110 protein-coding genes, 1 tRNA gene and 1 riboswitch (1 of these 112 running past the window's edge) are annotated in these 115343 nt (G+C 30.5%); of the genes, 63 read left to right on the forward strand and 48 right to left on the reverse strand.

Annotated elements, in window-relative coordinates; genetic code table 11:
• Positions 1 to 21: 21 nt before the first annotated feature.
• Both ITB9_RS05035 and ITB9_RS05040 read right to left on the reverse strand, forming a co-directional pair.
• On the reverse strand, positions 22 to 951 hold the full coding sequence (locus tag ITB9_RS05035) for a patatin family protein (RefSeq protein WP_054851395.1): 930 nt from the start codon (positions 949 to 951) through the stop codon (positions 22 to 24).
• A 1-nt stretch (position 952) separates the two neighbouring features.
• The gene (locus ITB9_RS05040) at positions 953 to 3013 is read right to left on the reverse strand and encodes a M1 family metallopeptidase (RefSeq protein ID WP_054851396.1); all 2061 of its coding nucleotides are present in this window, start codon (positions 3011 to 3013) and stop codon (positions 953 to 955) included.
• 111 nt (positions 3014 to 3124) lie between these two features.
• On the opposite strand from ITB9_RS05040, the gene recG reads away from it, so the two are divergent.
• The 8 genes from recG to ITB9_RS05080 all read left to right on the forward strand — a co-directional run bounded on the left by recG (position 3125) and on the right by ITB9_RS05080 (position 9940).
• A complete protein-coding gene (gene recG / locus ITB9_RS05045; RefSeq protein ID WP_054851509.1) occupies positions 3125 to 5227 on the forward strand; it encodes an ATP-dependent DNA helicase RecG in 2103 nt (700 codons plus the stop codon).
• A 2-nt stretch (positions 5228 to 5229) separates the two neighbouring features.
• Positions 5230 to 6300, forward strand: a complete 1071-nt coding sequence (locus tag ITB9_RS05050) for an FAD-dependent oxidoreductase (protein ID WP_054851397.1) — start codon at positions 5230 to 5232, stop codon at positions 6298 to 6300.
• An 81-nt stretch (positions 6301 to 6381) separates the two neighbouring features.
• Positions 6382 to 6963 carry a tRNA-(ms[2]io[6]A)-hydroxylase gene (locus ITB9_RS05055; RefSeq protein WP_028291177.1) on the forward strand — a complete coding sequence of 194 codons (582 nt, stop codon included), beginning with the start codon at positions 6382 to 6384 and terminating at the stop codon, positions 6961 to 6963.
• Between the two features lie 63 nt (positions 6964 to 7026).
• Positions 7027 to 7680, forward strand: a complete 654-nt coding sequence (tenA, locus tag ITB9_RS05060) for a thiaminase II (protein ID WP_054851398.1) — start codon at positions 7027 to 7029, stop codon at positions 7678 to 7680.
• Positions 7668 to 8480, forward strand: coding sequence for a bifunctional hydroxymethylpyrimidine kinase/phosphomethylpyrimidine kinase (gene thiD, locus ITB9_RS05065; RefSeq protein WP_054851399.1), 813 nt, complete (start codon positions 7668 to 7670; stop codon positions 8478 to 8480). The genes tenA and thiD overlap by 13 nt, the downstream gene beginning before the upstream one ends.
• Positions 8481 to 8622: 142 nt before the next feature.
• Complete coding sequence (locus tag ITB9_RS05070) at positions 8623 to 9051, forward strand: hypothetical protein (RefSeq protein ID WP_222829364.1); 429 nt, start codon at positions 8623 to 8625, stop codon at positions 9049 to 9051.
• Between the two features lie 2 nt (positions 9052 to 9053).
• A complete protein-coding gene (locus ITB9_RS05075) occupies positions 9054 to 9515 on the forward strand; it encodes a MarR family winged helix-turn-helix transcriptional regulator (RefSeq protein WP_054851400.1) in 462 nt (153 codons plus the stop codon).
• 11 nt (positions 9516 to 9526) lie between these two features.
• The gene (locus ITB9_RS05080) at positions 9527 to 9940 is read left to right on the forward strand and encodes an organic hydroperoxide resistance protein (RefSeq protein WP_054851401.1); all 414 of its coding nucleotides are present in this window, start codon (positions 9527 to 9529) and stop codon (positions 9938 to 9940) included.
• A 154-nt stretch (positions 9941 to 10094) separates the two neighbouring features.
• On the opposite strand, the gene ITB9_RS05085 is transcribed toward ITB9_RS05080, so the two are convergent.
• The 3 genes from ITB9_RS05085 to ITB9_RS05095 all read right to left on the reverse strand — a co-directional run bounded on the left by ITB9_RS05085 (position 10095) and on the right by ITB9_RS05095 (position 12342).
• Positions 10095 to 11306, reverse strand: a complete 1212-nt coding sequence (locus ITB9_RS05085; protein WP_054851402.1) for a peroxiredoxin — start codon at positions 11304 to 11306, stop codon at positions 10095 to 10097.
• A gap of 105 nt (positions 11307 to 11411) precedes the next feature.
• Positions 11412 to 12128: a hypothetical protein gene (locus ITB9_RS05090; RefSeq protein WP_054851403.1), complete on the reverse strand. Its 717-nt coding sequence runs from the start codon at positions 12126 to 12128 to the stop codon at positions 11412 to 11414.
• A gap of 1 nt (position 12129) precedes the next feature.
• The gene (locus tag ITB9_RS05095) at positions 12130 to 12342 is read right to left on the reverse strand and encodes a hypothetical protein (protein WP_054851404.1); all 213 of its coding nucleotides are present in this window, start codon (positions 12340 to 12342) and stop codon (positions 12130 to 12132) included.
• A 247-nt stretch (positions 12343 to 12589) separates the two neighbouring features.
• On the opposite strand from ITB9_RS05095, the gene pheT reads away from it, so the two are divergent.
• Together pheT and ITB9_RS05110 are read left to right on the forward strand one after the other, a co-directional pair.
• On the forward strand, positions 12590 to 15019 hold the full coding sequence (gene pheT / locus ITB9_RS05100; RefSeq protein WP_054851405.1) for a phenylalanine--tRNA ligase subunit beta: 2430 nt from the start codon (positions 12590 to 12592) through the stop codon (positions 15017 to 15019).
• 343 nt (positions 15020 to 15362) lie between these two features.
• Entirely contained in the window at positions 15363 to 15593 is a 231-nt protein-coding gene (locus tag ITB9_RS05110) for a putative signal transducing protein (RefSeq protein ID WP_028291188.1), read from the forward strand.
• 67 nt (positions 15594 to 15660) lie between these two features.
• Here ITB9_RS05110 and ITB9_RS05115 read toward each other — a convergent pair whose 3' ends face one another.
• On the reverse strand, positions 15661 to 16194 hold the full coding sequence (locus ITB9_RS05115) for a fasciclin domain-containing protein (protein ID WP_371440198.1): 534 nt from the start codon (positions 16192 to 16194) through the stop codon (positions 15661 to 15663).
• A gap of 209 nt (positions 16195 to 16403) precedes the next feature.
• The gene (locus ITB9_RS05120) at positions 16404 to 18026 is read right to left on the reverse strand and encodes an ABC-F family ATP-binding cassette domain-containing protein (RefSeq protein ID WP_028291190.1); all 1623 of its coding nucleotides are present in this window, start codon (positions 18024 to 18026) and stop codon (positions 16404 to 16406) included.
• 152 nt (positions 18027 to 18178) lie between these two features.
• On the opposite strand from ITB9_RS05120, the gene ITB9_RS05125 reads away from it, so the two are divergent.
• Positions 18179 to 19606 (forward strand): redoxin domain-containing protein, encoded by a 1428-nt coding sequence (locus tag ITB9_RS05125; RefSeq protein ID WP_054851407.1) that lies wholly within the window; start codon positions 18179 to 18181, stop codon positions 19604 to 19606.
• Between the two features lie 69 nt (positions 19607 to 19675).
• Here the strand turns inward: ITB9_RS05125 and ITB9_RS05130 are convergent, their stop codons facing one another.
• The 3 genes from ITB9_RS05130 to ITB9_RS05140 form a co-directional block, all read right to left on the reverse strand.
• Positions 19676 to 20032 (reverse strand): heavy-metal-associated domain-containing protein, encoded by a 357-nt coding sequence (locus tag ITB9_RS05130; protein WP_054851408.1) that lies wholly within the window; start codon positions 20030 to 20032, stop codon positions 19676 to 19678.
• A gap of 14 nt (positions 20033 to 20046) precedes the next feature.
• Complete coding sequence (locus tag ITB9_RS05135) at positions 20047 to 22515, reverse strand: TonB-dependent receptor domain-containing protein (protein ID WP_082396067.1); 2469 nt, start codon at positions 22513 to 22515, stop codon at positions 20047 to 20049.
• A 71-nt stretch (positions 22516 to 22586) separates the two neighbouring features.
• Positions 22587 to 22964: a hypothetical protein gene (locus ITB9_RS05140; protein ID WP_054851409.1), complete on the reverse strand. Its 378-nt coding sequence runs from the start codon at positions 22962 to 22964 to the stop codon at positions 22587 to 22589.
• A 168-nt stretch (positions 22965 to 23132) separates the two neighbouring features.
• On the opposite strand from ITB9_RS05140, the gene ITB9_RS05145 reads away from it, so the two are divergent.
• From ITB9_RS05145 to ITB9_RS05155, 3 genes are all read left to right on the forward strand, one after another.
• On the forward strand, positions 23133 to 23924 hold the full coding sequence (locus tag ITB9_RS05145; RefSeq protein ID WP_054851410.1) for a DUF3108 domain-containing protein: 792 nt from the start codon (positions 23133 to 23135) through the stop codon (positions 23922 to 23924).
• A 7-nt stretch (positions 23925 to 23931) separates the two neighbouring features.
• A complete protein-coding gene (locus tag ITB9_RS05150; protein ID WP_054851411.1) occupies positions 23932 to 24261 on the forward strand; it encodes a hypothetical protein in 330 nt (109 codons plus the stop codon).
• A 163-nt stretch (positions 24262 to 24424) separates the two neighbouring features.
• Positions 24425 to 25984, forward strand: a complete 1560-nt coding sequence (locus tag ITB9_RS05155; protein ID WP_054851412.1) for a M28 family peptidase — start codon at positions 24425 to 24427, stop codon at positions 25982 to 25984.
• Positions 25985 to 26089: 105 nt separating this feature from the next.
• Here the strand turns inward: ITB9_RS05155 and ITB9_RS05160 are convergent.
• From ITB9_RS05160 to ITB9_RS05175, 4 genes are all read right to left on the reverse strand, one after another.
• Positions 26090 to 26165, reverse strand: a tRNA-His gene (locus tag ITB9_RS05160).
• A 76-nt stretch (positions 26166 to 26241) separates the two neighbouring features.
• Complete coding sequence (bshB1, locus tag ITB9_RS05165) at positions 26242 to 26958, reverse strand: bacillithiol biosynthesis deacetylase BshB1 (protein WP_028606434.1); 717 nt, start codon at positions 26956 to 26958, stop codon at positions 26242 to 26244.
• 5 nt (positions 26959 to 26963) lie between these two features.
• Positions 26964 to 27857, reverse strand: coding sequence for a 23S rRNA (adenine(1618)-N(6))-methyltransferase RlmF (gene rlmF, locus ITB9_RS05170; RefSeq protein ID WP_261975560.1), 894 nt, complete (start codon positions 27855 to 27857; stop codon positions 26964 to 26966).
• 11 nt (positions 27858 to 27868) lie between these two features.
• A complete protein-coding gene (locus ITB9_RS05175) occupies positions 27869 to 29020 on the reverse strand; it encodes a PLP-dependent aspartate aminotransferase family protein (RefSeq protein WP_028606436.1) in 1152 nt (383 codons plus the stop codon).
• Between the two features lie 140 nt (positions 29021 to 29160).
• Here ITB9_RS05175 and ITB9_RS05180 point away from each other — a divergent pair, with 140 nt between their 5' ends.
• The gene (locus tag ITB9_RS05180) at positions 29161 to 29532 is read left to right on the forward strand and encodes a hypothetical protein (RefSeq protein WP_054851414.1); all 372 of its coding nucleotides are present in this window, start codon (positions 29161 to 29163) and stop codon (positions 29530 to 29532) included.
• 1 nt (position 29533) lies between these two features.
• On the opposite strand, the gene ITB9_RS15585 is transcribed toward ITB9_RS05180, so the two are convergent.
• Complete coding sequence (locus tag ITB9_RS15585) at positions 29534 to 29692, reverse strand: hypothetical protein (RefSeq protein WP_187294254.1); 159 nt, start codon at positions 29690 to 29692, stop codon at positions 29534 to 29536.
• Between the two features lie 4 nt (positions 29693 to 29696).
• On the reverse strand, positions 29697 to 30143 hold the full coding sequence (mscL, locus tag ITB9_RS05185; RefSeq protein ID WP_028291202.1) for a large conductance mechanosensitive channel protein MscL: 447 nt from the start codon (positions 30141 to 30143) through the stop codon (positions 29697 to 29699).
• Positions 30144 to 30467: 324 nt separating this feature from the next.
• On the opposite strand from mscL, the gene ITB9_RS05190 reads away from it, so the two are divergent.
• Complete coding sequence (locus ITB9_RS05190) at positions 30468 to 31271, forward strand: hypothetical protein (RefSeq protein WP_054851415.1); 804 nt, start codon at positions 30468 to 30470, stop codon at positions 31269 to 31271.
• A 264-nt stretch (positions 31272 to 31535) separates the two neighbouring features.
• On the opposite strand, the gene ccsA is transcribed toward ITB9_RS05190, so the two are convergent.
• Positions 31536 to 34757, reverse strand: coding sequence for a cytochrome c biogenesis protein CcsA (gene ccsA / locus ITB9_RS05195; RefSeq protein ID WP_054851416.1), 3222 nt, complete (start codon positions 34755 to 34757; stop codon positions 31536 to 31538).
• A 91-nt stretch (positions 34758 to 34848) separates the two neighbouring features.
• Positions 34849 to 35253, reverse strand: a complete 405-nt coding sequence (locus ITB9_RS05200) for a group III truncated hemoglobin (protein WP_054851417.1) — start codon at positions 35251 to 35253, stop codon at positions 34849 to 34851.
• Between the two features lie 58 nt (positions 35254 to 35311).
• On the opposite strand from ITB9_RS05200, the gene ITB9_RS05205 reads away from it, so the two are divergent.
• The 10 genes from ITB9_RS05205 to ITB9_RS05250 all read left to right on the forward strand — a co-directional run bounded on the left by ITB9_RS05205 (position 35312) and on the right by ITB9_RS05250 (position 45565).
• Entirely contained in the window at positions 35312 to 36070 is a 759-nt protein-coding gene (locus ITB9_RS05205) for a Rossmann-like and DUF2520 domain-containing protein (protein ID WP_054851418.1), read from the forward strand.
• Complete coding sequence (locus ITB9_RS05210; protein ID WP_054851419.1) at positions 36060 to 36590, forward strand: HAD family hydrolase; 531 nt, start codon at positions 36060 to 36062, stop codon at positions 36588 to 36590. The genes ITB9_RS05205 and ITB9_RS05210 overlap by 11 nt, the downstream gene beginning before the upstream one ends.
• Positions 36591 to 36598: 8 nt before the next feature.
• Positions 36599 to 36913 carry a hypothetical protein gene (locus ITB9_RS05215; protein WP_054851420.1) on the forward strand — a complete coding sequence of 105 codons (315 nt, stop codon included), beginning with the start codon at positions 36599 to 36601 and terminating at the stop codon, positions 36911 to 36913.
• 23 nt (positions 36914 to 36936) lie between these two features.
• Complete coding sequence (locus ITB9_RS05220) at positions 36937 to 37872, forward strand: geranylgeranylglycerol-phosphate geranylgeranyltransferase (RefSeq protein WP_028291209.1); 936 nt, start codon at positions 36937 to 36939, stop codon at positions 37870 to 37872.
• 2 nt (positions 37873 to 37874) lie between these two features.
• Positions 37875 to 38468, forward strand: coding sequence for a Maf family nucleotide pyrophosphatase (locus ITB9_RS05225; RefSeq protein ID WP_054851421.1), 594 nt, complete (start codon positions 37875 to 37877; stop codon positions 38466 to 38468).
• A gap of 27 nt (positions 38469 to 38495) precedes the next feature.
• Positions 38496 to 39404 (forward strand): hypothetical protein, encoded by a 909-nt coding sequence (locus ITB9_RS05230; protein ID WP_054851422.1) that lies wholly within the window; start codon positions 38496 to 38498, stop codon positions 39402 to 39404.
• A 32-nt stretch (positions 39405 to 39436) separates the two neighbouring features.
• Entirely contained in the window at positions 39437 to 39967 is a 531-nt protein-coding gene (locus ITB9_RS05235; protein ID WP_054851423.1) for a mechanosensitive ion channel domain-containing protein, read from the forward strand.
• A gap of 9 nt (positions 39968 to 39976) precedes the next feature.
• Complete coding sequence (gene corA / locus ITB9_RS05240) at positions 39977 to 41056, forward strand: magnesium/cobalt transporter CorA (protein ID WP_028606444.1); 1080 nt, start codon at positions 39977 to 39979, stop codon at positions 41054 to 41056.
• A gap of 162 nt (positions 41057 to 41218) precedes the next feature.
• Positions 41219 to 43750, forward strand: coding sequence for a PIG-L family deacetylase (locus tag ITB9_RS05245; protein ID WP_054851424.1), 2532 nt, complete (start codon positions 41219 to 41221; stop codon positions 43748 to 43750).
• Positions 43751 to 43864: 114 nt separating this feature from the next.
• Positions 43865 to 45565: a sodium:solute symporter gene (locus ITB9_RS05250; RefSeq protein ID WP_054851425.1), complete on the forward strand. Its 1701-nt coding sequence runs from the start codon at positions 43865 to 43867 to the stop codon at positions 45563 to 45565.
• Between the two features lie 83 nt (positions 45566 to 45648).
• On the opposite strand, the gene ITB9_RS05255 is transcribed toward ITB9_RS05250, so the two are convergent.
• Complete coding sequence (locus ITB9_RS05255; RefSeq protein WP_054851426.1) at positions 45649 to 47430, reverse strand: cytochrome-c peroxidase; 1782 nt, start codon at positions 47428 to 47430, stop codon at positions 45649 to 45651.
• A 3-nt stretch (positions 47431 to 47433) separates the two neighbouring features.
• Complete coding sequence (locus tag ITB9_RS05260) at positions 47434 to 48903, reverse strand: alkaline phosphatase PhoX (RefSeq protein WP_054851427.1); 1470 nt, start codon at positions 48901 to 48903, stop codon at positions 47434 to 47436.
• Between the two features lie 313 nt (positions 48904 to 49216).
• Between ITB9_RS05260 and ITB9_RS05265 the strand changes: the two genes are divergently transcribed.
• A complete protein-coding gene (locus ITB9_RS05265; RefSeq protein WP_028291219.1) occupies positions 49217 to 49663 on the forward strand; it encodes a KTSC domain-containing protein in 447 nt (148 codons plus the stop codon).
• A gap of 123 nt (positions 49664 to 49786) precedes the next feature.
• Here the strand turns inward: ITB9_RS05265 and ITB9_RS05270 are convergent, their stop codons facing one another.
• Together ITB9_RS05270 and ITB9_RS05275 are read right to left on the reverse strand one after the other, a co-directional pair.
• Positions 49787 to 51031: a glycosyltransferase family 4 protein gene (locus ITB9_RS05270; RefSeq protein ID WP_054851428.1), complete on the reverse strand. Its 1245-nt coding sequence runs from the start codon at positions 51029 to 51031 to the stop codon at positions 49787 to 49789.
• Between the two features lie 31 nt (positions 51032 to 51062).
• Positions 51063 to 51536, reverse strand: a complete 474-nt coding sequence (locus tag ITB9_RS05275; protein WP_054851429.1) for a heme-binding domain-containing protein — start codon at positions 51534 to 51536, stop codon at positions 51063 to 51065.
• Positions 51537 to 51572: 36 nt separating this feature from the next.
• Here ITB9_RS05275 and ITB9_RS05280 point away from each other — a divergent pair, with 36 nt between their 5' ends.
• The 3 genes from ITB9_RS05280 (at position 51573) to ITB9_RS05290 (ending at position 53778) form a co-directional block, all read left to right on the forward strand.
• Positions 51573 to 52136 carry a hypothetical protein gene (locus ITB9_RS05280; RefSeq protein WP_054851430.1) on the forward strand — a complete coding sequence of 188 codons (564 nt, stop codon included), beginning with the start codon at positions 51573 to 51575 and terminating at the stop codon, positions 52134 to 52136.
• Positions 52137 to 52228: 92 nt separating this feature from the next.
• The gene (gene purB / locus ITB9_RS05285) at positions 52229 to 53572 is read left to right on the forward strand and encodes an adenylosuccinate lyase (protein WP_054851431.1); all 1344 of its coding nucleotides are present in this window, start codon (positions 52229 to 52231) and stop codon (positions 53570 to 53572) included.
• Between the two features lie 2 nt (positions 53573 to 53574).
• Positions 53575 to 53778, forward strand: coding sequence for a hypothetical protein (locus ITB9_RS05290; protein WP_028606454.1), 204 nt, complete (start codon positions 53575 to 53577; stop codon positions 53776 to 53778).
• Positions 53779 to 53830: 52 nt separating this feature from the next.
• Here ITB9_RS05290 and ITB9_RS05295 read toward each other — a convergent pair whose 3' ends face one another.
• The 4 genes from ITB9_RS05295 to ITB9_RS05310 are packed head-to-tail and all read right to left on the reverse strand — an operon-like array spanning position 53831 to position 55946.
• Entirely contained in the window at positions 53831 to 54373 is a 543-nt protein-coding gene (locus ITB9_RS05295; protein WP_054851432.1) for a DUF4252 domain-containing protein, read from the reverse strand.
• Between the two features lie 4 nt (positions 54374 to 54377).
• Positions 54378 to 54944 (reverse strand): DUF4252 domain-containing protein, encoded by a 567-nt coding sequence (locus tag ITB9_RS05300; protein WP_028291226.1) that lies wholly within the window; start codon positions 54942 to 54944, stop codon positions 54378 to 54380.
• 23 nt (positions 54945 to 54967) lie between these two features.
• The gene (locus ITB9_RS05305) at positions 54968 to 55450 is read right to left on the reverse strand and encodes a hypothetical protein (RefSeq protein WP_028606457.1); all 483 of its coding nucleotides are present in this window, start codon (positions 55448 to 55450) and stop codon (positions 54968 to 54970) included.
• Positions 55437 to 55946, reverse strand: a complete 510-nt coding sequence (locus ITB9_RS05310; RefSeq protein WP_054851512.1) for an RNA polymerase sigma factor — start codon at positions 55944 to 55946, stop codon at positions 55437 to 55439. The genes ITB9_RS05305 and ITB9_RS05310 overlap by 14 nt, the downstream gene beginning before the upstream one ends.
• Before the next feature lie 103 nt (positions 55947 to 56049).
• Here ITB9_RS05310 and ITB9_RS05315 point away from each other — a divergent pair, with 103 nt between their 5' ends.
• Both ITB9_RS05315 and ITB9_RS05320 read left to right on the forward strand, forming a co-directional pair.
• Positions 56050 to 57498: a S41 family peptidase gene (locus ITB9_RS05315; protein WP_261975561.1), complete on the forward strand. Its 1449-nt coding sequence runs from the start codon at positions 56050 to 56052 to the stop codon at positions 57496 to 57498.
• 3 nt (positions 57499 to 57501) lie between these two features.
• A complete protein-coding gene (locus ITB9_RS05320) occupies positions 57502 to 58227 on the forward strand; it encodes an ATP-binding protein (protein ID WP_054851434.1) in 726 nt (241 codons plus the stop codon).
• A gap of 80 nt (positions 58228 to 58307) precedes the next feature.
• Here ITB9_RS05320 and ITB9_RS05325 read toward each other — a convergent pair whose 3' ends face one another.
• Both ITB9_RS05325 and ITB9_RS05330 read right to left on the reverse strand, forming a co-directional pair.
• Positions 58308 to 59363 (reverse strand): YncE family protein, encoded by a 1056-nt coding sequence (locus ITB9_RS05325; protein ID WP_054851435.1) that lies wholly within the window; start codon positions 59361 to 59363, stop codon positions 58308 to 58310.
• Between the two features lie 8 nt (positions 59364 to 59371).
• Positions 59372 to 61222: a TonB-dependent siderophore receptor gene (locus ITB9_RS05330; protein WP_054851436.1), complete on the reverse strand. Its 1851-nt coding sequence runs from the start codon at positions 61220 to 61222 to the stop codon at positions 59372 to 59374.
• 29 nt (positions 61223 to 61251) lie between these two features.
• A riboswitch (cobalamin riboswitch) is annotated at positions 61252 to 61443 on the reverse strand.
• Between the two features lie 183 nt (positions 61444 to 61626).
• On the opposite strand from ITB9_RS05330, the gene ITB9_RS05335 reads away from it, so the two are divergent.
• From ITB9_RS05335 to ITB9_RS05390, 12 genes are all read left to right on the forward strand, one after another.
• Positions 61627 to 62784: an ABC transporter substrate-binding protein gene (locus ITB9_RS05335; protein WP_054851513.1), complete on the forward strand. Its 1158-nt coding sequence runs from the start codon at positions 61627 to 61629 to the stop codon at positions 62782 to 62784.
• 58 nt (positions 62785 to 62842) lie between these two features.
• The gene (locus tag ITB9_RS05340) at positions 62843 to 63868 is read left to right on the forward strand and encodes an iron ABC transporter permease (protein ID WP_054851437.1); all 1026 of its coding nucleotides are present in this window, start codon (positions 62843 to 62845) and stop codon (positions 63866 to 63868) included.
• Positions 63869 to 63872: 4 nt separating this feature from the next.
• Complete coding sequence (locus ITB9_RS05345) at positions 63873 to 64667, forward strand: ABC transporter ATP-binding protein (RefSeq protein WP_054851438.1); 795 nt, start codon at positions 63873 to 63875, stop codon at positions 64665 to 64667.
• A gap of 442 nt (positions 64668 to 65109) precedes the next feature.
• On the forward strand, positions 65110 to 66495 hold the full coding sequence (locus tag ITB9_RS05350) for a DNA recombination protein RmuC (protein ID WP_028291239.1): 1386 nt from the start codon (positions 65110 to 65112) through the stop codon (positions 66493 to 66495).
• 12 nt (positions 66496 to 66507) lie between these two features.
• Entirely contained in the window at positions 66508 to 66873 is a 366-nt protein-coding gene (locus tag ITB9_RS05355; RefSeq protein WP_054851439.1) for a hypothetical protein, read from the forward strand.
• A 2-nt stretch (positions 66874 to 66875) separates the two neighbouring features.
• Positions 66876 to 67430: an acyl-CoA thioesterase gene (locus ITB9_RS05360; RefSeq protein WP_054851440.1), complete on the forward strand. Its 555-nt coding sequence runs from the start codon at positions 66876 to 66878 to the stop codon at positions 67428 to 67430.
• 82 nt (positions 67431 to 67512) lie between these two features.
• Complete coding sequence (locus ITB9_RS05365) at positions 67513 to 68409, forward strand: hypothetical protein (RefSeq protein ID WP_054851441.1); 897 nt, start codon at positions 67513 to 67515, stop codon at positions 68407 to 68409.
• 3 nt (positions 68410 to 68412) lie between these two features.
• Positions 68413 to 69867, forward strand: coding sequence for a radical SAM protein (locus tag ITB9_RS05370; RefSeq protein ID WP_054851442.1), 1455 nt, complete (start codon positions 68413 to 68415; stop codon positions 69865 to 69867).
• Entirely contained in the window at positions 69860 to 70642 is a 783-nt protein-coding gene (locus ITB9_RS05375; RefSeq protein ID WP_054851443.1) for a class I SAM-dependent methyltransferase, read from the forward strand. Before ITB9_RS05370 ends, ITB9_RS05375 begins: the two co-directional genes overlap by 8 nt.
• The gene (locus ITB9_RS05380) at positions 70639 to 72021 is read left to right on the forward strand and encodes a B12-binding domain-containing radical SAM protein (RefSeq protein WP_054851444.1); all 1383 of its coding nucleotides are present in this window, start codon (positions 70639 to 70641) and stop codon (positions 72019 to 72021) included. The genes ITB9_RS05375 and ITB9_RS05380 overlap by 4 nt, the downstream gene beginning before the upstream one ends.
• Positions 72018 to 73130, forward strand: a complete 1113-nt coding sequence (locus ITB9_RS05385) for a hypothetical protein (RefSeq protein ID WP_054851445.1) — start codon at positions 72018 to 72020, stop codon at positions 73128 to 73130. Before ITB9_RS05380 ends, ITB9_RS05385 begins: the two co-directional genes overlap by 4 nt.
• A 2-nt stretch (positions 73131 to 73132) precedes the next feature.
• Positions 73133 to 73882, forward strand: a complete 750-nt coding sequence (locus tag ITB9_RS05390; protein ID WP_054851446.1) for a glycosyltransferase family 2 protein — start codon at positions 73133 to 73135, stop codon at positions 73880 to 73882.
• 177 nt (positions 73883 to 74059) lie between these two features.
• Here the strand turns inward: ITB9_RS05390 and ITB9_RS05400 are convergent, their stop codons facing one another.
• Positions 74060 to 75655, reverse strand: coding sequence for a glycosyltransferase family 87 protein (locus ITB9_RS05400; RefSeq protein ID WP_054851448.1), 1596 nt, complete (start codon positions 75653 to 75655; stop codon positions 74060 to 74062).
• 95 nt (positions 75656 to 75750) lie between these two features.
• Between ITB9_RS05400 and ITB9_RS05405 the strand changes: the two genes are divergently transcribed.
• Genes ITB9_RS05405 through ITB9_RS05420 form a run of 4 tightly spaced genes read left to right on the forward strand, consistent with a single transcriptional unit; the run spans position 75751 to position 79885 of the window.
• Entirely contained in the window at positions 75751 to 76935 is a 1185-nt protein-coding gene (locus tag ITB9_RS05405) for a hypothetical protein (RefSeq protein ID WP_054851449.1), read from the forward strand.
• Positions 76936 to 76938: 3 nt separating this feature from the next.
• Complete coding sequence (locus ITB9_RS05410) at positions 76939 to 77625, forward strand: FkbM family methyltransferase (protein ID WP_054851450.1); 687 nt, start codon at positions 76939 to 76941, stop codon at positions 77623 to 77625.
• A complete protein-coding gene (locus ITB9_RS05415) occupies positions 77625 to 79145 on the forward strand; it encodes a radical SAM protein (protein WP_054851451.1) in 1521 nt (506 codons plus the stop codon). Before ITB9_RS05410 ends, ITB9_RS05415 begins: the two co-directional genes overlap by 1 nt.
• The gene (locus ITB9_RS05420) at positions 79142 to 79885 is read left to right on the forward strand and encodes a methyltransferase (RefSeq protein ID WP_082396070.1); all 744 of its coding nucleotides are present in this window, start codon (positions 79142 to 79144) and stop codon (positions 79883 to 79885) included. The genes ITB9_RS05415 and ITB9_RS05420 overlap by 4 nt, the downstream gene beginning before the upstream one ends.
• On the opposite strand, the gene carB is transcribed toward ITB9_RS05420, so the two are convergent.
• Positions 79843 to 82695, reverse strand: a complete 2853-nt coding sequence (carB, locus tag ITB9_RS05425; protein WP_028291242.1) for a carbamoyl-phosphate synthase large subunit — start codon at positions 82693 to 82695, stop codon at positions 79843 to 79845. The genes ITB9_RS05420 and carB overlap by 43 nt on opposite strands.
• 105 nt (positions 82696 to 82800) lie before the next feature.
• Positions 82801 to 82962 carry a 50S ribosomal protein L34 gene (gene rpmH, locus ITB9_RS05430; RefSeq protein ID WP_028291243.1) on the reverse strand — a complete coding sequence of 54 codons (162 nt, stop codon included), beginning with the start codon at positions 82960 to 82962 and terminating at the stop codon, positions 82801 to 82803.
• A gap of 211 nt (positions 82963 to 83173) precedes the next feature.
• On the opposite strand from rpmH, the gene ITB9_RS05435 reads away from it, so the two are divergent.
• A complete protein-coding gene (locus ITB9_RS05435; RefSeq protein WP_028291244.1) occupies positions 83174 to 83752 on the forward strand; it encodes a hypothetical protein in 579 nt (192 codons plus the stop codon).
• Positions 83753 to 83821: 69 nt separating this feature from the next.
• Here the strand turns inward: ITB9_RS05435 and cls are convergent, their stop codons facing one another.
• From cls to ITB9_RS05450, 3 genes are read right to left on the reverse strand one after another with little or no spacing between them, the layout of a single operon-like run.
• Positions 83822 to 85279 carry a cardiolipin synthase gene (gene cls / locus ITB9_RS05440; RefSeq protein WP_054851452.1) on the reverse strand — a complete coding sequence of 486 codons (1458 nt, stop codon included), beginning with the start codon at positions 85277 to 85279 and terminating at the stop codon, positions 83822 to 83824.
• Positions 85280 to 86209, reverse strand: coding sequence for a lytic transglycosylase domain-containing protein (locus ITB9_RS05445; protein ID WP_028291246.1), 930 nt, complete (start codon positions 86207 to 86209; stop codon positions 85280 to 85282).
• A gap of 53 nt (positions 86210 to 86262) precedes the next feature.
• Positions 86263 to 86922 carry a YqiA/YcfP family alpha/beta fold hydrolase gene (locus ITB9_RS05450; RefSeq protein ID WP_054851453.1) on the reverse strand — a complete coding sequence of 220 codons (660 nt, stop codon included), beginning with the start codon at positions 86920 to 86922 and terminating at the stop codon, positions 86263 to 86265.
• Positions 86923 to 87045: 123 nt separating this feature from the next.
• On the opposite strand from ITB9_RS05450, the gene ITB9_RS05455 reads away from it, so the two are divergent.
• Positions 87046 to 87342: an N-acetyltransferase gene (locus ITB9_RS05455; protein WP_028291248.1), complete on the forward strand. Its 297-nt coding sequence runs from the start codon at positions 87046 to 87048 to the stop codon at positions 87340 to 87342.
• A 42-nt stretch (positions 87343 to 87384) separates the two neighbouring features.
• Here ITB9_RS05455 and mtaB read toward each other — a convergent pair whose 3' ends face one another.
• Positions 87385 to 88716 carry a tRNA (N(6)-L-threonylcarbamoyladenosine(37)-C(2))-methylthiotransferase MtaB gene (gene mtaB, locus ITB9_RS05460; protein WP_054851454.1) on the reverse strand — a complete coding sequence of 444 codons (1332 nt, stop codon included), beginning with the start codon at positions 88714 to 88716 and terminating at the stop codon, positions 87385 to 87387.
• A gap of 134 nt (positions 88717 to 88850) precedes the next feature.
• On the opposite strand from mtaB, the gene ITB9_RS05465 reads away from it, so the two are divergent.
• Positions 88851 to 90473: an ABC transporter substrate-binding protein gene (locus ITB9_RS05465; protein WP_054851455.1), complete on the forward strand. Its 1623-nt coding sequence runs from the start codon at positions 88851 to 88853 to the stop codon at positions 90471 to 90473.
• Positions 90474 to 90480: 7 nt separating this feature from the next.
• Here the strand turns inward: ITB9_RS05465 and ITB9_RS05470 are convergent, their stop codons facing one another.
• The 4 genes from ITB9_RS05470 to ITB9_RS05485 form a co-directional block, all read right to left on the reverse strand.
• Positions 90481 to 91176: a lysoplasmalogenase gene (locus tag ITB9_RS05470; RefSeq protein ID WP_082396073.1), complete on the reverse strand. Its 696-nt coding sequence runs from the start codon at positions 91174 to 91176 to the stop codon at positions 90481 to 90483.
• A 2-nt stretch (positions 91177 to 91178) separates the two neighbouring features.
• On the reverse strand, positions 91179 to 91904 hold the full coding sequence (locus ITB9_RS05475) for a lysoplasmalogenase family protein (protein ID WP_054851457.1): 726 nt from the start codon (positions 91902 to 91904) through the stop codon (positions 91179 to 91181).
• A gap of 110 nt (positions 91905 to 92014) precedes the next feature.
• Complete coding sequence (locus ITB9_RS05480; RefSeq protein ID WP_054851458.1) at positions 92015 to 93190, reverse strand: GlmU family protein; 1176 nt, start codon at positions 93188 to 93190, stop codon at positions 92015 to 92017.
• A 98-nt stretch (positions 93191 to 93288) separates the two neighbouring features.
• Complete coding sequence (locus ITB9_RS05485; RefSeq protein ID WP_028281743.1) at positions 93289 to 93540, reverse strand: type B 50S ribosomal protein L31; 252 nt, start codon at positions 93538 to 93540, stop codon at positions 93289 to 93291.
• Positions 93541 to 93698: 158 nt separating this feature from the next.
• Here ITB9_RS05485 and ITB9_RS05490 point away from each other — a divergent pair, with 158 nt between their 5' ends.
• From ITB9_RS05490 to ITB9_RS05520, 7 genes are all read left to right on the forward strand, one after another.
• A complete protein-coding gene (locus ITB9_RS05490; RefSeq protein WP_054851459.1) occupies positions 93699 to 94208 on the forward strand; it encodes a DUF4199 domain-containing protein in 510 nt (169 codons plus the stop codon).
• Between the two features lie 36 nt (positions 94209 to 94244).
• On the forward strand, positions 94245 to 95198 hold the full coding sequence (locus ITB9_RS05495; protein WP_054851460.1) for a glycosyltransferase family 2 protein: 954 nt from the start codon (positions 94245 to 94247) through the stop codon (positions 95196 to 95198).
• Between the two features lie 65 nt (positions 95199 to 95263).
• Positions 95264 to 96991 (forward strand): phospho-sugar mutase, encoded by a 1728-nt coding sequence (locus ITB9_RS05500; protein WP_054851461.1) that lies wholly within the window; start codon positions 95264 to 95266, stop codon positions 96989 to 96991.
• 4 nt (positions 96992 to 96995) lie between these two features.
• Positions 96996 to 98825: an ABC transporter ATP-binding protein gene (locus ITB9_RS05505; protein WP_054851462.1), complete on the forward strand. Its 1830-nt coding sequence runs from the start codon at positions 96996 to 96998 to the stop codon at positions 98823 to 98825.
• Positions 98826 to 99098: 273 nt separating this feature from the next.
• A complete protein-coding gene (locus ITB9_RS05510; RefSeq protein ID WP_028606478.1) occupies positions 99099 to 99644 on the forward strand; it encodes an RNA polymerase sigma factor in 546 nt (181 codons plus the stop codon).
• A gap of 33 nt (positions 99645 to 99677) precedes the next feature.
• Positions 99678 to 100163 carry a hypothetical protein gene (locus ITB9_RS05515; protein ID WP_054851463.1) on the forward strand — a complete coding sequence of 162 codons (486 nt, stop codon included), beginning with the start codon at positions 99678 to 99680 and terminating at the stop codon, positions 100161 to 100163.
• Between the two features lie 12 nt (positions 100164 to 100175).
• Positions 100176 to 100616, forward strand: a complete 441-nt coding sequence (locus ITB9_RS05520; protein WP_054851464.1) for a hypothetical protein — start codon at positions 100176 to 100178, stop codon at positions 100614 to 100616.
• A gap of 68 nt (positions 100617 to 100684) precedes the next feature.
• Here ITB9_RS05520 and ITB9_RS05525 read toward each other — a convergent pair whose 3' ends face one another.
• The 9 genes from ITB9_RS05525 to ITB9_RS05565 form a co-directional block, all read right to left on the reverse strand.
• Positions 100685 to 101782 carry a hypothetical protein gene (locus ITB9_RS05525; protein ID WP_054851465.1) on the reverse strand — a complete coding sequence of 366 codons (1098 nt, stop codon included), beginning with the start codon at positions 101780 to 101782 and terminating at the stop codon, positions 100685 to 100687.
• Between the two features lie 74 nt (positions 101783 to 101856).
• A complete protein-coding gene (locus ITB9_RS05530) occupies positions 101857 to 102528 on the reverse strand; it encodes an SCO family protein (RefSeq protein WP_054851466.1) in 672 nt (223 codons plus the stop codon).
• On the reverse strand, positions 102528 to 103154 hold the full coding sequence (locus ITB9_RS05535) for a toxin-antitoxin system YwqK family antitoxin (RefSeq protein ID WP_054851467.1): 627 nt from the start codon (positions 103152 to 103154) through the stop codon (positions 102528 to 102530). Before ITB9_RS05535 ends, ITB9_RS05530 begins: the two co-directional genes overlap by 1 nt.
• Positions 103155 to 103160: 6 nt before the next feature.
• Entirely contained in the window at positions 103161 to 103925 is a 765-nt protein-coding gene (locus ITB9_RS05540; RefSeq protein ID WP_028291264.1) for a YHYH protein, read from the reverse strand.
• Between the two features lie 73 nt (positions 103926 to 103998).
• Entirely contained in the window at positions 103999 to 104532 is a 534-nt protein-coding gene (locus ITB9_RS05545) for a hypothetical protein (protein ID WP_054851468.1), read from the reverse strand.
• A 58-nt stretch (positions 104533 to 104590) separates the two neighbouring features.
• Positions 104591 to 104875 carry an EF-hand domain-containing protein gene (locus ITB9_RS05550; RefSeq protein WP_028291266.1) on the reverse strand — a complete coding sequence of 95 codons (285 nt, stop codon included), beginning with the start codon at positions 104873 to 104875 and terminating at the stop codon, positions 104591 to 104593.
• A gap of 121 nt (positions 104876 to 104996) precedes the next feature.
• A complete protein-coding gene (locus tag ITB9_RS05555) occupies positions 104997 to 105458 on the reverse strand; it encodes a Spy/CpxP family protein refolding chaperone (RefSeq protein ID WP_082396076.1) in 462 nt (153 codons plus the stop codon).
• Between the two features lie 2 nt (positions 105459 to 105460).
• Positions 105461 to 105775, reverse strand: a complete 315-nt coding sequence (locus ITB9_RS05560) for a hypothetical protein (protein WP_054851470.1) — start codon at positions 105773 to 105775, stop codon at positions 105461 to 105463.
• A gap of 42 nt (positions 105776 to 105817) precedes the next feature.
• Positions 105818 to 106396, reverse strand: coding sequence for an RNA polymerase sigma factor (locus ITB9_RS05565; protein WP_054851471.1), 579 nt, complete (start codon positions 106394 to 106396; stop codon positions 105818 to 105820).
• A gap of 167 nt (positions 106397 to 106563) precedes the next feature.
• Between ITB9_RS05565 and ITB9_RS05570 the strand changes: the two genes are divergently transcribed.
• The 5 genes from ITB9_RS05570 to ITB9_RS05590 form a co-directional block, all read left to right on the forward strand.
• Positions 106564 to 107775: an RsmB/NOP family class I SAM-dependent RNA methyltransferase gene (locus ITB9_RS05570; RefSeq protein ID WP_054851472.1), complete on the forward strand. Its 1212-nt coding sequence runs from the start codon at positions 106564 to 106566 to the stop codon at positions 107773 to 107775.
• A gap of 22 nt (positions 107776 to 107797) precedes the next feature.
• Entirely contained in the window at positions 107798 to 109639 is a 1842-nt protein-coding gene (locus ITB9_RS05575; protein ID WP_054851473.1) for an endonuclease, read from the forward strand.
• A 171-nt stretch (positions 109640 to 109810) separates the two neighbouring features.
• The gene (purL, locus tag ITB9_RS05580) at positions 109811 to 113503 is read left to right on the forward strand and encodes a phosphoribosylformylglycinamidine synthase (RefSeq protein ID WP_054851474.1); all 3693 of its coding nucleotides are present in this window, start codon (positions 109811 to 109813) and stop codon (positions 113501 to 113503) included.
• 68 nt (positions 113504 to 113571) lie between these two features.
• Positions 113572 to 114378 (forward strand): helix-turn-helix domain-containing protein, encoded by an 807-nt coding sequence (locus ITB9_RS05585; protein ID WP_028291273.1) that lies wholly within the window; start codon positions 113572 to 113574, stop codon positions 114376 to 114378.
• 260 nt (positions 114379 to 114638) lie between these two features.
• Positions 114639 to 115343, forward strand: partial view of a long-chain fatty acid--CoA ligase gene (locus tag ITB9_RS05590; protein ID WP_054851475.1) — the 5' end (the start) only. It continues 1065 nt past the right edge of the window; 705 of the gene's 1770 nt are visible here — the first part of the coding sequence; the start codon lies at positions 114639 to 114641; its stop codon lies off the right edge, out of view.

Raw genomic sequence — 115343 nt, forward strand, 5'->3', positions numbered from 1 at the left:
ATAAGGCTTTTTTTATATGGTTTATTCTTCTTCCTGATTTATAGGTACAGTTGTACCAAACTCGTTATTTGCATCATATTTACTTTGTGCATATAAATACCCTTGTAACCACCATTTTTCCATTAGTTTTTTATTAAAAATTAATGAGTTTTCAGTTAATTTAGTTGGTGTATAATATAAATTAAGTTTTACGTTTCTATGCTTTGCTGCTAATTTCCCAATAGCAATATCTCCTTTTTCTACTTGGTCTAATAAATGCCCAAATAAGTTAATCATTAATGAAAACGGGTTTTTTCCCAACACCTTATTGTACTCTAAGTTTTCACTTTCTAAAACAATAGCATCAACCTCTGTGGCACCTCTTAAAATAGCTTCTCTAATTGGTATCACACAACCTAAGCCACCATCAGCATACTCAAATCCATTTTTTTTAGCCAATGACATAAACGGAATATAATTGCATGAAATCCAAATCCACTCACAAAACTCCTCATAATCATAATCGTTAATAGACTTATACTCGACTCTATTTTTAGACAAATTGGTAACCGTAACCACCACATCTTCTTTAGTTGCCTTAATTAAATCATATTCTGCTTTTGTAAAATTTTCTCTTATATGTTTTTTAAGATTTTTACTTTCACCAAAGGTTCTTTTTCGTTTTAAAAACTGTAAAGTGGTGTTAAAATAATTTATAGACACATACTCACGATCTCCTTTTTTCTTTAAAACAAAAGGATTGATATTAAAAATCGAATTTTGATTAACATGCGTATAAATATCATAAAGCTTACCAATATTACCAGTTGCTAAATGCGGAATTAACAAACTTCCTGTAGAAGTCCCTAAATACATATCGTATTTTTTATCCTGTTGTTCAATCAAATACTGCGCAACACCACCAGCAAATGCGCCTTTACTTCCACCTCCAGATATAACTAATGCTTTCAAATTATTGTTTTTGGTTGTCCTGCAAATTACTAATTAAAGATTTATATTTTTCATTTTCAGATAACATTTCTACAACTTGTTTGGCAAAACTTTTAAAACGCCAATTATGATGCTTGGTTGCTTCTAAAAGATTAGTCAACGCTTGCTGATTAAACAAACCTAAACTTGACATGGTATCAAAAGCAGACTGACGTCTTGAAAAGGGTTGATTTGGATCGCTATAACTTACCAACTCATTATAAAAACTTTCGGTTTTTTCTTGTTCAAAATCAGATGTAGCAATAGCTAAAGCCAACCAAAGTATTCTGATATTATAATTATTAAAACCATATAAATTTTTGGTTTGATTTAGATAAAGGTTTCGCTTTCGCGGAAAATTAGCCCAAAGATTATACAATGCAGCTTCAATGGTTACATAACTGCTATCGTTAAGTAAACTCTCGTAGTTTTTTTGAAATTTTAAAGGGATTTCTCTTAATCCCAAAGCCAAGGTTTGTCGTAATTGTATTTGACCAGATTGAAACGCTTCCGTTATCAAATCATCATACGTTGGATAATCTGGTTTGTTCAACAATTCTTGCAATACTGCAGTTTTAATAGTGTAAAAACCTTCTGGTAAAGACATTGTTAAGCTTGACGGAATATAATTTTCATCCTGATCTGTTCTAAAACTTAAATAAGGTTCGGTTTGCATAGTTAATAAAAACGAAGCAGTTTCATTACGTTTCAAACTTGCTTCTATTTGCTGCTCCAAAACAACAGAAGAAGATAACCAATCTTTTACAAACGCACTTAAATCTTGACCAGAAGTGTTTTCGACTTCAGTTATAAAATTAGTAGTCTCAACATTTTTATAGGCATAAGTATTTAAATAGCTTTTTACAGCATCTTTAAATGCCTTATCTCCTACTTTTTCTCTTAAAACATGTAAAGCCCAAGCACCTTTTTTGTAAAACGTTGTACTACTTGATTTTGGATTTAAAAGTGCTGTACTTTGACCAGCACTATCTTGTGCTTTCAACTCTTGATAATACTCAAAAAGTTGATTGTAATAATAATCCTCTCCAAATATATCGCGTTCTGCAAGTAATGCATAATAAGTTGCAAAACCTTCTTGTAACCAATGATGGGTCCCTGAGGTTTCAGTGACCAAATCTCCAAACCATTGGTGTGCTAGCTCATGTGCATTAACGTTAACGTAGTTTTTATCAACAAAACTAGTCTCATCAATCATAAAGTCATCACTAAAAATGGTGCAACTAGTATTTTCCATACCAGAATACAAAAAGTCTTTAACTGGAATTTGTTTGTAGTTTTGCCAAGGATAAGGCACACCAATTTCGTGTTCTAAAAAATCAAATAATTGTTTGGTGTAACGATATGTTGGTTCTACTTTAAGCGAATCTTTTGGGTAATAATATAACTCAAGTGGAATTCCGCTTTTGGATGTAATTACTTTTTTATCATACTTGCCAATTGCTAATGCTACTAAGTAACTTGACATTGGTTTTTGCATGTTGTAATGCCAAATTGAAACATTATCTGCAATGTCGCGTTTTCTAATTTTACCATTAGCAATAACTTTTTCGTCAGTATATGAAATCACTGATAAATCAAATTTGATTTTATCATTCATATCATCAATACTTGGTAGCCAATGACTAGTGTATTTACCTTGACCTTGGGTCCAAACTTGCCAATCTTTTTCATTTTGAACAAAATACATTGCCTTCTTAGGATAAACTATGTAGTCAAAACTTAGTTTATAAATTTTATTTTTCTTGAATTTAGATTTTATCACAATCTTTTTTAAATCATTTTCAAAAAAAACTGTTTTATTATCTAAAACAACATTTTTAAATTTCATATCAATAGCATCTAAGTAAATAGAATCTGTGTCTTTTAATATTTTAAAAGAACTGACTAATTTACCTGACACTTTAGACTGTTCTGGTATTATAACTAATCTAGAATTAATAGTTTTAAAATCAACAATTTCTGTCTGTTGTGCTTTCGCAAAAAGACATAAAAACGTAAAAAACAGGACTAAAAAGCTTCTCATAAATAATTTTAAACAAGTACCAGACCAAAATACAATTTTTTGTGATGAAGTATAGTAATGCTAACCCAATTAACTTTCACTTTAAATCAAAATACATTAATTTCGTTGTTTATGAGTGTTAATCTTCAAACTCCCATTGATTACCTAAAAGGTGTAGGACCAAATCGTGCTGATTTACTACGCAAAGAATTGGCTATACATACTTATCAAGACTTAATTAACCTATTTCCAAATAGGTATTTGGATCGTACAAAGTATTATAAAATTAGTCAGTTATTACCCAACGCATCGGAAGTACAAATCATTGGAAAAATCACAAAATTTGAAGAGGTTGCACAAAAAAGAGGAAAACGACTAGTTGCTACTTTTAAAGACGACACTGGCACAATGGAACTGGTTTGGTTTAGAGGTCAAAAATGGATTAAAGACGCTTTAAAACTAAACACACCTTACGTTATTTTTGGAAAAACAACTAAATTTGGAAACAAGTTTAGCATGCCTCATCCTGATATCGAGTTATTATCAGAACATGAAGCTAATTTACGAAGTGCAATGCAGGCTATTTATCCGTCTACAGAGAAGTTAGCTAACAGAGGTATTACCAATCGTGTGATGACAAAAATCATGCAAAATTTGTTTCTTGAAACCAAAGGAAGATTTGCCGAAACCTTGTCCGATAAACTACTCTCAGAAAACAAATTAATTTCTAAATCTGAAGCGCTTTTAAACATTCATTTTCCGAAAGACCAAACACTACTTTCCAAGGCTAAATTTAGATTGAAATTTGAAGAATTATTTTACATTCAATTGCAATTAATTCTTAAAAACTTAATACATAAAACCAAAATAAAAGGGTTTCCTTTTTCTACAGTTGGAACACATTTTAATGCGTTTTTTAAAAACCATTTACCGTTTGAATTAACTAATGCACAAAAACGAGTCCTTAAAGAAATACGTGCTGACTTAGGTAGTAATGCACAAATGAACCGTCTTTTACAAGGTGATGTTGGATCCGGAAAAACTATAGTCGCCTTAATGTCAATGTTAATGGCTCTTGATAATGGTTTTCAGGCTTGTCTTATGGCTCCTACTGAAATTTTGTCAGTCCAACATTATAATGGTTTACTAGAAATGTGTAATGATTTAAAAATCAGCATTAGACTATTAACGGGTTCAAGCAAAACTTCAGAACGAAGAGAAATCCATAGCATGTTAGAAAGTGGCGAATTGGATATCCTAATTGGGACACATGCTATACTGGAAGACAAAGTTAAATTTAAAAATTTAGGACTTGCAATTATTGATGAACAACATAGGTTTGGTGTAAAACAACGAGCTAGACTTTGGAAAAAAAACAGTCTTCCTCCTCATGTTTTGGTCATGACTGCTACTCCAATTCCTAGAACATTAGCTATGTCTGTTTATGGTGATTTGGATATTTCTATTATTGACGAGTTACCTCCTGGAAGACAACCTATAAAAACGGTTCACAGATACGACTCAAACAGACTAAAAGTTTTTAGGTTTATACGTGACGAAATTGCTAAAAAAAGACAAGCCTATATTGTCTATCCATTAATCCAAGAAAATGCACAAATGGATTATAAAGATTTGATGGATGGTTACGAGAGTTTAACTCGAGATTTTCCGATGCCAGAATATCAAATTTCTATTGTACATGGTAAAATGAAACCTGCAGATAAAGAATACGAAATGCAACGTTTTGTTAAAGGTGAAACACAAATTATGGTTGCTACAACTGTTATTGAAGTTGGTGTAAATGTACCCAATGCATCAGTGATGGTTATTGAAAGTGCAGAGCGATTTGGACTAGCACAATTACACCAATTAAGAGGTCGAGTTGGACGTGGTGCAGAACAAAGTTATTGCATATTAATGACTGGTCATAAGTTATCAGAAAACAGTAAAACACGTATTGAAACAATGACCAGAACTAATGATGGTTTTGAGATTGCTGAAGTCGATTTAAAACTTCGTGGTCCTGGAGATATTATGGGTACACAACAAAGCGGAATTTTAAATTTACGCATTGCAGATATTGTAAAAGATAATGACATTTTACAACATGCACGTTATTGGGCTAAAGACCTTTTAACCAAAGATCCTAGTTTAAATAGTCCAGAGAATGCAATTATTTTAGAGACTTACCGACAAATGAGTAAGTATAAAAATATTTGGAACTACATTAGCTAATTATGACTACACAAGACACAGACGTCCTTATTATTGGAGCTGGATTAACAGGATTAACGCTTGCCTATTTACTTAAACAAACACCTCTAAAAGTGACTATTATTGAAGCCAATACACGTATTGGTGGACGTATTTTAACAAAATACAACACTAATGAAGCTGCTATTGATTTAGGAGCAACTTGGATTGTACCTCAGCAAAGTAATATCTTAAACTTAGTCAAACAATTAGATATCAAGTTGTTTAAACAATCTTATGGTAAAACAGCTATTTACCATCCTGATAATAGCAAACAACCACAATTGGTGACGTTACCCAATAATGATTCGGTGAGTTATCGAATAACAAATGGTACAGAAACTATAATTAAAACCTTAGCAAACACACTACCTGAACAGACTATTAAAACAAATACTAGCGTGCAGTCTCTTCAGCTTAAAGCTGAAACAATTTTGGTCCAAACAGATAAACAAAACTATAATTCAAGATACGTGGTATCAACTTTACCTCCAGCGTTGTTTAATCAAAAAATTAGTACACAGCCAGAATTACCTGATACTTTAATAAATGTATTAGCAAATACACATACATGGATGCACAACTCCATTAGAGTTGGATTTACTTATAAAACTCCGTTTTGGAATAACCAAAATACTAGCGGAACAATTTATGCAAATTCAGGACCTTTACAAGAATTTTATGATCATAGCAATGCAACGCAGTCTTTGTTTGCACTAAGTGGTTTTATGAGTGGTTCTTTATTACATAAAACTAAAAACGAGCGTCAACAAATGGCTTTACAACAATTGCAGAGTTATTATGGCGATCAGGCTCTGGAGTTTTTAAGTTATGAAGAATGTGTTTGGCAACAACAACCGTTTACAACACCAAGCTATGACAATTTTGTAATGCCACAACAAAACAATGGTCATCCGTTATTTAAATCTACGTACTTAAATAATAAATTATTTATTGCTGGAGCAGAAACTAATACCAGATTTTCTGGTAAAATGGAAGCAGCAGTAACTAGCGCTCATGAGGTTTTTAATTTGCTTAAAGCAGAAATTAAATAAACTTAGCATTCATTATTAAGACTTTAACAACAGACCCAAATTATAATTATATTTGTGTTACGCATCACTTAAAATATTATCATGCTTCACCTTAAACTAGAAACCGATCCACGTTGGGTCACTATTGCAGAATCTAACCTTGAAGAAATCTTGACAGATCACGCTTGGTGTGAGCAAAAAGCAGCTACCAATGCCATAACTATTATTACGCTAAACTCTGAACATGAAGATTTAGTTACCGAATTAACGTTGTTAGCTCAAGAGGAGTTACAGCATTTTCAAATGGTACATGATATTATAAAGCAACGTGGTTATACGCTTGGTCGTGAGAGAAAAGACCATTACGTAAATCAGTTATATAAATTCATGAATAAAGGTGGAAACAGAGTGCAATCTATGGTGGATCGTTTATTGTTTTCGGCTATGATTGAAGCGCGTAGCTGTGAACGTTTTAAATTGTTATCAGAACGTATTAATGATGAAGAATTATCTAAGTTTTATTACGATTTAATGGTTAGCGAAGCTGGACACTACACGACCTTTATAACCTTTGCAAGAAAATACGGAAAAGATATTGACGTTGATAAACGTTGGCAAGAATTAGTCGCTTTTGAAGGCGAATTAATTAAAAGTTATGGTAAAAGTGAAAGTATTCATGGTTAAGATTAATACTATTATTGTATTCTTTGCTTGACAAAACATAATCAATTTTAAACTATCAAACTAATGCCAAACTGGTATAATAAAGTAAGACAAGACACCAATTACATATTAGAAGCTATACAAAAACACCCATTTATTACTCAATTAATGGATGGTACATTACCTGATGATGTGTTTAGATTCTATATTAATCAAGACGCATTATATTTAGCAGAATACAAAAAAAACCTTGCTGCTGTTGGTATAAAATGTAATAAGAGTAGCGAAACCCAATATTTTTTAGATGCAGCTACTGGTATTATTGCTGTTGAAAACGCTTTACATCAAGTATTCCTCAAAAATGAAATTTTAGATAAGGAGCCTTCTCCTACCTGTGAGTTATATACAAGTTACTTAACTAAAATTATTAATAATCATAGCTTAGAAGAAGGTTTAGCTGCTATTTTACCTTGTTTTACTATTTACAAAGAAATTGGTGATTATATTCTAAAACACCAAAACAATAAAGACAACAATCCTTATCAAGATTGGATAAATACTTATGGTGGAACAGCATTTGAAGAATCTGTAAATAAAGCCACAGCAATAGTTAACAAATACGCTAATAACGCTTCCGAAACTATTTTACAAAATATGGAACAAGCCTTTATTAAAGCGTCAAAATTAGAATGGCTATTTTGGGATAGCGCTTATAACAAAGAACAATGGAAAATATAAACACCAACTACAATACTGTTTTAACCATAGCTGGAAGTGATTCTGGTGGTTGTGCTGGTATCCAAGCTGATATTAAAAGTATAAGTGCTTGTGGTGCTTTTGCTGCGTCAGTAATAACTGCTTCAACTGCACAAAATACATTAGGTGTTACTGATATTCATCCAATGCCTATACAACATATAAAAAAACAGTTTGATGCTGTATTAAGTGACTTACAATGTAATACAGTAAAAATTGGTATGTTACATTCTGCTGATGTAATAAACCTAGTAAATGATACACTTGACAAGTATAATATTACTAACATTGTTTTAGATCCTGTTATGGTTGCTACCTCTGGAGATAAACTTATCACAGATAATGCACTTTTAAGTTTAAAACAGTTGTTACCAAAAGCTACTTTAATTACTCCAAACATACCAGAAGCAGAATTACTGATCGGTCAAAAGATAAGTGTTAATAATCTTGAAGCTGCTGCTATTAAATTAGGGCAACAATTTAAAACCTCTGTACTTTTAAAAGGAGGCCATTTAAACAAAACAACAGATATTATTACAGATATATTATATCTTTTAGACTCGAACTCTACTGTATCAATCACAAATCCTTGGTATGTTACTAATAACACTCATGGTACAGGTTGTAGTTTATCCTCTAGTATTGCTACTTATTTAAGTTTAAATAACGATTTAGAAACTGCAGTTACTAAAGGCTGTGAATACGTTAATCTAGCTATAAAAAAAGGACAATATAAGGTTTTAGGACAAGGTAATGGACCCATAAATCACTTTGGATTATAACGTTACAACTCCTAGATCCTTAACACTTTCAAGTTAGTTAAAAGAGTATTACTTGTAAAATAAAAATGATTTTTTACTATCTGTTTTTATTTAATATCAAAACGCGTATATTTGCATCGTACACGATTTAATCTTAAAAGATATGAATATAAAAACAACACATACGCAAAACATATTTAGAATACTTTTAGGAAGTCTAATGCTAATTGCAGGAATAGGTCACATAACCTTTCAGAGACAAGAGTTTTTAGCTCAAGTTCCAAGATGGTTACCAAATAATCCACAGTTTATGGATTTTATCGTCCTATCTTCTGGTATTGTTGAAATCACACTAGGCTTAGCTATGATTTTTATTGTTAAGCATAAAATTAAAGTAGGCTTAACATTAGCTATATTTTATGTTTTAATTTTTCCAGGTAACATCTCTCAATACACAAATCAAATTAATGCTTTTGGATTGGATACGGATTTAAAACGATTAATCCGATTATTTTTTCAACCTGTATTAATTCTTTGGGCTTTATGGTCTACAGGCACTTTAAGCTTTCTTATTAACAAAACTAAAAACTAATCATGAGTACTTCGTGCGAACATCTTAAACTAGATAATCAATTGTGCTTTCCGCTTTACGCAGCCTCTAGATTAACTACCAAAATCTATAGTCCACATTTAAAACTTTTAGATATTACGTATCCGCAATATCTTGTAATGCTAGTCCTTTGGGAACATAAAACAATGTCTGTAAATGCTATTGGATCGCTATTATTTTTGGAGTCCAATACTTTAACTCCATTGTTAAAACGTTTAGAACAAAAGCAACTAATAAAGCGTACAAGATCTACAGAAGACGAACGTACTGTATTGATTACTTTAAAAGATAAAGGCGAAAAACTAAAAACTAAAGCAGAACAAATACCTTTAAAAATCAAGGACACTTTTAAAACAGATGAATTTAGTGAAGACGAACTAATTTCGTTTCAGAGCAACTTAATAAAGTTATTAAACAGTATCCAAAAACAAATAAACAATAAATAAAAACATTGAAAATGAAACAATTATTTGAAACATCAGCAACTACAACAGGAGGAAGAAATGGTCATGTAAAAAGTGCTGATGGTGTATTAGATTTTAATTTAAAAATCCCTACTCAAATGGGTGGAGAAGGTGGACAATTTACTAATCCAGAACAATTATTTGCTGCAGGATACTCGGCTTGTTTTGACAATGCCTTACAAATGGTTGCTGGTATGGAAAAAATTAAAATAGAATCTACCACTACTGCTAATGTTGGATTAGCAATGCACAACCCTACTTCTTATGATTTAACAGCGACCTTAGATGTAGAGGTTAAAGGTGTTGATAAAGACAAAGCAAAAGAATTGTTAAATAAAGCACACACTATATGCCCTTATTCTGTTGCATTAAAAGGTAATGTAGACGTTAAAATAAATTTAGTTTAATAATCAAAGTTTGAGTATTTGACTAAACCCTAGTAATTAATAGCAACCTAAAAGGACTTTAAGAGCAATCTTAAAGTCCTTTTTTTATATTTCACAAATAGTGAATTGTAAAATGGATGAGAAAATAAATATTCAATTAATTAAATAAAGACTTCTACTCTTCTTCCAATAATTGATCAATAAATGTTGTAAAATCTGTTTTAAATTCTGTGAATTTGTCTCCAGTAGCAGGACCATTAAAACCAGTGTGTATTTTTCTTACTTTCCCTTTTTTATCTATAAAAATAGACGTTGGATAACTTAACACATGATTAAGCATTGGTAATTTTTCGTTTGCTTTAGACTTACTTGTTGTACCTGTTTGAGCTAATAATATTGGATAAGTAATATTTAAACGATCTTGTAAACGTTTTATAAAGCTAAAAGCTTTTTCTTCTGTTTTGGCATACTCAAAAGCTAAAGCTACAAACTGAATGTCTTTATCTTTATTAGCGTTATAATAGGATGTGTAGTATTTACTTTCGTCTAAACAATTAGGACACCACGTTCCCATAATTTGTACAACTGTTACTTTATTTTCAAACTGAGCATCTGTTAATGAAACTTGGTTACCATCTGCATCAGGAAATGTAAAAGCTAATGTGTCATAACCCTCTTTTAAGTAAGTTAATTGATCTGCACTTTTTAATTGATAACCCTCATTACGTTTAGCCGTAAAAGGCTCTTTCCAGTGGTTACCTGAATAAAACTGACCATTAATTGTACTATCTGTTACTGTACCAGTAAACATAAAAGCATGTGCACCATCAAAAGTTGACAACTGTAATTGGTTACCATTTACAACGCCTTCAAGATAACGATAGTCTCCTGTTTCGGTTAAAAAAGTACCTGTTACAATATTTTCATTTTGGGTAAAAACGCCTTTCGCAACATAGCGATCAGCTTCGGTATTTGGACTAAATACTGTTTGCCAATTACCAGTTATATTGGTTTCCGCTTTAGCGTTATTATCAAATCTGCTATTATTTTTTGACGCTGTAAAAGCTTGTTGACGACCTTTTTCTTCTACTAAAAAACGTCCATTTAAGGTTTGATCTGTAATTTTTGCAACTAGCATTCCTTCAAAAACAGGAAGTTTGATATAAACTGAATCATTTTTATATTCAATTTCATCGACTTCAATCACTTCTTCTGCATTATAAATTTCTAATGTATTTGCATCTTTAACCTTAAATGTAAAAGGTAATTGTACTGTTTCACTAACTTTTAATTGTCCTCTGTAAGTACCAAAAGTTAAAAATTCGGTTTCATTTTTATCACAAGACAAAACGGTAAATAAGGTTAGTATGACTAAAAGGTAACGCATAATTATGTTTATTTTTTTATTAATCGAAATATCGTTAAAATACTTACAAATAAAAAGACATTGCGCTAACAATGTCTTTTTATTTAATTTATTAAGTGTTAAAAATTACTCTTCAGTAACTTCTAATTTTGTTAGCTTCTCACGATTTTGTTCTAAAAGTGTTTTACTATTTTCTAACGTTTCTTCATTTTGACTTAATTTATCTTCAATACGTTTAAATAAAGCTTCGCGTTTTGTGATTTCCTCATCAGATATAGTACCTTCTGCTTTTTGAGTTTCAAATTTTAATTTAGCTTCTGCTAAACGAGATTTTCCATTTGTTACTAATTTATCATTTTTAGTTAACTGCTGATTGCTAGTTTCTAATTTTGATTTAGCTTCAATTAAAAGTTCTTGCTTATACGCTTCTTTATCTCCTTTATATGCCTCACGTTTTGCTTTAAGCTCATCTCTTTTTTCAGATAAAGATTGCTTTTTCTCTAACATTTTAGACTTAAGTTCAGCTTTTTCTTCTGGAGATGCTGTTGCCATTTTCTCTTTCATTTCGGCTTTTACTGCAGCACTCTGTTCTTTTAACTCACCTTTTTTAAGCTCTAAAGCTTCCTTTTTATCTTTAAGCGCTTCTTTCTTTAGTTCACCTTTTTGTTTAAGCTCACCTTTTTTAGCATTCATTTTGGTTTCACCAAGCTCTTTTTTTTCTTTTAACTTAGCTTTCCCTTTTTGCTCTAATTTATCTTGTGCTAACTCTTGAGCAAATACTGTTTGCTGTGTACCTAACACAAATAAACCTACTGTTACTACTACTATTTTTAAATGTTTCATCTTATTCTACGTTTTCAAGTTGTTCTAATTCATCCAAATCATTTTGTAAATCTTGGGCTTGAGCCTCTAAAACATCATTAACACTATCTGTAGCAATCTCAATGTTTTCAATAGTTTCTGCATCTTTTATTAAAGCTTCTTCTTTTTTTGTATCACGACAAGAAAACGTCGTAAACAATACTGCTACTAGAGCTAGTTTTAAAATGGTTTTCATAAATATTTAAGTTTGATGTTTTATATCTATTTAAAGATACGTTTAGTAAAGCTATTATAGATTATAATAAGGTTAATTAAGATAGAAAACACGGCTTAACTGTTAATAAGACCGATAAATGACACACGTAACATAACATAAGTAAAATATTACTAAAAAAATGCTCTAAAATTGAAATAAAAGCTGATTTTAAAATCTTAAAAACTACTAAGTATTATTATATTTGTGGTCTTAATTAGTATACAAAATGAAGATTTCTTACAACTGGATTAAACAATTTATTAAAATTGATTGGACTCCAGAACAAACTAGCGAATTACTTACAGATTTAGGGCTTGAAGTAGAAGGTTTGGACCTTTACCAAAGTATTAATGGTGGTTTGCAAGGTGTTGTTGTTGGTGAGGTTTTAACTTGCGAACAACATAGTAATGCTGACAAACTTAAAGTTACAACCGTAAATATTGGTCAAGATCAACCATTACAAATTGTTTGTGGTGCACCTAATGTAGCTCCTGGTCAAAAAGTACCTGTTGCTACTATTGGTACAACTTTGTATACCAATGAAGGTGAAGCTTGGACCATTAAAAAAGGTAAGATTAGAGGTGAAGAAAGTCACGGAATGATTTGTGCTGAGGACGAGCTTGGTTTAGGTAAATCTCACGATGGTATTTTGGTTTTACCAGAAGATACTGTAGTTGGAACACCTTGTGCAGAACTTTTTGATGTAGAAAACGACCAAGTGTTTGAAATTGGTTTAACACCAAATCGTGCAGATGCAATGAGTCATTATGGTACTGCTAGAGACCTTAAAGCTGGTTTACAACAAAAAGGTATTAATGTAGAGCTTATTACACCAAGTGTAAGTGCATTTAATATAGACAGTCGCATACTTAAAATGGATGTAGATGTCTTAAATAAAGATTTAGCACCAAGATATTGTGGTGTAACTATTTCAGGTATAAAAGTTGAAGACTCTCCTGAATGGCTACAAAACAGATTAAAAGCTATTGGCTTATCACCTATTAATAATATCGTGGATGCTACCAATTATGTATTGCACGATTTAGGACAACCGTTACATGCATTTGATGCTAATAAAATAACTGGTCAAAAAATTGAAGTTAAAACACTTCCATCTGGTACTAAATTTAAAACATTAGATGGCATTGAGCGCGAGCTACATGAAGATGATTTAATGATTTGTGATGCTGAAAAACCAATGTGTATAGCAGGTGTATTTGGTGGTATAGACTCTGGTGTGACAGAGCATACAACAAACATATTTTTAGAAAGTGCTTACTTTAATCCTGTAAGTGTCCGTAAAACAGCAAAGCGTCATGCTTTAAATACTGATGCTTCATTTAGATTTGAACGTGGTATTGACCCAAAACTTACTGAATACGCTTTAAAACGTGCTGCTTTATTAATACAAGAAATTGCTGGAGGAGAAATTACTAGCGAAATAGCAGATTTATATCCAAACAAAATTGAAGATTTTCAAGTACGATTAAGTTTTGATAAAGTCACTAAATTAATAGGGCAAGAAATTCCAACTGAAACTATTAAATCAATACTAACCTCTTTAGACATAAAAATAAATAGCGTTACCGAAACTGGTTTAGGTTTAACCATTCCTCCTTTTAGAAACGATGTTACGCGTGAAGCTGATGTTATTGAAGAAATTTTAAGAGTATTTGGTTATAATAACATTGAAACTAGCTCTAAATTAAATGCATCAATAGCTAATGCCTCAAAATTTGAAGATTATAAACTTCAAAACGTTATAGGTAACCAATTAGCTGCACAAGGTTGGTATGAGATTATGGCAAACTCATTAACTAGCGCTAGTTATACCGAGTTATCAGAGCAATTAAACGCAGATCATAATGTACAAATGCTAAACCCTTTAAGTCAAGATTTAGGCGTAATGCGTCAAAGTTTATTATTTTCTGGATTAGAAGCTTTAAGTCATAACATTAACAGACGTCAAACCAATCTAAGATTTTTTGAATTTGGAAAAACTTACCATGATTATAATGGTAAACGTGAAGAATATAAGCATTTATCACTATTAATCACTGGTTTTAAAACCGAAGAAAGTTGGTCTAATGCACCACAAGCAAAAACAAATTTCTTCTATTTAAAAGGAAGCATAGCTAGTATTTTAGAACGCTTAGGTATTAAACGCTATCAAGAAAGCACATCTACAAATGACCTGTTTTCCGAAGGATTGCAGCTTAGTATTGGACGTGATACTTTAGTTAATTTTGGAGTATTAAAATCTAAAATAGCCAAACATTTTGACATCAGTCAAGACGTTTTTTATGCAGATTTTAATTGGGACAAAATAATTGAAGTAGCAAAACGTAATAAAATCAAGTTTACAGCTATACCTAAATACCCAGAAGTACGTCGTGACTTTGCCTTATTATTAGATGATAACGTAACATTTGATAGTTTACAAGCCATTGCTAAAAAAACCGAAAAACAACTACTTAAAAAGGTTAACCTTTTTGATGTATATCAAGGTAAAAACCTTCCTGCAGGTAAAAAGAGTTATGCAGTAAGTTTTACATTTTTAGACGAGCGTCAAACACTTACCGATAAAGTTGTAGATAAAATAATGAACAAATTGCAAAATAACTTTGAGCGTCAGCTTGGTGCTGAGTTGAGATAATTAAGAGCAAATAACTAATATGGAATCCTTAAGAAACAATAAAATGTATAATTTACTATCAGGACTATTGTTAATAGGTTTTGGTTGTTTTAGATTGTATCAGCATTTTAATACCAAGTTAACTTTAAATAATTTAAAGTTGGCAATTGCTGTTTTTGCAATTGTCTACGGGATTTATAGCTTGTATAAATATACACAGCTAAAAAAACAAGAATAAATTTTATATAAAAACCTTCAAATAATATTTGGAGGTTTTTTATTTTAACAAAATCATAGCAATACACTAAACGGTTACTTATAGTATTTATTCGTATATTTAAGTAAACACATAAATATAAAAGCTATGACAGATTATATAAAAATTTTTGAAGGTAACTTTATTGTTGTTCAATTAATTAAAACAAGATTAGAAGATATAGGTATAAACCCTGTAATTAAAGATGAAAACGAATCTGGAAGACTTGGTGGATTTGTTCATGACATGCCTAGGGTTCCAGAAGTATATGTACATCAATCTGAGGTTGACAAAGCATTACCAATTATCGAAGCTGTAAAAGCTGAAACTGAAGCATAAAAAAAAACGCTTTATTCTAAACTAGAATAAAGCGTTTTTAATAAGACTAATTTTATATTCTATCACCTTACGACTTAGGTAATAATACTGTGTCAATAACGTGAATTACTCCGTTTGATTGATTAACATCTGCTATTGTTACTTGAGCAGAGTTTCCGTTTTCATCAGACACATAAACAGCACCATCTTTTTCCCAAGCAGTTAGTGTACCACCAGAAACGGTTTTAATCACTGCTTTTCCTTTTCCTTTTTTAATCATTTTAGCAATGTTTTTAGCACTCCATTTTCCAGCAACAACATGATGCTTTAAAATAGTTTGTAATTGCATTTTGTTTTCTGGCATTACTAAAGTAGCCACTGTACCTTCTGGTAATTTGTCAAAAGCTGCATTAGTAGGTGCAAACACAGTAAATGGTCCTTCACTTTGTAAAACGTCAACTAGTTCGGCTGCTTTTACTGCTGCAACTAATGTTGTATGATCTTTAGAATTCACTGCATTTTCAACAATATTTTTTGAAGGATACATAGCTGCTCCACCAACCATTTTAGTGTCTTTAGACATCATTTTATCTTGAGCTAAACCTAAATTTGCTACAAGCATTACACTAAGTCCTAATACAATTTTTGATAATTTTAATGTTTTCATAGTTTTAATATTTTTATTGATTTTTGTGTTCGGTTTATCTACGCAACATTTATAAAGTTGGTTTTATTTTATTTTAAATTAACACCATATTAACAACAATTAGAGACATAAAAAAAGCCTTCAGATAACTCTGAAGGCTTTTATATATTAAGGTTAAAGTGTAATTATACAGTATACATTTTATCTCTTAATTCTTTTATTTTTTTGTCTTGCATATAATCATCAAACGTTGAGTATCTATCAATAACTCCGTTTGGTGTTAACTCCACTACTCTATTAGCAACTGTCTGTGCAAACTCATGATCATGTGTTGTAAACAACATGGTACCTTTAAAGTTTTTAAGCGAGTTGTTAAATGCTGTAATACTCTCTAAGTCCAAGTGGTTAGTTGGCTCGTCTAATTGTAAAACATTAGCTCTAGTCATCATCATTCTAGATAACATACAACGTACTTTTTCTCCTCCAGAAAGTACATTACATTTTTTTAGTGCTTCTTCACCACTAAAAATCATTTTGCCCAAAAATCCTCTAATGTGTACTTCTTCACGTTCTTCTTCTGTTTGAGCCCATTGACGTAACCATTCTACTAAAGTTAAGTCTTTATCATCAAAAAACTTACTATTATCTAATGGTAAGTAAGATTGTGTCGTTGTAACTCCCCAAGCAAATTTACCAGAATCTGCTTTTAGATTGTCATTTAAAATTTCGTAGAATGCAGTTGTTGCTCTAGAATCTCTAGAAAACACAACCACTTTATCTCCTTTTTGTAAGTTTAAATCTATGTCTTTAAATAATGTTTCACCATCTAAGGTAGAGGTCAAACCTTCAACATTTAATATTTGGTCTCCAGCTTCTCTATCACGTTCAAAAATAATAGCAGGATAACGACGACTTGTACGTCTAATATCTTCAATATTAAGTTTATCTATCATCTTTTTTCTACTTGTTGCCTGTTTACTTTTTGCGACATTGGCAGAAAAACGACGAATAAATTCTTCTAACTCCTTTTTCTTTTCTTCAGCCTTTTTATTTTGCTGTGCATGTTGTCTAGCTGCTAACTGTGACGACTCGTACCAGAATGTATAATTACCAGAAAAATGGTTTATTTTTCCAAAATCAATATCACTAATATGTGTACAAACTGCGTCTAAAAAGTGTCTATCGTGGGATACTACAATAACACAGTTATCATAATTAGCTAAAAAGTTTTCTAACCATGCAATTGTTTCGTAATCCAGATCATTGGTAGGCTCATCCATAATAAGTACATCAGGATTTCCAAAAAGCGCTTGTGCTAATAACACACGTACTTTTTGTTTACCATCTAAATCTGCCATCAAAGTATAATGCAAATCTTCTTTAATCCCTAAGTTAGATAACATTGCTGCTGCATCACTATCTGCATTCCAACCGTTCATCTCTTCAAAACGTACTTGAAGCTCTCCTATTCTTTCTGCATTTTCGTCTGTATAATCTGCGTATAATGCATCAATTTCAGACTTGATTTTATAAAGTTCTTGGTTTCCTTTTAAAATAGTTTCTAAAACAGTATCCTCGTCATGTTTGTTGTGATCCTGAGTTAAGACAGACATACGTTTACCAGCTTCTAGGTGCACTTGACCTGAAGTTGGCTCCATTTGTCCAGAGATTATTTTTAAAAACGTTGACTTTCCTGCTCCATTAGCTCCAATAATTCCGTAACAATTTCCGTTATTAAAAGAGGTACTAACTTCATCAAAAAGTACACGCTTACCGAATTGAACTGATAAATTTGATACTGATAACATATCTATAATTTTAATTTTGTGCAAAAGTAGAAAATTAACACCAAATAGCCATTATACATTCAGTCTTTAATAAGTTTTAACAACGCCTTAACACGACTACTGTTTTGCAAAACATATTTTTGTTTAATTATGATAGCTTTACAAACTAATTTATGTCTTTAAGACCCATATTATATAGTATAATCTGCCTAAGTGTTTTAGTATCTTGTAAAAAAGATAACAACGAAATTGAAAAAAGCTCGGCTTTTTTTGGTGGTCAGATTATAAATCCTAGTAGTAACCACATTATTATTTTTAAATCTTCGGATATAATTGATACTGTATATTTAGATTCTAAAAACAGATTTAAATACAACTTTAAAAATTTTGAAGCAGGTTTATATAATTTTTATGATGGTAAAGAGTCTCAGGCTTTTTTAATACAACCTAATGATAGCATCATGATACGCGTTAATACTATGGAATTTGATGAGTCCTTAGTTTTTAATGGTATTGGTGAAAAAGAAAATAATTATCTTATTAATTTATTTCTAGAAACCGAAAAACAAGAACAAGAAGTCTTAGAGATTAGTCAATTAAAACCTGAAGCATTTGATGAAAAACTATCTAAAATTAGACAAGAAAAACTTGATAAATTAGCTAAGTTTAAATTAAGATATGGAGCTTCAGAATTATTTACTGTATTTGCTTTAGCAAATATAAATTACAATTATTACTACAGTAAAGAAGCTTACCCTTTTATAAATTACAGTAAAAGTGAAAGCGAGTTATTTAAAGATTTACCTAAAGATTTTTTTGCTTTTAGAGAAGAGATAGATTATAACAACAATGTATTAAAAGACTACAGACCTTATATTTCATTTTTAAGATTTCACTTTAACAACATAGCATTACAAGAACATTTTAAACACTCAGAAGACGACATTTACAATAACCAGTCTTTAGAGTATAATCTTGATAAATTAGACTTAATTGAAAACAAAATAACAGACACATTTATAAAAAACAGACTGTTATATTACAATATGATTAAGTTTATTAACGCTTCAAAAAGTGTTGATGATTATGACAAGCTTTTAAAGTCTTTTTCACAAAAAAGCACCAATAACAAACAAAAACTAAAAGCTAATCATTTAGTAAATTCTTACAAACGATTAAAACCTGGTAATACCATTCCTGATGTAATGGTTATTGATAAAAACGAAAACACACTACACTTAAAAGACATTATATCCAAACCTAGTATTGTATATTTTTGGGATGTTAAAGATAGATACCATTTAAAAGTATGCCATCAACGTGCTAAAGAGTTAAAGAATAAATATCCTGAATTTGATTTTAAAGCCATTTGTGTTAATCCAATTAGCAGTAAAGAACAAGCTTCAATCTTACAACGAAACAACTTAGTTTACAAAGATGAATACCATTTTGAAAATGCAAAAAAAGCTATAGAGTTTTTGTCTATCAAACCTATTAACAAAGTATTTATACTAGATAAAAACGCTGTTATTGTTAACCCAAAGGCTAATATGTTTGATATTTCTATTGAAAAAGAAATGTTGTCTTTGATTAATCAATAAACCAAACTTTATTATATAAAAAAAGCGTCTACAATGTTGTAGACGCTTTTTTTATAGTCAACTTAAAAGTTATTCCTTTTTATGATCATCTTTAATAGCTTCATCTCTATATTTACAGCAATCATGAACAGAGGCGTAAGCTTCATCAGGTGCTTTTAAACCCTCTGAATCATGTCCAGCATTAAGAACACTTTGTTGTATTGTTTTTAAATCTGTTTTACGCTCGTCGTAAATTAATTTTAACTCATGTGTTTCCACACTCCAAATAGCGCTTTTAACACCTTTGGTTTTGAAGCAAGCTTTTTCTATTCTGGCTTTGCACATTCCGCAAACACCATCTACATCTAAACTTTCTCTTTTGTTTTTGTCTTGGGCAAACGTCATTGCTGATGTTACCATTAGTAGTAAAACTATTATTTTTTTCATTTTTTTATAAGTTTTTATTTTAGTTTATATCTTAATCCTGCGTAATACATACTTCCAAATATTGGTCCATACACAAAGTTTGTATCAAAACTTGAGCCAAATGGATTTTCTGCACTAACTATTGGATTACTTTGTCTAACATTTGTGATGTTTTCTCCTCCTAAATATACTTCAAATTTTGGAGAAAACACTTTGGTTACTTGAGCATTAATTGTACCTATTGTTGGAGAATAATCATCAAGCACATATGGTAAAGCGTTACTAGTTGTTGATGCAAAACGTTGCTGACTTAACCAATTGTAAGTTACATCAAATTTCCAGTTACTATTATTTTTAATATTTGTTTCATAAGATGCATTAGCAAAAAAACGATGTTTTGGCGTTAATGGTTTTGCCAATTTACCTGTTTGGTATTCCGTTTTTACATCATAAAACTTGTAAGCAGTTCTAAAATCAAACTGATTAAATACATTATAATTTAATTCGACTTGAAAACTATTTGCATAACTATCTCCTTCTAAGTTATAAAAATTGACTTGTTGTGCGTTTTCTAAATCAACAACAATTTGATTTTTAAAATCTGTACGATAAAAGTCAAACGTAACATCTGCAGCTCTGCCAAAAAGATTAAACCCTTGCAAGTAGGAAGCTCCATAATTCCATGCAATTTCAGGATCTAATCCATAAATACTTCCGTTAGAATTTAAAATTGAAAATACTCTAGACGATGCAAATAAGTTTTGGTTTTCAGCAAAAATATTTGCACTTCGCTTACCTCGTCCAATAGAAGCTCTGAAAGCAGATTTACTCCATGGTGAATAACGCATATGAAGTCTAGGTGTTATAAATTCGCCTAATAAATTATGACTATCAAAACGTAATCCAGCAGTCAGTGTAAATTTTTCTAAATTATCAAACGAATATTCTCCAAAAGCTCCAAAAGAGCGCTCTACTCTTTCAAAATTTTGACCAATAGCAAATTCGTCATAGGCATCATAAGTAAAATTAACACCAGTTTTTATTTTATGTCTAGAGTCATCTATAATAGAGTTATACATAACATTTGTGTATACACTTGTATGTTCTATATCATATTGGTTTAATCCAAAGTAAGAGTTTTGATCATGCTGACTAAAGGCTAATTGAACACCAATACTTTGCCAAGGAATTTCTGGATTAACATAACCTAGTTTAGCAGACAACTCATAGCGTTGTGTATTAATCTCGCTTCCCCAAGCATTTGTAGTTAATTTGTCTGTATCTGGATTAAAATCTAACTGACCACCTTGTTTATCGTCATTTAAATATTTTAGATTTATAAAACTTACAAAACCTTTTTCGGTATCAGTATATTGCCAACGGTTCATTAGATTAACTTGACTATATACAGGCATATCTAAAAACCCATCATTATTTACATCATGCTTCTCCTGATGCGTATTTCCGTGAATGTACAGACCAGTACTCCATTTATCGCTTAAACTAGTATTAAAATGAGTATTAAGCTCTAAACGTGTACTACTTGCTCCATACAGATTTAAAAAAAACGAATTATCTGTAGTTGGCTTTACTAGCTCTGCATTAATTTGTCCTGCAATACTCTCATAACCATTAACTACACTACCTGCTCCTTTGGTAATTTGAATACTTTCAACCCAAGTCCCAGGAATAAAACTTAATCCAAATGCTTGGGAAGCACCTCTTACTGACGGAATATTTTCTGTTGCAATCAATATATAAGGACTTGATAATCCTAACATTTTTATTTGTCGTGTTCCTGTAACTGCATCGCTAAAATTAACATCAATTGACGGATTGGTTTCAAAACTTTCAGACAGGTTACAACAAGCTGCTTTTAAAAGCTCATCACTACTAACTAACATTGTATTTGTGGCTTTTAAATAGGATCTAGAAGTTGCTTTTTTTCTGGATTGCACAACAACTTCATCTAAATCTGTAGTTGGATTTAAATAATGTTTAATAGTCTTGTTGCTGGCTACATCTATAGTATCGGTTTTAAATCCAACATAACTGACTATAAGCTTTTTGTAATTTGAATTATATGGTATTTTAAATTGTCCATTTATATCTGTAGAAGTCCCAACACTAGTTCCTAACCAAATTATGTTGGCTCCAAATAAAGGTTGTGGATTGTTATCTGTTGAGGCTTCATAAATTATTCCTGACAATTCGGATTGACCAAAACTTGTTACTGATAACAAGCTAAACACAACTAAAAACAACATCAAAATAGGATTTACAACCTGTTGTTTATTTGGTTTTATAGGATTAACTGAATAGGTATTTAACAATGCGTACTGCAATTGATTTTTTAAAACAGGTTTAGAAACGTCCAAAATTACTTTGGTAGTATCTAAATCTACAACAGCAGATTGTACATGTTTTGTGGATTGTAAAGCAGATTCAATATCTACTTTACAAGTATTACAGGACATACCTGTAATATTATAAGTTTGTTTCATTTATATATTTTTTTAATAAAAAATTCCTTTATGTGTTTTCCGCATAAGCGAAAACTAAACAAAGCTTTTTATCAAATAATATATACGTCGTGAAGGACTTGATAATCCACAATTAAGGAAGGTGGATCGTAATTTTTATGAGGAATGTTTAACTTTGGTAGACTTTCAAATAAATTAAAATAAGACAATACCAAAGTGGTAATAAAAGATTGCGTTTTAAAGTCTAAATCATCAAAAGAGTTATTTTTTAATTGGTCTTGACCTTTTACAACATCTACTTCATTTTTACAACATGGTTTCATTACCACCACAGTCTCTTCATTTACATTAGAAATATCCTTATTGCAACTTTTAGCTTTAGTAAATACTGCTGTGTCTACTAAAAAATCGCCACAATAATGACGCTCTACAGTAAAAGACAATGTTGAAAACAACACGACTAATGCCATAACAAAGGACAAACTTTTATGTAAAATTTCTTTTATCACATCACAAAGGTACAAAATTGATTTATTGGTAGAGATGTAAAAAAAAGCTTTAACATGATTTTAAATTCGCACAATAATTTCGGCACAATTAATGTTAAGTTATATCTTTGACAATTAAATACTCATATTATGAAGTTTAAACTAACCTTATTATTACTATTAGCTGCTTTAACTTTTAGCTATGGACAGGACAACAGAGCGTTTAAAGCTGGCGAAAAACTTATATTTTCTGCTGCTTATAACATGTCCGGAATTTTAACAGATGTAGCAGAAGTTAGAATGGAAACTAGTGAAATGAATACTAGCTCATCCAAACTTTTACATTTAAAATGTACAGCAACCACTTATAGTAGTTTTGATAGTTATTTTAAAATTAGAGATCTATATGAAAGTTATGTTAACCCAAGAACTATAACACCATATTTATACAACCGAGAAATTAATGAAGGTGGTTATTACAAATTTGTAAAATATAAATACAACCATAAAACCAATCGCGTAAATAGCGTCATTAAAAAGAAAACAAAAAACACTACTTCTGGTTTTTGGGATAAAAAAGAAAATGTAAAAATCAATGGAGGAACAAAAGATATTGTTGCCACTATATATAAAATTAGAACTTTAGACATCAAAAAAGCACCAATTGGTGCATCAGATTCTTTTACCGTTTTATTTGATAATAAGCAGACTAAATTTAGATTTAAATTATTAGCTAAAGAAACTATAAATACAGCTTTAGGTAAAAAAGAATGCTACAAATTAGCCATTAGCACATCAGGAACAGATGTTTTAAAAGGAAGCAATTCTAACTTATTATGGTTAACTGCTGATGAAAACAAAATACCTGTTTTTGCAAAATTTAAAATTGCTGTAGGTAGTGGTGAGTTAAAAATTAAATCGGCAACTGGATTAAAAAACTAAAAAAAGCATGAGAAAACTAAGTATTATTTTAGGTCTAATTTTTGCTGTATTAGCAGTAATATTATCTGTTTTACCGTTATATAAACTAGCATTTATACCTGCTATTTTAGCTGCAATATTTGGTATTGTAGCATTTTTGAAAGCACGTAATCAAGATTTACCAACACATGTCATTCAGGTTATTTTTTTATTGACTATAATTAGTTTAAGTCTTGCTACTTATAAAACTATTTTTACTGTTGCAGAAGTTGGAGATACTAAAGAACTTAAGCAAACAGAGGACAAAAGAAAAGAAGAAGCTAAAGAAGAATTAGAAGATATAATCATCACTGATTAAAGCTATAAATTATAATCTTACACCCAAAAGAGCCTATTTTAAAATTTAAAATAGGCTCTTTTTTTATTGATTTTTTCTAATCTAGAAAATGTAATTATAATTTAGTAAAAGCCTAAAATTTCTTGTACTTTTACAAGTGTAACTGTAAAATATATCTTATTAAATGAAATCCATTTTTTCAATAGCTTCATTAAGCCTATTATTTATTGCCTGCGGAAGTTCGCAAAAAAGCAAAACTACAACAAACACTACTACTGATCCTAGTGTATATGCTAAGACCATAACTCAAGAAGAATTAAAAACAGCATTATATCAATATGCTTCTGATGAATTTGAAGGAAGAGAAACAGGAGCTGAAGGTCAAAAAAAAGCAGTTGAATTTTTAAAAGAACACTATATACAATATGGTATTCCTGCAGCAAAGTCTGACGGAAACTACTTTCAAGACGTACCATTACAATTACAATCAAAACCAGAGGTCAAGTTAACTGTTAATGACAAAAACTTAACAAGTCTTGAAGATTTTGTATCTATTAATCCAATGGAGACCTCTACACTAAATGCTAACGAAATTGTAAATCTAGGTTACGGAATTGAAGATGATAAATTTTCAAACTATAAAAATGTAGACATTAAAGATAAAGTCGTCTTTTTTATTAATGGTGAGCCGAAGAATGATGATGGAACTTACGTAATTTCTGGTACTAAAGAAGATTCTAAATGGTCTAATTTTAGACAAGAATTTGCTTTAAAACGTGACATAGCAATGAAAAAAGGTGCTAAAGCCGTATTATACTATAATCCAAAAGTATTTGCTATGGCTGCATTACGCTACGGAACTTCAAGCGGAAGAATGAGCTTAGTTAGCAAGGATAAAAAAATGTTTTACTTTTTAGTTAATACCGAAACTGTAAAAGCATTATTTAATAAGGACATTACTAGTTTTGACAAATCATTTACTAATGAAACAAAACCTGCAACTATAGCCTTAGACTATACAAACAAATCTAAAGCATTGTCTTCTGAAAATGTTGCAGCTATTATTAAAGGAAGCGAAAAGCCAAATGAATACGTTGTCATCTCTGCACATTTAGATCACGAAGGTATTAAAGATGGTGAAGTATATAATGGAGCTGATGATGATGGTTCTGGTACTGTTGCTGTTTTAGAAATAGCTCAGGCTTTTGCTAAAGCTAAAAAAGAAGGTCATGGTCCAAAACGATCAATAGTCTTTTTAAATGTAACAGGTGAAGAAAAAGGATTACTTGGAAGTAGACATTATACAGATAACGATCCTATTTTTCCTTTAGAAAACACTGTTGCTAACTTAAACATTGATATGATTGGACGTACAGATCCAAAACGTAAAACAGGAGATAGAAACTATATTTACTTAATTGGAAGCGATAAATTAAGCACAGATTTACATAATATATCTGAAGACGTTAATACTAAATACACAAACATTGAGTTGGACTATACGTTTAATGATGATAATGATCCTAACCGTTTTTACTACAGATCGGACCATTATAACTTTGCTAAAAACAATATTCCTGTAATTTTTTATTTTAATGGAACACACGATGATTATCACAGACCAAGTGATACACCAGATAAAATTGAATATGATTTATTAGAAAACAGAGCACGATTAGTGTTTTATACTGCTTGGGAAGTCGCTAACAGAGACGCGAGACTTGTAGTTGATAAAGCTGAGTAATAAATTAAAAAATCCCGTAATTAAAATTACGGGATTTTTTATGTCTTATTTGTAAATTTCTATAAACAAAAAAAGCTTCTCTTTTCAGAGAAGCTTTTTACTTTTGGGTGGAAGACCGGGTTCGAACCGGCGACTTTCGGTACCACAAACCGACGCTCTAACCAGCTGAGCTACAACCACCATTTGTGCGCATTTAATAATGCGTGTGCAAAGGTAATTTATTTACTAGTTATTACAAATATTTTTAATAAAAATTTTTATTTTAAATCAAATAAACTTTCCACAGCGACGTAACGCTCTACATTATAACCTTCTGCGTAATCAACATTTATAATTCTTCCTAGGTCTTGAGCTCTATATTTTACGCTATCTGTAAAGTTTTTGCTAGAAATTGGTGTTTCAGGCTCTTTACTATCAGGATCAAAAAACTGAGTTTTGTAAGCTAACACACTTTTTAACTTAGTATCCATATGACTGGAAACATCTACTACAAAGTCAGGTTCAATGGTTTTCCATTGTATGTAATGGTACACTTGTTTTGGTCTCCATTGCTTTTGTGGTTGACCATCAATACTAGTTTCAATTTTAATTAAACCACTTAAAAAACAAGCATCACTAACTAATTTACTTCCTTTACCATGATCTATATGTCTATCGTCAATAGCGTTACATAAAATAATTTCTGGTTGATACTTACGTATCATTTTAATAATTTCTAACTGATGTTGTTTGTCATTAATAAAAAAACCATCAGCAAATCCTAAATTTTCTCTATAGGATACACCTAATATGTTTTTAGCATCTTCAGCTTCAGCCTTGCGTGTAAATTCTGTACCACGTGTTCCTAATTCTCCTTTAGTTAAATCTACAATTGCAACAGTTTTTCCGTTTGCAATTTCTTTAGCTATGGTACCTCCTGCTCCAAGCTCGACATCGTCTGGGTGTGCACCAAATGCTAATATATCTACTTTCATTGTTATTATTTTTTATTCCAATTTTGTTTTTGTTCTTCATTTAAAAAAGTCCAAGCAACAATACGACTTTTTTTATTTCCTATATTCATTGCTATAGTCATTACTGATGTGGCTCCTAACTTTTTAAGAGATTGGTTCATGGTCTTAATATTATCTTTATTAGAAACCAAACTAGTATACCAAAAACTGCTTGTTTTTTGTAATGAACTTTCGTAAAGATAAGTGTGCAAAAAAGCTTTTTCTCCTCCTTTATACCATAACTCATGAGCTTGTCCTGCAAAGTTACGCACCATTTGATCTGTAGGTTTACCTAAACCTTTCAGTTTACTTGTTGTTGCTTTAATTGCATCTGCTTCGTTTTTAAAAAATGGTGGATTACACATCGTGATAGTAACCTTATCATTTTCATTTAAAACATCCTGCAATACATGTGTATCGTCTGTTTGCTTTTTAAGCTTAATTTTATTTTGTAAATTGTTTTTATTAATAATGTTTTGTGCAGACTTTATTGCGTCATCATTACTGTCTACAGCTATAAAGTTCCAATCATAACTTGAGGTCCCTAATAAAGGGTAAATGCAATTTGCACCTGTACCAATATCCATAATAGTAATGTCTTTATCCAATTGTGACCGTTGTAATAAGTCTGATAAATGATGAATATAATCTACACGACCAGGAATTGGAGGACACAAAAAATGATCTGGAAAGTCCCAAAAAATTATATCGTAATGCGTATGCAATAGTGCTGCGTTTAAGGTTTTAACCGCTTTAGGATTTGCAAAATCGATAGTTTTTTTATTATTGGCATTTGTAAACACAAAAGATTCTAGTTTTGGGTGTACTGTTGCAAGTGTTTCAAAATTGTAATCTTCAGAATGTTTATTTTTTTTATGCACAACTTTTAGTTTTATTGGATTGTTTTTATCGCTTGTTTAATGTCTTGTTTTAAGTCTTTAGTTTCTTCTATTCCTAATGAAAATCTAATTAATCCATCAGAAATCCCTACAGCTTCACGCTGTTCTGGTGTTAATAATGCGTGTGAAGTTTGTGTCGGAGACAGTATTGTACTTTCTACACCTGCAAGACTTATTGATGGTTTTATTAATTGTAATTGTTTCATGAATTGATCAGAATTAATACTGTCTATCAATTCAAAAGACAACATAGCACCAAAGCTTTTCATTTGTAATTTAGCTAATTTATGTTCTGGATGACTTTTTAGTCCAGGATAATATACCGTTTTAACAAAAGATTGTTTGTCTAACCATTTTGCCATTTTTAAAGCATTTTTACTTTGTGCTTTAACACGTAATCCCATGGTTTTCATGCTACGCTCCAACATCCAAACAGTAAAATCGCTTAAACTACCACCATAATTTTTAGACACATGCCAAATTTTTTCCATATGCTCATGACTTCCTGCTACTGCACCAGCGCAAATATCTGAATGACCACCAAAATATTTAGTTGCAGAATGCATAATCAAATCTATACCAAATTGCGCTGGATTTTGATTAACAGGACTTGCAAACGTATTATCAATACTAGTTACAATATTGTTTTGCTTACCTAATTTTGCAATTGCTTTAATATCTGTAATAGTTAGTAACGGATTAGAAGGTGTTTCAATATGAATTAGCTTTGTATTAGGTTTAATTACTGCTTCAAAATCTTCAACTTTATAACCATCTGTAAAAGTAAATTCTATATTTAGCTTAGGAAACTCTTCTCTTATAAAATTTGCTGTTCCTCCATATAATGTATTTTGTACAACAATATGATCACCTGATTTTAAAAAGGCTAAAAACATATGACTGATTGCTGCCATACCTGAACCAAAAATCATTGCAGTTTCAGTAAACTCTAATGCTGCAATCTTTTTTGCTAAATATTCTTGATTTGGTGTGTTAAAATATCTTGGATATCGTTTTACATCAACATCCATGAATTGATAAGATGAAGATAGATATATTGGAGAAATTGCACCTTTGAACTGATCATCAGGCACTTCTCCAACGTGTGTGCAAATGGTATTTAAACCTTGTTTTTTTGCTTTCATTTAATACATAATTTTAAACCTGTAATTTACTAATTTAATACTTGAATATTTAATAGTAAGCTACAATTATATAAATAACATGTTCAGATTTAACGACTTATTAACTTAATCTGATTTATTTTTTTTGTAAAATATTGATTATGATAGCACAAGACAAAACTACACACGAAGACATTTTACAACAATCTATTAACCATTTAGAATTTTTAGGTTTTGAAAACATTAAAGCAGATTTAACTGGTTATGAGCAGCCAAAAACCTTTATAAAAAAGGACAACAATTTAGTTATGACACCAGATATTACTGCTTATAAACGAACCAAAAAATACTACTTTGAACTTGGGTTAAAAAGTGAGAAGCCTAAATTATTAAAATCTAAATGGCGTTTATTAGATGTTTTTACAAGAATGAAAGACCATAGATTTAAAATTATAAGCACAAAAGGACATTATAGTTTTGCTAACACTATAATTAAGGAGCTAAATCTTGATAAAACACTAATTAAATTATAGTTTAATTACTATCATCCTCTTTTGAAGCGCCTTTTATAATTGCTTTAAGACGTTGTTTTCTGAGCAACTCTTCTTTTTTCTTTTTGTTAATCTTTTTAGCCATTAACTTAGAGTGCTTTGCTTTATTTTTAGTGTTTTTTTGACCTTTTGGTTTTGGCATGACCTTATTTTTTAGATGCTTTTAGTAAAGAATTTTGCTCTTCCATTAACTCTGATAATCTTGACAGTAATTCTATATCCTTAGGAGTTTTAACAGTTTTATTTTTAACATCTTGAGACTTATCTCTTAATCTATTCATAGCTTTTACAACTAAAAACACTGTAAATCCTACGATTAAAAAATCTAAAAACACCTCAAATAACTCTCCATAATGCACTGCTACTTCTTGAGTAGTAATTACACCCTCGTTATTTGTAATAGCATCTCTTAAAATTAAGCGTTTATTTTGAAAGTTTAAACCATCTGTCATTAAAGATAAAGGTGGTAAAAACACTTTTTTAACCAATACATCTATTACCTTATTAAAGGATGCACCTATAATAATACCAATAGCCATATCCATCATATTACCTTTTACTGCAAATTCTTTAAACTCTTTTAAAAACTTCATACTATATCATATTATTTATGTCTCAAAGTTAATAAAGATTACTAATCAAGTCATTTTTGAAGCTGCTAAAACTATATGATTCTTACTTAACACAAAGCATTGCTTTATGTTTTGTCAGAAAATCACTCGATTATCTGTTTATATTGAATAAAAAAGACTAGACAATACACTTAAACTAATTTACATGCATTTAATCGAATAACAAGCTTCTGATTCTTGTGGAAAATGCATTTCATCGAAAAAAAACGCAATTCATGGTTTTAATTCAAAATAAAATGTAACTTTGTCGAAGAAATTTACCGTTTAACCGACAAAAAACTAATTATGAAAAAATCTACTTTACTATTATTACTTTTAATTTGTAATAACATATTCGCTTTAAACTCAAATATTACTTCAGAAAACACAAACAATGCATCAAGCAGTGTTCAAATATTAAGATTAGAATATACTTCTCCAAATGGAGCTGTCAGAGAACTTGTTTTAGGTTTTACATCTAACAATATTGCTACAGAAGGTGTTGATTATGGTTATGATGCTTCAGTTATTTTTCCTCAATCCAATGATTTAAACTGGATTATTGAAGGTAATAGATATGTTATACAAGGTGTAGGTAGTTTTGATGATAGCAAACAATATTTACTAGGAATGTATAATGAAACTTCTGGAACAGCACAAATTGCATTAACAAGCTTAGAAGGATTTACTAATGATATTGATGTTTACATACACGATGCTTTATTAAACACCTATACTAAAATAAACGATACTGCTTATACAGAAACTGTAGATGCAGCAGATTACACAGATCGCTTTTACATTACTTTTAGTCAACCAGAAACAACGGATGAAAATAATGACAATATATCATCTTTAGATCCAAAAAAGAAAAAGAAAGCTAAAGTAGGTTACCTAATTAACTCTGGACAATTAAAAGTTACTGCTCCAGATAATGATACAATAAAAGAAATTAAAGTTTACAATTACAACGGTAACACATTACAAATGGCTAGAAATATAAATGCTAAACAAACGTATCTAAATTTTGCTAGCGAAGAAAAAAACATAATACTACATATTACTACTGAAAAAGAAACTATAATTAAGCAAATTGTATTGAATAATTAATCATTTAGTTATCACCAACAACACTTAAAAGACTTGCTAGTATTAGCAAGTCTTTTTTTTTATTAAATACACACAATACTTAAATGTAATAGAAACAATTACCTAAAAACTTCAAGCTTCGGATTAAAAACACACATGTTATTTGTATCCAAAGCCTTGATACACCTATATAAAATCAACCTCTCCTTTTTTATAAGTACTCCTTAAAACAAAAAAAACTCACTAATAATAGTGAGTTTTTTTTCATGTAAAAGTAAATTCTTTTTATTTCTTATAAAACTTAGCGTACTTTCTATAAGAAAACACAGCTAATATTGCAATAATCACCAATGCAATTCCTATAAATTTAAAGCTTACAATTTGATCTCCACTTGCATAACTATGCAATCCTGATAAGTAAAAATTCACTCCAAAGTAAGTCATTAATATACTTCCAAAAGTAATTATTGACATTAAATTAAAGAACCAACGTCCACGTAAACCTGGCACTAATCGCATGTGAATAACAAATGCATATAACATAATACTAATTAAAGCCCAAGTTTCTTTTGGATCCCAACCCCAATATCTTCCCCAACTTTCATTAGCCCATTGACCACCAAGGAAGTTCCCTATGGTTAACATGACCAAACCTACAGTTAAAGACATCTCATTAATTATAGTTAATTCTTTTATATTTAAATCCATTTTAGCTTTATTGTTTTTGTTGGTCAACAAAATTAAAACCAAGGATACTATTCCTAATATCATACCTAAAGTAAATGGACCATAACTTGCTACAATTACAGCAACATGTATCATTAACCAATAACTATTTAAAACCGGTTGAAGATTTGCAATTGCTGGATCCATCCAGTTCCAGTGTGCTATCATTAAAATCATGGCTGTCACAAATGCTGTAGATGCTAACGTTAAGTCACTTTTACGACCAAAAGCTAAACCAAAAAACATTGTAGCCCAAGCCACATAAATCATAGACTCATAAGCGTCACTCCAAGGTGCATGACCAGAAATGTACCAACGCGCTATTAAACCTAAAGTATGCAATACAAACAACCCTAAAATAACAAACTTGAATATAACAATACTTTTGTTTAACCATTTATTGTTAGATTTAAAGATTTGCCATAGTAACAACACAAACAACAAAGTTCCTGCATACATGTACCAACTAAACAGTTTTTTAAACACATCGTACTTATTATATAAAATTTCAGTATCAATCTTATCATCACTAAGCATTACGCTAGCTCCAACTTTTTTCTGTGAAACTTTAAAAGCATCTAATAATTTTTCAGCTTTAGTAAAATCACCAGTTTTTTTGGCTTCATTTAAAGTTAATAAATACCAATCAAAACCAGAACCTATAAAACTACCATAAGTTGTGTCTTGTATTTTTTGGTTAAACCCTTCGTTTTTATATTCAAAAGGAGAAATCCATTTATTGTTTTCATCATCAGGAACAGGAAAAATCTTTAACGATCGACCTTCAATAGCATTACTTAAAAGGTTGATGCGCTGATTAGCCTCTATAAACTCTTTTTGTATTCCTGTTTGTGCTTTTACTGCAGAAGCTTCTTCTAAATAAGAATCTAATTTATACTGAAAATTGTCATCAAAAAAGTCTAACATTGTTGCGTATTTCTGACTTTTATCCAACCCAATAATTCCTCTAATAGAATCTGCTTTTTTGGGTGCCAAATAAATTATTGGCACGTTATACCAAAGCATTGGACTTTCTAGAATACTCAAAAACACTTGATTAGAAGTTAAACCTTCATAACCTTCGTGCTTTGTTAGTTTTCTAACCAATTCTGACGCATACGTATCAACTGGCATCATACGACCATCTAGATCCTGTATTACTAAACGTCCAAACTTTTCGGCATGTTTAATAGGAGCCACATTAGCTTTTAAGATAGAATCTATTTGGGCTTTTGTTGGTCTACTATTTGGCGCAACAGCAACTGTCTCGTGATCGTGACCATCGTCTTCCGTATGTTGCTCGTGTTGTGCAAAACCACTTAAACTAAAACATAATAAAAGTAATGTAGCCGCTTTTGCTTTTTTGTTTTTAATTTTTTCTAAACCATTTTGTAAATCCCTAAATCTTGTATGGTTAGCAAATAAAATTGCCATCATGCCAATGTATAACAAAAAGTAACCTAAATAGGTCACCCAAGTTCCCCAATAATCATGATTTACAGACAAAATGGTTCCTTTTAAATCTTTATCAAAATCGGCTTGAAAAAAACGATAACCTCTATGATCTAGTATATTATTCATATATATATGAAAATCAAAATCACCTTGTTCTTTATCCAATACAGTTACCTTACTTTCGTAAGAAGAATAGTTATTATCTGTACCAGGAAATTTTTCGGCAATAAAATCATTTAATTTAACTTCAAAAGGTAATTCTAAAACTTTAGACCCATATTTTAAAGCTATATCTAAACCACCAACAGTAACTTGTTTAAAACGATTATTAGACCATTGACTACCCAATAATTTAATTTCTTTAGTTTCGCCATTAGCAGACACATTTAAAACAACTGCATTATCATCTTGTTTAAGGAAACTTGCCTTTTTTACAACATCAAATTTTCCTTTTACAACAGGTTTAGGAAACACCAATTGCATGTCTCCAATTACGTATCTAGAACGCAACATTAAAGGCTGAATACTATCTTTAATTAATCGACCTTGACTCATGGTTGCCATTTGCAGATATTCACCCTCAAAAGGAGACTCAACCATTAAACCATTTTCGGTGGTTGTAATGTTTACTGCACCTTGAGTTGGTTTATCTAAAGCAATTAAAAGGTTGTGTATGTTTTCTACACTACCTTGTTTTAAGAAGTGATTATGTGGTCCATTACCTCTAGCTTCAACTATTTTTAAATAATTTTCACCAGAATCATCCGGAACAACATCTTCTTCTGCTCCAATAAAAAAATCTGTTAATTCAAAATTTACTGGAGTACCATTGTAAGACGCAGTATAATCGAAACTATTAGTCATACGACCAGAAAAATCTACTTCTTCTTCTACAGGTAAACGCTGTGGTACACCGTCAATTTTATAATCACCATCAATATAAGCTGTGATGTATGTTTTTTGAGATAAAAAGCCACTTTCAGTTTCACCTTCTCTGATAGCTATCATTCCTTCAAAACCAAAATAACGTGTAATTCCAGCACCTAAAATGATAAATATAAAAGCCAAATGCAGCAATAATGTAGCCCATTTTTCTTTTCGTAATAATCTAAATCTAAAAATATTACCAATAAAATTAACCATAAATAATACCATAATGGCTTCAAACCACCAAGCATTATAAATTAAGTTTCTGGTATAAGGTGTTGGAGAGGTATCCATGTTTCTGTCTAAAAGCGTTCCTGCTGCCATAGCAACAGCAAACACAATAAATAAGACAGATGTCAATCTAGTAGAAAACAAGATTTTGGCAATTCTATTTTGCATAATAATAGGCCTTTTTTAGCTCGTGCAAAGATAATTGTTTTTGTTGGTTTTAATTCCTCAAAAACTTCCAAATCTTGTGTTAAAATTACTGTTAAGCCTTTTGCCTAGCTTCAAAAATCTTTAAGTACATAAAGGTCCCCATTTTTCTTGCTCGACGTTTAGCGTTATCAGCAATTTCACCTTCAAAATATTGATCGATGGTTGCATACCATAAATTCAACCAAATACCAAAATGCATTTCGGTAATAGTGTGCTTCATTTTAGCATCTACTTTTTCATGAGCTTCCAAAGGATTACCAACATATTTATGTGCTAATTTTTTACCAATAAACAAACTAGACTCCCAAAAGGTCGTTAAATGGTTTAAATGACTGTCCCAATCTGTAATAACGTCATTAAAAATAGGACCTAATACATTATCTGCTCTTACTTTTAAATAAAACTGATCTACTAAAAGCCTAACATCTTGACGGTTTGATATAGTTTTCCTATTCATAATAACAAAGATAAAGTTTTGCGCTTCTAAATTTCTATTTTCTTAGTATTTTAGCGGTATGATTAAAATAGTTTTGCTTGGCGCAGGAAATGTTGCCACACACTTATATAAAGGCTTTAAAAAGGCTAATACTGTCAACGTTGTGCAATGGTACAACCGAAACTTAAAAAGTATTGAAACTTATAAAAATGAGGTTAAAATCACAGACAACGTAAACAACTTAATTGAAGCTGACGTATATATTATTGCTGTAAATGATGATGCTATACCAGAATTAAGTAGCACACTACCCTTTGAAAACCGATTGGTAGTACATACCTCTGGTAGTGCAAGATTATATGATATTGACCAAAAACTTTATAGAGGCGTTTTTTACCCATTACAAACCTTTAGTAAAGCTGTCGATTTAGATTTTACAACTGTACCAATTTGTATAGAAACCCTTAGAAAAAAAGATTTTAAATTACTGGAAACACTAGGACAAAGCTTAGGCTGCGTCACCTATAAAGTAAATCCAAAACAAAGACCAGCTTTACATCTTGCTGCTGTTTTTGTTAATAATTTTACAAATCAAATTTACAGAATAGCACATGAAATAACTGAAAAACAAGGTGCTGAATTTGACATTTTAAAACCATTAATTACCGAAACTGCAAGAAAAGTCCAGGAAGTATCACCTTACATGGCACAAACAGGACCAGCAAAACGAAACGATAAAAAAACCATTAAAAGACATTTAAAGTTATTAGATAATCCAGAACATGAAGCGATTTACAAACTAATGACAGAATCTATAAAAAAAACCCATGGACACTAAAAGTTACAAAGAGTATTTACACCAAATTACAACCTTCATTTTTGATGTTGATGGTGTTTTAACCAACGGAATGATCACAATTACTTCCACTGGTGAGATGATAAGACATATGAATGTTAAAGATGGTTATGCTATGAAACAAGCCTTAAACCATGGTTTTAATGTTTGTATTATATCTGGAGGCACAAACGAAGGTGTACGCACTAGATTAAACCACTTAGGTATTAAAGATGTATATTTAGGTGCACACCAAAAAGTTGTACAATTTGACGAGTATTTAAATAACAATCAAATTAAAGCCGAAAATGTATTGTATATGGGAGACGACATACCTGATGTACCTGTATTAAAACAAGTTGGTTTATCTAGTTGTCCACAAGATGCTGTACCAGAAGTCAAACGTGTTTCTAAATACATATCTCACAAATTAGGAGGAGAAGGTTGTGTACGCGATGTCATAGAACAAGTACTAAAAGTACAAGGTAAATGGGATAGCGATTTTGACGCACAAACGTTTTAATAATTATTTTGAAACACTCTAAAAGAAGACATAACATTGGATTTGGATATATTGGTTTTGGCAACAAAACTTGGGCATTTAACCAAAAATCTAAAACACCTTTCTCTAAATTAAAATCTCATTTGAATTCTGAATCCAATAAACAATTCAAATCTGATTTTAAAATAGATAAACTCTCTGAAATAGAAAAATTGCAAATAAAAAATAAAATTAGAAGACAAACAAAACACCAAAACAATATTGCTATTGCTACAACAATAGTTTTGCTTATTATAATTACTATATGCTGCATTAAAATGTTGGAAGGTGTATTATTCAAATAATTTTTATTTAAAACATATACAACTTGAAATTACTACAACTTATTAGGTTTAAAAATTTGCTACTAATAGCATTAGTACAAATATTGATTAAGTATGCCTTATTCCCATCGCTAAGCATGTTTATTGACGGAACATCGGTTTTTGTATCTACTACACTAGATCCCTTTCAGTTTATACTTTTAGTAATTTCAACACTTTGTATTGCATCAGGTGGTTATATTATTAATGATATTCTTGATGTTAATGCAGACTCCATAAACAAACCAGACCAACTTGTTATTGGCAAACACATTTCTGTAAACAAAGCCTACAATTATTATATGATATTTACGGTAATTGGTGTCGTTTTAGGGTTTTATTTATCTCATGCTGTGGGTCAAAGTAGCTTTTTTGCAATATTTGTTATCATAGCAGCCTTACTTTACATTTATGCTACTTTTTTACAGCAAATACTACTTGTTGGCAACATTGTTATTGGTTTAATGGTTGGTTTAAGCTTAATTATAGTTGGTGTTTTTGACTTACTGCCTGCTGTAACACCTCAAAACCAATACTTACAATCCTCAATGTTTGAGGTTCTTTTTGACTATTCTGTTTTTGCTTTTATTATAACATTAATCAGAGAAATTGTTAAGGACATACAAGACGTTGATGGCGATTATAAAGCACAATTAAAAACCTTACCAATAGTATTAGGTATTAACAGAGCTTCAAAAATTGCATTTGTAATAACAATAATAGCCATAGGTATTTTAATTTACTATTTAGCTGCTTTTCTATACATGCAAGAAATAGTTGTTGTCTATTTTTTAATAACCGTCATAGCTCCTTTAGTTTACGTTGCAATCAAACTGTTTACTGCCGAGAAAAAAACAGAGTTTAAAAATATAAGCAAATGGCTTAAAGTAATCATGTTATTAGGTATACTATCAATGGTCATTCATCTTTTAAACAAATAATTATGCTAAACCAAAAACTAAAAGACAGACATATAATATTAGCCTCAGGCTCACCAAGACGACAACAATTTTTTAGAGATTTAGGCTTAGATTTTGAAGTTCGTTTAAAAGACACTAAAGAAGATTACCCTAAACATTTATTACACTACCAAATCAGTGATCATATAGCCGAGCTTAAAGCTATTCCGTTTATAGATCAACTTAAACCTCATGAAATATTAGTTACCAGTGACACCATTGTTTGGCACAAAAGTAAAGCTTTAGGGAAACCACAAAACAACGATGAAGCCTACGCAATGTTAGCCTCATTAAGCAATGATACTCACGAGGTCATTACATCTGTAAGCATACGTACTAAAAACTTTCAAAAAACCGTAAATGCTGTCACTAAAGTCACGTTTAAAGAATTTACTGATGACGAAATCTGGCATTACGTAAACACCTATGCGCCTCTGGACAAAGCAGGATCGTATGGTATCCAAGAATGGATTGGCCAAATTGGAGTTATTAGTATAGAAGGCTCCTTTTTTAATGTCGTTGGTATGCCAACACACCTTGTTTATGAAACGTTAAATACCATTGCTGACCAATTTTAGAATTGTACTTTTATAGTAAAACAAACTATGAAAATCCTAAAATACACTACAGTAATTATAATAGCTCACTTGTTATTTAGCTGCAACAATCAGCCCGAAAGTACAACTAAAACAACAGCAAAAGCAGAAACAAAGGATACTAAATCCACAAAAACACCTGCTTTCAAACCTAATAAACTATTTAATGACTATTGGTACCAAGGTCAAGCCGAAATCACCTCATACCAATTAGACCAAGCTCGTTATGGCGAAATACGTGACGGAAAAGCAGTTTTGGTCTTTGTAACCGAACCCTTTCTTAAAGACCAACAAGTCAAAGCAGACCAAAACACTTCACAAAACATAAACGTTTTAAAACTAAATGCCACAAAAAAATTTAATACAGGTATTTATCCTTACAGCATAATGCAAAGCACATTTTACCCAATAGCCAATAACCAACACGCTATAAAAGTTAGTGCATCAATGCAAGAATGGTGTGGACATGTATACACACAACTAAATAATCGCGAGCAATTTCAAATCAGCTCTCACTCTTACTTTCAAGGTGAAGCAGATCAAAATTTCAACTTAGACAAAGCCATTTTAGAAAATCAACTGTGGACACAATTACGTATCGACCCTAAAAGTTTACCTGTTGGTGATTTTAAAATCATACCAAGTTTAGAGTTTACTAGACTAACCCATAAACCCCTAAAATCTTATAACGCTTTCGCGGAAATAAAGCCAGGACAGTACACGCTAACTATAGCCGATTTAGATAAAAAGCTAGTCATCAACTTCAGTCCTAAATTCCCGTATACTATCGAATCTTGGCAGGAAACCATCAACGGTCTAACTACAAAAGCAACAAAATTAAAAACCATAAAATCTGCCTATTGGAACAAAAAAAGTAACGCAGATTTAGAGTTAAGAAAAACACTTAAATTAGAATAAAAACTATATTTGCCAACTTATTAAAACGCTATATGTTTTTTAAAAATTTACAATCAGAAATTTTAGCATCAGCTATATTGTTATTAGTTTTTATAGTCATTCGTTTACTATTAAAAATTTCAATAAAAAAAATAGGTCGTAAAAGCGGAATTAATGATGCAAGAATTGGTTTAATATCAAGATACACCACCTTTACCCTTTTTTTGGTATTCCTTTTAATACTTGCTTATATATTTGGTGCAGAACTAGAAAACTTAACCGTTATATTTTCTTCTGTATTTGCAGTTTTAGGTGTTGGATTATTTGCAGTATGGTCAATATTAAGCAACATAACATCTGGTATAATCATGTTTTTTTCGTTTCCTTATAAAGTAGGTGACAAAATAAAAATACACGATAAAGATGCTCCAATCGAAGCTATTATAGAGGACATTAGAGCCTTTCAACTATTACTAAGACAAGATGATGGAGACTTAGTAACATACCCAAACAACCTAATTCTGCAAAAAGCTGTAACTTTAGTTAAAAAAGATGCTATCGAGCATTTTGGTGACATGCACTAGGTAAACATTATGGCTAAAAAAAGACAAAAAAAGCGTACCCAAAATTATAAAAAACATCTAGGTCAAGTACCAGGTGCATTAGTGTATACAGGTGCCAAAGACAATAAACAATTACAACTTCATGCTTTTGATTATAATGAGCATGATTATAAAGAAGCCGATTTATCTTCTGTCGAAGAAGCATTTAGATTTAAAGATTCTGAAACCGTAACTTGGTTTAATCTAAACGGTTTAAACTTTATAAACCAAATCGAAAAAATTGGACAACATTACAATCTTCATCCTTTAATATTGGAGGATATTGTAAATACATCACAACGACCAAAAATAGACGAGTATAAAGACTACTTTTTTATAGTTTTAAAAATGATGTATTATGACGAATCTGAAAAAATAGTCTCAGAGCAAGTTAGCATGGTCATGGGTAAAAATTACGTTTTGACTTTTCAAGAAGCAGAAGGAGATGTTTTTAACGGTTTAAGAGAACGTATTAGACATAAAAAAGGACGTATTCGTGATGAAGGGTCCGACTATTTACTATATGCGTTAATCGATGCTATTGTTGACCATTACTATGCTATTATTGAAACCATGGGTAACAAAATCGAAGATCTTGAGGACGATTTATTTACGGGTTTAACGCAAGAGGAAATCTCTCAGCAAATACAAAACTTAAAACGAGAAATTTTAAAAATTAGACGTGCTATTTTTCCACTTCGCGAGATAATAAATAGACTAGAAAAAAGCGAAGGTCCGTTAATAGAAGAAAAAACCACACACTATTTTAGGGACGTTTACGACCATATTATTCAGGTAACAGAAAACATTGACATTTACCGAGAAATGATTTGGAGTTTAATGGACATGTACATGACAACTATCAGTAATAAAATGAACGAAGTCATGAAGGTATTAACCATAATGGCTACTATCTTCATACCACTAACCTTTATTGCTGGTGTCTATGGTATGAATTTTAAAAACATGCCTGAACTAGAAAACCCTGACGGTTATTATATTGTTTGGATAGTCATGATTGCTATTTTTATTGGTATGGTTGTTTATTTTAAACGTAAAAAGTGGTTGTAAGCTAATAGACATAATCTAAAATAATTTCATTATTAAACCTTTTAATATTGTCAGTTTTCAACTTTCACTTTGTGTTAATTTAAGTTAAAGAAAACTAAAAATCCAAAAATCACTACATGACTTGTTTATATTTGAAATAGTTTCAAATTTGAAAAAATAACCATGCAAAAATTATTGGCTTCGGTCTTACTATTACTGAGTATTTCGCTTACTACACAAGCACAACAACCCGAAAAACTTAACGCTTCAGAGATACATCAATCTGTTAAAAAACTAAACTTTTTGGGTTCTGTTTTATATTTGGCAGCACATCCTGATGACGAAAACACAAGATTAATTTCTTACATGGCTAACCATGTTAAAGCACGCACTGCTTACTTATCATTAACACGTGGTGATGGTGGACAAAACCTTATAGGTCCAGAAATTAGAGAGCTATTAGGTGTAATACGTACGCAAGAGCTATTAGCAGCAAGGCGTACAGATGGCGGAGAACAACGCTTTACAAGAGCTAATGATTTTGGATACTCTAAACATCCTGATGAAACTTTAGAGATCTGGAATAAAGACGAAGTCCTTAATGATGTAGTTTTAGCTATCAGACAATTTAAACCAGATATTATAATAAACCGTTTTGACCACAGAAGTCCAGGTACGACACATGGTCATCACACAAGTTCGGCTATGTTAAGTGTAGAAGCTTTTGATCTGGCTAACGATAAAAATGCATATCCTGATCAAGTTAAACAATACGGAACTTGGCAACCTCAACGCGAGTTTTTTAATACCTCATGGTGGTTTTATGGTAGCCAAGAAAAATTTGATGAAGCAGATAAAACAAATCTTTTAAGCTTTGACATTGGTGTCTATTATCCTACATTAGGCTTATCAAACAACGAAATAGCAGCATTAGCCAGTAGCCAACATTTGTGCCAAGGTTTTGGTCGTTTATCTCAACGTGGAAGTCAAACTGAATATATCGAGTTAATTAAAGGTGATTTACCAAAAGATAAAAACAATATTTTTGATGGCATAAATACCACTTGGACAAGAGTTAAAGGTGGTAAAAAAATTGAAGCTATTTTAAAAACTATTGAAAACAATTTTAATTTTGAAAATCCTTCAGCGCATTTAAGTCAACTATTAGAAGCTAGACAATTAATTGCTAACATAGATAATCCTCAATGGAAAACTCAAAAAATTAAAGAAATTAATAGAATAATTGAAGCTTGTGCAGGATTATATCTTGAGGCTTCAGCAAGCGCTCCAACAGCTTCAACTGGCCAAACTATAGATGTAACTATAGAAGCCTTAAACCGAAGCAACGCAAACATAACATTAGACAGTTATTCTATATTAAATAATAAAATTAATACTACTAAATACGGTAAACCTTTAAATTACAACAACAAACAACAAATAAAGGAGCAGCTTACTATATCTACAAAATTACAACCTACAGCTCCTTATTGGCTAAATAAAAAAGGAAGTTTAGGAATGTACACTGTTGATGATAAAAACTTAATAGGAAAACCAGAAACACCACGTGCAATAACGGTTGATTTTAATTTAAATATAAATGGTTTTGCTTTTACACTAAAAAAAGACCTAATTTATCGTTATTCAAAACCTGATAAAGGTGAATTGTATAGACCTTTTGAAATTATACCTGAGGCCTCTGCCAAAATAGATCAGAAGGTTATTATTTTTGAAAATGACCAACAAAAAGAGATTCCTGTAACTGTTAAAGCAGGAAAAGATAATTTAGAAGGTTTTGTTACCCTTGCCTATCCAAACGGATGGTCTGTGTATCCTGAAAAGCAAAACATTTCTATTGCTAATAAAGGTCAAGAGCAAACCTTAGTTTTTACTGTTATTCCTCCTAAAAATCAAAATGAAGGCTTATTAAGTCCTATTGTTACTATTGGTAATAAAACTTACACTAGAGAGTTAGTAGAAATTGACTATGAGCATATTCCGTTTCAAACAGTATTACTACCTAGCGAAAGTAAAATTGTACGCCTTGACATTCAAAAAAGAGGAAATAACATTGCTTACATTGAAGGTGCTGGAGATGTGGTTCCTGAAAGTTTAAAGCAAATTGGTTATAATGTTATGGTTTTAAAACCTGAAGACATTACAGCAGAAAGACTTAGTGCTTTTGATGCTGTAGTCGTAGGTATTAGAGCTTACAATATTGTTGAAACTTTAAAATTTAAACAAGACCTACTGTTTGATTTTGTTAAAAATGGAGGAAACATGATTGTGCAATACAATACTAATCGTCGTTTAAAAACAGATCAAATTGCACCTTACGACTTAAAATTATCTAGAGATCGTGTTACAGATGAAAACGCCGAAGTTAAATTATTAGCTCCTAAACATGAGATATTAAACTTTCCTAACACTATTACTACTAAAGATTTTGAAGGTTGGACGCAAGAGCGTGGTTTGTATTTTCCAAATCAATGGGCTCCACAGTTTACGCCAATATTATCTATGCATGACAAAAACGAAACTGCTAAAACAGGAAGCTTACTGGTCGCGAAACATGGAAAAGGACATTATATCTATACAGGCTTAAGCTTTTTTAGAGAGTTTCCTGCAGGAGTTTCTGGTGCATATAGGTTATTTGCAAATATGCTAAGTATAGGTAAAAACAATATTAATAATGATAATGGATTAAAACATTAAACTATGCAAAAAGACCAACCAAAATACCAATGGAAACCATTATACACCTTACTGTTAGTCGCTAACCTTGCGTATGTTATCGCTTTTTACTTTATCACAAAACTGTTCTAAATTATGCAAACACTAGATTGGATTGTCTTAATCGGGACATTATTAACCATTGTTATATATGGTACGTATCAAACCAGAGGAAGTAAAAATGTACAAGATTATTTAAAAGGCGGAAGCAATAGCAAATGGTGGACTATTGGTCTATCTGTAATGGCTACCCAAGCCAGTGCTATCACCTTTTTAAGTACACCAGGTCAAGCATTTCATTCCGGAATGGGATTTGTACAATTCTATTTTGGACTACCAATTGCTATGATTGTAATTTGTATGGTTTTTATACCATTGTATCATAGACTAAAAGTGTACACTGCTTATGAGTTTTTAGAAAACAGATTTGACCGTAAAACACGTACCCTAACCGCTGTTTTATTTTTAATTCAGCGTGGACTTGCTGCAGGAATCACCATTTTTGCGCCTGCTATAATATTATCTGCTGTACTTGGCTGGAACCTTTTGTTATTAAACGTAATTATTGGTGTTTTGGTCATTATTTATACGGTTTCTGGTGGTACTAAAGCTGTTAATGTGACACAGAAGCATCAAATGGTGGTCATTTTTACAGGAATGGTCATTGCTTTCATTTTAATTTTAAATCAATTACCTGACGACATTACTTTTAGAAAAGCCTTAGACATTGCTGGAGCTAGTGGTAAGATGGAAGTCCTTGATTTTTCTTTCGATTTAAATAATAGATACACCGTTTGGAGTGGTCTAATTGGAGGGACGTTTTTAATGCTATCTTATTTTGGTACAGATCAAAGTCAGGTCCAACGTTATTTATCTGGTAAATCTGTAAAAGAAATGCGCTTAGGATTAATTTTTAACGGATTACTTAAAGTCCCAATGCAGTTTTTTATTCTTCTAGTTGGTGTCATGGTTTTTGTGTTTTATCAATTTAATGAAGCCCCTTTAAATTTTAATCCAACTGCTACAGATTTAGTATTAAATAGTAAATATGCTGAAGATTATAAAAGCTTGGAAGCTGAACAAAGTAAAATTTTCAAGGATAAACAAACCATTATCAGTGCGTTTACAAACAACGAAACTCCTAATGCTGCAAAATATATTTCTATTGCAAATGAAGCTAACGATGATATCCGTAACGAAGCTAAAGCGTTAATTGAAAAAGCTGGTGAAGCAAAAGGTTTAAAAGTAGAAAGCAACGATAAGGATTATGTTTTTATTCATTTTATACTTAATAATTTACCAAAAGGATTAATTGGATTGTTATTGGCTGTTATTTTAAGTGCAGCTATGTCAAGTACAGCTTCAGAGCTTAATGCACTAGCTAGTACTACAACTATTGATTTATACAAAAACAGAGTAGGATCTAAAACAGACGAAGAAATGGTTAAAGCCTCTAGAGGATTTACATTACTTTGGGGTATTTTGGCTATTGGTGTGGCTTGTGTTGCAAATCTAGCCGAAAACTTAATTCAGTTAGTAAATATTATTGGATCTATATTTTATGGTAACGTCCTTGGTATTTTCTTATTAGCCTTTTTCTTTAAACATATCAAAGCTAATGCTGTTTTTGTAGCTGCTTTAATTACGCAAGTATTAGTCATTGGATTATTCTTTTTAGATGAATTCGAAGTTATAAACCTTCCTTTTTTATGGCTAAACTTTGTCGGTTGTGTCATCGTTATGCTTATTGCTTTTGCCTTTCAAGCATTATTTAAAAATACAGATTTAGAATTTTAAAAAAACTTTATACTAAAGTTGAAAACAAAAAAAATCAACCATTCAATATGGATTGTTTTTTGTTCTTTTAAATGAATAATAGATTATAGATCATCCAATGTTTTCATAAAACTAATCACAGCTTTAATTTCTTTATTGGATAACTGTAATGAATCCGAAGGTAATGTTTGGTATTCTAAATCCATTTTAAGTCCTGCTCCTCCTCCATTGTTATAAAATGTCATGACTTGTTCTAAAGTGGTATACACTCCGTTGTGCATATAAGGTCCTGTTTTAGAAATATTCCTTATTGTTGGTGTCTTAAAAAAGTGCTGTCGTTGTGGTGTATTAAACACATTATATCGTCCTAAATCTGTATCAACCACATTAGTAATCGTGTCTTTTGGTACGCCTAACAATTCAAACTCTGTTTCAGTAAAAACAGGTGGTACTGTTCCGTTAAAAACTGGTGGAAAATGACAAGTTGCACACTTTGCTTTTCCCATAAATAAATTAAACCCATTTATTTCTTGAGTGGTTAAAGTGTTTTCTTTTCCGTTAATATTTAAATCAAATTTAGAATTAAAATCTCCCAAACTTCTAACATAAGCAGCAATTGAGTTTCTAATGTTTTGCTGATTAACACCATCCTTAAACAAGGTGTTAAAAGTATTAACGTAAATAGAATCCGTTTTAACAACCTTTGTTAAATTGTCTAAATCCGAATGGAATTCGGCTTTATTATTTACCACATCTACAATTTGACCTTCTAAATTACCAGTACGACCATCATAAAAAAAGCTTTGCTGATAAGCTGCATAAAGTAATGTTGGCGAGTTTCGTTTTTGATTAGGAAACACCTTAAGTCCATCTGTAAACGCTTTGTCTTTATGGTGGCAACTAGCGCAACTCATACTATTATCTTTAGACAATCTAGTATCATTAAATAATACTTTCCCTAATTGTTGCTTTTGTAATTGTAACGTATCTGCATGAGGTAAGTCTGCAAAAAAATCAAGATTAAAAGTCGTGTTAGAGAACAAAGACGTCATGTCGTTATTAAAAGCCAACTCCAAAGGAAAGTCTACTGACCAATCCTTTTTAATAGCTTGTAATAACTCTAATTGTTTATGCGCATGACTTTTAATAAAACTATAACGATCAAAAGTTTCAAAATCACTTGAATTTAATAAGTTTTGCGAAGTTTCAATCTCAGATTTAAAATCTTGATATACTGTTTTAGACTTAAAATTATTCTTAAATACTTCTAATACATCTAAAACACCTTGATAAGCAATTGCAGATTCTTTTAGGGACTGTAATACAGGTGAATCAAAACCAGAAATACTTGTCAGTGCTATTCTAGCAATTTGATCACGAATAATCCATAAAACATGGTAGTCTTTTAATTTTAGATTGGTGTTATTAGCTATTAATTGTAATCTATTTTTTGTTTTTAAAACTATCTTTTTAAGCTCAACTGTGTCTATTGTGTCTTCATAAACAGTCTCTTCAATAACCTGAAAACCAAACGGATTATTTATTTTAATATCTGTTGCATCCTCTTCTTCAATTTTTAAAATATTTGGAGCATTTATAGTTTTGTAATTTTCTTTATCTACAAAAGCAAATACTGCTTCAATCTGTTTAAAATGTTGTCTAGCTTTTAAATAGTGGAATTGAAATTTGTTTTTAGAAGTACTAGATAACAATGAGTCTAGATAATTTACGCTAGCGTTTAAATGTTTTAAATAAGTTTTTTGATATTGCTTAACAGGACTAATATTAGTAGTTGCATCATTCTTTTTACAACCACATAAAACCATTAAAAAAAGACACACCAATAGTTGGTGTGTCTTTATATTTTTATAAAAATATACTTTCATGTATTAACGTTCTAAACCTTCAACTACAAAAAGCATACTACCTTCTTTACGGTTTTCTAAGTCAGGATTAGCATTTGGATCTGTAAAAGAAGAACCATCTTCTGGTTCCCAACCATGATTTTGAGTAATTAATATAAATGTATCTTCTTTTCCAACAGTTTCAGAAATATCAATCATACCTGTAAGCTCCCAAATGCGATTCTCTGCTCCATAACCTTGAGCAGCTGCTGATATTTGATCACATTCTAATACTGTTTTAAACTCACCAGTATTTAAATTATATTGGTATAATCTAGCATAGTGTGTTTTATCGTCTGTATCAAAATATCCGTTTGGATCTTCTTGGATGTAAGCATAATTTTCAGTCACTAAAATATTATCTGGACTATGGAATGCTTTTGCTACACCATCTAATTTATCTCCATCTAAAACACAAGTAATAGTTGCTGGTCCTGTTGGATCGTTTTCATTTAAAGTAACTTTATAGATTCTTCCATATAAAGATCCTTTTCCTATTAAATCTGGTTTATGTCTTCCTGTAACGCAAAAATAAATTTCTCTATTATTAGCAGCACTACCTCTTCTCCAGTCTATATCTTCTAATCTAGAAAAGCCCATAACACCTTTATTTTTAGCTTCAGCATCCAAAAGGTCTATTTGTGTTTCATCTAACTGTACAAATTCTGCAGTATAAGATTCTCCTTCTTCCATATCTACTTCAAAGTCTACACCTTCTGCAGTTACTTTTAACCCATATAATTGACCACCATATAAATCTCCAGCATCACCAACATACATCCCTAAATGACCTGAAGGTACAGAGTTATCAGAATGATCATCTCCAATAAAAACAACTGTTTTATCAGAATAAGCATTTTTACCAATAGCCACAGCATTTTCTGTCGACCATTGTCCCATGGCATCTAATAATGTAGCTGTTGATGCATTACCAGCACTTTTAAATGGATCTGTAATAAAAACACCTTTAGAGGCTCCACCCCATTCTCCACCAGATAAATATAATGGTCCAAAACCATGCTCTTCTGGAGTAATTAACGTTCCAGAACATTGTGCTGTAGATGCTGTAGCTGCAGCATTTAAGATATACTCTCCACCTACAGGTTTAAAGGTCTTGTCTAAAGTTATTCTAGCAATAGAGTAATCTGCTTCAATATTATTGATTAATGTAAAAGTCCCATCATCATTTTTAATTAATCCTGCACCATCAGCCATAGATCCATAAACAAAATCAGGAGTATTTTCTAACTGATCCTCTGATGACATTAAGTTATATATATTGATATTATTAAAATCGCTAGTTTTTTGTAAAAAATTTGGTGTCGTAGAGTGCGACATTAAATTTACTGGATTTACGTCCTCGTTTGTGTCTGTACCAGAATCGTCATCATCATTACAAGAAGTGAGTGTAAATAATGTTACAAATGCTAATGCATAGTAATTAAATGTTTTCATTTTAGTTGTGTTTTTAAGTTGAATATTTTTCACAAAAAAACAATAACTATCAAAGAGGTTTTTTAACTAAAAATTACCAAAGTATAACCAAATTGTAACCTACATTAAATTTAGGTTATACCTACATCACTAAATTTATTTAATAAATAAATACACTATTTTTATAGGTTAAGCTTTTTGTTAACGCCTTAAAAACAAACAAATGAATACTTAATTTGTTGTTTTGAAATTATAATCAAATAATTTTGCAACTTTCTAATAGTCAATTCAAAACAAAAGAGTACTTTCGCGCCTTATTAAAAAAACACCTGTTATGAAACGTATTAACGAGTACAAAAAGCTATTTAACGTTGATCAAGATTTATCTTTAAAAACTTTAAAAAAATCTTACCGTAATTTGGTAAAAGAATGGCATCCTGACAAATTCCAAGCTGGAGATGAAAAAGCTATTGAAGCTGAAGCAATGAGCCGAAAAATTATTGATGGTTACCACTTTTTAGTAAGTATGGCTCCTGAAACTATTGAAGCAAATAAGGAAGAGTACATGACAACTATTACCACACCTATAATGGACTGGCAACATAAAGGTCTTTTATTAGAAGTGACGTTTTTAAATGGTGATACTTATGAGTATTTTGGTGTAAATAAAGGATTATACATTAAATTTTCACAGAGTGATAAACAAACTCGTTTTGCAAAACGTAGTATTTTTAATTCTTTCCCTTACAGAAAAATCAAAAAAAGTGAAGTTACTGCTTAATAAAGTAACGCTATATTATATAACATATAGAGTAATAAAAAAAGAGCTTCAGTTTAAAACTGAAGCTCTTTTTTATATTTTATCTTTTTATGTTTACATAATTAAGTAAACCAAACCATAGGTTTATGTTTTGGTTTTATTTTTTTCTTCAATCCAACGACTCATAAACTTAGTACTTTGTACGGTATGATGCATTAATACTTGACCAATAAAATGTTGTTGTCTATGACTTTGTAATCCTGCTTGAAGCTGTTCAAATCTATGTAAAACATCTTTAGTATAGATTGCTTTATCATACAAGGTATTAATAATCATAAAACCAGTTTTTTGTTTTCCATTCCAGTAAATGCGGTTCGTATACAATTCTGCTGCTTGCTTAGCAAATGCTTTAGCATCGTCTTCAATAAACGCATTTGTATCTCTTAACGTTCCGTACATACCTTCTGCTCCAATAGTTGTAGTTACACAAGGTGTACCGTTTATCATGGCATCAATAAGTTTTCCTTTTAAACCAGCTCCAAATCTTAAAGGCGCTAAACAAACTTTAGCCTCTTGCATTACTTTATTAGCATCTTCTGTAAAACCTTTAATTAAAAATCCCTCTTTAGGATTGTGTAATTGTTTTACTTTTTGAGACTCATAGGCACCATAAACATGCATTTCTACTTTTGGTAATTCTTTTCTAATAAGAGGCCAAATATCGGTTTTTAAAAAAAGTACTGCATCAAAATTTGGTGGATGCATAAAATTACCAATGGTAATAAAATGGTTTCTATCTTTAAATTTAGGGCTTAATTTTTGTGTTTCTGGAGTAATTGGATCTAATAAAAACGGTAAGTAATATAAAAGATGCTCGTTAATATTAAACTGATTTACTAATATTTCTATTTCTACCTGACTGATTATAAACGATAAATCGCTACGCAATATACTTGCAATTTCACGTTTTGCAGTATCGTTTTGCAAATAGCTTTTATCAAAAATGGCTTGATCTTTTAAAGCTTGTTCACGACCTTTACGTAAACAGTGTAAGTCTTCTGTATCTAAAACTCTAAGCGCATTAGGACACTGCTCTGCTACACGCCAACCAAATTGTTCTTCTACCATAAAACGGTCAAACAATACCATATTAGGGTTTAAGTCTTTTATAAATGTATCAAAACTACTATTGTTTAAAACAATAGCTTTAGTCGTTACGTCAAGGGTTGTTAAATCAAAAGCATTGTCCGTTTTTACACAGGCAGATGCAAAGGTAATATCATAGTTTGCAGATTTAAATACATTTATAAGTTGCATCATCCTGCTACCTGCTGCCGAACTTTTGGGCTCTGGCCAAACAAATCCTATGATTAATAATTTTTGGTTCAAATGAGGGATTTTTACGGATTATTAATTGGTACTACTGTGCTTTTGGCGCTAACGCATAGCCTACTCTGACTTGGTTAACCCAATCTACTATAGCTTTAATTTGATCTTGGGTTAAATTTGCTTCTGAATGCGTCCACGTATAACTTGGTAAAGGCATTTTATGTTCTTCAACTTCTTCAGCTATTTCTTCAAATTTATGGTCTTTTCTTTTTACTGAATAATCAGACCATTTAGAAAAATCTAAATGTTTACGACCATCTTCAACATGTTCTGCTAACCAATAATTAACAGGTGTAATTTTATCATACCATGGATAGTTAGTATGACTACTGTGGCAGTCAAAACATGTGGTTTCTAATATTTTTTGAACCTCTGGACTTGGCTTAGTTTCGGTTAAAAAAGCGGTTAGATCCTCTGTGTTTCCTTCGTTTTTTTCAGGAGAAAAAAACTGTGCAATCACAAAAAGTATTAAAATAAGAAGTCCTAACTTTTTAAGTATTTTCATTTTTAGCTATTTTTAGGTTTTAAAAATAGTAAATCTTTGACTACTGACGCTTTATATCAAGAATTAAATTATGTAAATCACTCGAGAGAAAAACGCTTGTATTATGCAAAAATGCTATTAAACGACAGTGCACTAATACCAAAAACCCTTGATATTCTATTTAAAGTAGATGACAAAATATCTGCAAGAGCCGCTTGGATTTTAGAGTTTATGTGTGGCGAAAATCTTGAAGCCATCATCCCATACTTAGATAGGTTTACAGATCAAATGGGTTTAGTGCATTTAGATTCGGCAGAAAGACCTGTCGCTAAAATCTGCGAATATATTGCTAAAGCTTACTATGGAAACTCGCCTTCAAAATTAAAAAAGGCCTTGCTTCCGATACATCGAGAAAAAATTATTGAAGCTTGTTTTGATTGGTTAATTAATGATTGTAAAGTGGCTCCAAAAGCTTACAGTATGACTACTTTATATTTATTTGGTCAAGATTACGATTGGATACATCCTGAATTGGTGCAAATTTTACAGCGCGATTTTACTAGTCAAAGTGCTGCTTTTAAAGCAAGAGCTAAACATATCTTTAAAAAACTGAAGGTATAGGTTTTAATATTTGTTAAATTCTTAAAGTGTAATCCTTTAGTCTTATAGTTAAAAAAACTATATTTATAGCTTGTTAAAAAACAACTATTTTTATGTCTTTAAATCAACTTAATGCCATCTCACCAATTGATGGTCGTTACCGTAATAAAATCGAAAAATTACAAGATTTTTTCTCTGAAGAAGCTTTAATCAAGTATCGCGTTTTAGTAGAAATTGAATACTTTATTGCTTTGTGTGAAGTACCATTACCTCAACTAGAATCTATAGATAATAGTAAATTTGAAGCTTTACGCGACATTTACAAATCTTTTAGCACTGAAAATGCTCAGGCTATTAAAGATATAGAAAAAGTAACCAACCATGATGTTAAAGCGGTTGAATATTTTATTAAAGAGCAATTTGATGCTTTAGGTTTAAGTGATTATAAAGAATTTATACACTTTGGATTAACCTCTCAGGATATTAACAATACTGCTATACCGTTAAGTATTAAAGAGGCTATGAACGATGCCTATGTCCCAGAATACTTAAACGTTGTAAAAGAATTAAAACGTTTAGCTGAAGAATGGAAAGACATACCAATGTTAGCCAGAACACATGGCCAACCTGCTAGTCCAACACGTTTAGGTAAAGAAATTGAAGTCTTTGTTGTACGTCTGGAAGAGCAATTTAATTTATTAAATGATATACCAAGTGCTGCTAAATTTGGTGGTGCAACTGGTAATTTTAATGCACATAAAGTGGCTTATCCAAATATTGATTGGAGAGCATTTGGAAGTACTTTTGTACAAGAAAAACTAGGGTTACAACACTCGTTTCCAACGACACAAATAGAGCATTATGACCATATGGCTGCTTTATTTGATTGTTTAAAACGCATAAATACTATTGTTATAGATTTAGATAGAGACATTTGGACGTATGTATCTATGGATTACTTTAAACAAAAAATTAAAAAAGGTGAAGTTGGTAGTAGTGCAATGCCACACAAGGTAAATCCTATTGATTTTGAAAACAGTGAAGGTAATTTAGGTATAGCAAATGCTATTTTTACACACTTATCTGCAAAATTACCAATTTCTAGATTGCAACGTGATCTTACTGATAGTACTGTTTTACGTAATGTTGGTGTCCCTTTTGGACATACCTTAATTGGTTTTGGATCTACACTTAAAGGTTTAGGTAAACTGTTATTAAACCAAGCTAAATTTGAAGCTGATCTTGAAAATAATTGGGCTGTCGTTGCTGAGGCAATACAAACTATTTTAAGACGTGAAGCTTACCCTAATCCATATGAAGCTTTAAAAGGTCTAACAAGAACTAACGAAGCTATTAATAAAAACTCTATTTCAAATTTTATTGATACGTTAGAGGTAAGTGATGCTATTAAAACCGAATTAAAAGCGATCTCTCCAAGTAATTACACAGGTATCTAATTATGTTTAATGACAAAACATCTTTAATACTTTGCACTGTAACAGCCATATTATTTATAGTTGGTGTAGCAACAGATTGGTTAAGCCATCCTGTTTATATTGGTATTAATGTTTTGGTTTATTTAATAGTAATTATTAACGTTTTTATGGTTAAAAAACCTGAAGATTACGACGATAATTTTTTTGAAAAAGAAAATAACACATAATAAAAAAGGCTTATCCAATGGATAAGCCTTTTTTTTACAACTCTATTAAGGATTATTTAAAAAAGTTAGTTAAGCTTTTAAGTTGTGCTTGATCTATGTCTGCATTTTGTAACTTATCTGTCAATTTAATTAACTCTTCTGGTTTCATGTTATCTCCTAAAATTCTAACAATTGTAAATCCAAACTCATTGGAGCTTGCAAGTACTAAAAACTCGTCAATTGCATCTTCATTACCTAAAGTGCTAACTTTTACTTTAACACCTTTGTCTTTAAACTCCATTAACTCTTCATACTTTTCGTTATTAAAAACTTTTTTAGCTTTTTGTAACTCTGTTTTATAGCTTTCTAGGTTATTATCTTTAATTCGGTAAGCTAAAATATCTAATTTATCTACAGATTGATATGCTTTTTGCTCATCTGGACTTAGGTTAGCTTTAGAAAAGTCTACAACATCTGCAGCAACATCATAAGACATAAAAGCTGGTAACTCTTGATGGTCTACAAAATAGGTTTGTATCGAGTTTTGGTCTTTACAACTTACTATAACAATACTTAAAGCAAGGAGTGTTATTATGGATTGGATGGTTGTTTTCATGGTTTTAGTTTTTTGTTTTCTTTTCTAACTCCTCTCCTCCTGGAAGATTCATTTTTTGAGTTAATTTAGAAATCTGGTTTAAATCTATATCTCCTGTTAATGATATTACAACAGTTTCGATACTACGTTTTTCTCCGTTAATTTCAACCTCAGAATCTTTCATTACAGCCTCTAAACCATTAATAAACATTAATAACTCACTTACATGATCACTGTCTTTACCTTCTTTTACATAAAACTTCATGATAACACCATTGTCCTTAACTTCCATTAATTCTTCTAAAGTACCACTACGTGTACTTACCCATTTAGTAATGTCTTTTGCTATAGTTTTATCTCCTGTAGCCATTGTTTTAAAGCTAGTAATACTGTTTACCATATCCATGTAAGCTTTAGCTTCGGCATCATCTGTATTAATATCTATTTTAGCCAACATCTGAAACATTTTTGGCTTAATTGAGACGTAACTTACTTTGTCCTCATCACTATATTTTTCAAAAATGTCTTGAGCCATTCCTGTTAAAGGCATCAATAATATTGCTAATACTGTTATTGTTATATATTTTTTCATTGTATTGGGTTTTAAAATTTATGTTATTGTTTTTGGGGTTTGTTATTATTTAAAATGCGACCTACTGGGTTTTCCATTTCTTTTAAATAGTCAACTTGTGTGCCTGCTTTATTAATAGCGCCTAAATAATGGACTTGTGCTGTACCTTTGTTGAAAGTTCTGGACACCAACTCTAAATACGATTTAGCTTGATTATAAGCTAACCTGTCTGCCTCTGTTATTGTGTCTTCTTTAGGTCTATTAAAATATATACCAACCATTAAGACTGCTACTGCTGCAACGCTTAACCACTTAATTTTATAATTATTTTTAGCGTTTAGTGGTACGTTTTTAGTAAAAGTTTCTTGTTGATTTGCTATATAGTAGCCAAAAATAGCTTTGTAATGCTCTAAATGAGGTGCAACAGTCTCTTGTTTAAAATAGTCTTTTAACTGTGCTTCTTCCTTTAAAGTAGTCAGGCCATCTTCGTACTTTTCTAGTAATTGTTCTATATTATTTAACACCATAATTATGTGTACTTGTTAATTTTTCTCTTATTGCTTTTCTTGCTCTTGATAATGCGACTCTAACAGCTGTTGGATTCATGTCTAACATTTTTGCTATTTCGTCATTATCATATTGTTCTATATCTCTTAATTGTACTACCATTTTTTGTTGCTCTGGTAGATCTTCTATAATTTTTGCGACCCATTTTAAACTATCATTAACTTCAATTTGCTTTTGTAAAGCAACATTATGATCTTGATAATTACTATGCACAATTTTTAAATTTTGTGCTTGTTTAGATTTTAACTTATCTAAACAAAAGTTTTTGGTCATGGTCATGGAAAACGCTTCAACGTTTTTATACTGTTCCATTTTAGCTTTGTTTTTCCATAATTTTAAAATAACTTCTTGTGTCGCATCTTCTGCTTCTTCTCTAGACACAAGTAATCGTTTGGCTAATCTAAAGACCTTGTCCTTAAAAGGCATCACAATATTTAAAAACTCGGTTTGTGTCATTTTGGTTGGTTGGTTTCTATTATGACGAGCCATTATTAAATTTGTTACAATTTATTTTCAATATAAAATAAAGTAAGTACATTTATAAAGATAAATTTAAATTATGACTATGAAAAAAACTTGGGCATATGCCTTGCTATTACTACTATCCATTAGTTTTACAGCGTGTTTTGAAGATCAGGATGATAATACTATTGCTGATGTCGATATTAAAGATTTTGTATGGAAAGGATTAAACCTTTGGTACTTTTGGCAAGATCAAGTTACAGATTTAGCTGATAATAGATTTTCTAACTCTGAAGATTACACAGCCTATTTAAATAGCTTTGATGCTCCTGATGATTTGTTTTATAACCTTTTATCCGATGAAGACCGTTTTAGCTGGATTGTTGACAATTATTTTGAACTAAATGATGCTTTAAATGGTGTATCAAAAAGCAACGGAATGGAATTTAGTTTAGGTTTCGTTGACGCTTCCGAAACTGATGTGTTTGGAGTTGTTAATTACGTGTTACCAAACACAAGTGCTAGTTCTAATGGTGTACAACGTGGTAATGTATTTTTAACTGTTGATGGTGTACAATTAAATGAAAACAATTTTGGTAGCATATTATTTTCTGACAACGACACCTATACAATTGGTCTTGCCGAAATGGATACTAATGACAATTTTGTTTTAACAGGCGAAACAATTACACTGACCAAACAAGTGTATGAAGAAAATCCAATATTAATTAGCAACACCTTTACTGTAGATGGTATTAAAGTTGGTTATTTAATGTACAATCGTTTTACAAGTAATTTTGACCAACAACTTAACACTGTTTTTGGACAATTTGTAGCCGAAGGTGTACAAGAACTAGTTCTTGATTTACGTTATAATCCAGGAGGAAGTGTTGCCTCTGCGATTAACTTATCAAGTATGATAGCTGGTCAAGACACCTCGGATTTGTTTTTAAAACAACGCTGGAATAATAAAATACAAGCTGCATTAAGCGAAGAAGATGTTACCAGAAACTTTGTTAACCAATTATCAGACGGAACTGCTATTAATACACTTAACCTGGATAAAGTTTACATTTTAGCTAAAGGCAGTAGTGCTTCAGCTAGCGAATTGGTAATTAACGGTTTAAACCCATATATTAATGTTGTACATATTGGAGGCACAACTCGTGGTAAAAACGAATTTTCAATAACATTATATGATAGTCCAGATTGCGCTTACTCTTGCACATCAAATATAAACCCTAATCATACTTGGGCTATGCAACCTTTAGTTGGTAAAAATGAAAATGCTAATGGTTTTTATGAATATGAAGCTGGGCTAACACCAACTATTGAATTAGAAGAAACCATTTCTAATTATGGAGTTTTAGGACAACAAGACGAACCACTTTTAGCTAGAGCTATTCAACATTTAACAGGTAATGGAAGATTTAGTAACACACAAAATGAAGCTAAATTTAAAATTATTGAAAGTTCTAATTCTAAAACAATACTTAAAGATAATATGTATATCGATACTAATGATATGCCTAACATTTTTAAATAACCAATGCTATTGAAACACAAAACCTATTTTAACTGGAGTACAGGAAAAGATTCTGCTTTAGCATTATATTATTTATTAAACGACAACAATTATAGCGTCAACCAATTGGTGACTACCATAAACTCGCATTACAATCGTGTCACAATGCATGGTTTAAGACAAGAGTTACTAGTAGCACAAACCCAAGCTTTAAATATTAAAGCTAGTTTTATACAGTTGCCAGAACAACCATCCATGGAACTCTATAACCAAATCATGCAAGACAGTGTGACTAGTTTAAAAAATCAAGGATTTACACATAGTGCATTTGGCGATATTTTTCTTGAAGATTTAAAAGCCTATCGTACAAACCAATTAGTGACTTTAGACGTTAAAGCTATTTTTCCGTTATGGAAAAAAGACACTAAACAACTGTTGACTCAATTTTTAAAACTTGGATTTAAAACTATTGTTGTTTGTGCAAATTCTAAATATTTTGACCAAGATTTTGTTGGTACTATTATAGATGAAAACTTTATAGATAATCTTCCTGAAGGAGTCGATCCTTGTGGAGAAAATGGCGAGTTCCATACGTTTTGTTTTGATGGTCCAATCTTTAAAAATCCGATACCGTTTACAATCGGAGAAAAAGTATATCGCGAATACAAAGCACCTAAAACCGATGATAATGATGTCTGTAAAAGTGATGCCGAAACTTATGGTGTGTGGTATTGTGATTTAATACCTTAACACTTTCCTAAAATATAACGCATAAAAAAGCCTCTAAATAATTTAGAGGCTTTTTATGCGTTAGAGTAATTAACTAAATCTTAGTTGAAGTACACTTTAGAAGCAATGACTCCAACGTCAAAACTATTGGTTTCTGATCCAGAAGACAAATCATATACTTTTAAAGTACTATTTCCTGAAAAGTTTCCTGCATCTGTTACATATAGCAAATTATTTTTTACTGCCATTCCATAAGCACTAGTAGCAGTAATGTCAAACAAAGTTGTTGTCGGCAGACTAGTCTCAGTATCTGACAAACTATACAAACCATTATTTAAGATGTAATAAGTATTACCATCATTGTAAGTCATTAAACCTGGATGTTGTCCTTCAGGAAATTCTATGTTAGATATTATAGAATTATCATTTAAATCAATTCTTGTAATTGATGCTAATGTTTCAACTGGAGGTGTTAACCAATATTCATTTACTCCAGAACTCAACACTGTTAAATGTCCTTGATTATCAATAAACAACTCATCAGGCGCATCGTTAACTGTTATAGTTTCAAGACTACTATCTAATGTATTAATCACAGATATAACATTATTAACATTATAACCTCCTTTATGGGATACGTATACTTTATCTTCATTTACCAAAACCTGCTCTGGACCTTCAGCTACAGCTATGGTAGATGTTACAGTATTAGCATTCAAATCTACTACAGCAATGTAATCATCTGTAGTATCATTTGGATCAGCCCAATCAGACACGTAAGCAGTATCACCATCAAAAGCAATATATCGTGGTAACGTTAAACCAGTGTCTATCGTTCCTAATTTTTCAAAAGTATAACGATTAACAACTGTGATTGTTCCTGCATCAACAACGATATAAGCCTTATCTCCATTAAAACCTACAGATTGTAAATACACGCCTAAGTTTTCATTATTAACATTAAAATAGACTTGATTTTCTGTTACAGAAAAATCATTTGATATGTAAGAAATTGAAGATGGTCCACCTTCTGCACTTACAAAAATTCCGTTTTCATAAGCTCCTAAAGGTTCTGGTTGTGTAAACGCATCGTCATCATTAGAACAAGAAAATACTAATAATGATAAGGTTACAATTGAGTAAATGATTTTTTTCATAATTTGATTTAAAATTTATAGTGTAATTGAATATTAAAATTTCTATTTGGCATTGGTCTAAATGCTACGTTTTGATATAGTTTATTAAATAGATTATTTACTTTTAATCCCAACTCTAATTCATGATTAGAATGTTGTAATACTTTATAATTAACGCCTAAGTTGGCTACATTATAAGATTGTAAACTATAAAATGGACCTTTTAAATTATCGGAAGTTGTAAAGACGTCTCCATTAAAAACATGCTGATAGTAAGCACTTAACCGTTTAAACCCATAAGCTAATGTCACATTAGCCTTATGAAAAGGTACATAAATTAATTGCTTGTTTGTTTCTAAATTTTCTGATACTGTGTAAGAATAATTTGAGCTAAACGTTAATTGGTGATTATCATATTTTTTATTAATAGTCAAACCAACTTCGGCTCCATAACTATGGGCTTCAGCTATATTTTGAGGTGACCAAAAACCAGAGATATTTGGTTTCCATTGTATCAAATCTTGCGACCTTATATAGTAGGTATTCAACTGTATTTGCAACCAATTAAAGTCTAAAACATGACCTAAGTCAAATTGATAAGAAGATTCTGGTACTAAATCAAGATTTCCTCCAGGCTGCCAAAATAAATCGTTAAATGTCGGAATTCTGAAGTTCTTAGATCCATTAATTTTAATCTTATAATTCTCTGTAATACCTATTAATGCATCCATTGAAAACAATAATGGACTTTTAAAATCCGAATTTACATCCTGTCTTACATTAAAACCTAAGTTTAAATTAGAGTTTGGCTTATATTGAATCAAACCAATTGCTGAAAATATAGACCTATCAGGATTACTAAAACTACTACCTTCTCCTTTAATAACATTGTAATCTAAGATACTTGTAACGTTTAACTGCCTAGATATTTTATAATTAAAATTATGCTTAACTAGAAAAGTATTAACTTTTCCAAAAGTAAAAAACTCAGAATTTTTGTTTTGATAATATTCAAAATACTCCTTTAAATAGGCTACTTTAAAATTAGATTTATAGTATTGGTTAGTTCTAACCCATTCTAACAAAGACCTAGAATTTATATCTTCATATTTACTTTTTGATGGTGTTGCAATTGTACCAGAAAAATTACGGTTACCAATAAAAGACTGATGATATAATTTAATTACATCTTTTTCAGAAATAAAATACCCCAAATTAACATTAAGACTTAAATTATTAAATGCCCCATTTTCATTCACTTGATCAGAGTTTAAATATTTAAAGTCATTCTCAGAATCAATATAATTTACTCCTAAATTAAAAGCAAAATCATCCTGTCCATAATCCGTAACTAAACTGATATTCTTACTTTCAAAACTCCCATAGTTTAGTTTTACATTACTATTTAAATGTTTACTGAAATTTAAATTATTATCCAAATGTACACTGCCTCCTATTGCTCCACTTCCATATTGTACACTACCGCCTCCGTTTCTAATTACAACTTGATTAACGTTATTTGTATTTATAGTATTAAAATCAGTTTGACCGTTTAATTGCGAGTTTATATTTATTCCATTCCAGATGACAGCAGTTTGTGAGGCATTTGTCCCTCTAAATGATGGAGAAGACACCATCCCAAAACCGTTTTCTTTAAAGTAAATATTAGAATTAAAGCGTAATAAATCTGTAAAAGTAGATGTGTTTTTGTTTAATACAGAATCGTTTAAAACGGTGACTTTAAATCCAGCAGCATTACGTTTCAATTTAACATCACTCAACTCAATTTCATCTAAAAATTGAATAGAGTCCGTTGGTGTTTGTCCAAAGGACAACACGCAATAACATACAGCAAAAAATACTACAATATTCTGTTTCATAAATCTTAAAAATCTTTCTCCCGAAGATTGTATTAGATGACAAATTTGGCAGGTCTCCTGACTTGCGTCTTGTTATTGGTCTTCCCATCTTAATGACAGTGACATGAAGTGTAATAACAAGCGTTATAGCTTACAGTTGCGGGAACAGTTCTGGATTTTAACCAGATTCCCTTTTAATCCATTCAATAAAACTGAATGAAACCTAAATTCGATTGCGAAAGTACTATTAAATATTAATTTGTGACTACTTTTTTTTGTTCATTTTATAAATCAAATAAACAAAGCCAATTAAAAAATGAACAATAATCACACCTCTTACTATATATATTGTTAAATTTGAACCATCTCTCATAACTAAAATTTTATATAAATTTAAAGGAAACAATTCCGCTAAAGTGTTACCTATGTTACAAAACAAAGTCTATTTATTACTGATTATATCTTCATTTTTACTATTTAATTGTAAAGAAGATAAAGGTATTATCCGAAAACTACCTCTTCTTGAAAAATCAACAAATAGTATTACTTATGCTGAAGGTTTTAGTGTTGAAGAGGTCAGTGGTTTTAAAGTTTTAAAAATTAATAACCCTTGGCCAAATGCAGACAAAACCTATAAGTATGTATTAATATCTAAAGAAGAAGCTGCAAAAAGATCTTTTATGAAAGGTGAATATGATGGCATTATCATAACTCCTGTCAAACGTATTGTAGTGACATCAACAACACATATTCCTGCATTGGAGTTGTTAAATGAAGAAGAAAGTTTGATTGGTTTTCCTGGCACAGATTATGTCTCATCTCAAAAAACAAGACAACTTATAGATAATGGTAAGGTTAGAGAGCTAGGAAAAAATGAAGGTTTAAATACAGAAGTACTTCTAGATCTAAATCCTAATCTTGTTGTTGGATTTGGTATAGACGGTTCTAGCAAATCTTTAAATACAGTCAGTAAAGCCAATATACCTGTAGTTTACAATGGTGATTGGGTAGAAAAATCTCCTTTAGCTAAAGCTGAATGGATTAAGTTTTTTGGTGCGTTATATAATAAAACAAAGCAAGCCGATTCTATTTTTAAAACCATAGAAACGGATTACAAAGCAGCAAAAAAACTAGCACAAACGGTTAAAAACAGACCAACAGTAATAAGTGGAGCAATGCACAAAGATGTATGGTACCTTCCAAACGGAACGAGTACTGAAGCTCAATTTTTAAAAGATGCTAATGTGGACTATTTATATGCTGACACAACTGGTAAAGGAAGTTTAGCTTTAAGCTTCGAAACCGTCTTTGAAAAAGCAAAAAGTGCAAACCTTTGGTTAAGTCCATCTTATTACCCAACTAAGGAAGCTTTAAAAGAAGCCAACACACATTACACACAATTTGATGCTTTTAAAAATAATGCCATATATACATTTTCTAATACTACAGGTAAAACTGGAGGTGTTTTGTATTATGAGCTTGGTTTAGCAAGACCTGATTTGGTATTAAAAGATATTATTAAAATTAGTCATCCAGAGCTATTACCATATTACCAACCGTTTTTCTTTAAACAACTAAAGTAATACAAATACAATCCCTAATATTTAAACAATATTCTACCCTAAGTCAAATACTAAACTATTGAAAAACAACTATCAATATAGCTTTATAATTTTAATAATACTATTGGTTGTCTTGTGCTGTGTAAACATCAGTTTAGGCTCTATATCCATTAGTTTTAACACTATAATAGATAGTTTTTTGGTGGATTCTTCAGACTATAGTAGTAAAGAATACATCATACAAAATTACCGTTTACCAAAAGCCATCACAGCTATTTTAGTAGGTTCTGGCTTAGGTGTTTCTGGTTTATTAATGCAAACATTATTCAAAAACCCTTTAGCTGGACCTTTTGTTTTAGGTATAACCTCAGGAGCCAGTCTTGGTGTCGCTTTAGTTATTTTAGGTAGTGGTATTTTTGGCGGATTTCTAGCCACATTTCTATTATCAAAATGGAGTTTAGTTATTGCAGCAAGCATAGGTAGTTTTTTAGTCTTACTATTAGTCTTAATAGTCTCTTCAAAAGTTAGAGACACAATGGCTATTTTAATTATTGGATTAATGTTTGGTAGCATTACGTCTGCCATAGTTAGCGTACTATCCTACTTTAGTAGTGCAGAACAATTGCAGCAATACATTTTTTGGGGATTTGGTAGTTTAGGAGATTTAGATTGGACCGAAGTCAAAATATTTTCACTTATTTATACTTTTGGCATCCTTTTTAGCATAGCATCCATTAAAGGGCTAAACACCTTATTATTAGGTCAAAACTATGCAAAAAGCTTAGGATTAAACATCAAAAAAAGTCGCTTAATAATTGTTATTGCAACAAGTTTATTAGCAGGTACAATAACTGCATTTGCAGGACCAATTGCATTTATAGGTTTAGCCATTCCGCATATAACAAGACAAGTATTTAATACTTCAAACCATAAAATATTATTACCTGCAGTTTTTTTATTTGGTGCAATAATCATGTTAATTTGCGACAGCATTGCACAATTACCAAACACAGACTATTTATTACCAATCAATGCCATCACCTCATTGATAGGTGCACCAGTTGTGGTTTGGTTATTAGTTAGACAACGTAAAATGGTGTTTTAATATTATGAAAACCTCTTTAAAACATACCATCCTAAAAACCGAAAATCTACACATTGGATACACCTCTAAAAAAGAAACTATTACAGTTGCCTCCAATATTAATTTAGCCTTAAACAAAGGCGAATTAATAGGCTTAGTTGGTGGTAACGGAATCGGGAAATCTACATTATTAAAAACACTAACCAAAGTTCAAAACCCTTTACAGGGAAATATTAGCATTAACCAAAAAACTTTAGAAAATTACAGTAATTTAGAACTAGCAAAAACGCTAAGTTTGGTTTTAACCGAAACTTTAACAGCAAAAAATTTAACCGTTTTTGAATTGATTGCCTTAGGAAGACAACCTTACACCAATTGGGTTGGCACAATAACCGAAGCTGATTTAAGTATTATTAATAAAGCTATCAGTCAGACAAATATTTCAGATTTAAAACATAAAAAATGTTTCGAGCTTAGTGATGGTCAACTACAAAAAGTAATGATAGCACGTGCTTTAGCACAAGATACCGATTTAATTATTCTAGACGAACCAACGTCACATTTAGACATGTACCACAAGGTGTACATCTTAAAACTACTTCAAAAAATAACCAAAGAAACCGGTAAAACCATCTTGTTTTCATCTCACGAAATAGATTTAGCCATCCAATTATGCGATAGTATGATTGTCATGTCAAATAATTCTATTGTTAGTGACTCACCTTGTCATTTAATTGAAAAAGGTGCATTTTCTAACCTTTTTCCAGAAGATATGATTGTTTTTGACCCAAACACAGGTAGTTTTAGAGTTAAAAAGTAATTTTACCTAATACTTTTAAAATTCAAATAACAAACAAACATACGTCATACTGAACTTGTTTCAGTATCACACATTAATTAAGGCTTTTATAAATTCCCTTTTATTGAATCAACTTCATTTAAATTTAAATTAAAAATCATAAACCACGTCATACTGAACTCGTTTCAGTATCTCATCTTTATTGAGTGTTTTGTGTTTTCTTCAGTTAAATTATACTACTAAAATATGAATCAGTAGTAAAAATCACCAAACATACGTCATACTGAACTTGTTTCAGTATGACGTATCAAATTTAGCATTTTAAAAGTCTATTTTAATACCTCATAAACTAACTATTAATTACTTTCAGTAGTAACTAAATTAAGTATTCAATTTATAAAAATACTAACTTCTCACTGAGAGACAAATTAACTATCTTTACACAAATTCTTTGTTAATTAAAATGAACGACAACATCATCCTTATTATTGCTATATTAATTGCTGCCACTATCGGTGGTTATTTAGGTATGCTTTTTACTAAACTAAAAAGTAAAAGCGAAAAAAGCACCTTAGAAGAGCGTAACAATAACCTACAACAGCAATTAAATGACTTAAAACACTACCATACTACTGAAAACGAAAAACAAACCTCTAGTTTTAATACACAATTAGGAGATTTACGTGATACGATTTCTAAAATCGAAACTGACAGAGAGTCTATTAGACGCGAAAAAGATTTTTTAAGTCAAGAATTAGCTAGAAAAAATACCGAGTTTGAAAATCTACAACAACTTAATATAAAACGTGATGAGGAACTTGAAATTAGACAAGAACAATTACGTAAAGATTTTGAGCTATTAGCTACTAAAATATTAGACGAAAAAAGCGAAAAGTTTACACTTCAAAATAAAGAAAACATCAAAAACATTTTAAATCCTTTACAGGAAAAAATTATGGTTTTTGAGAAAAAAGTTGACGATACTCAAAAAGAAAGTATCAGCATGCACAGTGCTTTAAAAGAGCAATTGTTAGGTTTAAAAGACTTAAATCAACAAATGACTAAAGAAGCAACCAACCTAACTAGAGCTTTAAAAGGTGACAGTAAAATGCAAGGTAATTGGGGAGAATTAGTCCTAGAACGTGTGCTTGAAAAGTCTGGTTTGGAAAAAGACAGAGAGTATTTTGTACAACAAAACTTTACCAGAGAAGATGGCTCTAGAGTATTACCAGATATTGTATTACACTTACCAGGAAACAAAAAAATGATTATTGACAGTAAAGTGTCTTTAACAGATTATGAACGCTATGTTAATGCCGAAGATCAAGAACGTGAGACTTATTTAAAAGCACACTTAAACTCGATTAAAAAACACGTAGACCAACTGTCTGACAAAAAATATGAAGATTTATATGATATTGAATCTCCTGATTTTGTCTTACTTTTTATTCCTATCGAGCCTGCTTTTGCAGTTGCTATAAACGCAGATAATACGTTATACAATAAAGCTTTTGAAAAAAATATTGTTATTGTAACACCTTCTACCCTATTGGCTACATTACGTACTGTTGATAGCATGTGGAATAATGAGAAACAACAACAAAACGCTATTGAAATTGCAAGACAAGCAGGTGCTTTATATGATAAATTTGAAGGATTAGTATCTGACTTAACTGGTGTTGGAAAGAAAATTGACGATGCCAAAAAAGATTATTCTGCTGCAATGAACAAGCTTGTTGATGGACGCGGAAACCTAATTAGAAGTGTAGAAAAAATTAAAAAACTTGGTGCAAAAGCTAAAAAATCTTTACCAGAAGCTTTTATTAAACGTGCCGAATCTGACGATTAACCCAAAGATATTATGATAAAATTTTTAGTAAAAACCTTAATTGTAATTATATTAATAATAGCTGCATACTTCAGCTTTATCTATTTTGCAACTTATAGTGAAGGTGTAAGAGCTGGTGAGCTTGTTAAGTTTAGTAGCAAAGGTGTCATGTTTAAAACTTGGGAAGGCGAAGTTAGTCAAGGTGTGTCTGAGGCTCAACTTTTTAAATTTTCAGTAGAAGATAAAGAGACACAGGTTATTAAAGATCTAAACCGTTTGCAAGGTAAATTTGTAAAATTAACGTATTTTGAACGCTACAAAACCTTTTTCTGGTTAGGTGACACTAAATATTTTATTACTAAAGTAGAAGAAGACAAAGATCGACGATCTAATTATTAATTATGAAAAATTACAAAAAAGTAGACGCTTCACGCATTAGTATTTCAGAATTAATGCTGCCATCACACTCCAATTTTAGTGGAAAAATACATGGTGGATACATCCTAAATTTAATGGATCAAATTGCGTTTGCTTGCGCTTCTAAACACTCAAAAGCCTATTGTGTTACTGCTAGTGTGGATACTGTAGATTTTTTAAATCCAATTGAAGTTGGAGAGTTAGTAACCATGAAAGCGTCTGTAAATTTTGTTGGAAACACATCAATGGTTGTTGGTATTCGTGTTATTGCAGAAAACATACAAACAGGAGTTATAAAACATTGTAACTCGTCTTACTTTACAATGGTTGCAAAAGACGCAAGTGGTAAATCCACACCTGTACCTGGTCTAATTTTAAATGACAAAAATGAAGTCAAACGTTTTTTAAAAGCTTTAAAACGTATGGAAACAAAAAAACAACGTCAGTTTGAATTTGATCATCAAGATTTTTCACATATTGATTATTTACCATTACTTCAAGATCATAAAGTTAGGATAGATTTACCTGATAATTTTTAAAAATTTAGATAAAAAAAGAAAAAAAACAGTCGTCTTTAAGAATTATGAGAAATTATTAGTTAAATTAACAAAAAAAATAAAATTGCCTGTCCTTAAAACATTACTTTATTTTTCAATTTTTAATTATCCAATAACTAAAGAAGAAATTTATAGATATTCGGAAATTAATTCTATTGAAGACGTAAGTAAACAAATAAACTACTTATTAAACAAAAACGTTATTTTTCAATTTGGCTCTTATTTTTCTATAAAAAACGATAAACACCTAGTAAACAGAAGAGAGATAGGCAACCAAAAAGCAAAAGCTATTTTACCTAAAGCTAAAAAAGTAAGTGGTTTTATTGCTAATTTTCCCTACGTAGAAAGTGTTAGTATTTCTGGAGCATTATCCAAAGGTTACTATGATGATGTTGATGGTGACTTCGATTTTTTTATAATTACCAAACCAAATCGACTTTGGATTGCTAGAACACTTCTAATTTTATACAAGAAAGTTTTTCTACTTAACTCTAAAAAGTACTTCTGTGTAAATTATTTTATAGGAAGTAACCAATTAAGTATTGTAGAACGTAATAGGTTTACTGCTACCGAAATTGTAACCTTACTCCCTTTTTTTGGCAAAGAAGCTTTTAGTAAATTTATTACAAATAATGAATGGACAATGCAACAGTTTCCCAACATTGAAAAAGTGAATTTTGAAGCCATAAAAAACATAAAAAAGCCTTTACTTTCTAGATTTTTAGAGTTCATTTTAAACACTAGTTTAGGAAATACTTTAGACGATTTTTTTAGAAAACTAACGTTAAAAAAATGGCAAAAAAGTTTTGGACACTTAAGCAAAGAAGATTTTAAAATTGCAATGAAATCTACCAAAAACGTATCTAAACATCATCCTCAAAACTTTCAGAAAAAAGTGATTTTAAGTTTAGAAGAGTCTTATAATAATATAATAGAAAAGTATAATTTAGAGTACCTTTAAAATATGATTGATATTCTTTTTTCTCATTCCTATTTCTATAAATTCGACCAAAAGCAATGGAATAACAAAACACCTTTTCCTCCTTTAGGTACACTTTATGCTGCTTCTTATTTAAGAAAAAATGGTTATGCTGTTTCGCTTTTTGATACTAATTTAATAGATAATCCCAAAAGTGTTTCGTATAAAATAAAAACAGAAAAACCAAAATACTTTGTAGTTTATGACGATGGTTTTAATTACCTCACAAAAATGTGTTTAACCACAATGCGTGAAGCTGCTTTTAAAATGATTAAAATAGCAAAAGCATTAAACTGTAAGGTTATTGTTTGTAGCTCAGACTCTACAGATCACTACGAAAAATATTTAGATAATGGTGCAGATTTTATTATACAAGGTGAAGGAGAAATCTCTTTAAAAGAACTTATTGATGCCTTAACCAACAACCAAAATACTTCACAAATAAAAGGTTTGGTTTTTAAAAATAAAACTGAAATAATAAAAAATCCAAAACATGCTGTTTTAAGAGACTTAGATGTTTTACCAATGCCAGCTTGGGATTTGGTAAACATAAAATCTTATAAAAATATTTGGGAATCTGGCGGAAAACAATTTACATTAAACATAGCAACTACAAGAGGTTGTCCTTTTAAATGTAATTGGTGTGCAAAACCAATTTATGGAAATAGATACAATTCACACTCACCAGAATATATAACTAAGCACATTAAATTTTTAAGCGAAACTTATAATGTAAATAGGTTTTGGATGTGTGACGACATTTTTGGTTTAAAACCAAATTGGGTTCAGAATTTTAATTTTTTATTAAAAAAAGAACAACTAAACATCTCTTATTATATACAAAGTCGTGTAGATTTATTATTAAAAGAAGACACTATAGATGCTTTAGAGCAAAGTGGTTTGGAAGAAGTTTGGGTTGGTGCAGAAAGTGGTTCGCAAACCATTTTAGATGCTATGGATAAAGAAACCAAAGTAGAACAGATTTACAAAGCAACAAAGTTATTAAAAGCAAAAAAAATTAAAGTTGCATTTTTTATTCAGTTTGGTTATTTAAACGAGACTAAGGAAGATATAAATAAAACTATTGCAATGATTAAAGAGTTGGTTCCAGATAATATTGGAATCTCTGTCTCCTATCCTCTTCCTGGAACAAAATTTTACGACAAAGTAAAAGACGATTTACAATTAAAAGCTAATTGGACAGATTCCGATGAATTAGCCATGATGTTTAAAGGAACCTTTAACTCTAAATACTATAAAAAACTACATCGTTTTGTACATAAAGAGTATCGAAAAAGTCAAGGTTTTGCTAGTTTAAAATCTATTTTTAGTACGAATAAAACCACAAATTGGAGAGCCATTGGTTTATTACCTTATTATATTCCAACTTCATTTTTAGACAAAATAACGCTTAATACAATGCAAAACACAAATGATTAATAATTTTGATGTTGCTGCAAAAACCTACGATTTCGATTTTACATTGTCTAAAATAGGACAAGCACAACGCAATGTTGTATACCGCAATTTAAGCGCTGTTTTTAAACCTAAAAAAGCACTTAATATTTTAGAACTTAATTGTGGTACTGGTTTCGATGCTTTAAATTTCGCAAAATCTGGACATATTGTTACTGCTACAGATATATCTAAACAAATGATTGCTGTTGCACAGTCTAAAAAAAACGAGCACAATGTTAAGTTTGCTACTCAAGATATAACAAGAATAACTACAGCTTCATTTAAAACTAAATTTGACTACATATTTTCAAATTTTGGAGGTTTTAATTGTTTAACGACTTCCCAAATTGAAACTTTTTTTAAAACTTCAGCTAAACTATTAAAACCAAAAAGCAAAATCACTTTAGTAATAATGCCTAAATATTGCATTTGGGAATTTCTATATTTCGGCTTAAAATTTCAGCTAAAAAAAGCTAAAAGAAGACAAACCAAAAGCTATGCAATAGCCAATGTAAATGGAACTGAGGTTAAAACGTGGTATTATAATCCAAAACAAATTGAGGCTTTAGCGCAAAAACAGTTTAAGATAAATACTGTAAAACCAGTTGGATTAAGCATTCCTCCTTCGTATCTTGAACATTCAATTGCGTCAAAACCCTTTTTATTGTCAATATTTAAAGCTTTAGATGCTATTTTTACTGCTTCTTTTTTATCAAAATTCGCAGATCACTATTTAATAGAATTGGAATTAAAATGAGTATTGTTTTAACACATAGTTATTTTTTAAATGAAGATGATAAGGAGCAAAAAATAATGAAACCATATGCTCCTCTTGGTTTACTATACGTTTCTGGTTATTTAAATGAGCAAGGTATAAAAAACGATGTCTACGACTCTACGTTTTATTCTAGTAATGAACAATTAAAGTTTATTGAAGAAAAACAACCTAAAGTGGTAGCTATTTACACTAATTTAATGACCAAAGTAAACGTTATTAAATTAGTAAAAGCATTAAAAACTGAAGCCAAATATGGTTTTCCAAAACTTATATTAGGAGGTCCAGATGTTACTTACAATTTAGAAAACTACCTTAATACAGGAATAGATTTTATAGTAATTGGAGAAGGAGAGCAAACCACTTTAGAACTTTACAATGCCATAATTAACAATACCAATTTTAGCACTATTTCTGGTATTGCCTATTTGCAAAACAACGCTGTTTTTAAAACTGCTCCAAGAGTAAAAATGAAGAGTTTACTAGAGTTGCCTATACCAAATAGAGAAGCAATAGCCATAGACAAATATTTAGATACCTGGAAAACACACCACGGAAAAAGCTCTATGACAGTTAGTACACAACGTGGCTGTCCTTACACTTGCAAATGGTGTAGTACTGCTGTTTATGGACAAAGTTACAGACGTAGACCTGCTAAACAAGTTGTGCAAGAATTAAAGCTTATACAAACTAAATACAATCCAGATTCTATTTGGTTTGTAGACGATGTTTTTACAGTAAGCCACAAGTGGATAAAAGAGTTTTACCAAGAAATGATTTTGCAAAACATTAGTATTCCTTTTGAATGTATTACAAGAGCTGAACGTTTAAACAACGAAATACTTGAGCTTTTAAAAAAAATAGGATGCTATCGTATTTGGATTGGAGCAGAATCTGGATCGCAAAAAATAATTGATGCAATGGACAGACGTGTGGATGTAAATGTTGTTAAAAAAGCCATACAAAACACCAATAAATTAGGTATAGAAACTGGTACTTTTATAATGGTTGGTTATCCAGGAGAAACCTTAAACGATATAAAAGCAACGACTACATATTTAAAAGAAGCTAATCCAACTCATTTTACAATTACAAAAGCATATCCAATCAAAGGAACTGCATTATATACAGAGATTGAACAAAAAATTACCATAAAACCAGATTGGGAAACCTCTACAGATCGTGATATAGATTTTACACGTACTTACAAGACAAAATTTTATGATTATGCTATAAAATATATTGTAAACGAAGTAAATTACAGTAAAGAAAAACTAAAAACCAAACCCAATTTAAAAGCTCTTTTTAAGTTGAAAACAAAAGCTTTTGCTGCATTTAATATAATGAAATTAAGCCAATGAGAATAATAGCATTTATACTTTTTTCTTGCCTTTTTATTTGTTGTAAAAGCGAATATTCTGAAATTGATAACACTTCGGAATTAAAACTTAAATGGAATAAATCTCATCAAGATGACTCTATAAACAGAGCTGTAATTGGCTTACAATGGGCTTTATCGTATGTTGGATCAAATACACCTTGCAATTCCAAAAGCATTAAAGTTTCTGGAAATATAATAACTATTTATCCAGATTACGTTGGCTTTAATAATAAAGCATTAGCAGTTTTTAAAACTTTAATAAGTAAAATTAAACAAACCGAAGCTTTCAAAAATAACAACACGTTGGATTTAGGTCGCTTTATTACACTGCTACTTGCAAGTCCAGAACATTATTATGCACTTGTGGGTACACCAAAAACTTTAGAGCAATTAAAAGCAAAATACAAGCTTAATGCACAAAAAGGATATGTAAATAACTCGAGTGTAGCACTACAGGATAGAATTATTAGTTTTTCTGATTTAAAAGACCTTAATCAACTTTGGATATCTGAAGAAATAGATTCTATCTCAAAAACTATTTACGAATTGGAGACTATTGAGTTACTTAAAAACGGACAGTTACGTTTTGGTATTTATAACAAAAATGGAATACTTAAAAACGTAGCCAATAGTAAACATACAGCTGCAGGAAAGCCTGGTAAATGTATTTGGTGCCACGAGTCTAATTTAAACCAGATGTTTAAAAAACAAGACAATGTGTATGGTTTTTTATCAGCAGATGCATTACAGCAAAAAATAAAAGCAAGTAGGGATACATTTAAAAGGAAAAGGAAACTACTTAAAGAAACCGTAGACTTCAATAAAAAACAACAACACACTTTTACCGAAATACTTTACATTTCGTTTTTAGAACCTTCAGCAAAACGCTTAAGTTTAGAATGGAATATTAACGAAGATGAAGTAGTTAAAAGCTTAAAACACTTAAAAACTCACAAACACAAAGAGTTTCAGTTTTTAGGTGATTTGTATTACCGAAAAGATGTAGAGCAATTTGCTCCTTTAAAAGCTATAAAAGTTTCTAGCAGTGTTAGAGAATTATCCGCAAACGAAATAAATCATTTAAACTAAAAATGATAAATAACAAAAAAATAGTTGTTGTAATGCCTGCTTACAATGCAGCAAAAACTGTTGAAAAAACATTTAAAGAAATCCCTTTTAATATAGTAGACGATGTTATACTTACAGACGATTACAGCACAGATAACACTGTAAATATTGCAAAAAGATTAGGTATAAAACATGTACTAACTCATAAAAAAAATATTGGGTATGGAGGCAATCAAAAAACATGCTACGATAAAGCTTTAGAGTTAAATGCAGATATTATAATAATGCTTCATCCAGACTATCAATACACACCAAAATTAATACCAGCAATGTGCGATTTGGTTGCAAATAATGTAAATGATGTTGTTTTAGGATCTCGTATTTTAAGCGAAGGAGCAGTAAAAAACGGAATGCCAATTTACAAGTATATTTCTAACCGTTTTTTAACCTTGTTTCAAAATATATTAATGTCGCAAAAGCTATCCGAATATCATACAGGGTACCGTTGTTTTAATGCCGAAACACTTAAAAAAATTGATTATAACAGCAACTCTAACGACTTTGTTTTTGATAACCAATTATTAGCACAATGCTGTTTTACAAAAGCTAGAATTGGAGAAATATCATGTCCTGCAAAATATTTCGAAGATGCATCATCTATCAATTTTAAACGGAGCGTTACTTATGGTTTTGGTGTTTTAAAAGTGTCACTAATGTATTTTTTTCAAAAATTAGGTGTGTTTAAGTTTAATATATTTAAGTCTTTAACTTAAGTTATTTAGACCACTTTTGTATTGCAGTAGTTCTCTCTTCTTCCGAAAAAAAATGAAGTCCATATTTAGAATTGTAAACTTCATTTAAATAGTGTTCTGGAAATTTAATAAAGTTTTTAAAATTGTTATATAATACCAATACAAATCGATCTTTAATATAGTATTTTAAAAAGACTATCAATTGCTATTTATATTTATCTTTTTTAAAGTAAATGCTCCTCTTCTAGATTGAGAATCTGTAAGGTAATACACTTCTTTACTATTAATTAAAACAGGTTTTTTCTTTAAAGAAGGATCGTTAGTAAGTTGTTTCCCGTTTAATACTATTTGGTTATTTACTAGCTTACAAGCAGAAGTATTAAAGGTATTAACTGAGATTTTTGTTGTTACAGTTTCTTTACCATTTTTACCCAACGCAAAGTAAGTTAAAAGATTATTGGTTTGTGAAAAATCGTAAATTATAAAGAATTCTTGTGTTTTTAAAACATACTGTGACATCAATTTTTTTGAGTTACTAAAAACACTCAAATTAAAAGGGATTAATAAAATTATTGATGCAAAAATAAATAAGAAAGATTTGCGCTTAGCAAATGTAGAGAAAACAATAATAGCCAAAATTAGAGCAAACCACATACGCGAAAACCGCAGTAGTATTGGTAGATTTTCTAATTTTGACAAAGGAAAATTACACAATAAAAATAGAATTAAAAAAAAAGCTATTTTTTTCCACATATTCATTTTATTACTTGTAATATAAAAAGCAGGAATAATCCATAGTATTTGTGCATAAGTTGCTGTTCTGGATTGTACTAAAAACAAGGTGACAATCCATATAGAAAGTAAAGCCAAAACATCTTTTTTAACCTTAAAACTCATAGAAAAAGCTAAACCAAGAAACACAGCTTTAAATATCCAAATTATAGCAGTATATAAGCGTTCGCTATTATATAACACATTAGAATTATAATAGGAATCGTGAATAAAAAGTGTTTTAAAAAACACATCGAAAGATTGCGAGTTAAATTGAAAATTAACAGTGCTTTTATTTGCAATAGCATTAGGAATAACTTCGAGAAAATAGGTTTTCCAAACAGAAGTTCCTGTTAAAGTAATGCCTAAAACTAATAATAAAAATCCTGAAATAACAGCATAAATTATTGCTTTTTTATTATTGTTTAAAACAAAAACAACACCATAAAAAACAGGAAAAACTTTAAGCAAACTTGCTAGTGCCAATAAGGTTCCTCCTGCTTTTGCTTTGCCTTTTTCAATTTGCAAAAAGCTAAAAACAATAAGGGCAAAAATTAAAAAATAAGTTTGTCCAAATAATATTTGGTTTCTTATAGGTACGTAAAATAAAATAGGAATTACATAAACTAGTAAATGGCTTTTTTCTCCATAACGCTTAATTAAAGCAGCAATAGACAATACAAAGAGAATACAACTAATTCCATTAAAAACAGCTTTTGCTGTATATGCATTTTCAATAAATGCAAAAGGATAAAAAGCAACAATGTTAAATGGAGAATTTAAATAAAAATCGGCAAAAACCTCATTATAACCTAAAGACCATATATAATTGTTAAACTCATAAATATCGAATAGAAAAAACTCTGGAGTATTGTTATATATAGCTAAATGCGCAGGAAAATAGCTGTTTGCAAAATCGTGTAAAGGAAACGATAACGACCTATAAAAAACATACCCTAAAAATAAGAGTAATGGGAATATAGACTTAAACGTAAAAATATGTTTAATAATGTTTTGTTTCATATCACTCTATAAAAGTAATGCTAATTAACCATAGTTAAATATAAAACTCCAAGAGAAATAATGTAAATTGCATTTAGCTTTAGTGACTAATTTATATGATAAATAAAAAAAATATAACTCGAGTTTTACCTATTGCTTTAAATGGGTTTAGAAGTTTCCTAAGTCCAATAATATCTATATTTTTTTCTTACATTGTTGTACATTTTTTTTCTAAAGAACTTTGGGGAAACTTTGTAGAGTATTTACTTTTTATATTAATTACATCTGTAATTATTAATTGGGGAAATAAAACCTATTTAATGAGGTTATTTAGCCAAAACCCAAAAGAAATAATAGCTAATTGGCAAATGTTATTTAAAGCAAGGTTTCCTATATGCCTTATTATAATTTTAATAGTTCCATTTTTATATGGCATAAACACATCCATATTGTTAATAATCTGGCTTCTAAGTGCTTTTGTACAAAACTCCTTTTTATCTGTTATATTTTATAACAGAGATTATATCGAATTTATTGGCATCGAACTTACAGGTTTTGCAATTTTATTATTACAATTATACTTTTTAAAAACCAATATAACCTTATTAATTTTATTACAAACTTATGTAATTGCAATGCTAATAAAAGCAGTAATTACAGCTCTACTCTACTTTAAATATTTACGCTTTAAAAACATAAAAATAAACACAAAAGTATTGTTCTTGAGTTTTCCTTTTTTTTTATTAGGGATTTCTGGTTTCTTACAGTCTAAGATTGATGTTTACGCTTATAGTTTAATAACAAAAGGCACACCTTTAGGCGAATACCAAATAATATCTGGATTTTTTGTTTTTTCTCAATCAATAGCAATGCTGTTAATTTTTCCTTACGTTAAAAACATTTATAGAATGAGTTCTAAAAGTATACTAAAAATAAAAAAAGGCTTTGTTATTTATGGTTTTTTACTCAACTTACTAGTTGTAACATTTATCTATTTTTCTCTTTTATATTTTAATATAAAATTATCGTTAGTTCAACTTATTTTTGGTTTTATTATAGGCTATCCATGTTATATTTATAGTCTAGACATTTTAATGTTATTTAAAAAACACAAGGAATCTCTAGTTATAAAAATTTCGGCAATAAGCTTAAGTATAAATTTCGTCTTATCTTTAACTTTATTATATTTTGGATACAATTTTACAGGACTTTTGGCAGCTAATGCTATAGCTCAAATTTTTAGTTTAAGCTGTTATATTTATCTATACAACAAAAAAACCACCTATATAAACCTAAGTTAATAAATGCTATTTAATAATTATCTTAAAAAAAAAGCACTAAAAAAGCTATATAAATCATTAGTAATAACTAATGATTTGTGTTTTGATATTGGAGCAAATTTAGGATATAAAAGTATCATTTTATTAGAGTTAAAAAACAAAGTAATAGGTTTTGAGCCACAAACAAGTTGCAAAAAACCATTAAAAAAAATAGCAACTAAAAACTCTCATTTTTTATATGAAAAAATAGCAATAGGAGCAGAAAATTTTGAAACTGAATTAAACTTAGGAAACCATATAGAAATAGCAACTTTATCTAATAAATTTATTCAACATTTTAAAAATGAAAAAATTTATTGGCATGCAAAAGAAAAGGTGACCGTTAAAACATTAGACTCACAAATAAAAAAATACGGCTTACCTAAATATTGTAAAATAGATGCAGAAGGATACGAATATGAAATTTTAAAAAATTTAACTTATAAAATTCCTATTATCGAATTTGAATTTACAGGTGGCTTTATAAAAGAAACATTATTGTGTATAGAAAAAATTTCTAGTTTAGGTCATTATACATATAATTATATTTTAAACGAAAATCCTAAATTAGAAATTAAACAATGGGTTACTAAAAAAGAAATTTTAACCATAATAAAGGCGTTAAAATCTAAAAATCTACATGGCAATATTTTTGCCAAAATACAGAATTAATGAAAAACAAAATTATCATATTCAATCCAAAAAGTGCAAATGGAAAGCATAGAATACCTAATTCTATACTTCAAGTTGGAGGATCAATACATGGAAAACATGAATATGTTTTTGTAGACGGAAACCTAGAAAAAGACCCTTGGCAAACTATAAACACTTATTTTAAAACAGGAGAATTTAAATATTTTTGTAGTACTGTAATGCCTGGACCACAATTAAAACAAGCCATACCTTATACAAAAAAAATTAAAACACTTTACCCAAAAACCATAACAATTTGGGGAGGATATTTCCCGTCCAATCAATACAGAGTTTGTTTAAATTCTGGCTATGTAAACTATATTGTAAATGGTCCTGGAGACAATACCTTTCCTCATTTAATTGAGGCTTTAGAGCAAAATAATTTAGACGAAATTCCTAAAATAAAAAATCTTATATACCAAGACAATAATGGAACAAATCATAAAACTCCTGTCGAAGCTTTAATAAACCAAGATGATTTGGCTAAATTTCCTTATCAATATCTAAATAGTTTATATCCAGTAAATAATTATTTAGCAAAAACATTTATGGGACAAAAAACACTATCCTATCACTCAAGTATGGGTTGTCCTTTTTCATGTTCTTTTTGTGCTGTAGTACCAATTTATAACGCAAAATGGAAAGGCATGTCTGCTAACAGAATTTACGAAGATGTAAAGTATTTTAAAGACAATTATAATATTGATGCTATAGAATTTCATGACAATAACTTTTTTACATCTAAAAAAAGAGTATTAGAATTTTCTAAATTAATATTAAACGATAATCTTAGTTTTTGGGGAGAAGGAAGAATAGATACCATAAATAAATATAGTGACGACGATTTAAAACTAATGCGTAAAGCAGGTTGCAAAATGATTTTTCTTGGAGCAGAAACTGGTAACGACGAGGTTTTAAAACAAATGAATAAAGGAGGTACACAATCTGGACAAATGATTAAAGATTTTGTTTTAAGAATGAAAAAAGCCGATATTATTCCAGAACTTTCTTTTGTTTTAGGAATGCCTGCTAAAACCGAAGAACAAGTTTACAAGCAAATACTTTGGGATATTAATTTTATAAAAGAAATAAAAACCATTAATCCAGATGCCGAAATAATTATTTACTTATATAGCCCTGTTCCTACCGAAGGATCTGAGCTTTACCAACAAATTTTAGATGCTGGATTTTCGTTCCCAGAAACTTTAGAAGAATGGATAGATCCTAGTTGGGAAAGTTTCGATTTACGTAAAAACCCTCTTACTCCTTGGTTAAAACCTTATATGATAGACACCATTAAAAATTTTGAAACCGTATTAAATGGTTACTATCCAACGGTTTCAGATTTTAGAATAAGAGGTTATAAAAAAACAGTTTTAAAAGGAATCTCTAAATTAAGATACAATAGTGGCTTTTATAAATATCCATATGAGATTAAAGTGTTACATAAAATTTGGAAATACAGACAACCTGAAATAGAAGGGTTTTATTCGGAATGATTAGAACATTTATAAAAAAAATAACGCATCCTTTTTTAAAGTTTTTTACCGAGAATTACTTTAACAAAACACGAAATTACACCTATAAAAATATAACTGTAAAGGTTGTACCTAGTGTATTTCCTCCACATTATACAATTAGCACAAAAATATTACTAGACTATATTTCTAGTTTAGATTTAAAAGAAAAAACCTTATTAGAATTAGGTTGTGGATCTGGTATAATCTCTTTGTTTGCAGCATCTAAAAATGCTACTGTTACTGCTTCAGATATAAATAAAAACGCTTTAAATGCGCTTAAAACTGCAGCAGATTATAATAAGTTAAATCTAACTATTTTATATTCAGATTTATTTCAGAAATTACAAAAGTCACCTTTTGATGTAATTATAATAAATCCTCCTTACTACCCTAAAAACCCTAAAAACATTAAAGAAAATGCTTGGTTTTGTGGTGAAGATTTTGAGTATTTTAAAAATTTATTTTGTCAACTAGATACTAGAGAAGACAAACTTGTATTAATTATATTATCGCAAGACTGCGACCTTGAAAAAATAAAAAATATAGCTGATACGCATAACATAAAGTTGGAATGTGTTTTAGAGAAAAAAGTTTTGGCAGAGAATAATTTTATTTTCAGTATAAAAAAACCTCAATTAAAATTGAAGGTTTTTTTGTATTGTATCTATTTTGACAATTACTTACTTAAGTACATTTTACGTCTTGAGTATAAATTGTAAAATTCGTCATCTTTTAAATCGTCAATAAATAAGATGCTTTCTCCAGTACTTTTCATTTCTGGACCTAGCTTTTTATTTACATTATGAAACTTGTTAAAAGAAAACACAGGTTGTTTTATTGCATAACCGTTTAATTTTGGGTTAAATTCAAAATCAGTTACTTTCTTTTCACCTAACATCACTTTAGTTGCATAGTTTACGTAAGGTTCTCCGTAGGCTTTAGCTATAAACGGAACCGTTCTTGAAGCTCTTGGATTAGCTTCAATTATATAAACTTTATCATCTTTAACTGCAAACTGTATGTTTATTAAACCTACTGTATTTAATGCTAAAGCAATCTTTTTAGTATGATCTTTAATTTGTTGCATTACTAAATCTCCTAAGTTAAAAGGAGGTAATAAAGAGTTACTATCACCAGAGTGTATACCACAAGGTTCTATATGCTCCATAATACCAATAATGTAGACATTTTCACCATCGCAAATAGCATCTGCTTCAGCTTCAATTGCACCATCTAGATAATGGTCTAACAGTAATTGGTTTCCTGGCATACGACTTAATAAGTCTACGACATGCTTTTCAAGTTCTTCTTTATTAATAACAATCTTCATACCTTGACCACCAAGTACGTAAGAAGGTCTTACTAATATTGGAAAATCTAATACATCTGCAATTGCTGCTGCTTCATCAGCTGTTGTTGCAATATCAAATTCTGGATAAGGAATTTCTAAATCCTTTAATAAAGTAGAAAAATGCCCTCTATCTTCGGCTAAATCTAATGCTTGGTAACTTGTACCTAATATTTTAATACCGTAACGCTCAAGTTTTTCGGCTAATTTTAAAGCGGTTTGACCACCAAGTTGCACTATAACACCTTCTGGCTTTTCATGCTTAATGATATCGTAAATATGTTCCCAGAATACAGGTTCAAAATACAGTTTATCAGCAGTATCAAAATCGGTAGAAACCGTTTCTGGATTACAATTAATCATGATGGTTTCATAACCACATTCTGCTGCAGCTAAAACACCATGAACACAACAGTAATCAAACTCGATCCCTTGACCAATACGGTTTGGACCAGATCCTAAAACAATTACTTTTTTCTTATCTGAAACAATACTTTCATTATCTGCTTGTCGTGTTCCATCTGCAGTTTCAACATCGTTTTCAAACGTTGAATAATAATATGGCGTTTTTGCTTCAAACTCTGCTGCACAAGTATCAACCAGTTTATAAACACGATTAATATTTAATTCTTCACGTTTATTATAGACTTGACTTTCTAAACAACCCAACATGTGTGCTATTTGTCTGTCTCCATATCCTTTTTGCTTCGCTTCAAGTAATAAATCCTTTTGAATAGTATCAATAGTAAAAGTTGAAATTTCTTTTTCTATGAAATATAATTCTTCGTATTGCTTTAAAAACCACATGTCTATTTTTGTGATTTCATGAATACGACTTAACGGAATTCCCATTTGAATGGCATCATAAATAGCAAAAACACGATCCCAACTAGCGTGTGTTAGTTTATCTATAACTTGGTCGTAGTTTTTATAACCTTTACCATCTGCACCTAAACCGTTACGTTTAATTTCTAGCGATTGTGTTGCTTTGTGCAAGGCTTCTTGAAAGCTACGTCCAATTCCCATAACTTCTCCAACAGATTTCATTTGTAAACCTAAAGTCCTGTCTGATCCTTCAAATTTATCAAAATTCCAACGTGGTATTTTTACGATTACATAATCTAAAGTCGGCTCGAATAAAGCAGAAGTAGATTTAGTAATTTGGTTTTCAAGTTCATCTAAATGATATCCTAAAGCTAGCTTAGCTGCAATTTTTGCAATTGGATAACCTGTCGCTTTACTTGCTAAGGCAGAAGAACGCGATACACGAGGGTTAATCTCGATAGCAATAATATCTTCGTTTTCATCTGGACTTACAGCAAATTGTACATTACAACCTCCTGCAAAATCACCAATATTGCGCATCATATGGATAGCCATATCACGCATTTTTTGGTATGTTTTATCACTTAATGTCATTGCTGGAGCGACTGTAATCGAGTCTCCTGTGTGGATACCAATAGGATCCATGTTTTCAATAGCACAAATAATAACAACATTATCGTTTGAGTCTCTAAGTAACTCTAACTCATATTCTTTCCAGCCAATTAAGGCTTTATCAATCATGACTTCGTGGATTGGAGACGTCTCTAAACCACGTGTTAACAACTCGTCAAAATCTTCTTCTTTATAAACAAAAGAAGCTCCTGCTCCACCTAAAGTAAAGGATGCTCTAATAATTAAAGGGAAACCAAACTCTTGTGCAATTTCTTTTCCTTTTAAATAAGAAGTCGCTGTTGCTTGAGGTGCCATAGGAATACCAATATCAAGCATTAACTCTCTAAACTTCTCTCTATCTTCTGTAATATTAATAGCGTCAATATTTACACCTATTATTTCTACACCAAAATCTTTCCAAATACCTTTTTCGTCTGCTTCAATACATAAATTCAAGGCTGTTTGTCCTCCCATAGTAGGTAAAACAGCATCAATATGTGGATGCTCTTTAAGTATTTGAATTATTGATTTAGTCGTTAATGGCAACAAGTAAACATGATCTGCCATACTTGGGTCAGTCATAATTGTTGCTGGATTAGAGTTTATTAAAATGGTTTCGATACCATCTTCTCTTAACGATCGTAAAGCCTGAGTACCAGAGTAATCAAACTCACAAGCTTGACCAATTACTATTGGACCTGAACCAATAATTAAAATCGATTTTAAATTAGATTGTTTTGGCATTTTATTAATTTTATTTCGGTTATCAAAAATAATCAAATTTGGATACAAAAAAAGGCGTTACACCTAAGTAACGCCTTTAATATATTAACAATTGAAAATCATTAATTATCTTTTATGTCTAGTCTCAGTTGAAACAGATATTTTCTTTCTTCCTTTAGCACGACGACGCGCTAATACCTTTCTACCATTAGCAGAAGCCATTCTCTCTCTAAAACCATGTTTATTTCTTCTTTTTCTCTTTGATGGTTGAAACGTTCTTTTTGGCATTGTCTTATGTTTTTAAATCTAAATAGTAAATGTTTTAAATGTTTTAGACTTTCCCTAAAACTGAGCGCAAATATACAACGACTTTTTTATTTGACAAACCTAATTTTAAAAATATTTTTAAAGATTTTTTTAGTTTCTTTGTACTCCAATAAAAAATACGCCTAAAAGCGTTTAAATTTAAGTAAAAATAAGACATTTAAAATTAACAATAATGTACAATAAAGTAATAAAATTAATAATAGCAATCGGAATTTTTGGTGTAGCCATCTGGCAATTTGTAGAAGGAAACATAGGAAATGGTATCATGTACATCCTTTTATCTCTGATATTTGTCTTTTTATATTTTAAAAATGAATTTATTTTACTTGCGTTTTTAAGATTAAGAAAACAAGATTATCCTGGTGCTAAAAAATGGTTAGATAAAATTAAAAATCCAGAAACTGCTTTAGTACAAAAACAACAAGGTTACTATAACTTTTTAAATGGTATCATGGTGTCTCAAGATAATATGAGTGAAGCTGAGCGTTACTTTAGAAAAGCTGAAAAGCTTGGATTATCTATGGATCATGACATGGCAATGGTTAAATTAAACTTAGCAGGTGTTGCTTTATCAAAAAGAAGAAAGCAAGAAGCGACTAACTTATTGGCCGAAGCACAAAAATTAGATAAACAAGGCATGTTAACAGATCAGATTAAAATGATGAAAGAAAACATGAAACGTGCCCAAGCACCAAAACAACATTATGGTCAAGGTGGATCTATTAGAGCACAAAAAAGAAGAAGTAGATAATCAAACTACATTTTATAAAAAAAGGTCAAACTATTTAGTTTGACCTTTTTTTATGCAAAATAATACTACTTATAATAATGGTGCCCAAAGCCTACAATATGCTTCTTGAATGCGTTTTATATTAGAACGCTCTGTCCATTGATTAAAATCTATTTGAGCTGCACTCTCTAAATCATTCATAAATATAGCTTTGGCTTCTTTGGCTTTATCTTTATTGTAGATTAAAGCATTGATTTCAAAATTAATATTAAAACTTCTATAATCCATATTACAAGTTCCAATAGTTGTAAAGACATCATCTACAACCATAGTTTTAGCATGAATAAAACCTTTTTCGTATCTATAAATTTTAATGTTTGCTTCTAATAACTGTTCTAGATATGAATTTGTTGCGTGTTTTGCTGTCCAAGAATCGGATTTATGCGGAATTAAAAGCCTAACATCTACTCCACTTTTTGAAGCTACTTGCATAGCTGTAATAATCTGATCGTTTGGTATAAAATATGGTGTTGTGATGTACACATAATCCTCTGCAGTAACTATAGAAAAAAATATGGCTTCCATAATATTGGCCCAATCTGTATCAGGTCCACTGGCTGCTATTTGAACAGGTTGAATAGTTTGGACCTTATTTTGAGGAAAAAATGAACGGTCTAATTCTAAGGTCGTATCTGCTACAAAATTCCAATTTGTCAAAAATTGTGTTTGTAAAGTAAATACAGCCTCTCCAACAATTTTTAAGTGTGTATCTCTCCAATAAGCTTTATTTTCTGGATAATTAACATAGGTGTCGGATACGTTTATACCTCCAACAAATCCAATTTCTCCATCAATAATGACTATTTTTCTGTGGTTTCTGTAATTCATTTTACCAGCAAATCTAGGAAACAACACTGGCATAAAGGCATAAAAATTAACACCTGATTCAGTCATTTTTTTCTTCATTTTAGAAGAAATTTTACTACCTACATCATCAAAGCTTAATCTAACAATAATGCCTTCTTTTGCCTTTTGACATAATAAGTCAATAAACTTTGTACCGATTTTATCATCTTTTAAAATGTAATATTCAATATGAATATGCTCCTTTGCATTTTGAATATCTTTAAAAAGGATTTCAAATTTATTTTCACCATTTAAAATAATTTCGATGTCATTATACTTAGTTAATGGTGATTTATCATTTTTTTGAAGTAAATGAATCAACCTAATTTGATCTTCTTCAATATTAGCTTCGTAACTTGTTAAAGTCTCTGGATCAAGATTTAACTTTTGGTTGATAGACTTGATTAATGTGTTGTTTAAAACATCCTTTCGGTTAAAAATTTTATCTTTTCTATATTCTTGACCAAAAAAATAATATACAATCAATCCAAAAAAAGGAAACACTAACAATACAATAATGTATGTTAGTGTTTTAGTTGGATTAATTGACTTAAATAATATGGTTGCTACTGCAATAATTACTAAAATATAATTTAAGACAATTGCAACAGTCCACCAATATTGACTTATAAAATCTAGCATTTATGGGTTTGTTTGATAATATCCTTCTCTAGGAATGTCAATATAATATTGCTTTCTAGATTTGTTATTTAAATGAGGCTCTCTCAACCAAGGGTTATGCAATTTTAAAATTTTATAGTTTATACCAAACTGTTTTGCAAAACCTGCAAAATCCGTAACTGCTGTATCTACAGCTACCTGATAAGTTGGCACAGTAGTATATAAATCTTTATCTCTAAAATTAAATCCATATTTATCTGGGTTTGATAAGATTTCTTTTAAAGCTATAATTCTAAACACATAACGACCAGTTTCTTCTCCTAAAAGTAGATCGTAATAACTTGTTACATCTTGTGCTTTTAATCGTTTTGAAATCCCGTAATTACCTGCATTATATGCTGCTGCTGCAGAAGTCCAAGATCCTAAACTTCTTTTAGCTTTTATTAAATAATCACATGCTACTTCTGTTGCTTTTTCTAAATGGTAACGCTCATCTACATTATCATTAACTTCTAATCCATGCTCACGTCCAGTCGCTTTCATGATTTGCCAAAACCCACTTGCTCCTGCTGGAGAGCGTGCGTCTGTTAAACCACTTTCTATCACTGCTAAATATTTAAAATCATCAGGAATACCGTGTTTTGCTAAAATAGGTTCTATAATAGGAAAATACTTTTTAGCTCGTTTAAACATTAACAATCCATTAGATTGCCAATAAGTGTTTACTAAAAGCTCTTTATCCATACGCTCATAAATATCTGGATTTGACAAAGGAACTTCCTCTCCTGCAAACTCTAAATACGTTGGCATCTGTATAGCGTAAACATTATAATCGTTTATAATTTGTTTTTCAAAATTTTCGTCTGTTGGAGCATCTTGATAGGCGTTAATAAATAACATACCTAATGCTGCTAAACCTACTACTGCTAGGCTTTTTTGTACTATCTTCATCGTCTTATCTTTTTCTTTTAAATATAAAATATTTTATGTGATTTACTTAATGTTTAAGCAATTAATTTTGGTAAATTTTGATTAAACCATTTGTACCTATTTATTATCATAATATGCGTACCTCCTTTGATTGTAATGCAATCTGAAAGATTGGAAAACGGAAAAACCAAATCATTATCGCCATGGATATGCACAACACCATCAATAGGTTGTTCTTGTTCCCAACACACAACTTGTTCTATAGCCCAATCAAGGTAGTTTTTATCACTAACAGACAGGTACTTTTTGTATAACTCAATACGCTTGGTAATAGTATTCCCAAAAGCATATTTTGCTAATAAATCTATATTACTTAGCAATTGAGTTGGTAAAATCTTGTAAGCTTTGGTTGCTTTAAGTAGTTTCATACGTTTTGGTAACTCATGCTTAGTCTTTACACTTGACACAATAATTACCTTTTTAGTATTAATTAGCTTACTAATTTCTTGAACTAAAATACCTCCAAAAGAAACACCAATTAGGACTGGATTGTCATGTTTTATATCTTGACAAATACGTTTTGCATAGGAAGAAATGCTTTCGTTTTTTTCTGGAATTTTCCATTCTAACCAATGTATTTGATATTGATCTTTGGGTAATTTTATGTGCTCGAAAATTGTCGGGTTAGCTGCCATTCCTGGCATTAAATAGACTGGTATTACTTGCTGACTCATAAGGTTTTAACATTACGCAAGGCTATTGCTAATAGTTTTTTTTGTACATTTGTACTGTAAAGCTATAAAATAGTTTGGTACTATTTTTGAAACTCTCCCAATAATTAATAAAACTTTATAAACATGATTGATGCAGCAGAGTTAGTTGACAACGAGTTTTTACGTCAATTTGAACTGAAAATAGACGATCATTTTGCTAAAATTGAATACTCTTTACAGGAACGAAAGATTTTTTTAACTAAATTAATACTTCCTGAACCACTTAATAATGAAGAGTTTATTTCAGAATTTTTAAAAACTGTTTTGGACACAATGGAAGACCGCAACTTAAGTGTTGTGCCAACAAGTCCAGAAATCGCAAAATTTATTAGACGAAACAGACGATACAAAAAATTATTACCTGTTGGTCTAAGAATCTAAACATTGAAATAAAAAAACCGAAGTAAAATTACTTCGGTTTTTTTATGCTGATTGTTGATTAATAAAATCAAATCTTACTAAACCGTCGTCATCAATTTTAGTTAATTCTATATTATGTAAGGTATTAACAAACTCTGGATTCCATGGTGTTTTAACTTTTACATAATTGTCTGTAAACCCATGGATATAACCTGCTTTATTTTCGGATTCAAATAATACTTTTCTTGTGGCTCCTATTTGACTTTCATAAAAAGCACGACGTTTTTTTGCACTTAAACCACGTAACATTTTACTGCGTTTAGTACGTATGTTTTTAGGTACAACTTGGTCTAAACTTGCTGCAACAGTATTGGCTCTTTCTGAATAAGTAAAAACATGTAAATAACTAATATCAAGTTGGCTTAAAAAATTGTAGGTTTCTAAGAAATGATCTTCGGTTTCACCAGGAAAACCAACTATAACATCCACACCAATACATGCGTGAGGCATAACTTGCTTTATTTTTTTAACTCTATCTACATATAATTCACGCATGTAACGACGACGCATTGCCTTTAAAATGTCGTTACTTCCGCTTTGTAACGGAATATGAAAATGAGGTACAAATGTTTCGCTTTTAGACACAAAATCTATGGTTTCATTTTTAAGCAAATTAGGTTCGATTGAAGAAATCCTTAAACGCTCTATACCTTCTACTTCATCTAAGGCTTGTACTAACTCATAAAAGGTGTGTTCATGCTTTTTATTACCAAATTCACCTTTACCATAATCACCAATATTAACTCCTGTTAATACTATTTCTTTTATGTTTTGCTTAGATATTTCTCTGGCATTTTTTAATACATTATCTAATGTATCACTTCTTGAAATCCCTCTAGCTAAAGGGATTGTACAGTAAGTACATTTATAATCACAACCATCTTGGACTTTTAAAAAAGCTCTGGTACGATCACCAATGGAGTAACTTCCGACGTAAAAATCTGCATCTTCTATTTCACATGAGTGGACTTCACCTAAATCGTTTTTGGACAAGTCGTTAAGGTAGTCTGTTATTTTAAATTTTTCTGTAGCACCAAGGACTAAGTCTACACCATTTACATCTGCTAACTCTTGAGGTTTTAACTGTGCATAACATCCAACAGCAACCACAAAAGCTTCTGGATTAGATTTTTGAGCTTGCTTAACGATAGTCTTAAAACGTTTGTCTGCATTTTCTGTAACAGAACAAGTGTTTATAACGTAGATATCTGCTGGATCATTAAAATCCACACGATCAAAACCTTCGTCTTTAAAAGATCTGGCAATGGTTGATGTTTCAGAAAAATTAAGTTTACAGCCTAAAGTATAGAAGCCAACTTTCTTTTTAGTATTCAATTTAAAATAGTCTTTAATGCTAAGTAAGATTGTTTATATTTACCTAGTGTAATTACAAATTTGTGATTGCAAAATTACGTATTTTTTTTTAAGCCTTAAAAGGTGTTTAGACGCTTATATATTGATTACTATTAATGACTGTTTTAAAACGCAACACTACTAATTATCTAATTTTACTTGCCTTTATTAGCAGTATATTATCTTGTACAAATCAAGATAAAAACAACAAAGACCATTTAGTGTTTAGATATAATGAACACAAAAACATTGGCTCTTTAGATCCTGCTTTTGCTAAAGACAATGCAGATATTTGGGCTGTTAACCAATTGTTTAATGGTTTAGTCCAAATGGATGATAGCTTATTGGTGAAACCTAGTATAGCTAAGCATTGGTCTGTGTCTGAGGATGCATTACATTACCGTTTTGTTTTACGTGATGATGTGTATTTTCATAAACACAAATTATTTAAAAAAGATTCCACCAGAACTGTAACTGCTTATGATTTTGAATACAGTTTTAATCGAATATTGGATCCTAAAATAGCGTCTTCAGGACGTTGGATTTTTAATAAAATAAAACATTTTGAAGCTGTTAATGATAGCGTTTTTAATATTACATTAAAACAACCCTTTCCTGCTTTTTTAGGATTATTGACCATGAAATATTGTAGTGTTGTCCCTAAAGAAATCACAGAACATTATGGTACAGATTTTAGAGCCAATCCAATTGGAACTGGTCCTTTTAAATTTAAACGTTGGGAAGAAAACGTCAAATTAGTATTCAGAAAAAACAATCAATATTTTGAAACTGACGCTAAAGGCGAAACATTACCTTATCTTGAAGCAGTAGCTATTACGTTTTTACCTGATAAACAAAGTGAATATATGCAGTTTATACAAGGTAACTTGGACTTTTTAAATAGTTTAGATGCTTCATATCAAGATGACATTTTAACTACAAAAGGAGCCTTACGTGATAAATACGCCAACACTATTGACTTAATTAGAGGTCCTTATTTAAACACTGAATATTTAGCATTTTTCATGGAATCTGAACTAAATGAAATACAGTCTAAACGTATTAGAGAAGCGGTTAATTACGGTTTTGATAAACAAAAAATGATGACCTATTTAAGAAACGGGATAGGTATACCTGCTACTGGTGGTTTTATTCCTAAAGGTTTACCTGGTTACAGCAGTACTATTGGTTATACTTATCAACCAGAAAAGGCTAAACAATTAATAGAAGCTTACAAGACCCAAACTGGAAATAATAATCCTGAAATAACAATAACCACAACTAGTAATTATCTTAATTTTTGTGAATACATACAACGTGAATTAACTAAAATTGGACTAACAGTTAATGTAGATGTTATACCTGCTTCCACACTTAAAGAAGGTAAAGCTAATGGAAAATTAGATTTATTTAGAGCTAGTTGGGTTGCGGATTATCCTGATGCACAAAATTACTTGTCATTATTTTACTCTGAAAACTTTGCTCCTAATGGACCTAATTACACACATTTTTACAATACAAAATTTGATAGCCTTTACAAAGCTTCGTTTTTAGAAAACGATATAAAAAAGAGAATACAATCTTACACAACTATGGATAGCTTGGTATTAAGCAACTCGCCAATTGTTCCTTTGTATTATGATGAAGTGATTAGATTTACTCAAAAAAATGTATCTGGATTAAGTAGCAATCCTATTAATTTATTAGAAATTAAACACGTTAAAAAAGAAAAACAATAATATTATTTTAGACTAATACACTTTTATTATCATGTGCCTTTCTATTTAGAATTAATCCTAAAATAATAAGGTATTGCCCCATTGCATATCCAAACATGACCAAAAAGTCCTGAAACATTACATCTCCATAAAACATTTTAATAACCATTGTAGCTTCAGATAGCACAAACAAACCTACACCTAACAAAACAGTATAATAGCTTTTATTATTAACAACACCTTTTCTAATGTAAGCAAATAGAGTCATGACCAATGATATAAAAAAATACAATGTTATTGGTAAAAAATAATCTTTTAAATTAGGAAAAATAAGACTGTATAATATAGCTACTAGTAAAAAACAAATTACAAAAAATGGCACTAATCGTTTATTACTAAAATCCTCTTTATGAGAAAACTTAAGAATGTATAATATTTTACCTATTACAAATAAACCTATACTTATTATAAATTTAATTTTATTTAAATGGTCAATTATTAATATATCTCCTATAAAAAATAAAATTAAACCATAAAAAATATATTTTTCTACATAAACCTTTTTTTTATAAATAGCGTAAGCTGTAAAAACCAATAAGCTACCCATTACTAAAACCTTACTATAATACCTGTAAGGCATTGAAGGTAAATAGATTTTAGTATAAATATCTATTACAAGTAAGCAAATAAATAGAGGTGTATAGTATCGTATTAACTTTTCCATAATTACAGATTAGTTTTTAATACGTTTTCTGTATAATCAATAGTTGTTTTTTCTTTTAAAATCCCAACAATAATTAAATACTGTGACAAACAATAAAATAACATTACAGTTATTTTATTATAGGCTATCAATGGGTTATAAAAGGTTTTCAAGATATTAATGCTATCTGCAATCATTGATAAAAACACACCTAACATTACTAACCAAAAGCTACTTGTATTAACTTCGTTTTTCCTTAAAAAAGCAAACTGCATTAATAACATTACCACAAATAAGTAGATTAAAAAAGGAAAAAAATAATGATTCAGATTATTATAGACTATTGACGTAATTAAAGTCATGTAAGCAAAACAAAAGACTAAAAAAGGAATTAACTTAGAAATTTTAAAATCTTCATTATTTAAAAACCTTACAGAGTAGCATATTTTTCCTGCAATAAACAAGAATGCTGCAATTACAAAATGAGTCATTTTACCAGAATTACCTGTAATAAAGAAAAAATCTCCTATTAAAAATAATGACAATGCATAAATAACTAATCGTTTTTTAGTGTTGTCCTTTTGTTTATTATTTAAAACATAAAATAATAACAAACTAACACCTAAAGCAATTTTAGAAAAATATCTATACGAATATAAATCGTAACTATTTTTAAAAAATGAGTCCGATAAGTACAAGCTTAGATATAAGATTGAAAATCTTAAAGTATTTTTAAAAATAAAATTCATATTGATTTTAAAACAAAACAATATAAAAATTTAAATCAAAATTAACCCATAAAACCTTACAATTTCGATCATTAACCGTTGAATAGCAAGAGAATCAGTTAAATTAACGGTTAGTCTTTTCTAAACTTTTTAGTCTCTTCAAAAACATGTGTTAAAATAGCCTCGTCTTGAGCTGTAAAATCTATACCTCTTCTTTCCATAACTACCTTTGCTACCTCAAAAGCTTTAGAAGTCAAATACGTTGTAAAACCTGAAGCTCCTCCCCAACTATAACTTGGTATAAAGTTTCTAGGAAAACCACTTCCAAAAACATTAGAATTAACTCCAACCACAGTTCCTGTATTAAACATTGTATTTATACCAGATTTACTATGGTCTCCCATCATTAAACCACAAAACTGTAAACCTGTTTTTGCAAAACGTTCAGTTTCATAATCCCAAAGTTTAACTTGTACGTAGTTATTTTTTAGATTAGAATTATTTGTATCTGCACCTAAATTGCACCATTCACCTAATACTGAGTTTCCTAAAAAGCCATCATGCCCTTTATTTGAATACCCAAACAATACAGAATTATTGACCTCACCTCCTACTTTACTGTGCGGTCCAACAGTTGTTGGTCCATAAATTTTAGCTCCTAGCTTTAATGTTGCATGATCACACAATGCAAGAGGACCTCTAATTAAAGTTCCTTCCATTATTTCGGCATTTTTACCAATATATATTGGACCTGTACTAGCGTTAAGCGTAGCAAATTCAACTTTAGCACCTTCTTCAATAAAAATATGTTCTGGAGAAATCACATTATTACTTTTTGGAATAGGCTGTGAAGTATTGTCTTTTGTTAACAACTCAAAATCTTGCTGTATAGCTTCACCATTTTTTGAAAAAATATCCCAAGTATGCTCTATTTTTAAAATATCTTTATCAAATTCTATAGCTTCATAAGTATCAAAATCTACTGCTTCTTGTGTATCTGTTGTATAAAAAGCAATAACATCTTCATCTTTAAAAATAGCCTGATTTTCGGTTAAACCTTTAATAATTTCTACTAAATCTAAATTTGGTAAATATGCAGCATTTAGCATTACATTAGCCTCCAACTCAACCATAGGGAATTTTTCTGATAGATAGTCTTCAGTAATTGTAGTCGTTGTGTTACCTAAGTACAATTCCCATTTTTCTCTAATAGTCAAAATACCAACTCTAACATCTGCTACTGGTCTTGTATATGTAAATGGTAAAAGCTGATTACGAACTGGTCCGTCAAAAAGAATATAATTCATACTAAAAGTGAGTTTTGATTCAAAAATAATTCAATTTAGGGTAACAAAAAAGCCTTTCATTAAAATGAAAGGCTTTTAAAATATAGTTAACGCTAAAATTATTTTTTGAATTTTGCGTATTTGTTTTTAAACTTATCAATACGTCCAGCAGTATCAATTAATTTAGACTTACCTGTGTAAAACGGGTGAGACGTTCTAGAAATTTCCATTTTTATTACTGGATACTCAACACCATCAACTTCAATAGTTTCGTTAGTGTTTGCAGTAGACTTAGTTAAAAATACGTCGTCATTTGACATGTCTTTAAATGCTACCATTCTATAATTTTCTGGATGTATACCTTTTTTCATCGCTAAATGCTTTTTATCTTAACTAAATTCGAGGTGCAAATTTAAGTAATTTTTACAAACCTACAACTAATTTTTTAAAAAATTTTATTGTTAAAATTTGTAACGTTTTATTGTACATTTATACTTATGTAATATAATACAAACTTAAAATTTTAAATATGGACAACCAAAACATGTCAATTAAACCTATAGCAATCAATTATGGATTGTACTACGCCTTATTTTCAGTAGCAATAATTATAATACTGTATGCTACAAATATGGAAAAAAACTTTGCAATAGCTACAATTAATGTGCTAGGAACAATAGCTGTCTTTGTTTTAGCAATTATTGCTTACAAAAAGACTAATAATAATTATTTAACCCTTGGACAAGCTTTAAAAACAGGATTAGGAACAGCTGCTATTGGAGGCCTATTAGTTGCTATTTATACTTATTTGCACTACACATATATTCAACCTGAATTTATTGATGCTATGAAACAAATTCAAATAATTGAATTACAAAAACAATCTGCAAATATGAGTTCTGAGGACGCTGATGCAGCTATGGGTATGCTTGACATTTTAAGTTCAGCAGGTTTCATTGCAACAATGAGTGTCATTGGGTCACTTATATTTGGATTGATAGTATCTTTAATAACTGGTTTAGTTCTTAAAAGCGAATAATAACTTTATATTTGAAAATATTTTTCAAATTAAATTATGAACATATCAGTAGTCATACCACTACTTAACGAAGAAGAATCTTTAACAGAGTTACACCATTGGATAGCAAATGTAATGCAATCCAATGGTTTTTCATATGAAATACTTTTTATCGACGATGGTAGTACAGACCAATCCTGGAAAACTATTACTGCTCTACAAGCTAAAGATAGCAATGTAAAAGGTATTAGATTTTTAAAAAACTTTGGAAAATCTCAAGCATTACACGCTGGATTTGCTAAAGCTGAAGGTGACGTTATTATTACTATGGATGCCGACTTACAAGATAATCCAGACGAAATACCAAAACTTTACAACATGATTACTAACCAAGGATTTGAGTTAGTTTCTGGATGGAAAAAAAAGCGTTACGATAATAAGTTAACTAAAAACTTACCTTCTAAATTATTTAATTGGGCAGCAAGAAAAACTTCAGGTGTCCAACTTAATGACTTTAATTGCGGACTTAAAGCTTACCATAAAGATGTTGTTAAAAACATTGATGTAAACGGAGAAATGCACAGATACATTCCTGTTTTAGCTAAAAATGCTGGTTTTTCTAATATTGGCGAAAAAATAGTCCAACATCAAGCCAGAAAATATGGTGAAACTAAATTTGGAATGGACCGTTTTGTTAATGGTTTTTTAGACTTAATAACTATTTGGTTTTTATCTAGATTTGGAAAAAGACCAATGCATCTATTTGGTGCTTTAGGCGTTATTATGTTTGGTTTAGGACTTGTTTTTGCTTTGTATTTAGGAATAGACAAACTGTTTTTTAACACCTCTGGCAGACTAATTACCCAAAGACCACAATTTTATCTAGCATTAGTTACCATGATATTAGGATCTCAGTTTTTTGTGGCTGGTTTTTTAGGTGAAATAATTTTACGTCAAAAATCAGAAAAAAAACGCTATTTAATTAAAGAATCCTTAAATTTAGGTGAGTAAAACACATTATTACTAGCACTTAATCAATAGTTTATACAATCACCAAGTATTAAAAAAGTAAACCTATGAGACATATTGAACCAGAACTTTTAAACCGAGTAAACACTTGGCTTACACCAACTTTTGACAAAGACACACAAGACCATATAAAAAACCTAATAGCGACACAACCTAATGAGCTAAATGAAAGTTTTTATAAAGACTTAGAGTTTGGTACAGGAGGTATGCGTGGTGTAATGGGTATTGGTACAAACCGTATTAACAAATACACACTAGGTAAAAACACACAAGGCATTAGCAATTATATGCAAACCGTTTTTCCTGGAGAAGACCATAAAGTAGCTATAGCTTTTGATTGCAGACACAATAGTAAAAGTTTAGCTAAAGTCGTTGCAGATGTTTTTTCTGCAAATAATATAAAAGTCTATTTATTTGAAGACCTACGTCCTACTCCAGAGTTATCTTTTGCCTTAAAACACTTAGATTGTCATTGTGGTATTGTACTTACAGCATCACACAATCCTCCAGAATACAATGGTTACAAAGTATATTGGCAAGATGGTGGACAATTAGTACCACCTCAAGATGCACAAATAATTAATATTATTAACGCTTTAGATTATGCTGAAATTAAATTTGAAGCTAAGCCTGAATTAATAGAGTATATTGGACAAGAAGTTGATGATGTGTTTATTGATGCTTCAGTAAAAAACGGAAGTTTTGACACACAACAAAAAGACAAAGACAATTTAAATGTTGTTTTTACATCATTACATGGTACATCAATTACAACCATACCAGAAACCTTTAAACGTGCTGGTTATAACAACGTACATATTGTTGAAGAACAACGCGAACCTAATGGAGATTTCCCAACTGTAAAATCTCCAAATCCAGAAGAACCTGAAGCATTAAAAATGGCTTTAGAATTAGCTAAAAAAGTAGATGGAGACATCGTTATTGGTACAGATCCTGATAGCGACAGAGTTGGTATTGCTGTTAGAGGGTTGGATAATAAAATGATTTTATTAAATGGAAACCAAACCATGGTCATGATGACTCAGTTTTTATTAGACCAATGGAAAAACAATAATAAAATTAATAACAATCAATTTATAGGAAGTACAATTGTATCTACTCCAATGATGTCTGCTTTAGCTAAAGCATATAATGTAGAATGTAAAGTAGGTTTAACAGGATTTAAATGGATTGCTAAAATGATTAAAGATTTTCCGGACCAAGAATTTATTGGTGGTGGAGAAGAAAGTTTTGGATTTATGGTTGGTGATTTTGTGCGTGATAAAGATGCAGTAACATCTGCACTATTAGCTTGCGAAATTGCTGCACAAGCCAAAGCAAAAGGTAGTAGCTTTTATAAAGAACTAATAACCTTATATACAAAACATGGCTTTTATAAAGAAAGACTAATATCAATGACTAAAAAAGGTATTGAAGGCGCACAAGAAATCAAGCAAATGATGATTGATGCAAGAGAAAACCCATTAACGACCGTTAATGGATCTAAAGTTGTTAAAATTGAAGATTATCAATTATCTGAATCAAAAAATACTATAAACAATACTACAAGCACTATTGATATCCCTAAATCAAATGTATTAATTTATTATACTGAAGACGGAAGCAAAATAGCCTTAAGACCAAGTGGTACAGAGCCTAAAATAAAATTTTACATTAGCGTCAATACTACTTTAGACAATGTGTCAGATTTTGAAGCTACGGAACAGAAATTGGAATCAAAGATTGATGCTATATTAAAAGATATGCAATTATAATTTCATGAAAAAAATAATAGATCAACTTTACCCTTTTATAAAAAAGTTTAAAAAGCACGTTTTTTTTAATGTGCTTTTTAATTTATTATATGCTTTATTCAGTGCCTTAGCATTTGTATCATTAATACCAATGCTAAACGTCTTATTTGATAAAACTACAATAGTTAATAAAGCTCCTGTTTGGACAGGCCTATCTGGTATTAAAGATTACGGAGAACAATTATTAAATTATAATGTAAGTCGTTATTTAGAAGCTGGAAACGCACAAATGGCATTAGTTATAGTTATAGCTTTGGTGATCTCTACTTTTTTACTTAAAAATCTGTTTGGATACTTCTCTATGCAACATATGATGTATCTAAAAAATGGAATTCTGACAGATTTAAGAAAACAGATGTATCAAAAAATAATCAGTTTACCATTAGCTTTTTATTCTAAAAGACAAAAAGGAGATGTAATGGCTAGAATTTTAGGTGATATAAATGAAATGCAAAATTCCTTTTTCATCGCATTAGAATTAATAGTAAGAGAACCAGCAACTATAATATTTTCTTTAATTTTCATGTTTTCCTTCAGCTGGAAACTAACTTTATTTGTACTATTATTTATTCCTGTAGCAGGATTTTTAATTTCTAGATTAGGAAAAAGTTTAAAAAGTAATTCTCTTAAAGCTCAGCAAGAAGGAGGTCGATTGATTTCTATAGTTGAAGAATCTTTAACTGGGTTAAAAATTGTAAAAAGTTATAATTCTGAAACTATTTTTAATCAAAAATTCACTAATTCTGCAGACAGAATTTTAAAATTAGCCAATAAAATAGGCGTTAAAAACAATCTTGCTGGACCTGTAAGTGAAGTCTTAGGTATAGCTACTATAGCTGTATTATTATGGTATGGAGGACAACTAGTTTTAGTTGAAAATGTAATAAAAGGAACCGATTTTTTAGCTTTTATGGGATTAGCATATGCTATATTAACACCTGCAAAAGCTATAAGTAAAGCTTCTTATAAGGTTAAAAATGGAATTGCAGCAGCCGATCGTGTATTTGAAATTTTACATGAAGAAGACACATTACCAGACCTACTTAACGCTACTGTGTTAAATACTTTTGAAAATGAGTTAAAAGTTGATAACATTTCTTTTAAATATGATGACGACTATGTATTAAAAAACTTTAGCATCAAAGTTCCTAAAGGAAAAACTATAGCACTAGTTGGACAATCTGGAAGTGGTAAAAGTACAATTGCTAATCTTGTAACAAGATTTTACGATATTAATAAAGGAACAATTTCTGTAGATGGTAATGACATAAAAAAGGTGACAAAAAAATCATTACGTAATCTAATGGGCTTAGTAACACAAGACTCAATTTTATTTAATGACACCATAAAAAATAATATATTAATTGGTAAACCTGATGCAACCGAAGACCAAATTATTGACGCTTTGAAAATTGCAAATGCTTGGGAGTTTGTTAGCGAATTACCAAACGGTATAGAAACAAATGTTGGAGATGCTGGAAATAATTTTTCTGGTGGACAAAAACAACGTTTAAGTATTGCAAGAGCTGTACTTAAAAACCCTCCAATTATGATATTAGATGAAGCTACCTCTGCTTTAGACACTGAAAGTGAGCGTTTAGTCCAAGTTGCTTTAGAAAATATGATGAAAAACAGAACATCTATTGTTATTGCACACAGGCTATCAACCATACAAAATGCAGATCAAATTATTGTGATGCAAAAAGGAGAAATTGTAGAACAAGGTACACACACTCAACTATTAGATAAAAACGGAATGTATAAAAAGCTGGTAGAAATGCAAAGCTTTGAATAATTACAATATATATAAATCAAAAAAAGGATAAACAATTGTTTATCCTTTTTTTTATCAGTTGTTAGATTTGGGGCTAACAACATAAATACGCTTACAAGACAAAAGTAAACCTTTTTTAACACTAAACAAGAAAAAAAAACGCTTAATCGTTAAAACACAACTCTTAATCGTATCAACCGATTCAATCAACTAAAAAACAACACTTTAAACAACAAGATTATTCTTACTTTTTTAAATTAAACTTTTGTGCTAAATTACAGTCTAACTTAATGTATGTTACAAGAAGAAACACTTTTACTGCAAGAATTACAGTCTGAAAAAGACAAAAATGCAGCATTTAAAAAACTAATATCGCTTTATAAAGAGCGTTTGTATTGGCACATTCGTCATATTGTAAAATCTCATGATGATACAGATGATGTTTTACAAAATACCTTTATAAAAATTTTTAAAAACATAAATTCTTTTAAAGGTGATAGTAAATTATATTCGTGGATGTATAGAATTGCAACTAACGAAGCATTAACTCATATAAAACGAAATTCTAGAATAAAAAACAGCAGTAATGAAGAAGTTAATCAATTAGCTATAGATAGTTTACAATCTGATGTGTATTTTGAAGGCGATGATATTCAATTAAAACTTCAAAAAGCTATTGCAACACTTCCAGAAAAACAACAATTAGTTTTTAATATGAAATATTTTCAAGAATTAAAATACAACGAATTGTCAGAAATTTTAGAGACTAGCGAAGGCGCTTTAAAAGCCTCTTACCACATTGCAGCAAAAAAAATTGAAACCTATTTAAAAGACAATTAAACTATTTTACTTTTTTAAAGTCCTATTAATACAATGAAAAAGAAACAATTAAATACAACACAAGCTTCTGGCTTTAAAATTCCTGAAAATTATTTTGAAGGATTAGAAGACAAAATGCTTACACAAATACATTTAGAAACCCAATCTAAATACTCTGGATTTAAGGTTCCTGAAGACTATTTTGATACTATTGAAGCTTCAGTATTATCTAAAATAAATAAACCAGAACCAAAAGTTTATAAATTATTTACAAAAAAAACATTACTATCTGTATCTAGTATTGCAGCTGCATTGATGTTATTTTATAACCTGAATTTATTTAAATCATCTCCAACAACATTAAATGCCTTAGATACTGATACTGTTGAAAATTATATTTTAGACGAAATTGAATTAAATGATTTAAGCCTTTTAATTAATGACACAGAATTATCCCAAACAGATTTTATTGATTATAATACTATAGAGGTTGACGATTATTTAGATGATATAGATTTAAACGACTTTTATCAAGAATAAAAAAAATTGAAAATGAAAAAAAACATATTAATAGCACTAGTTTTATTGTTTTCTTTTAGTGCTTTTGCACAGAGAGACAAAGAAAAACAACACGAAAAAATTAAAGCTCTTAAAGTTGCTCATATTACAGAGCAATTAGATTTAACAACTAAAGAAGCTGAAGCTTTTTGGCCTATTTATAACAAGTTTGAAGAGGAGCGACACAAAATACGTGAATCCTATTCTGAAAAAAGAAAACGTGTTGATGCACAAAAACTAACAGAAAGTCAAGCAGAACAACTTGTAAAAGAAATGCAAGAATTAGAAGCTACTAAATTTAAAATGGATAAAGATTACGTCGCTAAACTTTCTAAAATTATAAGCTACAAGAAAATTGTACTATTATTTAATTCAGAACGTACATTTAAGAAAAAAATGATTGAAGAATATCGAGGTAGACACCGAAAAAATTAAGAATAAAAAAGAAGCCAAATAGCTTCTTTTTTATTGTCTAATATGGAGTGTTACTTTTTATAATTAGTCTACTTAAAACTAAGTTTACTAATCCTTTTATTTCCAGCAGTATAAGCTGTACTATCATTTACAAATCGTAATGTATAATAACCATCGTCACTTAAGTGCGTCCAAGTATGTCCTGCATCACCACTATAATCTATACCTTTAAAACCAATAGCAACTAGTTGTTTGGCATTACTATTTGGCACATACTTAACACAACTTCTGTAACCTGGTCCTACTCCATCAGAAACTGTTTTCCAAGTTTTCCCTCCATCTTTAGTTATAATTTTATTAGCTACGTTATCCTCTGCTTTTGTGTAATCTCCACCAATAGCAAAACCATTGTTTTGGTCATAAAAATCTATACTATACATTCCCGTAGTTTCTAAGCCTTGAATAATTGGAGTATTAAACACTTCCCAAGTCATTCCTTTATCTGGTGAAAACATAACACGACTTGCTTTACCTCCTGTAGCAACCCAAGTGTTATCTCCAACTATAGCAATATTGGTGTCACTTGCAGCAAAAGCAGCTTCACCAGGTTTTGCCTCAGGCAGCTTACTACAAGGTATTTTAGTCCAAGATTTACCTTTGTCTCTAGTTATAATTATGCTTAGACAATTATCTATAGGATCTCCAATTGCAATCCCTTCTTCGTCATTCCAAAATTCCATCGAATCATAAAACGCTTTGCTATGATTTTCTTGATAAACCACTTTATTTTTATGCAAATCTACATCAAGGTTAAAAACCAAAGCAGGTGACCCAATACTTAAACCGTAACCTTTATTATTAGCAAGAGCAAGAGCTCTAAAATTAGGTGTAATAGTATCGTGTGTTATTTGAATAGGAAAAAGATCTTTAACTGCATTAAACTCTGGTGCATCATTATGAAAATACATTCCAAATTTACCATCAGAGGTTAAATAAGCTAAACCAATAGTATCCATTATTTCAATAGCTCTTACATTAAGAGTCTGTTCTTCAATTAAAACTTCAATATTAACAGAAGAGAAGCTTTTTTGTTCTGTATTAAATTCTGATTTGTTTTGGCCAGCTCCACAACTTAGTAAACTTATTGTTAATGTTAAGCTCAGTACAATATATAGTGTATGTTTCATGTTTTAAATTTTCATAAAAATAGAAAAGCTCCACCATTACAGCGAAGCTTTTCAAAAAAAATAATCAACCAAAATTATTTACCTTCATGCTTTAAGGTTTTTATATCTGTGATTAATTGGGCTATTGAAGCTCTGTTTAATCCATTATAAATTCCTCTAATATGTTTTTGTTTGTCTATTAGTAAAAAATTTTCGGTGTGTAAAAAATCATTAATATCTTTACTTTCACCTAAATCATTTTCGACAAAATATTGTTCTCTTCCTAAATTATATATTTCATTTTTATCACCTGTAACAAGGTGCCATTTATTATCTTTTACGTTATAATCTGTTGCATATTTTTTTAAAACAGCTACAGTATCTATAGTTGGTGTCACAGAATGTGACAGTAATAACACCTCATCATCATCTTTAAATGCCTCTTGTATTTTTGCCATGTTACCAGTCATTTTGGGACAGATTCCTGGACAAGTGGCAAAAAAGAAATCCGTAACATAAATTTTGCCCTTAAATGTACTTTGCGTAATTGTATCTCCTAGTTGGTTTATTAATGAAAACTCTGGTATTTTATGAAAATCCCTCTCTGCATCACTATTTGGTGTTAACCAATTTGGTGTAAAAGACTCATCATTATAATACGGTAAATAGTCTGTCCTACTATTTTCTTCTATAACAATAGTTTCTTTTTTTACTTTACTATCGCAACTAGTAAAAATGATTAATAAGAGTATTAAAAACTGTTTCATTATTCTTTTTTATCTAGTACTACAACTTCGTCTTCTAGTTTAAAACAAGAGTTAGCTCGTCTCATACCAAAAATTCTTCCGTTTTTAGCCTCATAATTTACATAAAGCTTTCCGTTTTTTAACCAAGCTTTTTGTAAACCATCTTCTTTACCATTAGCTAATTGCCTTTGTTTTGATAATTGACCAGTATTGTACCATGATAAAGCTTCACCATTTACTGCTCCATTAACATACTTACAATCTAAAGCTAAAGTTCCGTTTTGCCACCAGGTTTTATAACTACCTTCTAACACGTTTTGTTTGTAATGTGACTGTAATTTTAGTACACTATTTTCAAACCAAACACAATACACGCCTTCTTTTTTTCCGTTTAAGAAGCCTGTTTTTTCTTTTAACTTATTATTTTTATGTAATCTTATGGCATAGCCAGTATACGGTTGACCTTTATAGAACCACACTCCTGTGTTTCCGTCTAACGATAAACTATCTTTAATTACATTTTTGTCTGCATCAATTGATGCTACATTTACTACACTTACTTTATAATTGCTGTTTGAAGTTGTATTAGTATTACAACTAACAATTAAAAAAACTAATATAATAAAAAAAAGTTTATAAACTTTCATTTTTTTTTAATAACCTTGATATGGTCCTGCAAAAGCAAGATATGAACCAGTTGTTGAGTATAACTCATTAATAATATGATAGTGATATTCTTCTTCTCCATCTGTATATTGAGTAACTGATGTGTGACCACCTGAGGCATCTAAATCTGAAGGGTAAGTCCCTAAATTATTACACTTACGACCATATAAAAACACACCATCTAGTAAAACACCCACTAAAGCGTCATCGTCATTAGAGAATGCTTTTGGCTCTAAATGATAGTGATAAACACCAGGACCAATGTGTGCACCTGTCCAATCTAAACTTGCTGCAGCTGCATCAAGTGGTCCACCACCTTCTTGATCGTTAAAAATTGAAGCACCACTAACAGCTATCCCAATAGTATCAAAATTTGTTGCTACTGAACTACCTGTTAAATCAGGTATAGCATCTACTGTTATTGTTGTTGCGTTATTATTACTTGACATTATTGAAGGTGTTGTTTCTACACTAGGTTCGTCTAAGTATAAATCATGTCCTTCTCCCCAATATACTGTTTCATGATTTGGCAATCCTGTAGTTTCAATAGTAACAGTTGCACCATTATTTGACAAATAAATGTCTGTAGCATCTGTGTTAAATGCTTCAAAAGCAGCATGAAGCTCTGTTACTGTGTCATCTGTACTTACTGAGTCTGATGTATCTGTTGATGAATCATCATTACTATCACAAGCATTGGTAGTTAATACTATACTTAATACGACTACAAAGGGTTTAAAAAATAATTTCATGTAATAAAATGTTTTAATTTATAACTATATAATTTAGATGCTACATTAAAAAAATACTTGCGTAAAAATTAAATTAATCTCTTCTTTTTCTTTTTTTAGAGTTGTCTTGGGTATTTTCATAAAATACTTTTAACTCTTCTAAATCCAATTCTCCGTCACTATTTGTATCTATTTCACTAAAATGTTCTGATAATTCTTGTCTTTGTTGTGCTGCAACTTCAAGCTTGTTTAAAGTACCATCATCATTATCATCTACTTCTTTTAAAACTCTTTTAGCCGAAATTTTTCTGGATTTATCACTATTAATTACAGCTTCTAATTCTTCTAAGTCAATAACACCATCTTCATTAAAATCTATAGTATCAAATTGCTCTGATATTTTACCCTTTTTATCATTGGATGCCTCTTCTTTATCTATAACATCATCACCATTTTTATCTAGTAATTCCATTATTTTTGAAGCATCTGGTTTTTGTTTACCTTGACCTCTTCCACCACCTTGACCACGTCCACCTCCTTGCCCTCCACCTGGAGGTCCTTGAGCAAATACGTTAAAGCATAATACCATTGAAAAAATTGTGATTGCTGTTTTAATATTTTGTTTCATTTTGGTTAGTTTTTTTTATAAAGATTACTTTTTTTTTATAAACGTTTAATATTAAATTTTAATTACGTTCTCTTCGTTTTGGTTTTGGTGCTTTTTTAAATTCTTCTTCACTAATAAACCCATCTTCATCAGTATCAATTTCTGTAAAGCTTTCTTTTAATGGTCCCTTAATTTCAGTTTTAGATAATTTACCATCTTCATCTGTATCCAACTCTTTTAATAATTCACTAAATGTTGGAGGAGTTCTTTTTGCTCTATCTTGTGATTGCGCTTTAGCATTAGTTAAATTGAATACTGTTAATCCAAATATTAATATTCCTGTTTTTATTGCTTGTTGTTTCATCATTAAATTGTTTTGTTATATAGTTTTAGATGAAGTATTAACTATTTACTTGTGCTAGCTTATGTTAATTAAAACACAAAAAAAGACCTTCGTTTTACTGAAGGTCTCTATTGTTTTAATGTTATTGTCTTTGACTTGGTCCTGGTGGTCGTTGACCATCAAATTGTCTTGCGTTTTTTATTATTTCTGTAAATCGATTTTTTTGTTCTTCATTACATATCTGGTAAATGCGACGCAATCTGTAAAACATCTCTTTTTCTTTAGTTGTTTCTTTTTTAGCAATAGATTCAAATAAACCATCAATAACTTTAGTGTCTATGTTTGGCTGCTGCATGGCGTTAAACAATTGATCTTTATCTGACTTAAGTTGGTCTCCAAAACGTCTCATAACTTCCATATGTTTGGCTTCGGACGTTTTAAATTGCTGTAATTGTGAGTCGTTAAAATTTAATTCAGAAACTATAAAATCACTAGATTCTCTTGGACCTTTATGATTTGGTCTTCCTAAATAATTTATTAAGAAAAACACATTCATTATTATTAATACCAAAAGAAGCAGGTATAAAATTGTATTTTTTTTCATTTTTATAAATTAAATAATGTGTCTTCTGTTGAAGTGTCTAATCCGTAATCTGATGCAAAAGTAGACACCGAAGATTCGTATACTGAATTTTTAATTTGCGTTATAGTATAAACATTTACTGCTAATATACAAACTAAAGCTGCTAGTTGTAATTGAGGTGTAAACCAACTCCAAAAAGTCTGTTTTTCTTCTTCTTTATCAAATAAACGTTGCAACGTTTGATCTTTAAAAAAAGGAGAAACTTTAACTTGCTGTAAGCTTTCAACCACATCAAGTGTTTGATTCACTTTATCTTGTATGTTTTTATCTGTTTTCATAATTGTATAGTATTAGATGCTATAGTTTTTAAAAACTTGCGTCTACATTTGACTTTTATAAAATTCTTCTAAAATGTTTTGTAAATTCTTTTTTGCTCTAAATAATAATGACTCAATAGATCCAATACTTTTATTAGTAATCTCAGCAATTTCCTTATAGCTTTTATCATCAATCTTATTTAAAGTGAATACTAACCTTTGTGTCTCAGGTAATTTATTGATTGCTAAAAATAAAGTTTCACTAATTTCTTTTTGCTCTAAAACCAAACCAGGATGATTAATCTCTGTAAAATAACTAGCTTTATCTAATGTATAATCATCACCTGATAACGATTGTAAAAAGGCAAAACGCTTTTTAGTTTTTCGTTTTCTGATCAACTCAAGACACTTATTAGTTGTTATTCTGTAAATCCAAGTAGATAATTTAGAGTCTCCTTTAAATTTATTAATAGAATTAAATACCTCAACAAATACCTCTTGCGCAATATCTTCTGCATCTTCCTTATTTGGCACAAATGACAAGCAAGTCCCAAATACTTTTTGCTCATAATCGTTCAACAGCTTGGTAAAAGCTGCTCTAGATTGAGTTTTAAGGGCTTCTATAAATTGGTTTTCGGTCAAAAATTTTTAATTGTGCTATTAATAAATATTAGATGCAATCTAATCCAAAAACTTACGCTATTAGATATTTTTTTAGTTTTATTTATAAAACTAGTCATCTTATAACAAAAAAGCAATACTAATTTGTGTTATTTAACGTAACTTTGCACGCTTTTAAAACTTAAAAAATGCGCTTACACAGAAACTTATGCTTTGCTACCGTTGATGGATTATTATTAATTTTCAACGAAGGTAAATATGCAGATAAAGTAGTACAACAATTATTAAAACGTGATAAACGTTGGGGAAGTCGTGACAGAGGTTTTGTTGCAGAAACCACTTACGATATTGTCCGTTGGAAACGCTTATATGCTGAAATCGCAGAAGTAAAAGAACCTTTTAGCAGAGACGACATCTGGCGTATGTTTGCTGTTTGGGCAACCTTAAAAGGAATAACCTTACCTGATTGGAAGTATTTTGAAAATACACCTACTAGAAAAATTAAAGGTCGTTTTGACGAATTATCTAAAGTAAGAAAAATCAAAGAATCTTTTCCAGATTGGATGGATGAGTTAGCTGCTAAAGAGTTAGGCGAAGCGGTTTGGACTAAAGAAGCAACTGCTTTAAACCAACAAGCTGACGTAATTTTGAGAGTCAACACACTTAAGACGACTAAAGAAAAGCTAAAAGCTGAGTTGTTTGATTTAGATATTGAAACTGAAGAAATAGCAAAACATCCAACTGCTTTAAAACTAGCCGAACGTGGTAATGTATTTACTACTGAAGCTTTTCAAAATGGTCATTTTGAAGTACAAGATGCCTCTTCTCAATTAGTTGCAGAATATTTAGACGTACAACCAGGTATGCGTGTTGTAGATACTTGTGCTGGAGCTGGAGGTAAAACGTTACACCTTGCTGCTTTAATGGAAAACAAAGGTCAAATTATTGCTTTAGATATATACGATAATAAGCTAAAAGAACTTAAGCGTCGTGCTAAACGTAATGGTGCACATAACATTGAGCCACGTCATATTGAGTCTACTAAAGTCATTAAAAAACTTTATGACAAAGCAGATCGTGTTTTAATAGACGCTCCTTGCTCTGGATTAGGTGTTTTACGTCGTAATCCTGATGCTAAATGGAAAATGCAACCTGAGTTTATTGAAAAAATAAAACAAACTCAAGCCGAAATATTAAGTACTTACTCGCGTATGGTAAAATCTGGAGGTAAATTAGTGTATGCCACATGCTCTATCTTACCATCAGAAAATCAAGAACAGGTTACTAAATTTTTAAACTCAGAAAGCGGTAAAGATTTTACACTTGTAAAAGACAATAAAATACTATCCCATCAATCAGGTTTTGATGGATTTTATATGGCTTTATTAGAAAAAAAATAAATTACAACTACACACAACTACTATGAAACACTTTTACTTATTAATTTTATTTTTAATTTCTTCGTTAAGTTACGGTCAATTAACTCCACCTGCAGAGCTTCAAGCATATTATAGTGATGTAGATTTTACAAAAACTCAATTAGATTTATTTAATGACTTAGCTGTGACTACAGCTGTAAAACACACAAATAGTTTAAGCTATACACCAGGTATATGGGAAGCAAGTAAAGTCACAGACGAAGATATTGACAACCCAAATAACGTTATTTTATTTTATGGATACAGTGATACTGATGGAAATGGTGTTACTGATAGAACTAGAAATAAAAATTTAACAGGAGGTGACAATGGAGAATGGAATAGAGAGCATGTTTTTCCAAATTCATTAGCAAATCCTAGCCTAAATAGTTCTGGTACATCTGGCCCACCTTATGCTGATGGGCATAATTTGAGACCTTCTGATGTTCAAATGAACTCAAATCGCGGTAATAAAAAATTTGCTGCTGGTTCTGGTAATGCTGGAAACACTAGTAATAGTTCTAGTTTATGGTATGCTGGTGATGAATTTAAAGGTGATGCTGCTAGAATTATCATGTATATGTATACACGATATGGCTCACAATGCCTTCCTTATTTTGCTGTAGATGGAACTACTAATAGTATTGACCCTAATATGGTAGATTTATTGTTACAATGGAATGCAGAAGACCCTGTGTCATTAATAGAAGACAATAGAAATTCTTTTCATGGTGATTTATCTAACACATATGCACAAGGTAATCGAAATCCATTTATTGACAATCCATATTTAGCAACTGTTATATGGGGAGGAATTCCTGCAGAAAACAGATGGGGAGAACAACCTCCAGCCGACACACAAGCACCAACAGACCCTACTAATTTAGTAGCTAATAATCCAACCGAAACGAGTGTTGATCTTAATTGGAGTGCCTCAACAGACGACACAGGAGTTACTACATACATTATTTATCTTGATGGTGTTATATATGCATCAACAAATAACAATACGACAACTTACATTGTTACAGGATTAGACCCAGAAACTACATATACATTTTCTGTAGTTGCTAAAGACGCATCAAACAATGAATCTGGACAAAGTAATACAGACACTGCTACAACACTTTCTGCAGCTCCTGTAGATTCAAACTGTATTAACCCTGTAAATCAAGATTTTGAGACCATTCCTGATAATAGCAGTTCATACAGTGACAGAACTTGGACCGATGGTTATGGTGTTTGGAATGCAACTAGATCTAGAACAGATCAATCCATTAATGGATCTAGAGCTATCGTAATAGACACGAGAACTAATAGTAATGGAACTTTGACCTCTCCTGTAATTTCCGGAGGAATAGCAGACTTAACAATGACAACACAACAAGTATTTTCAGGTTCTGGTGGTGTATTAAGTATATATGTAAACGGTGTTTTAAAAGGAGATATAGCATACAATGACACTGTTCAAACCACAACAATTACGGACATTAATATAGAAGGTGATATAACACTTTTAATTAAGGATGATGACGCTACTAATGGTGCTAGAGTTGCTATTGACAATTTACAATGGACTTGTTACAGCTTATTAAGCACTAAAGACTTTAATTTAAATAAAACAAAAATTTATCCTAATCCCATTAATGGATCTAGTTTAAATATTGATACAAATCAAGATACAAATTACAAAATATACGACATATTAGGTAAAGTAATTCTTACAGGAAATGTAACTCAAACTAATAGCAAAGTTAGCGTTGCAAATTTAAAAAAAGGAGTTTACATCATAAAACTAGAAACAGCCAACGGAAATAGCATTACTAAAAAACTAGTAAAAAGCTAAATTCCGTAAAATCTTCACTAAAAAAAAGCGATTCTAAACTGAATCGCTTTTTTTTATGGTTAATAAAATCGTGAACAACTATTAAATTAAGTCTCCTTTTTAAGCGCAAAATTTAACTAAAAAAGCTAAATTTGTGTCTTTATTATAAACAACACTCAAACTAAACATATAATGATTCATTTCTTCGGAAACCAAAACAGTAAAGTATTTGCTGTTCAAGCAACAAAAGAATTATCAACCGACACCATCTCAAAATTGACATGGTTATTTGGCGACCAACCAAAAATAGAACAAGCATCTTTAGATGCTTTTTTTGTTGGACCAAGAGCTGCAATGATAACTCCTTGGAGTACTAACGCTGTAGAAATCACCCAAAACATGGGTATTGAAGGCATCCTTAGAATTGAAGAATTTGAGGCATGCGACAAAGACTTCAAAGGATTTGACCCGATGATTTCTGAAAAATACAACAGCTTATCACAAACCGCTTTTAATATAGATGTTAAGCCTGAACCTATTTTAAACATTGAAGACATTGCTGCTTATAATGTTAAAGAAGGTTTAGCTTTAAATGATGAAGAAATTGAATACCTTGAAGGTGTTTCTAAAAAAATTGAAAGACCTTTAACAGATTCTGAAGTTTTTGGATTTAGCCAAGTAAACTCAGAACACTGTAGACATAAAATATTTAACGGTACTTTTATTATTGATGGAGAAGAAAAACCAACCTCTCTTTTTAAACTAATTAAAGAAACCTCAAAACAACATCCAAACGACATCGTTTCTGCTTATAAAGACAATGTGGCTTTTATAAAAGGACCAACTGTTGAGCAATTTGCACCACAACGTGCTGATATTCCTGATTTTTATACTACAAAAAATTATGATTCTGTTATTTCGCTTAAAGCGGAAACACATAACTTTCCTACTACAGTAGAACCTTTCAATGGAGCTGCAACAGGATCTGGAGGAGAAATTAGAGACCGTTTAGCAGGAGGAAAAGGATCGTTACCATTAGCTGGAACAGCTGTATACATGACCTCATATTCAAGATTAGAAGACGCAAGACCTTGGGAACAAACTATGGAAGCTCGTCCTTGGTTGTACCAAACACCAATGGACATTCTAATAAAAGCAAGTAATGGTGCATCAGACTTTGGTAATAAATTTGGACAACCCTTAATTTGCGGATCTGTACTAACTTTTGAACATGATGAAAATACAGACGCAAATCCAACAGCAAAACCTCGTAAATTAGGTTATGATAAAGTCATCATGCAAGCTGGAGGTATAGGTTATGGTAAAGCAGACCAAGCATTAAAAGACACACCAAAAACTGGTGATAAAATAGTAATTTTAGGTGGTGAAAACTACCGAATTGGTATGGGTGGAGCTGCTGTATCTTCTGCTGATACTGGAGAGTTCTCTACAGGTATTGAGCTAAACGCAGTACAAAGATCCAATCCAGAAATGCAAAAACGTGCTGCCAATGCTGTACGTGGCATGGTAGAAAGTGAAGAAAATTTTATTGTTTCAATACATGATCATGGAGCTGGAGGACATTTAAATTGTCTTTCAGAGTTAGTTGAAGACACAGGAGGTACAATAGATTTAGATAAATTACCTGTTGGTGATCCAACATTATCTGCTAAAGAAATTATTGGTAACGAATCTCAGGAAAGAATGGGATTAGTAATTGCTGAAAAACATTTAGAGACTTTAAATAGAATTGCAGATCGAGAAAGATCTCCAATATACACTGTTGGTGACGTAACCGGAAACGACAGGTTTACTTTTAAATCTAAAACCAATGGTGACAAGCCAATGGATTTAGCCTTAGAAGACATGTTTGGAAGTTCTCCAAAAACTATAATGACTGACAATACCATTAACAGAAATTATAACGATGTTACTTACAAATCTGATGAATTTTACAACTATTTAGATCAAGTATTACAGTTAGAAGCTGTCGCTTGTAAAGACTGGTTAACAAACAAAGTAGATCGTTGTGTTGGTGGTAAAGTTGCAAAACAGCAATGTGTTGGACCATTACAAATCCCATTAAACAATGTTGGTGTAATGGCTTTAGATTATAACGGTAAAGAAGGTATTGCTACCTCTATTGGACACTCTCCTATCTCAGGATTAATTAATCCTGTTGCTGGAAGTAGAAACAGTATTACAGAAGCTTTGACTAATATTATTTGGGCGCCTTTAAAAGATGGATTACAATCTGTATCTCTATCAGCCAATTGGATGTGGCCTTGTAAGAACGAAGGTGAAGATGCAAGATTATACGAAGCGGTAAAAGCAATATCTGAATATGCTATTGATTTAGGAATCAATATTCCAACAGGAAAAGATTCGTTATCAATGAAGCAAAAATATGCTACAGAAGAGGTTATTTCTCCTGGAACAGTAATCATTTCTGCTGCAGCAAACTGTAACAATATTAAACAAGTTGTAGAACCTGTTTTTAAGAAAAATGAAGGTGATATTTATTATATAAACATCTCTCAAGACGAGTTTAAATTAGGAGGAAGTAGTTTTGCTCAAGTATTAAATAAAGTCGGTAATGACACGCCTAATACTAAAGATGCTACTTATGTAAAAACAGTGTTTAATACCATTCAAAATTTAATAAAAGATAATCAAATTGTTGCTGGACATGATGTTGCATCAGGTGGTTTAATTACCACTTTATTAGAGCTATGTTTTGCTGATGTTAATCTTGGAGCCGAATTAGATATTTCTGATTTAAAAGAAAAGGATTCACACAAAGTACTATTTGCAGAAAATTCAGGAATTGTATTTCAATCTAAAGATGCTTCAATAGAAAAGGTACTTAAAGATGCTAACATTACTTTTAATAACATAGGAAAAGTAACTGATACTGATGTTTTAAGTATCATCAATGATGCTGAAGTCTTTACTATGACAGTCTCTAGATTAAGAGATATGTGGTATAAAACATCTTATTTATTAGATCAAAAACAAACTGCAAATAATCTTGCTGAAGCTCGCTATAAAAATTATGCTCAACAACCATTACAATATAGTTTTCCAAAACAGTTTACAGGACAATTACCTGTAATTGACTCTAGCAAACCACGTCCAAAAGCTGCAATTTTACGTGAAAAAGGAAGTAACTCAGAGCGTGAAATGGCAAACGCCATGTACTTAGCAGGATTTGATGTTAAGGATGTACATATGACCGATTTAATTTCTGGAAGAGAAACCCTAGAAGACATTCAGTTTTTAGGAGCTGTTGGAGGGTTTTCTAATAGTGATGTTTTAGGCTCTGCAAAAGGATGGGCTGGAGCAATTAAATATAATGCAAATGCTAATAAAGCTATTAAAGACTTCTTTAATAGGGAAGATACACTTTCAGTTGGTATTTGTAATGGATGTCAATTATTTATGGAATTAGAATTAATAAATCCAGAACATGATGTACATGGCAAAATGCTGCATAATGACTCCAAAAAACATGAAAGTGCTTTTACTTCTGTTACCGTTCAAGATAACAATTCTGTAATGTTATCTACATTAAAAGATGCAACTTTAGGTGTTTGGATAAGTCATGGTGAAGGTAAATTTAACCTTCCTAAAACAGAATCTGACTACAATATTGTAGCAAAATATGGCTACAACAGTTATCCTGCTAATCCAAATGGATCAGACTTTAATACAGCTATGCTGTGTGATAAAACTGGTCGTCACTTAGTAATGATGCCACACATTGAGCGTTCAACTTTTCAATGGAATTGGGCTAATTACCCAAACAATAGAACAGATCAAGTATCACCTTGGATTGAAGCTTTTGTAAATGCAAAAGAGTGGATAAATGTTAAAAACGACTAAAACCATACTGAAATTTAAAAAAATCATTAGGTTTATAGTATAACCACATTGAATTTAAAAAGCTATTAATGAATTTTAGATACATTGAATGTAGCAAACCTAACCAGTTGATTCAAAATTTTTTCGAGCTTAATGTTGAACAATCAAGTACACCATTAAGCTCTAGAATTATTCCTACAGCGCAGTCACATATTTTATTTTTCAAATCTCAATTACCATTACAAACAGGTGTCAATGATAAAATTTTTAAAAATAAAGGCATCGTGGTTTTTGGGCAATCATACAAATCGTACACTTTACTTGCTCAAAAACCATATTATAATTTTGGAATAAACTTCCACCCTACTGCACTTTATAAAATTTTAAAAACAGATATTTCAAAATTTACAGACCAACATATCAATCTATCTGAAGTAGATCAAAAACTATATCAATTACTAGATCCTATTTTTAAACAAGAATTTTCAGGTGAAGAATTAGCTAATAAAATAGAAAAAAAACTATTAAAACTTGAATTATATGAAAGTAAAAATACGAAGTTAGTCGATGATGCTATTCATGTTATTTATAAAAAAGAAGGTAGAATAAATGTTGAAGAAATTTTGAAAATTTTTCCAATATCTCAAAAACATTTAGAAACTCAGTTTAAAAAAACAATAGGCCTTACACCATTAAAATTCATTAAACTTTTCAAGTTTGTAAGCCTTATGAGAAAGTACGAAACTACTAACACTCCTATCTCTCAATTAATTGATTATTACGCATATTACGATTTTTCTCACTTTACAAAAGACTTTAAATTATTCATGAATTTAAAGCCTTCAGACTACTTTAATACTAAAACCCCTTTTCTATCAAATTATTTAAAAAAATAATTTTTACGAAAATTTACATTTTATTTAAATAGATTTTACATAATTTAGCTTCGAAATAATGTGATTTATTTAATTTAAATGGAAGTTAAGGGATTCATTTAAACACAGTTAGTTATTAAACAAAAATCATCAAAACATTTTTTCACGCTATCAATCAGTTAGCTTAGGAGCTGTTTAATTACAGCTCCTTTTTTTAACTACTATTTGAAATCGAGATAAAATTTCATACTTTGCAAAACATTAACTTCGCAAACTAACAAATGATAGAAATAACTAGACTCTTCGATTTTCCTTACTATCAACTTGAAAAATATAATCTTGAAAAAGCTTTATCAACAAAATATGATGATAAATGGATATCTATTTCAACTAAAGAATATATTGAAAAAGCAAATACTATTAGTAGAGGACTACTAAGGTTAGGAATTTCTCAAAATGACAAAATAGCGGTAATATCTTCTACAAACCGCACAGAATGGAATATCATGGATATTGGTATTTTACAACTTGGTGCACAGAATGTACCTGTTTACCCAACCATTTCTGAAGAAGACTATGCATACGTACTCAACCACTCTGAAGCTAAATATTGCTTCATTTCTTGTCAAGACGTATATGATAAAGTAAAAAAAATAAAATCAGAAGTACCTTCTTTAATAGAAGTATATTGCTTTGATCAATTAGAAGACTGTAAAAATTGGCAAGAAGTTTTAGATTTAGGTAAAGACACATCTAACCAAAATGAAGTTGAAAATTTAAAAAACAAAGTTAAAGCCAGCGATTTAGCAACATTAATTTACACTTCTGGTACTACAGGAAGACCAAAAGGTGTAATGTTATCTCATGACAACCTTGTTAGTAATGCTCTAGAAAGTTTTAAACGCATACCAATTGAGCTTGGTAAAGCAAGAGCTTTAAGCTTTTTACCGCTTTGCCACGTGTATGAGCGTATGCTTATTTACTTA

Source organism: Olleya sp. ITB9 (genome assembly GCF_001315805.1).
Lineage (GTDB): Bacteria > Bacteroidota > Bacteroidia > Flavobacteriales > Flavobacteriaceae > Olleya > Olleya sediminilitoris.

What these genes read in the sequence shown, in the direction of transcription:
- ITB9_RS05540 (WP_028291264.1), bottom strand. Translation starts at nt 103,925, where the DNA reads ATGAAATTATTTTTTAAACCCTTTGTAGTCGTATTAAGTATAGTATTA.
- ITB9_RS05505 (WP_054851462.1), top strand. Translation starts at nt 96,996, where the DNA reads ATGAAAAAAATAATAGATCAACTTTACCCTTTTATAAAAAAGTTTAAA.
- ITB9_RS05115 (WP_371440198.1), bottom strand. Translation starts at nt 16,194, where the DNA reads ATGCTTGTAGCAAATTTAGGTTTAGCTCAAGATAAAATGATGTCTAAA.
- ITB9_RS05520 (WP_054851464.1), top strand. Translation starts at nt 100,176, where the DNA reads ATGAAAAAAAACATATTAATAGCACTAGTTTTATTGTTTTCTTTTAGT.
- ITB9_RS05155 (WP_054851412.1), top strand. Translation starts at nt 24,425, where the DNA reads ATGAAATCCATTTTTTCAATAGCTTCATTAAGCCTATTATTTATTGCC.
- ITB9_RS05525 (WP_054851465.1), bottom strand. Translation starts at nt 101,782, where the DNA reads ATGAAACATACACTATATATTGTACTGAGCTTAACATTAACAATAAGT.
- ITB9_RS05140 (WP_054851409.1), bottom strand. Translation starts at nt 22,964, where the DNA reads ATGGCATTAGTCGTGTTGTTTTCAACATTGTCTTTTACTGTAGAGCGT.
- ITB9_RS05150 (WP_054851411.1), top strand. Translation starts at nt 23,932, where the DNA reads ATGAGAAAACTAAGTATTATTTTAGGTCTAATTTTTGCTGTATTAGCA.
- ITB9_RS05135 (WP_082396067.1), bottom strand. Translation starts at nt 22,515, where the DNA reads ATGAAACAAACTTATAATATTACAGGTATGTCCTGTAATACTTGTAAA.
- ITB9_RS15585 (WP_187294254.1), bottom strand. Translation starts at nt 29,692, where the DNA reads ATGCCAAAACCAAAAGGTCAAAAAAACACTAAAAATAAAGCAAAGCAC.
- ITB9_RS05325 (WP_054851435.1), bottom strand. Translation starts at nt 59,363, where the DNA reads ATGAAAAAAATCATTTACTCAATTGTAACCTTATCATTATTAGTATTT.
- purB (WP_054851431.1), top strand. Translation starts at nt 52,229, where the DNA reads ATGTCTTTAAATCAACTTAATGCCATCTCACCAATTGATGGTCGTTAC.
- ITB9_RS05490 (WP_054851459.1), top strand. Translation starts at nt 93,699, where the DNA reads ATGGACAACCAAAACATGTCAATTAAACCTATAGCAATCAATTATGGA.
- ITB9_RS05180 (WP_054851414.1), top strand. Translation starts at nt 29,161, where the DNA reads ATGATAGCACAAGACAAAACTACACACGAAGACATTTTACAACAATCT.
- ITB9_RS05350 (WP_028291239.1), top strand. Translation starts at nt 65,110, where the DNA reads ATGAACGACAACATCATCCTTATTATTGCTATATTAATTGCTGCCACT.
- ITB9_RS05370 (WP_054851442.1), top strand. Translation starts at nt 68,413, where the DNA reads ATGATTGATATTCTTTTTTCTCATTCCTATTTCTATAAATTCGACCAA.
- ITB9_RS05485 (WP_028281743.1), bottom strand. Translation starts at nt 93,540, where the DNA reads ATGAAAAAAGGTATACATCCAGAAAATTATAGAATGGTAGCATTTAAA.
- ITB9_RS05465 (WP_054851455.1), top strand. Translation starts at nt 88,851, where the DNA reads ATGACTGTTTTAAAACGCAACACTACTAATTATCTAATTTTACTTGCC.
- ITB9_RS05385 (WP_054851445.1), top strand. Translation starts at nt 72,018, where the DNA reads ATGAGAATAATAGCATTTATACTTTTTTCTTGCCTTTTTATTTGTTGT.
- ITB9_RS05110 (WP_028291188.1), top strand. Translation starts at nt 15,363, where the DNA reads ATGACAGATTATATAAAAATTTTTGAAGGTAACTTTATTGTTGTTCAA.
- ITB9_RS05290 (WP_028606454.1), top strand. Translation starts at nt 53,575, where the DNA reads ATGTTTAATGACAAAACATCTTTAATACTTTGCACTGTAACAGCCATA.
- ITB9_RS05305 (WP_028606457.1), bottom strand. Translation starts at nt 55,450, where the DNA reads ATGGTGTTAAATAATATAGAACAATTACTAGAAAAGTACGAAGATGGC.
- ITB9_RS05320 (WP_054851434.1), top strand. Translation starts at nt 57,502, where the DNA reads ATGCTATTGAAACACAAAACCTATTTTAACTGGAGTACAGGAAAAGAT.
- ITB9_RS05330 (WP_054851436.1), bottom strand. Translation starts at nt 61,222, where the DNA reads ATGAAACAGAATATTGTAGTATTTTTTGCTGTATGTTATTGCGTGTTG.
- ITB9_RS05300 (WP_028291226.1), bottom strand. Translation starts at nt 54,944, where the DNA reads ATGAAAAAATATATAACAATAACAGTATTAGCAATATTATTGATGCCT.
- ITB9_RS05055 (WP_028291177.1), top strand. Translation starts at nt 6,382, where the DNA reads ATGCTTCACCTTAAACTAGAAACCGATCCACGTTGGGTCACTATTGCA.
- ITB9_RS05575 (WP_054851473.1), top strand. Translation starts at nt 107,798, where the DNA reads ATGAAACACTTTTACTTATTAATTTTATTTTTAATTTCTTCGTTAAGT.
- ITB9_RS05470 (WP_082396073.1), bottom strand. Translation starts at nt 91,176, where the DNA reads ATGGAAAAGTTAATACGATACTATACACCTCTATTTATTTGCTTACTT.
- ITB9_RS05355 (WP_054851439.1), top strand. Translation starts at nt 66,508, where the DNA reads ATGATAAAATTTTTAGTAAAAACCTTAATTGTAATTATATTAATAATA.
- ITB9_RS05410 (WP_054851450.1), top strand. Translation starts at nt 76,939, where the DNA reads ATGCTATTTAATAATTATCTTAAAAAAAAAGCACTAAAAAAGCTATAT.
- ITB9_RS05200 (WP_054851417.1), bottom strand. Translation starts at nt 35,253, where the DNA reads ATGAATAGGAAAACTATATCAAACCGTCAAGATGTTAGGCTTTTAGTA.
- ITB9_RS05120 (WP_028291190.1), bottom strand. Translation starts at nt 18,026, where the DNA reads ATGTTATCAGTATCAAATTTATCAGTTCAATTCGGTAAGCGTGTACTT.
- ITB9_RS05085 (WP_054851402.1), bottom strand. Translation starts at nt 11,306, where the DNA reads ATGCGTTACCTTTTAGTCATACTAACCTTATTTACCGTTTTGTCTTGT.
- bshB1 (WP_028606434.1), bottom strand. Translation starts at nt 26,958, where the DNA reads ATGAAAGTAGATATATTAGCATTTGGTGCACACCCAGACGATGTCGAG.
- ITB9_RS05295 (WP_054851432.1), bottom strand. Translation starts at nt 54,373, where the DNA reads ATGAAAACAACCATCCAATCCATAATAACACTCCTTGCTTTAAGTATT.
- ITB9_RS05070 (WP_222829364.1), top strand. Translation starts at nt 8,623, where the DNA reads ATGAATATAAAAACAACACATACGCAAAACATATTTAGAATACTTTTA.
- ITB9_RS05510 (WP_028606478.1), top strand. Translation starts at nt 99,099, where the DNA reads ATGTTACAAGAAGAAACACTTTTACTGCAAGAATTACAGTCTGAAAAA.
- ITB9_RS05475 (WP_054851457.1), bottom strand. Translation starts at nt 91,904, where the DNA reads ATGAATTTTATTTTTAAAAATACTTTAAGATTTTCAATCTTATATCTA.
- ITB9_RS05585 (WP_028291273.1), top strand. Translation starts at nt 113,572, where the DNA reads ATGAATTTTAGATACATTGAATGTAGCAAACCTAACCAGTTGATTCAA.
- ITB9_RS05310 (WP_054851512.1), bottom strand. Translation starts at nt 55,946, where the DNA reads ATGACACAAACCGAGTTTTTAAATATTGTGATGCCTTTTAAGGACAAG.
- ITB9_RS05050 (WP_054851397.1), top strand. Translation starts at nt 5,230, where the DNA reads ATGACTACACAAGACACAGACGTCCTTATTATTGGAGCTGGATTAACA.
- ITB9_RS05415 (WP_054851451.1), top strand. Translation starts at nt 77,625, where the DNA reads ATGAAAAACAAAATTATCATATTCAATCCAAAAAGTGCAAATGGAAAG.
- tenA (WP_054851398.1), top strand. Translation starts at nt 7,027, where the DNA reads ATGCCAAACTGGTATAATAAAGTAAGACAAGACACCAATTACATATTA.
- ITB9_RS05570 (WP_054851472.1), top strand. Translation starts at nt 106,564, where the DNA reads ATGCGCTTACACAGAAACTTATGCTTTGCTACCGTTGATGGATTATTA.
- ITB9_RS05515 (WP_054851463.1), top strand. Translation starts at nt 99,678, where the DNA reads ATGAAAAAGAAACAATTAAATACAACACAAGCTTCTGGCTTTAAAATT.
- ITB9_RS05075 (WP_054851400.1), top strand. Translation starts at nt 9,054, where the DNA reads ATGAGTACTTCGTGCGAACATCTTAAACTAGATAATCAATTGTGCTTT.
- ITB9_RS05040 (WP_054851396.1), bottom strand. Translation starts at nt 3,013, where the DNA reads ATGAGAAGCTTTTTAGTCCTGTTTTTTACGTTTTTATGTCTTTTTGCG.
- ITB9_RS05530 (WP_054851466.1), bottom strand. Translation starts at nt 102,528, where the DNA reads ATGAAACAGTTTTTAATACTCTTATTAATCATTTTTACTAGTTGCGAT.
- ITB9_RS05390 (WP_054851446.1), top strand. Translation starts at nt 73,133, where the DNA reads ATGATAAATAACAAAAAAATAGTTGTTGTAATGCCTGCTTACAATGCA.
- ITB9_RS05450 (WP_054851453.1), bottom strand. Translation starts at nt 86,922, where the DNA reads ATGAGTCAGCAAGTAATACCAGTCTATTTAATGCCAGGAATGGCAGCT.
- ITB9_RS05145 (WP_054851410.1), top strand. Translation starts at nt 23,133, where the DNA reads ATGAAGTTTAAACTAACCTTATTATTACTATTAGCTGCTTTAACTTTT.
- ITB9_RS05550 (WP_028291266.1), bottom strand. Translation starts at nt 104,875, where the DNA reads ATGAAACAACAAGCAATAAAAACAGGAATATTAATATTTGGATTAACA.
- ITB9_RS05315 (WP_261975561.1), top strand. Translation starts at nt 56,050, where the DNA reads ATGACTATGAAAAAAACTTGGGCATATGCCTTGCTATTACTACTATCC.
- ITB9_RS05275 (WP_054851429.1), bottom strand. Translation starts at nt 51,536, where the DNA reads ATGAAAATACTTAAAAAGTTAGGACTTCTTATTTTAATACTTTTTGTG.
- ITB9_RS05420 (WP_082396070.1), top strand. Translation starts at nt 79,142, where the DNA reads ATGATTAGAACATTTATAAAAAAAATAACGCATCCTTTTTTAAAGTTT.
- thiD (WP_054851399.1), top strand. Translation starts at nt 7,668, where the DNA reads ATGGAAAATATAAACACCAACTACAATACTGTTTTAACCATAGCTGGA.
- purL (WP_054851474.1), top strand. Translation starts at nt 109,811, where the DNA reads ATGATTCATTTCTTCGGAAACCAAAACAGTAAAGTATTTGCTGTTCAA.
- ITB9_RS05380 (WP_054851444.1), top strand. Translation starts at nt 70,639, where the DNA reads ATGAGTATTGTTTTAACACATAGTTATTTTTTAAATGAAGATGATAAG.
- ITB9_RS05375 (WP_054851443.1), top strand. Translation starts at nt 69,860, where the DNA reads ATGATTAATAATTTTGATGTTGCTGCAAAAACCTACGATTTCGATTTT.
- cls (WP_054851452.1), bottom strand. Translation starts at nt 85,279, where the DNA reads ATGCTAGATTTTATAAGTCAATATTGGTGGACTGTTGCAATTGTCTTA.
- ITB9_RS05445 (WP_028291246.1), bottom strand. Translation starts at nt 86,209, where the DNA reads ATGAAGATAGTACAAAAAAGCCTAGCAGTAGTAGGTTTAGCAGCATTA.
- ITB9_RS05405 (WP_054851449.1), top strand. Translation starts at nt 75,751, where the DNA reads ATGATAAATAAAAAAAATATAACTCGAGTTTTACCTATTGCTTTAAAT.
- ITB9_RS05090 (WP_054851403.1), bottom strand. Translation starts at nt 12,128, where the DNA reads ATGAAACATTTAAAAATAGTAGTAGTAACAGTAGGTTTATTTGTGTTA.
- ITB9_RS05335 (WP_054851513.1), top strand. Translation starts at nt 61,627, where the DNA reads ATGTTACAAAACAAAGTCTATTTATTACTGATTATATCTTCATTTTTA.
- ITB9_RS05095 (WP_054851404.1), bottom strand. Translation starts at nt 12,342, where the DNA reads ATGAAAACCATTTTAAAACTAGCTCTAGTAGCAGTATTGTTTACGACG.
- ITB9_RS05265 (WP_028291219.1), top strand. Translation starts at nt 49,217, where the DNA reads ATGAAACGTATTAACGAGTACAAAAAGCTATTTAACGTTGATCAAGAT.
- ITB9_RS05500 (WP_054851461.1), top strand. Translation starts at nt 95,264, where the DNA reads ATGAGACATATTGAACCAGAACTTTTAAACCGAGTAAACACTTGGCTT.
- mscL (WP_028291202.1), bottom strand. Translation starts at nt 30,143, where the DNA reads ATGAAGTTTTTAAAAGAGTTTAAAGAATTTGCAGTAAAAGGTAATATG.
- rpmH (WP_028291243.1), bottom strand. Translation starts at nt 82,962, where the DNA reads ATGCCAAAAAGAACGTTTCAACCATCAAAGAGAAAAAGAAGAAATAAA.
- ITB9_RS05435 (WP_028291244.1), top strand. Translation starts at nt 83,174, where the DNA reads ATGTACAATAAAGTAATAAAATTAATAATAGCAATCGGAATTTTTGGT.
- ITB9_RS05225 (WP_054851421.1), top strand. Translation starts at nt 37,875, where the DNA reads ATGCTAAACCAAAAACTAAAAGACAGACATATAATATTAGCCTCAGGC.
- ITB9_RS05555 (WP_082396076.1), bottom strand. Translation starts at nt 105,458, where the DNA reads ATGAAAAAAAATACAATTTTATACCTGCTTCTTTTGGTATTAATAATA.
- ITB9_RS05235 (WP_054851423.1), top strand. Translation starts at nt 39,437, where the DNA reads ATGTTTTTTAAAAATTTACAATCAGAAATTTTAGCATCAGCTATATTG.
- ITB9_RS05130 (WP_054851408.1), bottom strand. Translation starts at nt 20,032, where the DNA reads ATGAAAAAAATAATAGTTTTACTACTAATGGTAACATCAGCAATGACG.
- ITB9_RS05255 (WP_054851426.1), bottom strand. Translation starts at nt 47,430, where the DNA reads ATGAAAGTATATTTTTATAAAAATATAAAGACACACCAACTATTGGTG.
- ITB9_RS05480 (WP_054851458.1), bottom strand. Translation starts at nt 93,190, where the DNA reads ATGAATTATATTCTTTTTGACGGACCAGTTCGTAATCAGCTTTTACCA.
- ITB9_RS05245 (WP_054851424.1), top strand. Translation starts at nt 41,219, where the DNA reads ATGCAAAAATTATTGGCTTCGGTCTTACTATTACTGAGTATTTCGCTT.
- corA (WP_028606444.1), top strand. Translation starts at nt 39,977, where the DNA reads ATGGCTAAAAAAAGACAAAAAAAGCGTACCCAAAATTATAAAAAACAT.
- ITB9_RS05175 (WP_028606436.1), bottom strand. Translation starts at nt 29,020, where the DNA reads ATGAAAGCAAAAAAACAAGGTTTAAATACCATTTGCACACACGTTGGA.
- ITB9_RS05400 (WP_054851448.1), bottom strand. Translation starts at nt 75,655, where the DNA reads ATGAAACAAAACATTATTAAACATATTTTTACGTTTAAGTCTATATTC.
- ITB9_RS05545 (WP_054851468.1), bottom strand. Translation starts at nt 104,532, where the DNA reads ATGAAACAAAATATTAAAACAGCAATCACAATTTTTTCAATGGTATTA.
- ITB9_RS05455 (WP_028291248.1), top strand. Translation starts at nt 87,046, where the DNA reads ATGATTGATGCAGCAGAGTTAGTTGACAACGAGTTTTTACGTCAATTT.
- ITB9_RS05230 (WP_054851422.1), top strand. Translation starts at nt 38,496, where the DNA reads ATGAAAATCCTAAAATACACTACAGTAATTATAATAGCTCACTTGTTA.
- ITB9_RS05205 (WP_054851418.1), top strand. Translation starts at nt 35,312, where the DNA reads ATGATTAAAATAGTTTTGCTTGGCGCAGGAAATGTTGCCACACACTTA.
- ccsA (WP_054851416.1), bottom strand. Translation starts at nt 34,757, where the DNA reads ATGCAAAATAGAATTGCCAAAATCTTGTTTTCTACTAGATTGACATCT.
- ITB9_RS05125 (WP_054851407.1), top strand. Translation starts at nt 18,179, where the DNA reads ATGTCTTTAAGACCCATATTATATAGTATAATCTGCCTAAGTGTTTTA.
- ITB9_RS05190 (WP_054851415.1), top strand. Translation starts at nt 30,468, where the DNA reads ATGAAAAAATCTACTTTACTATTATTACTTTTAATTTGTAATAACATA.
- carB (WP_028291242.1), bottom strand. Translation starts at nt 82,695, where the DNA reads ATGCCAAAACAATCTAATTTAAAATCGATTTTAATTATTGGTTCAGGT.
- ITB9_RS05360 (WP_054851440.1), top strand. Translation starts at nt 66,876, where the DNA reads ATGAAAAATTACAAAAAAGTAGACGCTTCACGCATTAGTATTTCAGAA.
- ITB9_RS05250 (WP_054851425.1), top strand. Translation starts at nt 43,865, where the DNA reads ATGCAAACACTAGATTGGATTGTCTTAATCGGGACATTATTAACCATT.
- ITB9_RS05560 (WP_054851470.1), bottom strand. Translation starts at nt 105,775, where the DNA reads ATGAAAACAGATAAAAACATACAAGATAAAGTGAATCAAACACTTGAT.
- ITB9_RS05345 (WP_054851438.1), top strand. Translation starts at nt 63,873, where the DNA reads ATGAAAACCTCTTTAAAACATACCATCCTAAAAACCGAAAATCTACAC.
- ITB9_RS05535 (WP_054851467.1), bottom strand. Translation starts at nt 103,154, where the DNA reads ATGAAAGTTTATAAACTTTTTTTTATTATATTAGTTTTTTTAATTGTT.
- recG (WP_054851509.1), top strand. Translation starts at nt 3,125, where the DNA reads ATGAGTGTTAATCTTCAAACTCCCATTGATTACCTAAAAGGTGTAGGA.
- ITB9_RS05260 (WP_054851427.1), bottom strand. Translation starts at nt 48,903, where the DNA reads ATGAAAACATTTAATTACTATGCATTAGCATTTGTAACATTATTTACA.
- ITB9_RS05080 (WP_054851401.1), top strand. Translation starts at nt 9,527, where the DNA reads ATGAAACAATTATTTGAAACATCAGCAACTACAACAGGAGGAAGAAAT.
- ITB9_RS05495 (WP_054851460.1), top strand. Translation starts at nt 94,245, where the DNA reads ATGAACATATCAGTAGTCATACCACTACTTAACGAAGAAGAATCTTTA.
- pheT (WP_054851405.1), top strand. Translation starts at nt 12,590, where the DNA reads ATGAAGATTTCTTACAACTGGATTAAACAATTTATTAAAATTGATTGG.
- ITB9_RS05210 (WP_054851419.1), top strand. Translation starts at nt 36,060, where the DNA reads ATGGACACTAAAAGTTACAAAGAGTATTTACACCAAATTACAACCTTC.